General features: G+C 67.8%; 100 protein-coding genes and 1 riboswitch (1 of these 101 running past the window's edge). Of the genes, 68 read left to right on the top strand and 32 right to left on the bottom strand.

All coding sequences use genetic code 11. The features are described 5' to 3' along the window. The 3 genes from HFL01S_RS24685 to HFL01S_RS10950 form a co-directional block, all read right to left on the bottom strand. The coding region (locus tag HFL01S_RS24685; RefSeq protein ID WP_084383229.1) for an MBL fold metallo-hydrolase at positions 1 to 921 on the bottom strand (921 nt) is incomplete at its 3' end. Positions 922 to 938: 17 nt separating this feature from the next. Next, complete coding sequence (locus tag HFL01S_RS10955) at positions 939 to 2,651, bottom strand: AMP-binding protein (RefSeq protein WP_066258274.1); 1,713 nt, start codon at positions 2,649 to 2,651, stop codon at positions 939 to 941. Positions 2,652 to 2,697: 46 nt separating this feature from the next. Next, on the bottom strand, positions 2,698 to 3,435 hold the full coding sequence (locus HFL01S_RS10950) for an FFLEELY motif protein (RefSeq protein WP_084383221.1): 738 nt from the start codon (positions 3,433 to 3,435) through the stop codon (positions 2,698 to 2,700). 98 nt (positions 3,436 to 3,533) lie between these two features. Between HFL01S_RS10950 and HFL01S_RS10945 the strand changes: the two genes are divergently transcribed. Next, positions 3,534 to 4,508, top strand: a complete 975-nt coding sequence (locus tag HFL01S_RS10945; RefSeq protein WP_066258273.1) for an esterase/lipase family protein — start codon at positions 3,534 to 3,536, stop codon at positions 4,506 to 4,508. Here HFL01S_RS10945 and hppD read toward each other — a convergent pair. Beyond that, the gene (hppD, locus tag HFL01S_RS10940; protein ID WP_066258271.1) at positions 4,498 to 5,619 is read right to left on the bottom strand and encodes a 4-hydroxyphenylpyruvate dioxygenase; all 1,122 of its coding nucleotides are present in this window, start codon (positions 5,617 to 5,619) and stop codon (positions 4,498 to 4,500) included. The two genes, HFL01S_RS10945 and hppD, sit on opposite strands and share 11 nt — an antisense overlap. A gap of 118 nt (positions 5,620 to 5,737) precedes the next feature. Here hppD and HFL01S_RS10935 point away from each other — a divergent pair, with 118 nt between their 5' ends. The 9 genes from HFL01S_RS10935 to HFL01S_RS10895 all read left to right on the top strand — a co-directional run bounded on the left by HFL01S_RS10935 (position 5,738) and on the right by HFL01S_RS10895 (position 15,193). Then, positions 5,738 to 6,211, top strand: coding sequence for an Lrp/AsnC family transcriptional regulator (locus HFL01S_RS10935; RefSeq protein WP_066155377.1), 474 nt, complete (start codon positions 5,738 to 5,740; stop codon positions 6,209 to 6,211). Positions 6,212 to 6,287: 76 nt separating this feature from the next. Continuing rightward, the gene (locus tag HFL01S_RS10930; protein WP_066258269.1) at positions 6,288 to 6,965 is read left to right on the top strand and encodes a GNAT family N-acetyltransferase; all 678 of its coding nucleotides are present in this window, start codon (positions 6,288 to 6,290) and stop codon (positions 6,963 to 6,965) included. A gap of 86 nt (positions 6,966 to 7,051) precedes the next feature. Further along, positions 7,052 to 7,918: a CorC family transporter gene (locus HFL01S_RS10925; RefSeq protein ID WP_084383220.1), complete on the top strand. Its 867-nt coding sequence runs from the start codon at positions 7,052 to 7,054 to the stop codon at positions 7,916 to 7,918. A gap of 16 nt (positions 7,919 to 7,934) precedes the next feature. Beyond that, positions 7,935 to 9,773 carry an apolipoprotein N-acyltransferase gene (lnt, locus tag HFL01S_RS10920; protein ID WP_084383219.1) on the top strand — a complete coding sequence of 613 codons (1,839 nt, stop codon included), beginning with the start codon at positions 7,935 to 7,937 and terminating at the stop codon, positions 9,771 to 9,773. 91 nt (positions 9,774 to 9,864) lie between these two features. Beyond that, positions 9,865 to 10,770 (top strand): glycine--tRNA ligase subunit alpha, encoded by a 906-nt coding sequence (glyQ, locus tag HFL01S_RS10915; protein ID WP_066258267.1) that lies wholly within the window; start codon positions 9,865 to 9,867, stop codon positions 10,768 to 10,770. 16 nt (positions 10,771 to 10,786) lie between these two features. Further along, complete coding sequence (gene glyS / locus HFL01S_RS10910) at positions 10,787 to 12,907, top strand: glycine--tRNA ligase subunit beta (protein WP_066258265.1); 2,121 nt, start codon at positions 10,787 to 10,789, stop codon at positions 12,905 to 12,907. Between the two features lie 42 nt (positions 12,908 to 12,949). Beyond that, positions 12,950 to 13,528: a D-glycero-beta-D-manno-heptose 1,7-bisphosphate 7-phosphatase gene (gene gmhB / locus HFL01S_RS10905; RefSeq protein WP_066258263.1), complete on the top strand. Its 579-nt coding sequence runs from the start codon at positions 12,950 to 12,952 to the stop codon at positions 13,526 to 13,528. 22 nt (positions 13,529 to 13,550) lie between these two features. Then, positions 13,551 to 14,291, top strand: a complete 741-nt coding sequence (locus HFL01S_RS10900) for a lysophospholipid acyltransferase family protein (protein ID WP_245644785.1) — start codon at positions 13,551 to 13,553, stop codon at positions 14,289 to 14,291. A gap of 8 nt (positions 14,292 to 14,299) precedes the next feature. Then, on the top strand, positions 14,300 to 15,193 hold the full coding sequence (locus HFL01S_RS10895; protein ID WP_066258258.1) for a M48 family metallopeptidase: 894 nt from the start codon (positions 14,300 to 14,302) through the stop codon (positions 15,191 to 15,193). A gap of 9 nt (positions 15,194 to 15,202) precedes the next feature. Here HFL01S_RS10895 and HFL01S_RS10890 read toward each other — a convergent pair whose 3' ends face one another. Further along, positions 15,203 to 16,348, bottom strand: a complete 1,146-nt coding sequence (locus HFL01S_RS10890; RefSeq protein WP_066258256.1) for an HPP family protein — start codon at positions 16,346 to 16,348, stop codon at positions 15,203 to 15,205. Between the two features lie 38 nt (positions 16,349 to 16,386). Then, positions 16,387 to 17,475, bottom strand: coding sequence for an MBL fold metallo-hydrolase (locus HFL01S_RS10885; protein ID WP_066258254.1), 1,089 nt, complete (start codon positions 17,473 to 17,475; stop codon positions 16,387 to 16,389). Positions 17,476 to 17,595: 120 nt separating this feature from the next. Here HFL01S_RS10885 and HFL01S_RS10880 point away from each other — a divergent pair, with 120 nt between their 5' ends. From HFL01S_RS10880 to HFL01S_RS10820, 13 genes are all read left to right on the top strand, one after another. After that, complete coding sequence (locus HFL01S_RS10880; protein ID WP_066258252.1) at positions 17,596 to 18,003, top strand: MerR family transcriptional regulator; 408 nt, start codon at positions 17,596 to 17,598, stop codon at positions 18,001 to 18,003. Positions 18,004 to 18,037: 34 nt separating this feature from the next. Further along, a complete protein-coding gene (locus HFL01S_RS10875; protein ID WP_066258250.1) occupies positions 18,038 to 18,397 on the top strand; it encodes a DUF1304 domain-containing protein in 360 nt (119 codons plus the stop codon). A 96-nt stretch (positions 18,398 to 18,493) separates the two neighbouring features. Further along, positions 18,494 to 18,940 (top strand): PaaI family thioesterase, encoded by a 447-nt coding sequence (locus tag HFL01S_RS10870; protein ID WP_066258248.1) that lies wholly within the window; start codon positions 18,494 to 18,496, stop codon positions 18,938 to 18,940. 34 nt (positions 18,941 to 18,974) lie between these two features. Further along, complete coding sequence (locus HFL01S_RS10865) at positions 18,975 to 20,156, top strand: isovaleryl-CoA dehydrogenase (protein WP_066258246.1); 1,182 nt, start codon at positions 18,975 to 18,977, stop codon at positions 20,154 to 20,156. Positions 20,157 to 20,284: 128 nt separating this feature from the next. After that, positions 20,285 to 21,442 carry an ABC transporter substrate-binding protein gene (locus HFL01S_RS10860; RefSeq protein ID WP_245644781.1) on the top strand — a complete coding sequence of 386 codons (1,158 nt, stop codon included), beginning with the start codon at positions 20,285 to 20,287 and terminating at the stop codon, positions 21,440 to 21,442. A 55-nt stretch (positions 21,443 to 21,497) separates the two neighbouring features. Beyond that, on the top strand, positions 21,498 to 22,154 hold the full coding sequence (gene can / locus HFL01S_RS10855) for a carbonate dehydratase (protein ID WP_066258242.1): 657 nt from the start codon (positions 21,498 to 21,500) through the stop codon (positions 22,152 to 22,154). Between the two features lie 14 nt (positions 22,155 to 22,168). After that, on the top strand, positions 22,169 to 24,004 hold the full coding sequence (aceK, locus tag HFL01S_RS10850) for a bifunctional isocitrate dehydrogenase kinase/phosphatase (RefSeq protein ID WP_066258240.1): 1,836 nt from the start codon (positions 22,169 to 22,171) through the stop codon (positions 24,002 to 24,004). Positions 24,005 to 24,023: 19 nt separating this feature from the next. Beyond that, a complete protein-coding gene (locus HFL01S_RS10845) occupies positions 24,024 to 25,214 on the top strand; it encodes an acetyl-CoA C-acyltransferase (protein ID WP_066258238.1) in 1,191 nt (396 codons plus the stop codon). 121 nt (positions 25,215 to 25,335) lie between these two features. After that, a complete protein-coding gene (locus HFL01S_RS10840; RefSeq protein ID WP_157538839.1) occupies positions 25,336 to 26,292 on the top strand; it encodes a hypothetical protein in 957 nt (318 codons plus the stop codon). Positions 26,293 to 26,297: 5 nt separating this feature from the next. Continuing rightward, a complete protein-coding gene (locus HFL01S_RS10835; RefSeq protein WP_066258308.1) occupies positions 26,298 to 26,975 on the top strand; it encodes an SDR family oxidoreductase in 678 nt (225 codons plus the stop codon). A 25-nt stretch (positions 26,976 to 27,000) separates the two neighbouring features. After that, positions 27,001 to 28,128 carry an acyl-CoA dehydrogenase family protein gene (locus HFL01S_RS10830; RefSeq protein WP_066258234.1) on the top strand — a complete coding sequence of 376 codons (1,128 nt, stop codon included), beginning with the start codon at positions 27,001 to 27,003 and terminating at the stop codon, positions 28,126 to 28,128. Between the two features lie 39 nt (positions 28,129 to 28,167). Beyond that, entirely contained in the window at positions 28,168 to 29,559 is a 1,392-nt protein-coding gene (gene trkA / locus HFL01S_RS10825; protein WP_066258230.1) for a Trk system potassium transporter TrkA, read from the top strand. 4 nt (positions 29,560 to 29,563) lie between these two features. Next, positions 29,564 to 31,024, top strand: coding sequence for a TrkH family potassium uptake protein (locus HFL01S_RS10820; RefSeq protein WP_066258228.1), 1,461 nt, complete (start codon positions 29,564 to 29,566; stop codon positions 31,022 to 31,024). 30 nt (positions 31,025 to 31,054) lie between these two features. Here the strand turns inward: HFL01S_RS10820 and HFL01S_RS10815 are convergent, their stop codons facing one another. Beyond that, positions 31,055 to 31,762, bottom strand: a complete 708-nt coding sequence (locus HFL01S_RS10815) for a glutathione S-transferase N-terminal domain-containing protein (RefSeq protein WP_066258226.1) — start codon at positions 31,760 to 31,762, stop codon at positions 31,055 to 31,057. A gap of 100 nt (positions 31,763 to 31,862) precedes the next feature. Here HFL01S_RS10815 and HFL01S_RS10810 point away from each other — a divergent pair, with 100 nt between their 5' ends. The 6 genes from HFL01S_RS10810 to HFL01S_RS10785 all read left to right on the top strand — a co-directional run bounded on the left by HFL01S_RS10810 (position 31,863) and on the right by HFL01S_RS10785 (position 35,796). Then, the gene (locus HFL01S_RS10810; RefSeq protein ID WP_066258223.1) at positions 31,863 to 32,294 is read left to right on the top strand and encodes a rhodanese-like domain-containing protein; all 432 of its coding nucleotides are present in this window, start codon (positions 31,863 to 31,865) and stop codon (positions 32,292 to 32,294) included. Continuing rightward, a complete protein-coding gene (locus tag HFL01S_RS10805; RefSeq protein WP_066258221.1) occupies positions 32,291 to 32,689 on the top strand; it encodes a YchJ family protein in 399 nt (132 codons plus the stop codon). Before HFL01S_RS10810 ends, HFL01S_RS10805 begins: the two co-directional genes overlap by 4 nt. After that, positions 32,689 to 33,351 (top strand): HAD family hydrolase, encoded by a 663-nt coding sequence (locus tag HFL01S_RS10800; protein ID WP_066258219.1) that lies wholly within the window; start codon positions 32,689 to 32,691, stop codon positions 33,349 to 33,351. Before HFL01S_RS10805 ends, HFL01S_RS10800 begins: the two co-directional genes overlap by 1 nt. Before the next feature lie 9 nt (positions 33,352 to 33,360). Further along, positions 33,361 to 34,245, top strand: a complete 885-nt coding sequence (locus tag HFL01S_RS10795; protein WP_066258216.1) for a hypothetical protein — start codon at positions 33,361 to 33,363, stop codon at positions 34,243 to 34,245. Between the two features lie 96 nt (positions 34,246 to 34,341). Beyond that, a complete protein-coding gene (locus tag HFL01S_RS10790) occupies positions 34,342 to 34,992 on the top strand; it encodes a hypothetical protein (RefSeq protein WP_157538838.1) in 651 nt (216 codons plus the stop codon). Between the two features lie 81 nt (positions 34,993 to 35,073). Next, a complete protein-coding gene (locus tag HFL01S_RS10785) occupies positions 35,074 to 35,796 on the top strand; it encodes a hypothetical protein (protein WP_066258214.1) in 723 nt (240 codons plus the stop codon). Positions 35,797 to 35,799: 3 nt separating this feature from the next. Here the strand turns inward: HFL01S_RS10785 and HFL01S_RS10780 are convergent, their stop codons facing one another. Both HFL01S_RS10780 and HFL01S_RS10775 read right to left on the bottom strand, forming a co-directional pair. Beyond that, positions 35,800 to 36,303 (bottom strand): DUF1499 domain-containing protein, encoded by a 504-nt coding sequence (locus HFL01S_RS10780; RefSeq protein WP_066258211.1) that lies wholly within the window; start codon positions 36,301 to 36,303, stop codon positions 35,800 to 35,802. Between the two features lie 67 nt (positions 36,304 to 36,370). After that, the gene (locus HFL01S_RS10775; protein ID WP_084383218.1) at positions 36,371 to 36,886 is read right to left on the bottom strand and encodes a hypothetical protein; all 516 of its coding nucleotides are present in this window, start codon (positions 36,884 to 36,886) and stop codon (positions 36,371 to 36,373) included. Positions 36,887 to 36,930: 44 nt separating this feature from the next. On the opposite strand from HFL01S_RS10775, the gene HFL01S_RS10770 reads away from it, so the two are divergent. After that, complete coding sequence (locus HFL01S_RS10770) at positions 36,931 to 37,557, top strand: TetR/AcrR family transcriptional regulator (protein WP_169802329.1); 627 nt, start codon at positions 36,931 to 36,933, stop codon at positions 37,555 to 37,557. Here HFL01S_RS10770 and HFL01S_RS10765 read toward each other — a convergent pair. Both HFL01S_RS10765 and HFL01S_RS10760 read right to left on the bottom strand, forming a co-directional pair. Further along, positions 37,533 to 38,642, bottom strand: a complete 1,110-nt coding sequence (locus HFL01S_RS10765; protein ID WP_066258206.1) for a serine hydrolase domain-containing protein — start codon at positions 38,640 to 38,642, stop codon at positions 37,533 to 37,535. The two genes, HFL01S_RS10770 and HFL01S_RS10765, sit on opposite strands and share 25 nt — an antisense overlap. A gap of 167 nt (positions 38,643 to 38,809) precedes the next feature. Beyond that, complete coding sequence (locus tag HFL01S_RS10760; RefSeq protein WP_066258203.1) at positions 38,810 to 39,853, bottom strand: AraC family transcriptional regulator; 1,044 nt, start codon at positions 39,851 to 39,853, stop codon at positions 38,810 to 38,812. A gap of 127 nt (positions 39,854 to 39,980) precedes the next feature. Between HFL01S_RS10760 and HFL01S_RS10755 the strand changes: the two genes are divergently transcribed. From HFL01S_RS10755 to HFL01S_RS10685, 15 genes are all read left to right on the top strand, one after another. Next, positions 39,981 to 41,684, top strand: coding sequence for an AMP-binding protein (locus HFL01S_RS10755; protein WP_066258202.1), 1,704 nt, complete (start codon positions 39,981 to 39,983; stop codon positions 41,682 to 41,684). Positions 41,685 to 41,816: 132 nt separating this feature from the next. Then, positions 41,817 to 43,439 (top strand): carboxyl transferase domain-containing protein, encoded by a 1,623-nt coding sequence (locus HFL01S_RS10750; RefSeq protein ID WP_066258201.1) that lies wholly within the window; start codon positions 41,817 to 41,819, stop codon positions 43,437 to 43,439. Positions 43,440 to 43,447: 8 nt separating this feature from the next. Continuing rightward, positions 43,448 to 43,969, top strand: a complete 522-nt coding sequence (locus tag HFL01S_RS10745; RefSeq protein WP_066258302.1) for a DinB family protein — start codon at positions 43,448 to 43,450, stop codon at positions 43,967 to 43,969. Beyond that, positions 43,966 to 44,763 (top strand): enoyl-CoA hydratase/isomerase family protein, encoded by a 798-nt coding sequence (locus tag HFL01S_RS10740; protein WP_066258199.1) that lies wholly within the window; start codon positions 43,966 to 43,968, stop codon positions 44,761 to 44,763. Before HFL01S_RS10745 ends, HFL01S_RS10740 begins: the two co-directional genes overlap by 4 nt. A gap of 30 nt (positions 44,764 to 44,793) precedes the next feature. Beyond that, positions 44,794 to 45,459: a DUF4126 domain-containing protein gene (locus tag HFL01S_RS10735; RefSeq protein WP_084383215.1), complete on the top strand. Its 666-nt coding sequence runs from the start codon at positions 44,794 to 44,796 to the stop codon at positions 45,457 to 45,459. An 85-nt stretch (positions 45,460 to 45,544) separates the two neighbouring features. Beyond that, entirely contained in the window at positions 45,545 to 47,569 is a 2,025-nt protein-coding gene (locus tag HFL01S_RS10730) for an acetyl/propionyl/methylcrotonyl-CoA carboxylase subunit alpha (RefSeq protein ID WP_066258197.1), read from the top strand. 118 nt (positions 47,570 to 47,687) lie between these two features. Then, the gene (locus tag HFL01S_RS10725; RefSeq protein ID WP_066258195.1) at positions 47,688 to 48,608 is read left to right on the top strand and encodes a 2-hydroxyacid dehydrogenase; all 921 of its coding nucleotides are present in this window, start codon (positions 47,688 to 47,690) and stop codon (positions 48,606 to 48,608) included. Between the two features lie 14 nt (positions 48,609 to 48,622). Further along, the gene (locus HFL01S_RS10720; protein ID WP_066258193.1) at positions 48,623 to 49,531 is read left to right on the top strand and encodes a hydroxymethylglutaryl-CoA lyase; all 909 of its coding nucleotides are present in this window, start codon (positions 48,623 to 48,625) and stop codon (positions 49,529 to 49,531) included. Between the two features lie 5 nt (positions 49,532 to 49,536). Beyond that, positions 49,537 to 50,181, top strand: coding sequence for a LysE family transporter (locus HFL01S_RS10715; protein ID WP_066258299.1), 645 nt, complete (start codon positions 49,537 to 49,539; stop codon positions 50,179 to 50,181). Positions 50,182 to 50,201: 20 nt separating this feature from the next. After that, positions 50,202 to 50,717, top strand: coding sequence for a YbaK/EbsC family protein (locus HFL01S_RS10710; protein ID WP_066258191.1), 516 nt, complete (start codon positions 50,202 to 50,204; stop codon positions 50,715 to 50,717). A 10-nt stretch (positions 50,718 to 50,727) separates the two neighbouring features. Further along, on the top strand, positions 50,728 to 51,000 hold the full coding sequence (locus HFL01S_RS25980; RefSeq protein ID WP_084383214.1) for a DUF1289 domain-containing protein: 273 nt from the start codon (positions 50,728 to 50,730) through the stop codon (positions 50,998 to 51,000). 26 nt (positions 51,001 to 51,026) lie between these two features. After that, positions 51,027 to 51,701: a 2-hydroxychromene-2-carboxylate isomerase gene (locus HFL01S_RS10700; RefSeq protein ID WP_084383227.1), complete on the top strand. Its 675-nt coding sequence runs from the start codon at positions 51,027 to 51,029 to the stop codon at positions 51,699 to 51,701. A gap of 123 nt (positions 51,702 to 51,824) precedes the next feature. Beyond that, the gene (locus HFL01S_RS10695) at positions 51,825 to 52,262 is read left to right on the top strand and encodes a universal stress protein (RefSeq protein WP_066258188.1); all 438 of its coding nucleotides are present in this window, start codon (positions 51,825 to 51,827) and stop codon (positions 52,260 to 52,262) included. Positions 52,263 to 52,668: 406 nt separating this feature from the next. Continuing rightward, positions 52,669 to 54,324 carry a DUF1800 domain-containing protein gene (locus HFL01S_RS10690; protein WP_066258186.1) on the top strand — a complete coding sequence of 552 codons (1,656 nt, stop codon included), beginning with the start codon at positions 52,669 to 52,671 and terminating at the stop codon, positions 54,322 to 54,324. Positions 54,325 to 54,339: 15 nt separating this feature from the next. Continuing rightward, positions 54,340 to 55,791 (top strand): DUF1501 domain-containing protein, encoded by a 1,452-nt coding sequence (locus HFL01S_RS10685; RefSeq protein WP_066258184.1) that lies wholly within the window; start codon positions 54,340 to 54,342, stop codon positions 55,789 to 55,791. 6 nt (positions 55,792 to 55,797) lie between these two features. Here the strand turns inward: HFL01S_RS10685 and HFL01S_RS10680 are convergent, their stop codons facing one another. Next, positions 55,798 to 56,928 (bottom strand): ABC transporter substrate-binding protein, encoded by a 1,131-nt coding sequence (locus HFL01S_RS10680; RefSeq protein ID WP_084383212.1) that lies wholly within the window; start codon positions 56,926 to 56,928, stop codon positions 55,798 to 55,800. 129 nt (positions 56,929 to 57,057) lie between these two features. On the opposite strand from HFL01S_RS10680, the gene uvrA reads away from it, so the two are divergent. Then, positions 57,058 to 62,898 (top strand): excinuclease ABC subunit UvrA, encoded by a 5,841-nt coding sequence (gene uvrA, locus HFL01S_RS10675; RefSeq protein WP_084383211.1) that lies wholly within the window; start codon positions 57,058 to 57,060, stop codon positions 62,896 to 62,898. A 46-nt stretch (positions 62,899 to 62,944) separates the two neighbouring features. Here the strand turns inward: uvrA and HFL01S_RS10670 are convergent, their stop codons facing one another. Then, on the bottom strand, positions 62,945 to 63,847 hold the full coding sequence (locus tag HFL01S_RS10670) for an SMP-30/gluconolactonase/LRE family protein (protein ID WP_066258179.1): 903 nt from the start codon (positions 63,845 to 63,847) through the stop codon (positions 62,945 to 62,947). Positions 63,848 to 63,941: 94 nt separating this feature from the next. On the opposite strand from HFL01S_RS10670, the gene HFL01S_RS10665 reads away from it, so the two are divergent. The 5 genes from HFL01S_RS10665 to HFL01S_RS10645 all read left to right on the top strand — a co-directional run bounded on the left by HFL01S_RS10665 (position 63,942) and on the right by HFL01S_RS10645 (position 67,585). Further along, positions 63,942 to 64,280, top strand: a complete 339-nt coding sequence (locus tag HFL01S_RS10665; protein ID WP_245644780.1) for a hypothetical protein — start codon at positions 63,942 to 63,944, stop codon at positions 64,278 to 64,280. Between the two features lie 119 nt (positions 64,281 to 64,399). Then, positions 64,400 to 64,615 (top strand): hypothetical protein, encoded by a 216-nt coding sequence (locus tag HFL01S_RS10660; RefSeq protein WP_066258176.1) that lies wholly within the window; start codon positions 64,400 to 64,402, stop codon positions 64,613 to 64,615. Positions 64,616 to 64,625: 10 nt separating this feature from the next. Then, positions 64,626 to 65,609 (top strand): DUF6976 family protein, encoded by a 984-nt coding sequence (locus HFL01S_RS10655; protein ID WP_066258174.1) that lies wholly within the window; start codon positions 64,626 to 64,628, stop codon positions 65,607 to 65,609. 78 nt (positions 65,610 to 65,687) lie between these two features. Further along, entirely contained in the window at positions 65,688 to 66,419 is a 732-nt protein-coding gene (locus tag HFL01S_RS10650) for a class I SAM-dependent methyltransferase (protein ID WP_066258172.1), read from the top strand. A gap of 71 nt (positions 66,420 to 66,490) precedes the next feature. Next, the gene (locus tag HFL01S_RS10645) at positions 66,491 to 67,585 is read left to right on the top strand and encodes a YeeE/YedE family protein (RefSeq protein ID WP_066258170.1); all 1,095 of its coding nucleotides are present in this window, start codon (positions 66,491 to 66,493) and stop codon (positions 67,583 to 67,585) included. Here the strand turns inward: HFL01S_RS10645 and HFL01S_RS10640 are convergent. Further along, positions 67,562 to 68,815, bottom strand: coding sequence for an MFS transporter (locus HFL01S_RS10640; RefSeq protein WP_066258169.1), 1,254 nt, complete (start codon positions 68,813 to 68,815; stop codon positions 67,562 to 67,564). The genes HFL01S_RS10645 and HFL01S_RS10640 overlap by 24 nt on opposite strands. Then, on the bottom strand, positions 68,812 to 69,624 hold the full coding sequence (locus HFL01S_RS10635; RefSeq protein WP_066258168.1) for an HAD-IIB family hydrolase: 813 nt from the start codon (positions 69,622 to 69,624) through the stop codon (positions 68,812 to 68,814). The genes HFL01S_RS10640 and HFL01S_RS10635 overlap by 4 nt, the downstream gene beginning before the upstream one ends. A 55-nt stretch (positions 69,625 to 69,679) precedes the next feature. Continuing rightward, positions 69,680 to 69,767, top strand: a riboswitch (S-adenosyl-L-homocysteine riboswitch). Between the two features lie 75 nt (positions 69,768 to 69,842). Here HFL01S_RS10635 and ahcY point away from each other — a divergent pair. The 8 genes from ahcY to HFL01S_RS10595 all read left to right on the top strand — a co-directional run bounded on the left by ahcY (position 69,843) and on the right by HFL01S_RS10595 (position 78,814). After that, complete coding sequence (gene ahcY, locus HFL01S_RS10630) at positions 69,843 to 71,276, top strand: adenosylhomocysteinase (protein WP_066258167.1); 1,434 nt, start codon at positions 69,843 to 69,845, stop codon at positions 71,274 to 71,276. A gap of 6 nt (positions 71,277 to 71,282) precedes the next feature. Further along, positions 71,283 to 72,047: a TlyA family RNA methyltransferase gene (locus tag HFL01S_RS10625; RefSeq protein WP_066258165.1), complete on the top strand. Its 765-nt coding sequence runs from the start codon at positions 71,283 to 71,285 to the stop codon at positions 72,045 to 72,047. Further along, complete coding sequence (gene metF / locus HFL01S_RS10620; RefSeq protein ID WP_066258161.1) at positions 72,032 to 72,874, top strand: methylenetetrahydrofolate reductase [NAD(P)H]; 843 nt, start codon at positions 72,032 to 72,034, stop codon at positions 72,872 to 72,874. The genes HFL01S_RS10625 and metF overlap by 16 nt, the downstream gene beginning before the upstream one ends. Before the next feature lie 134 nt (positions 72,875 to 73,008). Further along, positions 73,009 to 75,363, top strand: coding sequence for an autotransporter outer membrane beta-barrel domain-containing protein (locus HFL01S_RS25520; RefSeq protein WP_157538837.1), 2,355 nt, complete (start codon positions 73,009 to 73,011; stop codon positions 75,361 to 75,363). After that, a complete protein-coding gene (locus tag HFL01S_RS10610) occupies positions 75,360 to 75,917 on the top strand; it encodes a septal ring lytic transglycosylase RlpA family protein (protein WP_066258159.1) in 558 nt (185 codons plus the stop codon). Before HFL01S_RS25520 ends, HFL01S_RS10610 begins: the two co-directional genes overlap by 4 nt. Positions 75,918 to 75,951: 34 nt before the next feature. Further along, on the top strand, positions 75,952 to 77,229 hold the full coding sequence (locus HFL01S_RS10605) for an O-acetylhomoserine aminocarboxypropyltransferase/cysteine synthase family protein (RefSeq protein WP_066258156.1): 1,278 nt from the start codon (positions 75,952 to 75,954) through the stop codon (positions 77,227 to 77,229). Between the two features lie 13 nt (positions 77,230 to 77,242). Continuing rightward, positions 77,243 to 78,013 carry an alpha/beta hydrolase gene (locus HFL01S_RS10600; RefSeq protein ID WP_174525239.1) on the top strand — a complete coding sequence of 257 codons (771 nt, stop codon included), beginning with the start codon at positions 77,243 to 77,245 and terminating at the stop codon, positions 78,011 to 78,013. A gap of 204 nt (positions 78,014 to 78,217) precedes the next feature. Next, entirely contained in the window at positions 78,218 to 78,814 is a 597-nt protein-coding gene (locus HFL01S_RS10595) for an OmpW/AlkL family protein (RefSeq protein ID WP_066258155.1), read from the top strand. Position 78,815: 1 nt separating this feature from the next. Here the strand turns inward: HFL01S_RS10595 and HFL01S_RS10590 are convergent, their stop codons facing one another. From HFL01S_RS10590 to HFL01S_RS10565, 6 genes are all read right to left on the bottom strand, one after another. After that, positions 78,816 to 79,925 carry a 2Fe-2S iron-sulfur cluster-binding protein gene (locus HFL01S_RS10590; RefSeq protein ID WP_066258153.1) on the bottom strand — a complete coding sequence of 370 codons (1,110 nt, stop codon included), beginning with the start codon at positions 79,923 to 79,925 and terminating at the stop codon, positions 78,816 to 78,818. Between the two features lie 7 nt (positions 79,926 to 79,932). After that, on the bottom strand, positions 79,933 to 80,457 hold the full coding sequence (gene paaD / locus HFL01S_RS10585) for a 1,2-phenylacetyl-CoA epoxidase subunit PaaD (protein ID WP_066258284.1): 525 nt from the start codon (positions 80,455 to 80,457) through the stop codon (positions 79,933 to 79,935). 5 nt (positions 80,458 to 80,462) lie between these two features. Further along, positions 80,463 to 81,305: a 1,2-phenylacetyl-CoA epoxidase subunit PaaC gene (gene paaC, locus HFL01S_RS10580; protein WP_066258151.1), complete on the bottom strand. Its 843-nt coding sequence runs from the start codon at positions 81,303 to 81,305 to the stop codon at positions 80,463 to 80,465. Beyond that, complete coding sequence (gene paaB / locus HFL01S_RS10575) at positions 81,305 to 81,607, bottom strand: 1,2-phenylacetyl-CoA epoxidase subunit PaaB (RefSeq protein ID WP_066258150.1); 303 nt, start codon at positions 81,605 to 81,607, stop codon at positions 81,305 to 81,307. Before paaB ends, paaC begins: the two co-directional genes overlap by 1 nt. Continuing rightward, on the bottom strand, positions 81,604 to 82,626 hold the full coding sequence (gene paaA, locus HFL01S_RS10570; RefSeq protein ID WP_066258148.1) for a 1,2-phenylacetyl-CoA epoxidase subunit PaaA: 1,023 nt from the start codon (positions 82,624 to 82,626) through the stop codon (positions 81,604 to 81,606). Before paaA ends, paaB begins: the two co-directional genes overlap by 4 nt. A 120-nt stretch (positions 82,627 to 82,746) precedes the next feature. Further along, positions 82,747 to 83,661 (bottom strand): 23S rRNA (adenine(2030)-N(6))-methyltransferase RlmJ, encoded by a 915-nt coding sequence (locus tag HFL01S_RS10565; RefSeq protein ID WP_066258146.1) that lies wholly within the window; start codon positions 83,659 to 83,661, stop codon positions 82,747 to 82,749. Positions 83,662 to 83,854: 193 nt separating this feature from the next. Here HFL01S_RS10565 and rplM point away from each other — a divergent pair, with 193 nt between their 5' ends. The 5 genes from rplM to erpA all read left to right on the top strand — a co-directional run bounded on the left by rplM (position 83,855) and on the right by erpA (position 86,367). Then, positions 83,855 to 84,286 carry a 50S ribosomal protein L13 gene (gene rplM, locus HFL01S_RS10560; RefSeq protein WP_066155189.1) on the top strand — a complete coding sequence of 144 codons (432 nt, stop codon included), beginning with the start codon at positions 83,855 to 83,857 and terminating at the stop codon, positions 84,284 to 84,286. A gap of 10 nt (positions 84,287 to 84,296) precedes the next feature. Next, positions 84,297 to 84,689, top strand: coding sequence for a 30S ribosomal protein S9 (gene rpsI, locus HFL01S_RS10555; RefSeq protein ID WP_066155186.1), 393 nt, complete (start codon positions 84,297 to 84,299; stop codon positions 84,687 to 84,689). A gap of 141 nt (positions 84,690 to 84,830) precedes the next feature. Continuing rightward, a complete protein-coding gene (locus tag HFL01S_RS10550) occupies positions 84,831 to 85,490 on the top strand; it encodes a DUF6776 family protein (protein ID WP_369407725.1) in 660 nt (219 codons plus the stop codon). 22 nt (positions 85,491 to 85,512) lie between these two features. After that, positions 85,513 to 85,911, top strand: a complete 399-nt coding sequence (locus HFL01S_RS10545; RefSeq protein WP_066258139.1) for a bactofilin family protein — start codon at positions 85,513 to 85,515, stop codon at positions 85,909 to 85,911. A gap of 90 nt (positions 85,912 to 86,001) precedes the next feature. Then, positions 86,002 to 86,367: an iron-sulfur cluster insertion protein ErpA gene (gene erpA, locus HFL01S_RS10540; protein WP_066258138.1), complete on the top strand. Its 366-nt coding sequence runs from the start codon at positions 86,002 to 86,004 to the stop codon at positions 86,365 to 86,367. A 78-nt stretch (positions 86,368 to 86,445) separates the two neighbouring features. Here erpA and HFL01S_RS10535 read toward each other — a convergent pair whose 3' ends face one another. Further along, positions 86,446 to 87,810, bottom strand: a complete 1,365-nt coding sequence (locus HFL01S_RS10535; protein WP_245644779.1) for a M23 family metallopeptidase — start codon at positions 87,808 to 87,810, stop codon at positions 86,446 to 86,448. 167 nt (positions 87,811 to 87,977) lie between these two features. Here HFL01S_RS10535 and tyrS point away from each other — a divergent pair, with 167 nt between their 5' ends. After that, positions 87,978 to 89,240: a tyrosine--tRNA ligase gene (gene tyrS, locus HFL01S_RS10530; RefSeq protein WP_084383207.1), complete on the top strand. Its 1,263-nt coding sequence runs from the start codon at positions 87,978 to 87,980 to the stop codon at positions 89,238 to 89,240. Positions 89,241 to 89,542: 302 nt separating this feature from the next. Here tyrS and HFL01S_RS10525 read toward each other — a convergent pair whose 3' ends face one another. From HFL01S_RS10525 to glgB, 10 genes are all read right to left on the bottom strand, one after another. Then, positions 89,543 to 90,232 carry an ankyrin repeat domain-containing protein gene (locus HFL01S_RS10525; RefSeq protein WP_066258135.1) on the bottom strand — a complete coding sequence of 230 codons (690 nt, stop codon included), beginning with the start codon at positions 90,230 to 90,232 and terminating at the stop codon, positions 89,543 to 89,545. Beyond that, on the bottom strand, positions 90,229 to 90,720 hold the full coding sequence (locus tag HFL01S_RS10520) for a GlcG/HbpS family heme-binding protein (protein ID WP_066258131.1): 492 nt from the start codon (positions 90,718 to 90,720) through the stop codon (positions 90,229 to 90,231). The genes HFL01S_RS10525 and HFL01S_RS10520 overlap by 4 nt, the downstream gene beginning before the upstream one ends. A 132-nt stretch (positions 90,721 to 90,852) precedes the next feature. Next, positions 90,853 to 91,479, bottom strand: a complete 627-nt coding sequence (locus tag HFL01S_RS10515) for a response regulator transcription factor (protein ID WP_066258130.1) — start codon at positions 91,477 to 91,479, stop codon at positions 90,853 to 90,855. After that, positions 91,476 to 92,972, bottom strand: coding sequence for a sensor histidine kinase (locus HFL01S_RS10510; protein ID WP_066258129.1), 1,497 nt, complete (start codon positions 92,970 to 92,972; stop codon positions 91,476 to 91,478). The genes HFL01S_RS10515 and HFL01S_RS10510 overlap by 4 nt, the downstream gene beginning before the upstream one ends. 41 nt (positions 92,973 to 93,013) lie before the next feature. Continuing rightward, complete coding sequence (locus HFL01S_RS10505) at positions 93,014 to 95,497, bottom strand: glycogen/starch/alpha-glucan phosphorylase (RefSeq protein ID WP_066258127.1); 2,484 nt, start codon at positions 95,495 to 95,497, stop codon at positions 93,014 to 93,016. A 32-nt stretch (positions 95,498 to 95,529) separates the two neighbouring features. Further along, a complete protein-coding gene (gene glgA / locus HFL01S_RS10500; protein WP_066258123.1) occupies positions 95,530 to 97,059 on the bottom strand; it encodes a glycogen synthase GlgA in 1,530 nt (509 codons plus the stop codon). Next, positions 97,056 to 98,315 (bottom strand): glucose-1-phosphate adenylyltransferase, encoded by a 1,260-nt coding sequence (gene glgC, locus HFL01S_RS10495; protein ID WP_066258121.1) that lies wholly within the window; start codon positions 98,313 to 98,315, stop codon positions 97,056 to 97,058. The genes glgA and glgC overlap by 4 nt, the downstream gene beginning before the upstream one ends. Positions 98,316 to 98,352: 37 nt before the next feature. Continuing rightward, positions 98,353 to 99,864 carry a 4-alpha-glucanotransferase gene (gene malQ / locus HFL01S_RS10490; RefSeq protein WP_066258119.1) on the bottom strand — a complete coding sequence of 504 codons (1,512 nt, stop codon included), beginning with the start codon at positions 99,862 to 99,864 and terminating at the stop codon, positions 98,353 to 98,355. Next, positions 99,861 to 102,047, bottom strand: a complete 2,187-nt coding sequence (gene glgX, locus HFL01S_RS10485; protein ID WP_066258115.1) for a glycogen debranching protein GlgX — start codon at positions 102,045 to 102,047, stop codon at positions 99,861 to 99,863. The genes malQ and glgX overlap by 4 nt, the downstream gene beginning before the upstream one ends. After that, on the bottom strand, positions 102,044 to 103,939 hold the full coding sequence (glgB, locus tag HFL01S_RS10480; RefSeq protein ID WP_084383223.1) for a 1,4-alpha-glucan branching protein GlgB: 1,896 nt from the start codon (positions 103,937 to 103,939) through the stop codon (positions 102,044 to 102,046). Before glgB ends, glgX begins: the two co-directional genes overlap by 4 nt. Before the next feature lie 109 nt (positions 103,940 to 104,048). Here glgB and HFL01S_RS10475 point away from each other — a divergent pair, with 109 nt between their 5' ends. The 3 genes in view from HFL01S_RS10475 to HFL01S_RS10465 are tightly spaced (at most 33 nt apart) and all read left to right on the top strand, a layout consistent with a single transcriptional unit that may run on beyond the window. Continuing rightward, positions 104,049 to 104,978: a cation diffusion facilitator family transporter gene (locus tag HFL01S_RS10475; protein WP_174525238.1), complete on the top strand. Its 930-nt coding sequence runs from the start codon at positions 104,049 to 104,051 to the stop codon at positions 104,976 to 104,978. Further along, positions 104,975 to 105,415 (top strand): D-aminoacyl-tRNA deacylase, encoded by a 441-nt coding sequence (gene dtd, locus HFL01S_RS10470; RefSeq protein WP_066258111.1) that lies wholly within the window; start codon positions 104,975 to 104,977, stop codon positions 105,413 to 105,415. The genes HFL01S_RS10475 and dtd overlap by 4 nt, the downstream gene beginning before the upstream one ends. A 33-nt stretch (positions 105,416 to 105,448) precedes the next feature. Next, positions 105,449 to 105,657, top strand: the 5' portion of a protein-coding gene (locus tag HFL01S_RS10465) for a chorismate transformation FkbO/Hyg5 family protein (RefSeq protein ID WP_066258109.1). Its footprint extends 784 nt past the window's final position; the window shows 209 of its 993 coding nt (coding positions 1–209); its start codon is at positions 105,449 to 105,451; its stop codon lies beyond the right edge, outside the window.

Here is a 105,657-nt window from a genome sequence, read left to right as displayed (position 1 = left end):
GATCATGTCGTCTTCGCGCTTGATGGCTTGCGTGCGTTCAAGATCCCGAAGCAACTCTTCGAGCCATTGTTCGGCTGTATCAGTCTCGGATGATGCGGCCTTGGCAAGATAGGGTGTTTGCTGCACCCATTGAAACAAATGCAGATAGTCGATGCTCTTGCATTCGAGCAGCTTGAATTTGATAAGCACCTTGTACGCATGTCTCAGATGCTGTTCAGGGAAATCCATGAACCGCCGCAGACGGCTTCTCGCTTTCTCCATGGCCAGTTGAAGGTCATCGAATGCACCTCCGTGACCCGGGACAATGACTGAAGGCGAGAGTGTCTCGATGCAGTCCAATGTCTGTCCGACTTCTTCAAACGCTGACAGGCCCTCGAGTTCCGGGAATACCACGCCAAAGCCGTTTTGCCAGAGCGCATCAGCAGAGAGAAGCACCCTGTTGTCGGGTTGAAATAGAACGATCGCGTGTGGATCGTGTCCCTTGGCGCCGTGAACATCCCAAGTCCAATCCCCTAAGCGCAAACTCTCTCCGGGGCGGAGAACGCCATCGAAGGCAAAGCGCGGGCATTCCTGTCCTGTGCTTGCATAGGTGAGCGCTTCGGTGTCCCACAGCCGAACTGCTTCCGCCGACCCCGAAGGAATCAGCGTTTGCAGACCGGGGTGACGGCGTTGCAGTGCGGCATTTCCTCCGCAGTGATCGCTGTGCAGGTGCGTGTTCAAGAGCAATCCAAGAGGACGTCCTGCCAGCCCTCTTTCAACCAAGTCCACAGTCTGGTCGGCGTGGGTGCAGTAGCCGGAGTCGATGAGCGCTGAGGCTCCGCCGGAGCCGGTGATCAAGATGTTGTTGGATGAAAGCCAACCGCGCTCAAACAGCTTTGCACCGACGCGATCAAGGCGCTCACGAGCAGTTGAAGAAAGCATGAGCGGGCGCTCTGAAATCAGGTCCGCAAGGCGCGGCGGAGGATCTTGCCCACATTGCTCTTGGGGAGTTCATCACGAAATTCGATGTATTTGGGCCGCTTGTACCCAGTGAGGTTGTCGTGGCAGAACCTGACCACATCTTCCTCCCGGAGTGTGGGGTCGCTGCGAACCACGAACACCTTGACCGCTTCGCCTTGTTTGGCGTCCTCGACGCCGACAGCGGCGCATTCGAGTACACCCGGGCACAACGAAATCACGTTCTCCAGTTCGCTGGGAAAGACGTTGAAGCCGGACACGAGAATCATGTCCTTCTTGCGGTCAACGATGCGTGTGTACCCTCGTTCGTCCATTACCCCAATGTCGCCGGTGCGCATGAAGCCGTCGGCCGTGAACGCACGCTCGGTTTCTTCTGGCTGTCGGTAGTAGCCGCGCATGACGTTGGGGCCGCGGATGCAGATCTCACCCGATTCACCGACCGGTAGGCTGACACCGGCATCATCCTTGATGGCGATATCGATGCCAGGCAAGGGCAGACCGATCGTCCCGCTGAACTGCCGACTCGTCACCGGGTTGTTGGTGCCAATCGCGCATGTTTCGCTCATGCCCCAGCCTTCCGTCATCGTGCAGCCCGTGACAGCCATCCAGTGGCGGGCTGTTCCTTCGGAAGCGGCCATGCCGCCGGCTTGCGACATCAGCAGGGAAGAAAAATCCAGCTGACGGAAGCGCGGGTTCTGCAGCAGCGCATTGAACAGCGTGTTGACCGCTGGCAGCAGATGAAAAGGTCGCTTCGACATAGTTTCGACGAACTTCGACACATCGCGCGGATTGGGCACCAGGGTCATGTGCGCACCCCAACGGACCGCCAGCAGTGAAAGGGTGAGGGCGAAGATGTGGTAAAGCGGCAGCGCCGCAATGCCATTGATGTTGCGCACATCGCCAATCCGGCCGAGTGCTGGGCGGAACCAGGCCTCGGCCTGCAAGGTGGCGGCTATGACATTGCGGTGCGTCAGCTCTGCTCCTTTGGACAGTCCCGTGGTGCCGCCCGTGTACTGCAGGAACGCTGTGCTCCCGTGGCCGGCCTGGCTCGCGCGAAGGGAGAGCTTGCTGCCCTCGTCCAGGGCATTGCGAAAGCTCAAGATGGTGCGTGGCCCGGTCGAACCATTGAGCGCAAGCCGATAAGGCTTGACCATTTTCGACAAGTGCCGCACGGCGAAGCTGATCCAGCGTCCGTACCAGAAGCCCAGCATGTCTCCCATGCTGGCAACGACCACGTGGCGGATCGGGGTGTGATCGATCACCTCTTCCAACGTGGCTGCAAAGTTCTCCAGGATCACGATGGCCTCGGCGCCAGAGTCCTTGAGCTGATGCTCCAGCTCGCGAGCCGTGTACAGCGGATTGACGTTCACCACCGTGAACCCCGCGCGGACAATCGCAGTCATCGCAACCAGGAACTGCGGGATGTTGGGCAGCATCACCGCGACGCGCGCGTCGCCGGGGAGACCACGGGCCTGCAGCCACGCCCCCAGTGCGGCGCTGTGCTCGTCTAGCTCGCCGTAGGTCATCCAGCGCTCCATGCAGACACTCACCGGGCGCTGAGCATTCTTCTTCAGGGACTCTTCGAGCAGTGCCGCCAGAGAACGGTACTGTGAGGGATCGATGTCGTGCGGGACACCTTCTGGATAGTGGGCCAACCAGGGGCGCGAGGAGGTTTCCGGGGTAGCGAGGTCCATGCCGCGATTCTGATGGCCCCGTTCCCGCCGAGCCTCAGGGGCAGCCCTAGGGACCTGTCACACAAAGCTCAGCGTCAAGCGCGGCAGTGCAAGCAGCGAGGTCTTCGTTGAACAGCGCATCAATCCAGCGCCGTTCGCGCGCTGAAATGATTGAAAGGAACGGGCGAGCGTTCCCCAGTTCGGCAAATGCGGCGAAGCCGGCTTCAAGAAAGTGCTGAAGATCGGACAGTCCTGCTGCCTGCGCGGGGCGCCGCATCATCTTGAGCATCATCAGCAAGGATCTGCTGCGCGTGAGTCGCTGCAGTTCGAGTCCCATGTGCCCGACAACACCCAGCTGCCGCTCTCGCGCATCACGGCGACCGGTGGCTCGCCAGGCCTGCACATAACGTTTCGCTGGGGGCTCCTGCAGATCCTGCGCCAGCCAGTGCATTGCCATCGTGTAATCGAGGGTTTCGGTCAGCGCATGCATTTCGGCCAGGTCCACCGACAACTCGGCCACCGCTTCCGGAAACAGACGCTCGATGGCCCCAGCGATCCGGCCGAACTGGGCATCGCGCTGACCAAAGTCGTGGTCTCCGTACAGTTCGTCCAGGAAAAAGCGTGCCGCGGCTCCCTGCACCCGGTGCGCGAGCACATCGGCGTAGGTGCCCTGGAAACGCTTGGCCTGGAGGCGTTTGATCGCAGACACCGCTGCATTGACTCCTTCGCTGCGGGCCTGGGTGCGCAGCGCGTCGACGGTGGCGAGGTGGGCCCGTATGCGGTCGGCGGCGGAGGCTTGCAGCATGGTGCGACGAGTCTATCGCCCGCGTGCACGGCACCCTAGTGACCTGTCTCTAGGGCAATGGGGATCGTTTGGATAGCGGCCGTGACATAGTGCAGTCCATGCAGCACCCACACCCTTTCGCCACGGCGACGACGCCCGCAAGCTCGACATTGGCCCGCTTGCAGCAGTTCATCGTGTTCGCCACCGCGGGGCTGGTTGTTGTCTGGATGGCGTGGAGTTGGGGGCGGCAGGTCTGGGTGATGGTTGCCGGTGGTGCGCTGCTGCTGTTCGGATACGCGCTGGTGCTAGGCCTGGAATTCTTTGCCGTGACCCATGTGAACCGCCACGATCCTTCGCCCAAGGCGACCGCCGGGTCTTTGGTGAAGGCCTGGTGGAGCGAGGTGCGGGTCGCGCCGCTGGTTTTTTCCTGGCGCCAGCCGTTTCGATGGCGCTGCCTGCCAGACTCCGACGCCGGTGCTCGGGCAGATCGGCCTGCGGTGGTCTTCGTGCATGGTTTCGTCTGCAACCGGGGCTTCTGGCTGCCGTGGATGCGCACCTTGCGCACGCGCGGCGTGCCCTATACCAGCGTCAACCTGGAACCCGTGTTCGGGTCGATCGACGACTACATCCCAATGATCGACGATGCCGTGCGACGCGCCCAGACGCTGACCGGCATCGCGCCCGTGCTGGTGTGCCACAGCATGGGCGGGCTGGCAGCGCGCGCATGGCGCGCCGCAACACCCGACGCCGACACCATCGTGCGCCACATCGTCACCATCGGGTCGCCGCACCATGGCACCTGGCTGGCGCAGTTCAGCCGGGTGTCCAACGGACGACAAATGAAACAAGAAGGCCCCTGGCTGCAGGCGCTGCGCCAGCGAGAGGCGCAGCGCTGGCCCACGGGCACTTATGCGCCGTTCACCTGCTGGTACTCCAGCGCGGACAACATCGTGTTCCCGGCCTCGACGGCCACCCTGCCCGGGGCCGACAACCGCTTCGTCCAAGGCCAGCCGCACGTCGCCATGGCGTTTGTGGATGAGGTGTTGGAAGGGACGCTGTCCCTTCCGGCGCTTCAGGGCCGGCTCAGCCCTTGAGCACGCCGCGGCGCACCTGGTCCAGCTCCATGGTCTCGAACAGGGCCTTGAAGTTGCCCTCGCCGAAACCCTGGTTGCCCTTGCGCTGGATGAACTCGAAGAAGATCGGCCCGAGCTGGTTTTCGCTGAAGATCTGCAGCAGCAGCTCGCCCGGCGCGCCGTCGACCAGGATGTTGCGGGCCTTGAGCGCCTCGATGTCCTCGCCGTGGTTCGGGATGCGCTTGGGCAGCAGCTCGTAGTAGGTCTCGCTGGTGTTCAGCAGCTTCAGGCCTTCCATCTGCAGCGCGTCCACCGTGTCGTACAGGTTGGTCGAGGCCAGCGCGATGTGCTGGATGCCCTCGCCCTGGTAGCGGTCCAGGTACTCCTGGATCTGGCCGGCCTTGTCGTTGCCTTCCTCGTTGATCGGGATGCGGATCTTGCCGCAGGGGCTGGTCATGGCCTTGCTCTTGATGCCGGTCTGCTGGCCTTCCAGGTCGAAATAGCGCACCTCGCGGAAGTTGAACAGGCGCTCGTAGAAGCCAGCCCACTCGGCCATGCGGCCGCGGTGCACGTTGTGCGTCAGGTGATCGATGACGGTCAGGCCGTGGCCCACCGGGTTCAGCTCGGCGCCGGGCAGCGGGTAGAAGTCCACGTCGTAGAAGCCGATGTTCCCGATGTCGCCTTCCTGGGCACCGTTCTTGCCGCGCCAGCGGTCGATGAAATAGATGATGGAGTCGCCGATGCCCTTGATGGCCGGGATGTTCAGCTCGCCCGGGCCGGCGGCGTTGGCGTAGCCCCAGGCGCCCAGGCTGATGGCTCGTTCATAGGCGGCCTTGGCGTCCTGCACTCGGAAGGCGATGGCGCAGACGTTGGGGCCGTGCAGACGGGCGAAGCGCTGAGCGAAGCTGTCGGGCTCGGCGTTGATGATGAAGTTGATGCCGCCCTGGCGGTACAGCGTCACGTTCTTGTGGCGGTGCTTGGCGATCGGCTTGAAGCCCATGCGCTCGAACAGCGCACCCATGGCCGCCGGATCCGGTGCGGCGTATTCGATGAACTCGAAACCGTCCGTGCCCATGGGGTTGTCCCAGGTGCTCAGGGCGGTCGTTGCGGAAGCGGGCAGGCTGGCGTTCATGGTGGTCTCCTGTGTGATCGGACTGAATGCGCCACTGTAGAAGCGCAGGGTCGCACGATCACTGCAAAATGGGGCGCACCACTGGTCCGGATTGCATGATTCCTGCAGAATGTTGTGCATGCAAGCACTGGACAAGCTCGATCGCCACATCCTGCGCAGCCTTCAGGCCGACGGCCGCGCCACCTACGACCAGATCGCCGAGGCGGTGGGCCTGTCGCCGAGCGCGGTGCTGCGCCGGGTCCGTCGGCTCGAAGAAACCGGGGTGATCGCCCGTTACGTCGCGCTGGTCAAACCGGAGGCGGTGGGGCTGGGCCTGACCGCCTGGGTGAATGTGCGGCTGGAAAAACACAGCGGTGCGGCCAAGCGCAACCCCATGGACGAGTTCCGCGCCAGCGTGATGGGCTGGCCCGAGGTGGTGGAGTGCGCTGCGCTGACCGGCGAGATGGACTTCCTGCTGCGCCTGGTGGTGGCCGACATGGCCGCCTACTCGCGCTTCATGATGGACGTGCTGCTGCGCCACCCCTCGGTGCAGGATTGCAAGACCAGTTTCGTGATGGACCGGGTCAAGAGCACCACCGCCTTGCCGGTCTGACACCGTCCATCGGGCGTTTCCGGGGTTTAGAGCCGCACGACCTTGTTGATACAGGGAAAACCCTTACATTCACGCCATGTCGAACGACGCCACCGCCACCCCCGCACCGGAACGCACACCAACGGCCGCCAGCGCCGCGGTTCCGATTCGCTCCATCGGCCGCTCCCATGCGGCGAGCATCCAGGCACACCTGCTGGCGCTGACGCCCCATGACCGCTACCTTCGTTTCGGCTACTCCGCCAACGACGAGCAGATCGCCCGTTACGTAGACAAGCTCAACTTCGGCCGCGACGAGCTGTTTGGCATCTTCAACCGCAAGCTGGAACTGATCGCCATGGCGCACCTGGCCTATTCGGTCGACCCGAGCTGCGCCAGCTGCGCCGAGTTTGGTGTCTCGGTGTCGAAATCTGCCCGGGGCCGCGGGTATGGCAGCCGCCTGTTCGAGCGCGCCGTGATGCACGCGCGCAATGAAGGCGTGAACCAGCTGTTCATCCACGCGCTGTCCGAAAACACCGCCATGCTGCGCATCGCACGCAAGGCAGGCGCTTCGATCGAGCGCGATGGCCCCGAGGCTGAAGCGCACCTGCGCCTGCCGCCCGCGGACTTCGACTCCCGCGTCACCGAGCTCATCGACGAGCAACTGGCCCTGACCAATTACCAGCTCAAGGCCCAGGCCAAGAACTTCTGGGACGCGCTGGCCCTGCTGCAGGAAATCCGCCAGGGCGTGCGCGACTCGCGCGACCGGATGAAGTGACCCCCCTGCGCCGCTGACGCAGCGTCTGGCCGGTGTCACGGCCTTGCGGTATCCTTTACCGCTGTTTCAACCACCCCCTCTCCCCAGTGGCCGACAACCCCCCCAGTACGGGGCCGCAGCGCAGCCTGCGGCATGAAGACAAGCGTGGATTCCTGCAAAAGCTCGCGGAATTCATCCACCCCGGGCCCGACTCCAAGGACGAGCTGATCGAGACGCTCGCCGAGGCCGAGGACAACGACATCATCAACGCCGAATCGCGCGTCATGCTCGAAGGCGTGATCCGCATCGCCGACATGAGTGCGGGCGACGTGATGGTGGCGGCCCCGCGCATGGACGTGCTCGACATCGACGCACCGTTCGACGAGCTGTTGCACCTGGTCATCGGCACCGCGCACTCGCGCTTCCCGGTCTATGAGGGCGAACGCGAGAACATCATCGGCATCCTGCTGGCCAAGGACCTGCTCAAACTGCAGCGGGCGCCCGAGCTCAACATCCGTGCCCTGCTGCGCCCGGCCACCTTCGTGCCCGAGAGCAAAGGGTTGAACGACCTGCTGCGCGAGTTCCGCGGCAACCGCAACCACCTGGCCATCGTCATCGACGAGTTCGGCCGTGTGGCCGGGCTCATCACCATCGAGGACGTGCTGGAGGAAATCGTCGGCGAGATCGAGGACGAGTTCGATGTGGCCGAAGACGACGGCGACATCTTTGCCCTGGCCGACGGCACCTGGCGCGTGAGCGGTGACACCGCCATCGAGCGCATCAACGAGTCCTTCGGCCTGAAGCTGGCCGAGGACGGCTTCGACACCATCGGCGGCCTGATCGCCCACACCATGGGCCACGTGCCCAAGCGCGGCGAGATGCACGAGCTCGACAGCCTGCGCTTTGTCGTGCTGCACACCAAGGGCGGCGCGGTGAAGTGGTTCAAGGTGATGCCGGTGCCCGCAGGCGCCTGAACACCCCCTCCGGCCCATGCGCAGCCTGTTCGGCAACCTGCACACGCCCTCCAGTCTGTCCCCGTTGACGGGCCTGCCGCCCGGTCGCCCGGCGCGGGGCTCGGGCGTGTTCTGGTTCCTGGTCTGCGTGCTGGGCGGTGTCCTGCAGGCCGCCTCGCTCGCGTGGCCCTGGCAGGCCTGGGCGCCGCCCGGTGTGGTGGCCGGGGCGCCGTCGGGCTGGCTGCAGATCGTCTCGCTGGCCCTGCTGGTGTTTGCGCTGCGCCACGCCCACCGCAACGGCCAGGGCTTCTGGCGCGGCTGGGTGTTCGCCTGGGTCTGGCTGGCCGGCAGCCTCTGGTGGTTGTATGTGTCGATGCACACCTACGGGGGCCTGGCCTCGTGGATGGCGGTGCTCGCCGTGGCGGCGCTGTCCGGCGCGCTGGCGCTGTTCTACGGGCTGGCGGCGTGGGCGCTGTGCGCCTGGGCGCCACGGCCGCGCTGGCTGCAGGCGCTGCTGTTCGCCGCGCTGTGGACCCTGGCCGAGCTGGTGCGTGGCCGCTGGCTCACCGGTCTGCCCTGGGGCGCTGGCGGTTATGCGCAGGCGGACCTGATGGCCGCCTGGGCGCCCTGGGTCGGTGTCTACGGCATGGGCCTGATCGCCGCGCTGCTGGCCTACGCGCTGGCGCTGCTGGTGCCGGCGGTGTGGGGCGGGCTGCTGCGGCGGCTGTTTCCCAACGTGCGCCGGATCGGCGGGCGCCTGCAGCCGCCGGTTCGCCACTGGACCACCACCCTGGGCCAGGTGGGCGCGGGCGCCGTCGCCCTGGCCTTGTTGCTGAGCGTGGTGCTGGGCGGGCACTGGCGCGACGCCGGCCTGCGCGGCACGGGCGACGCGGGGCCGCTGCGCGTCTGGCTGCTGCAGGGCAACATCCCGCAGAACGAAAAGTTCGAGACCGGCACCGGCGTCGCCACGGCGCTGTCCTGGTACCCGGCGCAGATCGCCGAGGCGGCGCGCGCGAAGCGGGCCGGCGCCGGCCCGGACCTGGTCGTGGCGCCCGAGACGGCCGTGCCGGTGCTGCCGCAGCAGCTGGGGCCGGAGTTCTGGGAGCCGCTGTTCGGCTTCATCGAGTCGTCGGCCCCGGTGGGGTCGCCGGGCCTGGGCGTGATGGTGGGCATTCCGCTGGGCTCGATGGAGTCGGGCTACACCAACTCGGCCTGGGGCCTGTCGGCCGACATGCTCAAGGGCCGCGACGGGGGCTTCCCGGATGAGCGCTTCTACCGCTACAGCAAGCACCATCTGGTGCCCTTCGGCGAGTTCATTCCGCCGCTGTTCCGCTGGTTCACCGACCTCATGCACATCCCGCTGGGCGACTTCGCGCGAGGCGAGCTGGCGCAGCCGGGCTGGAACTGGGCGGGCCAGCGCGTGGCACCCAACATCTGTTACGAGGACCTGTTCGGCGGAGAGCTGGCGGCCTCGTTCGCCGATCCGGCCGTGGCACCCACGGTGCTGGTCAACCTGAGCAACATCGGCTGGTTCGGCGACACCGTGGCGATCGACCAGCACCTGCAGATCTCGCGCCTGCGGGCGATGGAACTGGGCCGCCCGATGCTGCGCGCCACCAACACCGGCGCCACCGCCGCCATCGACCACCGCGGCGTGGTGACGCAGCGACTGCCGCGGATGGTGCGCGACCGGCTGGAGGCGACGGTGCAGGGCCGCACGGGAATGACGCCCTATGCCAGCTGGGCCTCGCGCTGGGGGCAGGGGCCGGTCTGGGGGCTGTGTCTGGCCGTGGTAGCGCTCGCGCTGCTGGTCCGCAAGGCCGGGGCCCGCCGGCCGGTCCGCGGCGGGGGCGGCGAGGCACGCCCCGCCCCGTAAAATCACCGGTTTCGCGCAGTTCGCCGATGAAGCCGGCGCTGCGCCACACACCGCATCACCTTGCCGACCGGCCCGTCGTCGGCACCCGACCATGTTGACCTTCCAGCAAATCATCCTGACCCTGCAGTCCTACTGGGACAAGCAAGGCTGCGCCCTGCTCCAGCCCTACGACATGGAGGTCGGCGCCGGCACCAGCCACACGGCCACCTTCCTGCGCGCCATCGGCCCGGAGCCGTGGAAAGCGGCCTACGTGCAGCCCAGCCGCCGCCCCAAGGACGGCCGCTACGGCGAGAACCCCAACCGCCTGCAGCACTATTACCAGTACCAGGTGGTGCTCAAACCCGCGCCGGCCAACATCCTGGAGCTGTACCTGGGCTCGCTCGAAGCGCTGGGTTTCGACCTGAAGAAGAACGACATCCGTTTCGTCGAGGACGACTGGGAGAACCCTACGCTGGGCGCCTGGGGCCTGGGTTGGGAGGTCTGGCTCAACGGCATGGAAGTCACCCAGTTCACCTACTTCCAACAGGTGGGCGGCATCGACTGCAAGCCCGCGACCGGCGAAATCACCTACGGCCTGGAGCGCCTGGCGATGTACCTGCAGGGCGTGGACAACGTCTACAACCTCAAGTGGACCGAGACCATGAGCTATGGCGACGTTTACCTGCAGAACGAGAAAGAGCAGTCGGCCTACAACTTCGAGCACAGCGACGCCGACTTCCTGTTCACCGCTTTCAACGCCCACGAGAAGCAGGCCAAACACCTGATGGAGCAGCAGCTGGCGCTGCCAGCTTATGAGCAGGTGCTCAAGTGCGCGCACAGCTTCAACCTGCTGGACGCCCGCGGCGCCATCAGCGTGACCGAACGCGCCGCCTACATCGGTCGCATCCGCAACCTGGCGCGCGCCGTGGCGCAGAGTTACTACGAGAGCCGCGAACGCCTGGGCTTCCCCATGGCGCCGCGCGAGTGGGTGGCGCAGATTGAAAAGAAAGCCGCCTGAGCGGGAGAGCACCGGAATGACAACGAAGAATCTGCTCGTCGAACTGTTTGTGGAAGAGCTGCCGCCCAAGGCGCTCAAGAAGCTGGGTGATGCGTTTGCCGGCGTGCTGGCCGAACAACTCAGGGCCCAGGGCCTGGCCGCGGCCGAAGCCGTGGTGACGCCCTTTGCCTCGCCGCGCCGCCTGGCTGCGCACGTGACCGGCGTCGCCGCCAAGGCCGCCGACAAGGCCGTGTCGCAGAAGCTGATGCCGGTCAGCGTCGGTCTGGACGCCAGCGGCGCACCCACGCCCGCGCTGCTCAAGCGCCTGGCCGGCCTGGGGGCCGACGCCTCGGCCGTGGCCGGTCTGAAGCGCGCCATGGACGGCAAGGCCGAAGCCCTGTTCTTCGACAGCGTGCAGCCCGGCGTCGAGCTGGCCGAGGGGCTGCAGAAGGCGCTCCATGAGGCCATCGCCAAGCTGCCGATCCCCAAGGTCATGAGCTACCAGCTCGAAACCGACTGCGAGCTGCCCGGCTGGAGCAGCGTGAACTTCGTGCGTCCGGCCCACGGCCTGGTGGCGCTGCACGGTGCCGACGTGGTGCCGGTCAAGGCGCTGGGTCTGACGGCGGGTCGCACGACCCACGGCCACCGCTTCGAGGCAGCCATTGATCCGGTGCCGCTGGCCGACGCCGACACCTATGCCGCCACGCTGGCGAAAGACGGCGCGGTGATCGCTTCGTTCGCCGAGCGCAAGGCCGAGATCGCGCGTCAGCTGGCCGCCGCGGCCGCCAAGGTGGGTGGCGGTTGCCAGCCGATTGAAGACGACGCGCTGTTAGACGAAGTGACCGCCCTGGTCGAGCGCCCGAACGTGCTCATCTGCGAGTTCGAGAAGCAGTTCCTCGACGTGCCGCAGGAGTGCCTGATCCTCACGATGAAGGCCAACCAGAAGTACTTCCCGTTGCTGGACGCGCAGGGCAAGCTGACCAACCAGTTCCTGGTGGTCAGCAACATCCGCCCCGACGACGCCAGCGCGGTGATCGGCGGCAACGAGCGCGTGGTGCGCCCGCGCCTGGCCGACGCCAAGTTCTTCTTCGACCAGGACCGCAAGAAGACGCTGGAGAGCCGCGTGCCGGCCCTGGCCAAGGTGGTCTACCACAACAAGCTGGGCACCCAGGGCGAGCGCATGGAGCGCGTCTGCGCCATCGCCGAGACCATCGGCCTGCAGCTGGGTGGCCCCGAGCTGGCGGCGCGCTCGCTGCTGGCCGCGCGTCTGGCCAAGACCGACCTCGTGACCGACATGGTGGGCGAGTTCCCCGAGCTGCAGGGCATCATGGGTGGCTACTACGCACGCCACGACGGCCTGTCGGACGACATCGCCTTCGCCATCGAAGACCACTACCGCCCGCGCTTCGCTGGCGACGAACTGCCGCGCAACCAGACCGGTGTGGTGGTCGCGCTGGCCGACAAGCTGGAAACGCTGGTCGGTATGTTCGGCATCGGCAACCTGCCGACCGGAGACAAGGACCCGTTCGCGCTGCGCCGCCATGCGCTGGGCGTGATCCGCATGCTCGTCGAGAAGGACCTGCCGCTGGAGCTGACCGCACTGCTGTCGGCGGCGGTGCCGGCATTCGGCGACAAGATCAGCGATGCCACGCCGGCCCTGGCCGACTTCATCTACGACCGCCTCGCAGGTGGCCTGCGCGAGCAGGGCGCCAGCGCGCAGGAAGTCGACGCCGTGCTGGCCCTGCGCCCGCAGCGCCTGGCCGACGTGGCCCAGCGCCTGCAGGCCGTGCGCGCCTTCGCCGCGCTGCCCGAAGCACCCGCCCTGGCGGCGGCGAACAAGCGAATCGGCAACATCCTCAAGAAGTCGGAAGGCGAGGGCACTGCGGTGAACCCGGCGCTGTTCGTGGAGCCCGCTGAAAAAGACCTCTACGCCGCGATGCAGGCCACCGTGCCCGCCGCCAACGCCCAGTTCGAGGCGGGCGACCACACCGCCAGCCTGCAGGCGCTGGCCGCGCTGCGCACGCCGGTGGACGCCTTCTTCGACGGCGTGATGGTGAACGCGGACGACGCCGCGCTCAAGGCCAACCGCCTGGGGCTGCTGAAGTCGCTGCACGAAGCGATGAACCGCGTGGCCGACCTGTCTCGCCTCGCGGCCTAAGCCGTACGATCTGGCCGTCCCGGAATTCCGAAGGAGCACCGCATGAAACTGCTGATCCTCGACCGCGACGGCACGCTCAACCGCAGCCGCGACGACCACGTGGCTTCGCCCGATGAGTGGGAGGCGCTGCCCGGCGCGCTGGAGGCCGTGGCGCGGCTCAACCAGGGTGGCTGGCGTGTGGTGCTGGCCACCAACCAGTCGGGCATCGGCCGTGGCCTGTTCGACATGGCCTCGCTCAACGCCATCCACGCCAAGATGCACCGCGCGCTGGCGGCGGTCGGCGCGAGGGTGGAGGCGGTCTTTTTCTGTCCCCACGCGCCCGAAGACGCCTGTCACTGCCGCAAGCCGGAGCCCGGCCTGTTCGAACAGGTGGCGGAGCGTTTTGGCATTCCGCCCGCCGAGGTGCCGGTGGCGGGCAACGCGCTGCGCCATGTGCAGGCCGGCGCCGCCGCGGGCTGCCCGACCCACCTGCTGCTGACCGGCAAGTCGGGGCATCTGCGCCGGGACGTCGGTGTGTCCGACGCGGCGCTGGTGCCCGGGCTGCCGGCCAGCACCCTGCTGCACGACGACCTCGGTGCCTTCGCCGACTGGCTGCTGGCGCAGCCGGTGGCCACTTCATGAGCCTGATTTCTCCATGATCCTGATCAACTTCCTGCGTTCGGTGCTCCACATGCTGTTCATGGCGGTGACCGTGGTGCCCTGGGCGCTGGCGGTCGTGATCGCCGCGCCCATGCTCAACAGCACGCAGATCTACTGGATGTGCGCGCGCTGGCTCAAGCTGGCGGTCGATGGCGGCACGGTGATCCTGGGCATCCGCAACAAGGTTATCGGCTACGAGAACCTGCCAGTGGGAACGACCGCGCCGGCGGTGCTGCTGGTCAAGCACCAGTCGCTGTGGGAGACCTTCAGCATGGCGGCCCTGATGCCGCACCCGCTGGCCTTCGTGTTCAAGAAGGAGCTGCTGAAGGTGCCGTTCTTCGGCTGGGCCATGGCGCGCATGGACATGATCCACATCGACCGCGCCGACGGGGCCCGTGCCTTCGTCAAGGTCGTGCAGCAAGGCCAGCGCCTGCTGGACCAGGGCACCTGGGTGATCATGTTCCCCGAGGGCACCCGCATCGCGCGGGGCGAGAAGGGTGTCTACAAGACTGGGGGCACGCGGCTGGCGATCCGCACCGGCGCACCCGTGATCCCGATCGCTGTGACCTCGGCCAAATGCTGGCCGCGCAAGGCTTTCATCAAGAAGCCGGGCACCGTGGAGTTCTCGATCGGCAAGCCGATCCCCAGCCAGGGCCGCGAGGCCGACGAGCTGATGCTGGAAGTGGAAAGCTGGATCGAGGCGGAGATGCACCGCCTCGACCCTGAAGCCTACGCCAAGGGCTGATACGGGACATGCAGCGCTTCGTCCAGCTGGCGCTTGATTTCCTGACCGGACCCGATCCGGTGGTCCCGCCGCCACAAACGATGGCACCGGCGCCGCGCGACGACGCGCCGCCGGCCGAGCCGATGTCGTCGGTGTTCCAGCCGGGGACCTGGCACCACCCGCGCGCCAACCGCCGCGTGCGGCTGGCCGGCTGCGAGGTGGGCTACGAATTCAAGCGCGGCAAGCGCCGCACCATCGGCCTGTCGGTCGGGCCGGACGGGCTGAGCGTGCGCGCGCCGCGCTGGACCACGGTCGGCGAGGTGGAGGCCTTCATCCAGGAAAAGTCGGGCTGGGTGCTCGACAAGCTGCGCGCCTCGCGCGAGCGGGCCGGGGCGCTGGAGCGCGCGAAGACGGTCTGGGCCGACGGCGCGGAGTTCGACTTTCTGGGGCAGCGGGTGCGGCTGGTGCTGGACTCGGCCCATGCGTTCGAGCACGCGGGCGCACCGCTGGAGCCGGGCGACGGGGAGGCCCTGCCGGTGCTGCGGCTGGGGCTGGCACGGACCGCGACAGAAGTCCAGATTCGAGACGCTGCCCAGGCCTGGCTGATGCGGCAGGCGCAGCAGGTGTTCAGCGAAAGCCTGCAGCGCTTCGCGCCGCAGCTGGGCGTGTCGTACACGAAGCTGCGGCTGTCCAGCGCAGGCACCCGCTGGGGCAGCGCCAGCGCCGACGGCACCATCCGCCTGAACTGGCGGCTGATCCACCTCAAGCCCGAGATGATCGACTACGTGGTGGTGCACGAGCTGAGCCACCTGCGCCACATGGACCACAGCCCGCAGTTCTGGGACGTGGTCGCCAGCGTGATGCCCGACCACCTGGACCGGCGCCAGGCGCTCAAGCGCGTGGCGGTGCCGCTGGGCGACTGAGCGCCCGGCTCAGGCCTCGGCGCCGGGGCGGCTGCGGAACAGCGCGGCCACCACATCGGACTGCGTGATCATGCCGACCACCTGCTGTGCGTCGTTCACCACCGGCATGTGGTGCAGGCCGCCGTCGGAGAACAGGCCGACCAGGTCGCCGATGGGCTGCTCCGGCCGGGCCGAGCGCACCTTGCGGGTCATGATCTCCTCGACATAGCGGGCCATGCTCATGACCGGCTGGCGGCGCGGGTCGGGTGCGCTGTGGCCGATGAAGAAGTCGTGCAGCGAGACGATGCCGCACAGCGTGCCATCGGCCTCGACCACCGGCAGCGCCTTGATCTTGTGGTGCGCCAGCCGCGCCCAGGCCTCGTCCACCGAGTCGCGCGGGCCGATGTGCACCACATCGCGCGACATGATGTCGCGGCACCGCACCTCGCCCCACTGGCGCTGGCTGGCGAGCAGCTGCGCCCGCACCAGGATGTCTTCCAGATCCTCCGGCCGCACGTCCAGCAGCTCGCCCTGGCTGGCCAGCGCGCGGGTCAGGTCGTCGTGCGTGAAGCCCACCCGTCGGCTGGGCAGCGGGTCGCGGGTGTGGTGCGAGGCCGCAGTCGCGGGGTGGGGATGGCGCCGGTGCGTCAGGTGGTTGAACAGCAGGGCCGCCAGCATCAGCAGGCCCGAGTTGAGCGCCACCGGTGAGAGCACGAACTGGTAGCCCAGGTGCGTCACCGCCTGCCCGCCCAGCACGGCCGTCACCGCCACCGCGCCGCCTGGCGGGTGCAGGCAGCGCAGCGCGAACATGGCCGCTATGGCCAGCGCCCCCGCCGCGCTGGCGGCCAGCCCCGTGTGGCCGAGCAGCAGGGCGCAGCTCACGCCCACCAGGGCCGAGACGGTGTTGCCGCCGACGATGGACCAGGGCTGCGCCAGCGGGCTGGCCGGCACCGCGAACAGCAGCACGGCCGAGGCCCCCATGGGCGCGAGAAACCAGGGGTCGGTCGTGCCCAGGGTGTGCAGGCTGAGCCACTCGGTGACGCACAGGCCCAGGCCCGCCCCCAGACAGCCCAGCAGCATCTCGCGGCGGCCAACGCTCAGCGGCGCAGGGACAAGGGATTGGAGCCGGGACAGGAGAGGGTGCACGGGACGGTTCTCATGGCAAGGGGCGGCCATTGTAGGAACCGGGGCCCGGCGCGGCGGGCATGCCCCAGTCAGGCCTGGGGATGGAAGCGGTGCACGCCGTCGGCGCCGGTGCGGCGCTGCAGCCGCCCCTGGAACCACAGCCGGTGCAGGTGGGCCACCGACTCGCCCAATGCAAAGGTGCTCTGGTGCAGGTCCAGCGGCCGGGGGAACAGCACCGGGATCATCTCCCAGGCGCTGTGCGGGCGTTCGGTGCAGGCGGCCATCACCTCGGCCAGCCGCTCGTCGTGGTGCTCCTGCAGTTGCCGGATGCGTTCGTGCAGGCCGGTGAAGGGCTTGCCGTGCGAGGGCAGCACCAGCGTGTCGTGGGGCAGGGGCAGGTAGCGCTGCAGCGAGTCGAGGAACAGCGCCAGCGGGTCGCTTTCGGGTTCCACGTCGTAAACGCTCACGTTGGTGCTGATGCGCGGCAGCACCATGTCGCCGCTGATCAGCACGCCGAGCACCTCGCAATGCAGCGCCATGTGTTCGGGCGCGTGGCCGTAGCCGGCGATGCAGCGCCAGTCGTGGCCGCCGATGTCGACCACCTGTCCGTCCATCAGGCGCCGGAACTGGGCGGGTACGCCGGGCACCAGACCAGGGTAGTAGCCCGCGCGGGCGCGGATCTTGTCCAGCGCGTCGGCATCCAGCAGGCCGTTGGCGCGGAAGAAGGCCGCGGCGCCGTCGCCGCCGAAGCCGGTGGTGCTGCGCGAGCCGATGCGGGCCATGTGGTAATCCATGCCGCTGATCCACAGCCGGCAATCGTGCTCGGGGCTGCTCCAGCGCTCGCACAGCCACTGCGCCAGCCCGATGTGGTCCGGGTGCATGTGGGTGACGATCACGCGCAGCACCGGCAGGCCTTCGAGTTCGTGCTCGAAGACCTGCTCCCACTGCGCCCTCGCCTCGTCGCGTGCGATGCAGGTGTCCACCACCGTCCAGCCCTCGCGGCCGTCCAGCCGGTCGCGCAGCAGCCAGAGGTTGATGTGGTCCAGCGCAAAAGGCAGGGTCATGCGGACCCACTTCACGCCGGGCGCCACGGTGATGGCGCCGCCGGATGGGGGCAGGGCATCGCCCAGCGGGTAGTGCAGACGGGCTTCGAGCGCGTCCCTGGAGGGAGGGGTCACGGGGTGTTTCCTGAAAAGCTTCCGTTAAACTGACGTTGACGTAAACGTCAAGATGCGACGCATTCTAGGGATCGATCCCCGTCGTCGCTGTCCGAAAGCCGACACCCCCCTGTGAGCACCATGGCGACCAACCCGACCTATTCCATCAGCGACCTCGCGCGCGAGTTCGACCTGACCACGCGCGCCATCCGTTTCTACGAGGACATGGGGCTGCTGCAGCCCCAGCGCGAGGGGCCGGGCGGCCGCAACCGGGTCTACAGCGCGCGCGACCGCACGCGGCTGAAGCTCACGCTACGCGCCAAGCGCCTGGGGCTCTCGCTCACCGAGGCCAAGGACATCATCGACATGTACGACAGCCCGCGCGACACCGGGCCGCAGCTGCGCAAATTCCTCACCGTGCTGGCCGACCACAAGCGCCAGCTCGAAGAGCAACTGGCCGACCTGATGGCCAACCTCGACGAGGTCAAGGTGCACGAGAAGGAAGCCCGCGCGCTGCTGGCCAAGGTGGAGAAGGCCGACAAGGCCTAGACTCGGCGGCTTCTTCTGTTGCCGGAGCCGTTCCATGAGCCTTGTCGCCACGATCATCATCGCCCTGCTGGCGCTGATCCATGTCTACATCCTGGTGCTGGAAATGTTTCTCTGGGACACGCCCAAGGGGCGCAAGGCCTTCGGCCTGACGCCGGAGTTCTCCGCTGCGAGCAAGGTGCTGGCGGCCAACCAGGGCCTGTACAACGGTTTTCTGGCCGCCGGCCTGTTCTGGGGCCTCTGGCTGGGGGCCGAAGGTTTTGGCGTGAAGGTCTTCTTCCTCGCCTGCATCCTGGTGGCCGGCCTGTACGGCGCCGCCACCTCCAGCCGCAAGATCCTGTTCATCCAGGCCGTGCCGGCGACGCTGGGCCTGCTGGCGCTGTTCCTGTCCCGCTGACCGCTTTCTGGCTGTGGGGTTCATCCCCACTTGCCCGCGCGCGGCGGTGTCGTTCATAATTGACGTTTACGTAAACGTAAACGTAAATCAAAAATCATGAGCGAGACAACCCCCGACCACGACGCGCTGCGCCAGCGCGTGCAGACCAGCCTGGAGCGCCAGGGAATGATGCAGGCGCTCGGCGTGAAGCTGCTGGCCGTGGCGCCCGGCATGGTGACGCTGGCCCTGCCGTACTCCGAACGCGTGACCCAGCAGCAGGGCGGCTTCCACGGTGGCGCCATGGGCGCGCTGGCCGACATCGCCGGAGGCTATGCCGCGCTGACCGTGGCGCCCGAGGGCATGGAAGTCACCACCGTCGAATACAAGATCAATTTCCTCGCGGCCTTCCAGGGTGGCGAGCTGCAGGCCACCGGCCGCGTCGTGCGCGGCGGCAAACGCATCATCGTCACCACCGCCGAGGTGGTGCACGTGGCCCCCGACGGTCAGCGGACCGACTGCGCCGTGATGCAGCAGACCCTGGTGCCGGTGCCCAAGACCTACTGACCCTCAACGCATTCAACGCCTCACGGAGACCCCCATGACCAACCTGCCCGGCCTCAATTTCCAGCTCGGTGAAGACATCGACGCCCTGCGCGACGCGGTGCGCGACTTCGCGCAGGCCGAGATCGCGCCGCGCGCGGCCGAGATCGACCGCGACGACCAGTTTCCGATGGACTGCTGGCGCAAGATGGGCGAGCTGGGTGTGCTGGGCATCACCGTGCCCGAGCAGTACGGTGGCGCCAACATGGGCTACCTGGCCCACATGGTGGCCATGGAGGAAATCAGCCGTGCCAGCGCCTCGGTGGGTCTCTCCTACGGCGCGCACAGCAACCTGTGCGTGAACCAGATCAACCGCAATGGCACACCGGAGCAGAAGGCCAAGTACCTGCCCAAGCTGATCAGCGGCGAACACGTGGGCGCGCTGGCCATGAGCGAGCCGGGCGCCGGCTCCGACGTCATCAGCATGAAGCTCAAGGCCGAGGACAAGGGCGGCTACTACCTGCTCAACGGCAGCAAGATGTGGATCACCAACGGCCCCGACGCCGACACCCTGGTGGTTTACGCCAAGACCGAGCCCGAGATGGGCGCGCGCGGCGTCACCGCCTTCCTGATCGAGAAGGGCATGAAGGGCTTCTCCATCGCGCAGAAGCTCGACAAGCTGGGCATGCGGGGCAGCCACACCGGCGAGCTGGTGTTCCAGGACGTCGAGGTGCCGGCCGAGAACATCCTGGGTGGCCTGAACATGGGCGCCAAAGTGCTGATGTCGGGCCTGGACTACGAGCGCGCGGTGCTGACCGGCGGGCCGCTGGGCATCATGCAGTCGGTCATGGACAACGTGATTCCGTACATCCACGACCGCAAGCAGTTCGGCCAGAGCATCGGCGAGTTCCAGCTCATCCAGGGCAAGGTGGCCGACATGTACACCGTGCTACAGGCGGCGCGCAGCTTCGCCTACACCGTGGCCAAGAACCTGGACCTGCTGGGCACCGAGCACGTGCGCCAGGTGCGCAAGGACTGCGCCTCGGTCATCCTGTGGACGGCCGAGAAGGCGACCTGGATGGCCGGCGAGGGCGTGCAGATCTACGGTGGCAACGGCTACATCAACGAGTACCCGCTGGGCCGCCTCTGGCGCGACGCCAAGCTGTACGAGATCGGCGCCGGCACCTCGGAAATCCGCCGCATGCTGATCGGCCGCGAGCTGTTTGCCGAGACCTGCTGAGCGGCTTGGCCGTTCGGTCGAAAGTTCTATCCATTCAGCGGGTTTGATGTTGTCATTTAAGGGTTAACCCTTGGTTTTCGCTACGATTCCTCCACAAGGGTGCCGTCGGTACCCATATGGAGATTTTTTTGTCGATCGAAAACGGTCGTCCGCTGAATGCCGGACGACGCAAAACCCTTGGCTGGATGGCCGCGTGTGCGACAACGACCGCATGGCCCATGAACGCGTTTGCCAACAATCCCCTGGTGGTCGGTCAGGTGGCCCCCTTCAGCGGGCCGCAGGCGGTATCCGGCAAGGCCATACACGCGGGGATCAAGCTGTGCTTCGAGGCCGTGAACGCGCGTGGCGGCATCAATGGACGCCCCCTGAAGCTGGTGACTCGCGACGACGGGCAGAAACCGGAGGACACCGTGCGGCTGACCAGGGAGCTGATCGCCGCCGAATCCCCGGTGGCTTTGATGGGCACCATCGGCACGGCCAATCTGGAGGCTCTGCACAAGGATGGCGTGCTGCAGTCGGCGCGACTGTCGGTGGTGGGGGCGAGCTCAGGGGCCAACAGCGTCGTGCAGGCGTCCAACATCCACGTTGTGAAGGCCAGCTACCACGACGAAGTCGGACACCTGTTCAAGCAACTGTCCACCAACGGGCTCAAGCGTGTTGGTCTGATGTTCCAGGACGATACCTTCGGTCAGGACGTGATTGCCGGTGCGGAGGCCGCCGCTCGGAAGCATGGCATCGAAATCGCAGCGCGCAGTGGGTATTCACGCAACACGGTTGCTGTGGAGAGGGCGGTTTCGGAGCTCGTGGCTGCGAATGTTCAGGCGGTGGTGCTGGCCGCGACCACGGCTCCAGCCATTGCATTTGTTCGCCAGTACAAGGCTGCCGGTGGCAAGGGCACGCTGTACGGTCTCTCGGTGATCGATACAGATGCGGTGCTCGGCGAGTTGGGGCCGGACCGTGCCAGGGGCTATGCCTTTTCGGTGGTGACGCCGCTCGCCCAGAGCACCACGTTGTCGGTGGTTCGGGAGTATCAGCAGCTCAAGGCCGCCAGCAAGGATGCCGACATCCGCTCCCGCTCGATGGAGGGGTTCATTGCGGCGAAGGCACTGGTCCGGGTGCTGCAAGGCATCGGAGATCCGACACCGGGTCGCGTGACGGATGCTCTGAATGCAGCCCGGTCGGTGGATGTTGGCGGCTTCGTGCTCGACTTCAGCGACGGCAAGCGTGCGGCGTCGAGCTATGTGGACTTCGCCATGTTCGGGGCGGGCGGGCGCATCTTTCAGTAAGCGATAGCTTCGCGAATAGGGTGGGGTGCGAAGCGGTGATGGGTAACATCGCCGCATGAGCACCTCCATCCAAAACCTCATCGAGAACAACCGCCGCTGGGCCGCCGAGACCGAGCGCCTGCGCCCTGGCTACTTCCAGGAGCTGGCGCAGCAGCAGACCCCCAAGTACCTGTGGATCGGCTGTTCCGACAGCCGGGTGCCGGCGAACCAGATCACGGGTCTGGAGCCGGGGGAGGTGTTCGTGCACCGCAACGTGGCCAACGTGGTGGTGCACTCCGACCTGAACGCGCTGTCGGTGATCCAGTTCGCGGTCGAGTACCTCAAGGTCGAGCACATCCTGGTCGTGGGCCACTACGGCTGTGGTGGTGTTCTGGCCACGCTGCGTGGCGCGCGTGTGGGCCTGGCCGACAACTGGCTGCGCCACGTGCACGACGTGAAGATGCGCCACCGCAAGCGCCTCGACCACCTGCCCGTGGCGGTGCAGGAAGACGTGCTGTGCGAGATGAACGTGATCGAGCAGGTGGGCAATGTGGCGCTGACCAATGTGCTGCAGGACGCCTGGGCGCGCGGCCAGAACGTGTCGGTGCACGGCTGGTGCTACGGCCTCAAGGACGGCCTGGTCAAGGACCTGGGCGTGAGCATGAGCAACCGCGAGGAGGTCATGCCCATCTTCCGCAGTGCGCTCAAGCGGCACCCGCGCGCCGAGACCTGAGGCACCCGCAGGCCATGTTCCCCCAGCGGCTGGATTCGACCGTGGCCTATGACATCGCGAAGGCGATGATGGACGGGTTCAACCGCCACTACCGACTGTTCCGCGCCGAATCCGCCCGCGCCAAGCACCGTTTCGAGTCGCGCGACTGGCCGGCCCAGCAGCGGGCGCAGCGCGACCGCATCGAGTTCTACGACCTGCGGGTGCGCGAATGCCTGCAGCGCCTGGTCAAGGAGTTCAAGGCGGACCATCAACCGATGGCGGTGTGGGAGCAGGTCAAGCTGCACTACATCGGTCTGCTGGTGAACCACCACCAGCCCGAGCTGGCCGAGACCTTCTTCAACTCGGTCACCACCAAGATCCTCAAGCGCGCCTACTTCCAGAACGACTTCATCTTCGTGCGGCCGGCGGTCTCCACCGAGTACATCGAGAACGACGAACCCCGGGCGCTGCCGACCTACCGCAGCTACTACCCCACGCACGAAACCATGCGCGACAACGTGCGCCGCATGATCGAGGACTTCGACCTGCGCGTGCCCTTCGACGACCTGGGGCGCGACGCCGGCCTGGTGCTCGAAGCCATGCGCCAGCGCTTCGACCACTACAAGCTGCGTGCCAATTTCCAGATCCAGGCGCTGTCCGGGCTGTTCTACCGGAACAAGGGCGCCTACGTGGTCGGCAAGATCATCAACGGCTTCCAGGAAGTGCCGTTCGCCCTGCCCATCCTGCACAACGAGAACGGCCGGCTGGTGATCGACGCCGCGCTGTTCGGCGAAGACGACCTGCTGATGCTGTTCAGCTTCGCGCGCGCCTACTTCTTGGTCGACATGGAGGTGCCCAGCGCCTACGTGCAGTTCCTGCGCAGCCTGATGCCGCGCAAGCCGCGCGCCGAGTTCTACAACGCGCTGGGCCTGGCCAAGCAGGGCAAGACCCTGTTCTACCGCGACTTCCTGGCGCACATGCGCCACAGCACGGACCAGTTCCGCATCGCGCCCGGCATCAAGGGCATGGTCATGCTGGTGTTCGACCTGCCGAGCTTCCCCTTCGTTTTCAAGCTCATCAAGGACTTCTACCCGGCGCAGAAGGACACCACGCGCGAGCAGATCCGCGGCAAGTACCTGCTGGTGAAACAGCACGACCGCGTGGGCCGCATGGCCGACACGCTGGAGTTTTCCGAGGTGGGCTTTCCGCGTGACCGCTTCACCGACGAGCTGATCGCCGAGATCCAGAAGTTCGCGCCCAGCCAGCTGGAGATCAGCGACCGCGACGGCGACGGCACGACCGAGGTGATCCTCAAGCACTGCTACATCGAGCGGCGCATGATCCCGCTCAACATCTACCTGCAGGAGGCCTTCGACACCCTGCAGACGCCCGATGTGGACGACACATCGTTGCGCCGCGCACGCGAGCAGATCACCCGGGCCGTGGTCGAGTACGGCAACGCCATCAAGGACCTGGTGGCCGCCAACATCTTCCCGGGTGACATGCTGTGGAAGAACTTCGGCATCACGCGCCACGGCAAGGTGGTGTTCTACGACTACGACGAGATCGAATACATCACCGACTGCAACTTCCGCCGCGTGCCTGCGCCGCGCAACGAAGAAGACGAGATGTCCGGCGAGGTCTGGTATTCGGTCGGCCCGCACGACGTGTTCCCCGAAACCTTCGAGCCCTTCCTGCTGGGCAACCCGCTGGTGCGCGAGGACTTCATGAAACACCACGCCGACCTGCTGGATGCCGCGTTCTGGCAGGCACACAAGGAACGCATCGCCGCAGGACATGTCTACGACGTGTTCCCTTACGAACGTGCCCGGCGCTTCCGCGCGCAGGCGCACAAAGAACTGCTTGATTGATTTTTCAAAGGAGATTCCCATGAGCAACACCACCGATCCCGTCGTCATCGTCGGCGCCGCCCGCACCCCCATGGGCTCGTTCCAGAGCGACTTCGCCAGCCTGTCCGCCCACGACCTCGGCGGCGTCGCCATCAAGGCGGCGGTCGAACGCGCCGGTGTGAAGGCCGATCTGGTCGACGAAGTGCTGTTCGGCAACTGCCTGATGGCCGGCCAGGGCCAGGCGCCCGCACGACAGGCCGCTCTCAAGGGCGGGCTGCCGCTGTCCGCCGGCGCGGTGACGCTGTCCAAGATGTGCGGCTCGGGCATGAAGGCCGCCATGCTCGCGCACGACATGCTGATGGCCAGCAGCGCCACCGTGATGGTCTCGGGCGGCATGGAGAGCATGACCAACGCGCCCTACCTGATGCTCAAGGGGCGCGGCGGCTACCGCATGGGCCACGACAAGATCTACGACCACATGATGCTCGATGGCCTGGAAGACGCCTACGAACCCGGCCGCAGCATGGGCACCTTCGGTGAAGACTGCGCCGCCAAGTACAGCTTCACCCGCGAACAGCAGGACGCCTTCGCCATTGCCTCGGTGACGCGCGCCAAGGCCGCGACCGAAAGCGGTGCCTTCGCCAAGGAAATCGCCCCCGTGACGGTCAAGGACCGCAGCGGCGAACGCGTGGTCTCGGTGGACGAGGGCCCGGGCAAGGTCAAGCTCGACAAGGTCACCTCGCTCAAGCCCGCGTTCAAGAAGGACGGCACCATCACCGCCGCTTCGTCGTCGTCGATCAACGACGGCGCCGCCGCGCTGGTGCTGATGCGCGAATCCACCGCGAAGGGCCAGGGCCTGAAGCCGCTGGCCCGCATCGTGGCCCACGCGACCCACGCGCAGGAGCCCAACTGGTTCGCCACCGCGCCGGTGGGCGCGACGCAGAAGCTGCTGGCCAAGACAGGCTGGTCGGTCGGCGACGTGGACCTGTGGGAAATCAACGAAGCCTTCGCCGTGGTGCCGATGGCGCTGATGACCGAGCTGGACATTCCGCACGAGAAGGTCAACGTCAACGGCGGCGCCTGCGCGCTGGGTCACCCCATCGGCGCCTCTGGCGCCCGCATCGTCGTCACCCTGCTGCACGCTCTGGCCGCGCAAGGCAAGAAGAAGGGTGTGGCGACGCTGTGCATCGGCGGTGGTGAGGCCACGGCAATGGCGGTGGAACTGGTGTGACGCCACTGCTTGCTTCCCAGGGGGGAACGGTGATTCAGCAAATGCGTTCGCAAGGTGTGAGATGACGGAACAAGAGTTGGCCAAGAGGTTCTGGGCCGAATTTCGTGCGAGGGAAACAGTGTTGGCTGCACTGTCCGTCCAGGACTTCGTCGAACAGGCGAATGAGCTGCTCGATGATGAAGCGCTAGGGGTGGCCGTCGAGGTGTTGGGCGATCCTGGCGATGAGGGACGGGAGCTGATCTTCACTGCTCATGGCGACAAGGAAAAGTTCACCGTCGTGAATACGTTTGTGTCAACGGCTCCAGACCTTCAGTGCTTCTCGCGCGTCATCGGGTTCCGGCGCAGGACCGGCGAACCCTCGTTTGAAATTCGCATGGACGACATGACTTGGTCGGCCTCAGATTACCGAGTCGGTCTTTTCAAGGATGGCGGCCTGGTGGGGCTGGAGTTGCTGGTCAACCGGAGGGTTCCACATGACATGATCGACGCATCAAAACATGCCGCCTTCATCATGTTGGATCACATCATCGGTGAGTACGACTTCGCTGTTCGTGTCGGGGCTGTTGACTTCGTGGATCACCTTTCTGTTGACGAGCCTTGGGTGTGTTCATTAGAAGACCTCCCCCGTAACTTTGATCGAATGTGGACAGAGTCGTTGGGGCGCACTGGCTTGTGGCCGCAAAAAATGACATGGGCTATGTTGGCGTTTCCGTCCGAGGTCGAAGGCGAGGCTCCGCTGGTTGTCTCTGTGAATCGTTCCGCAGGTGCTCTGGCTACTCGTGCCGATATGGCGTATTGCTTGGATGTGGTGATGGAGGTGTTCGACAAACCAAGCTTGCAGCGAGCTCAGGACGTGGAAGATCTTCTTCGTCAAGGAATGGAGTCACAGCAAGCCTCGATCATGGTTGCAAGCATCATGGATCGCACTGAGAGCACTCGAACCTGTCGCTTTTACTTGTCCGATCCACGAGAGAACAAGGTCAAGCTCGACGCAATCTGTCGGGGTAGCGGTGTTGAGCCTCAAATCACCGTGGCTTTTGATCCGTCCTGGGACGGGTATTTTGAGTTCACCGATTGAGCACCATGAAACTCAGTCAGACCGTCCTCGTCATCGGCGCTTCGCGCGGCCTCGGGCTGGAGTTCGTGCGGCAGTACCGCGACGCGGGCGACCGCGTGATCGCCACGGCGCGCGACGACGAGGGCTTTGAACGTCTGCGCGGTCTGGGCGCCAAACCGCTGCGCGTGGACGTGGCCGACCCGGCCAGCGTCAGTGGCCTGTCCTGGCAGCTCGATGGCGAGGAGATCGATGTCGCTCTCTATGTGGCCGGCGTCATCGACCGCGGCAACGCCACCACGCCGCCCACGCAGCAGGCCTTCGACCACCTCATGCACACCAATGTGCTGGGCCTGATGCAGGTGCTGCCGCAGGTCATGCCCATGGTGGAGGCGGCGGGCGGCATGTTCGGCGCGCTGTCCTCGGCCATGAGCCAGATCGGCCCGGTGCCGGGCAGCAACAGCTGGCTCTACCGTGTGAGCAAGGCGGCGCTGAACATGGCCGTGAGCAGCGCGCGCTTCGACTACCCCAAGGCGACCCTGGTGGCGCTGGACCCGGGCTGGGTGCAGACCGACATGGGCGGTGGTGCAGCGCCGCTGACCGCCGAGGCCAGCGTGCGCGGCCTGCGCGCCGTGCTGGCCAGCCTGACACCGGACGACAACGGACAACTCATCCACCACGACGGCCGCCGCGCCAGTTCGTGGTGAACCGACACACACAAAGAGACAAGACATGCTGCTGACCCAAGACCAGGAAATGATCCGCGACGCCGTGCGCAGCTTCGCGCAGGAAGAGCTGTGGCCGAACGCCGCGCGGTGGGACAAGGAACACCACTTCCCCAAGGACGTGCACCAGGGACTGGCCGAACTCGGTGCCTACGGCATCTGCGTGCCCGAGGAACTGGGCGGTGCGGGGCTGGACTACCTGACGCTGGCGCTGGTGCTGGAAGAGATCGCGGCCGGTGACGGCGGCACCAGCACCGCCATCAGCGTGACCAACTGTCCCTACAACGCCATCCTGATGAAGTACGGCACACCTGCGCAGCAGCAGCAGTGGCTGGTGCCGGCGGCGCGCGGCGACATCCTGGGCGCGTTCTGCCTGACCGAGCCGCACGTCGGCTCCGACGCCTCGGGTCTGCGGACCACCGCGGTGCGCGATGGGGACGAGTACGTCATCAACGGCGTCAAGCAGTTCATCACCTCCGGCAAGAACGGACAGGCCGCGGTGGTCATCGCGGTGACCGACAAGGGCGCTGGCAAGAAGGGCATGAGCGCCTTCATGGTGCCCACCGACAACCCGGGTTACGTGGTCGCGCGGCTGGAAGACAAGGTCGGCCAGCACAGCAGCGACACGGCGCAGATCAACTTTGACAGCTGCCGCATCCCCGCTGAAAACCTGATCGGCCAGGAAGGCGAGGGCTACAAGATCGCGCTGTCGGCGCTCGAAGGCGGACGCATCGGCATTGCGGCGCAGAGCGTGGGCATGGCGCGCAGCGCGCTCGACGTGGCGATCGCCTACGCCAAGGAGCGCCAGAGCTTCGGTACGGCCATCTTCAACCACCAGGCGGTGGGCTTCCGCCTGGCCGAGTGCGCGACGAAGCTCGAAGCCGCGCGTCAGCTGATCTGGCACGCCGCCGCCCTGCGCGACGCCGGCCGGCCCTGCCTGAAAGAAGCGGCGATGGCCAAGCTGTTCGCCAGCGAGACCGCCGAACAGGTCTGCTCCGCGGCGATCCAGACACTCGGTGGCTACGGCTACGTGAACGATTTCCCGGTCGAGCGCATCTGGCGCGACGTGCGGGTCTGCCAGATTTACGAAGGCACGAGCGACGTGCAGAAGATCATCATTCAGCGAGCGCTGTAAGCGCGAGCCGCCCCCGGTGCGGGGGTACGATCCAGCCCTATGAAGATCATCATTTTGGGCGCCGGCCGGGTTGGCGAAAGCGTGGCCGAGAGCCTGGTGTCGGAACAGAACGACATCACCGTCATCGACCAGGACCCCGCCCGCCTGCGGCTGCTCGAAGAGAAGCTGGACCTGCGCGGCGTCGTGGGCAACGGCATCCAGCCTTCGGTGCTGGCCGAGGCCGGCGCGCGAGACGCCGACATGGTGATCGCCTGCGCGGCGGCCGACGAGTCCAACCTCGTGGTTTGCAAGGTGGCGCACGACGTGTTCAACGTGCCCACCACCATCGCCCGCCTGCGCTCGCCCGAGTTCATCGAGGGCGACGCGCTGCTGGGCAAGGGCGGTTTCTCGGTGGACAACGTGATCTGCCCCGAAGAATCGGTCACGCGCTACATCCACCAGCTCATCAGCTATCCCGAGGCGCTGCAGGTGGTCAAGTTCTCGCAGAGCCGCGCGGCCCTGGTGGTGGTGCGTGCGGCGGCCGGTGGCGCGGTGGTGGGGCACACCATCGCCGAGATGCGCAATCGCATTCCCCATGTGGAGATGCGCATCGTCGCGCTCTACCGCCTGGACACCGAGATGGAGGCCACGCCATCAACCCGCATCCTGCCGGGCGACGAGGTCTTCGTGCTGGCCGACGTGCGCAAGATCCGGCTGGTGCTCGCCGCCATCCACAACATCGACAAGCCGGTGCAGCGCGTGATGATCGCCGGCGGCGGCAAGGTGGGGTTGCGGCTGGCGCGCAGCCTGGTCGGGCAGTGCGAGGTCAAGCTCATCGAGAGCGACCGCAAGCGCTGCGAGTACCTGGCCAGCCAGCTGCCGTCGAACATGCTGGTCCTGAACGGCGACGCGGCCGACGAGGACCTGTTGGAAGAGGAAAACGTCGGCGACATGGACATGTTCCTGGCCCTGACCAGCGACGACGAGGACAACATCATGTCCGCCATGCTGGCCAAGCGGCTGGGCGCCAACCGCGTGCTGTCGCTTATCAACCGCCGCGCCTACGCCGACATGATGCAGGGCAGCACCATCGACATCGCGATCTCGCCCTCGCAGACGGTGATCGGCGAGCTGCTGGCGCACCTGAGGCGCGGCGATGTGGCGGCGGTGCACAGCCTGCGCCGCGGGGCGGCCGAGGCGCTCGAAGGCGTGGCGCGCGGTGACATCAAGACCTCGAAGCTGGTCGGCCGCCGGATTGAAGAGATCAAGTTGCCGCAGGGCGCCCGTTTCGGCGCCATCGTGCGCGGCGATGGCCGCGACTCCGAGGTGCTGATGCCGCACCACGACACCGTCATCGAGGACGGGGACCACGTGATCATCTTCATCCCCCACAAGCGCCTGGTGCGCGAGGTGGAGAAGCTGTTCCAGGTCGGCGCCACCTTCTTCGGCTGATCCCATGCGCGTGCTGTTTCCCGCGCTCAACGTGTTCTCGCGCGTGCTCGTGGCGTTCGCCTTTGCCTTCCTGGTGCCGCTGGCCTGGGCCTGGAGCGAGGACCATGAGCAATACCGCTACGTCTGGGAGGGCTCGTTCGCGCTGGCCGCCGGCAGCGGCTGGCTGCTCTGGGCGCTGACGCGCAGCCACCGGCGCGAGCTGCAGGCGCGCGACGGCTTTCTGCTCGTCAACATGGTTTGGCTGCTGCTGCCCGCCTTCTCGGCGGTGCCGCTGATGTTCACCGTGCCCGACATCAGCTGGAGCAAGGCCTACTTCGAGGCCATGAGCGCGCTGACCGCCACCGGTGCCACCGCGCTGTCGGGGCTGGACGCGCTGCCGGTGTCGGTCAATGTCTGGCGTTGTTTCCTGCAGCTCATCGGCGGCCTGGGCATCATGCTGCTGGTGGTGGCGGTGCTGCCCATGCTGGGGCTGGGCGGCATGCAGCTCTACAAGGCCGAAACGCCCGGCCCGATGAAGGACACCAAGTTCACGCCGCGCATCGCCGAGACGGCGCGCGGCCTCTGGGGCGTGTACTTCCTGTTTTCGGGTGCCTGCCTGCTGGCCTACCGCTGGGCCGGCATGGGCTGGGCCGACGCCTTCATGCACATGTGCACCACCATGGGTCTGGGCGGGTTTTCGTCGCACGATGCGAGCCTCGGCCATTTCGACTCGCTGCGGGTGGAGCTGGTGGCGATCTTCTTCATGGCAATTTCGGGCATCAGCTTCGTGCGCTACTTTGTGGTGTTGCGCACCCGCAGGCTGACCCCGCTGACCCACGACCGCGAGATCCGCACCTATGTGGTGGTGCTGCTGGTGGCCATCCTGCTGGTGGCGGCGCTGCTGATGGTGCACGGCGTGCACACCCGTTTCGAGGACGCGCTGCGCGACAGCGCTTTCCACGTGGTGTCGATGGCCACCACCACCGGCTACGCCACCACCGACTTTTCCCAGTGGCCGGTGTTCGCGCCGGTGCTGCTGATCTTCCTGGGCACCTTCGTCTCGTGCGCCGGCTCCACCGGCGGCGGCATCAAGATGGTCCGCATGATCCTGCTGATCAAGCAGGCGCGGCGCGAGCTGGTGCGCATCATCCATCCGCGGGTGGTCAACCCGGTGACGCTGGGCGGGCAGGTGGTGCCTCTGCCGGTGATGACGTCGGTGCTGGGCTTTATGCTGATCTACGGCGCCGCCACCATGGGCCTGACCTTCCTGATGCTGTTCACCGGGCTGGACATCGTCACCGCCTTCAGCGCGGTGGTGGCCACCGTCAACAACATCGGCCCGGGGCTGGGCCAGGTCGGCCCGGCCAGCAACTTCGGCGTGCTGAGCGACCTGCAACTGAGCATGCTCAGCTTTGCGATGGTGCTCGGGCGGCTGGAGCTGCTGTCGTTCCTCGTGCTGTTCACCGGCGCGTTCTGGCGGCGCTGAAGCCGGCGCCGCCGGCTTCAGCGCGGGCGCTCAGTTCGGCGCGGCGGGAATGGCCAGGCCCTTGGCCACCGCCGGCCGGGCCACGAAGGCAGCCAGCACGCGCTGCACTTCGGTGAATTCGCCGTAGCCCACCAGGTCGCCCGCCTTGTAGCGCTCGACCAGGTTGCGCACCCAGGGCAGGATGGCCATGTCGGCAATCGTGTACTCGTCGCCCATGACCCAGCTGCGGCCCTTCAGGCGCTGGTTGAGCACGCCCAGCAGCCGCTTCGTTTCGCCGGTGTAGCGGTCGCGCGGGCGCTTGTCCTCGTAGTCCTTGCCGCCGAAGACGGTGAAGAAACCCACCTGGCCGAACATCGGGCCCACGCCGCCCATCTGGAACATCAGCCACTGCAGGGTCTCGCAGCGCCGCGCCGGGTCGGTGGGCAGGAACTTGCCTGTCTTCTCGGCCAGGTAGACCAGGATGGCGCCCGACTCCCACAGCGCCAGCGGCTGGCCGCCGGGGCCATTCGGGTCGAGGATGGCGGGGATCTTGTTGTTCGGGTTGATCGACAGGAACTCGGGCGTGAACTGGTCGTTGGTGTCGAAGCTCACGCGGTGCACCTCGTAGGGCAGGCCGCACTCCTCCAGCATGATCGACACCTTCACGCCGTTGGGCGTGGGCAGGCTGTAGAGCTGCAGGCGGTCGGGGTGCTGTGCGGGCCACTTGCGGGTGACGGGAAAAGCGGACAGGTCGGTCATGGTCATCTCCTTTGCGGCCCACACCCTAGCAGCTTGGCGGCGGCCCTGCAGGGCGCGCTACGATGGCCTTTTCGCACCCCACCGGACAGGAGACACCACCATGCCGATCACCAAAGGTTTCCGCGCCCTCGTCGATGAAGCCAACGCGCAGATCACCACCTACAGCGTCGAGCAGGTCCGCGCGCGCCTGGGCAGCGACCCCCGCTTGCAGGTGGTCGACATCCGCGACCCGCGCGAGCTGGAGCGCGAGGGCACGGTGCCCGGCTGCGTGCACGCGCCGCGCGGCATGCTGGAGTTCTGGGTCGACCCCGAGTCGCCCTATTTCAAGCCGGTGTTCGGCGACGAGAGCAAGGAGTTCGTGCTGTTCTGCGGCGCCGGATGGCGCAGCGCGCTGGCCACCAAGGCGCTCCAGGACATGGGCATGAGCAATGTGGCGCACATCGACGGCGGCTTCACCGCCTGGGTGAAAGAGGGCGCGCCCACCGAAACGCTGGAGGCGCACAAGGCCGCCAGCAAGGCGGCGCGTGGATGAGCATAGGCCTCGCTTGCCCCTGTGGCCGCACCGATGCGCGCGGCCGCGCGACAGCCTATGAGGCTTGCTGCGGCCGCTACCTCGACCACGACACTCCCGCGCCCGACGCCGAGTGCCTGATGCGCTCGCGCTACAGCGCCTTCGTGCTCGGGCGCGTGGGCTACCTGGAGGTCAGTTGGCACGCCAGCACGCGGCCCACCGGGCTCACGCTGGAGCCGGGGCAGAAATGGCTGGGGCTGGAGGTGAAGCGGCACCGCGTGATCGATGCCGACCACGCCGAGGTCGAGTTTGTCGCCCGTTCGCGCCTGGGCGGCCGCGGCGTGCGCCTGCACGAAACCAGCCGCTTCGTGCGCGAGGACGGGCGCTGGTACTACGTTGACGGAGACATGCATTGATGGAACGGTTTGACGCGGTCCTGTTCGACTGCGATGGCGTGCTGGTGGACAGCGAGCCCATCACCAACGGCGTGCTGCGCCAGGTGCTCAACGAAGCCGGCTGGGCGCTGAGCCAGGCCGAGTGCGAGCGCATCTTCATCGGCAAGGCGGTGCGCGACGAGCGCGCGCGCATCGAGGCCGAGACCGGCCGGCCGCTCACCGACGAGTGGATGCGAGCCTTCTACGCCCGCCGCGACGAGCGCCTGCGTGCCGAGCTGCAGACCGTGCAGGGCGCGCTCGACGCCGTCATCGCCGCGCACGGCCACACAGCGGGTCGCATCGCCTGCGCCTCTGGCGCTGACCGGCCCAAGGTGGTGATGCAGATCGGCATGGCCGGCATGGCGCCGTACTTCGGCGAGCGCATCTTCAGCGGCCACGACCAGCCGCGCTCCAAGCCGCACCCCGACGTCTACCTCGCCGCCGCGGCACACCTGGGCGTCGACCCCGCCCGCTGCCTGGTGATCGAAGACACCGCCACTGGCGCGCAGGCCGGACTGGCTGCCGGCGCCACCGTCTGGGGCTACTGCCAGCATGGTGACGGCCGCGCTTTCGGCGACCTGCCGGTGGCGCGGGTGATGCACCACATGGGCGAGCTGGTGCACCACCTGTCGCCGCTGCGGTAAAAACAGGCCATGCCGATCACCCGCCGACAGCTCCTGCTCCGTTCTTCCTCCCTGCCGCTGGCCAGCCTGGGCCTGGCCGGCTGCGCCACCGTCGACAAACCCAGCGTGCAGGCGCGGCTACAGGGCCGCTCCATCACCGTCATCAGCACCGTGGGCACCACGCTGCGCCTGTCCTGGCGCGGCACCACGCCGTTCAACAACGAATTCGGCGAAGCCTTCGTGCCCGGCTGGGGGCTCAAGGAGCAGCTGGAAAACAGCACGGTGGAACTGCTCAAGGCCTCGGGGCGCTTCTCCAGCGTGCAGCGCGTCACCATCACCTCGACCCGCCGCGAAGAAGCGCTCAAGGAGCTGAAGGAGCTCAAGACCCCCACCGACCATGTGCTGCTGCTCTCGGCCGCGCCCTCGGGCGACAGCCTCTGGGCCACCCGCGAGGGATTCAACGGGCTGGGCATCGCCCAGCGCAGCATCGTGCGGGTGAACACCGAATCCGCCGCGCACGTCTCGCTGCGCGCCGACCTGCTGGTGCCCAGCACCTTCGGCGCGGTGCTCGGCGAAGCCACGGTGCACACCGCCCAGCGCGTGCCCGCGCCGGCCCTGCTGACCGGCCCGCGGCTCAACGAGGACGTGGCGGCCGCCGCGCGCGAGTCGCTGAAGGTGCAGGTGGATGCGGCGTTGCAGAGCCTGGTGAGTCAGTTGGGGCTGGGCAAGGCGATGGTGCCGGCACCGGCACCCGCCGCGGCGCCTGCGCCATCGGCGGCGCCCGTCGCACCTCCCGCAGCAGCCCCGGCGGCGCAGCCCGTCAGGCCGTCAGCGAGCGCCCATCCGGTGGCGCCGACGACGGTGGAAGGGCGGGGGATTCCGGGGCCATCGGGAAGTGCTGACCCAAGGCCTTGAGAGCGGTCTCGCGCTGCATGCTTGGGCAGCCTGGAGCGGACGGAGCGCCCCATAATGCGCCGTCTCAATCAAGTCCTGTTCAGGGAGGAAAGAATCATGGCTCGTCGCCTTTGGATGGTGTTGCTCGCGGCCGCCGCGTTGTTGGGCGGCTGTGCCAGCGTTGACCCGGCGCTGGTCCGGCAGCAGGTTGGGGGTAAGTCGCTGGCGGTGGTGTCTCTGGTCAATGACCGGGTTGAAGCGTCGTGGCTTGGAACGACCGTCTTCAACAACGAATTTGACCGCACGGAAAGGCCCGCCTGGCAATTGCCCAAGACGGCGGAGGACGCGATTCGCGGCGCGATGCCCGCCACGGGGCCGTACCGGGCGGTGAACATTCGCGCACTGCCCGCCATGTCCAAGGCCGATCTGTTGAAGGGTGGTGTCCTGACCGAGGATCTGGTGCTGGTGATTGCGCCCGTGAGGTATCAGGACACCCCGCTCAACGGGGTCGGCATCCACCAGCACAGCGCGCTGGGCCTGAAACCGCTGGTGAGCACCTTTGCCTCGCTGGAAGGAGATCTGATCGATCTGAAGTCGGGCCAATCCGTGGCCAGGGTGGTGGAGCTGTCTTCCGTCGCGTTGCCGACCCCCGTGCTCGACACCGGCGCCAAGCTCAAGCCTGAGAGCGAAGAGGCCGTTGCAGGATCGGTGCGTGACCAGGTCAAAGGCTCTGTGCGCGCCATCCTGCAGCAGCTTGGACTGATCTGATTCGGACTCCCCGCTGCCGGCTCCATTGCAGTTTTCCATAGAGCTCATACAACTTGCTGGGACTGAAAAGAAGGAGAGAAGATGAGAAGTCTGGTTTTGGTGATGTGGCTGGCCGTTTCTGCGGTCCTCTCAGGGTGCGGGACTGCCGATCCTGTGCGGATCAGGTCGCAAGTGGGAGACAAAGGCGTTGTCGTGGTGGTGAACGTTCCCAATGACCTGTCGTTGTCCTGGGTGGGGACGATCCTGTTGAACAACGAGTCGGCCACTCATTCGAACCCGGATTGGTCCATCAAGCACTGGATCGAAGAGCGAAGCGTGGCCGTGCTGCGTCAGACAGGGCGGAAGGCCAGGGCGCTTGTTCTTCAGCCAGGAACACAGGTCAACCTGGCCCAGATGATCGACACCACCAATGAGGTCGTGCTGGTCATTGCCCCAGGGTATGGCCCGGACAAGGTGTTCAACCGGCCTCCTTACGTCAGCGGGATTGGACTCCGTCAGCACACATGGTTGGGCTTGGAGGCCGCATCAGCGACCTATGTCCAACTGGATGCCCGCATCCTGAATCCGTCTTACCCGCAAGAGGTTCAGATCGTGTCTTCAGAAAGCTTCCAGCGCCTCCCCTTTGTGGCGCTTGAAAAAGGGCCACTCTTGCAACCCAGGGTGGATGGTGCTGTCCGCGACGCGATACGTGCGCAGATTGATGGCGTGGTGTTGGACTTGATTGGACGGTTGGGTTTGTTTGAGGGGCCTCTCGACAGCACGTCTCCGCGGATGCCGTCTGCAGACACGGGGCCTCGGGGCTAGGGCCTAGGGCCTTCCGCCTTCCCTGGCCAACCCCGCCCGCAGCCCCTCCACCCGCTCCCGGTTCACCCCGAAGTCCTTGCGCCCCACGCGTGAGGCCGAGCGCACCTGCACCACCTGGTTCACCGGGTCGACCCAGAGTTCGAGGTCGTCGACGAACTTCATCCAGCGCGTGGTGCATTGCGCGTACAGGTAGCCATCGCCGTTGTCCTGGACGATCTTCACGCCGGGCATGGCCTGCAGCAACTGCCGGAGCCGCGCCAGGGTGGCGGGGCCGTCGCCTTGGAGGGGCAGCGGCGGAATCTCAGCGTAGGCGCGCATGGGGTGGTCGGGGTAGAGGCCGGCCTGGCTGCTGACGCTGTTGGGCGTTGTGGACGGCGGTTTGAGCCGGCCATCCTTCACGCCCAGGTCTCCGGGCATGCTCCCGCCGAGCAGTCCGAGTTGTCCGGCCAGTGCCGCGGCGATAGCCAGGGCGAGCAGGGCGAACGCAATCCATTTGAGCAGGGTCATGAGGTTTCTCCGGGGTGGTGTGTGCCGATCGTGCAGTGGCGAGTTCGGGGTGGGCGGAGGCGGTGGCTCAGCGCTCCTTCGGACCGAGCCGCGGCCGCCACACGGCCAGCACCACGTTGATGGCGGCCAGCACGACCAGCAGCCACAGGGTGTTGCGCTCGGAGCGCAGCAGGGTCTCCAGCTGCGCGGGGTCGGTGTAGGCGGCGACGACGGCGGCCTGCTTCTCCTTCGAGCCGACCACCACCAGCGTGGCTTCGAACACGCTCAGGCCCAGCAGTGCCTTGAGCCAGGCCCAGCCCGCGCCCATGTAAGCCCGGGTGGCGGCCAGGGCCAGCAGGCCGCTGAGCACCACCACGGCCATGGAAGGCACCAGCAGGTACTGTGCGATGGTGGCGTGCAGCGCCCGCGCGGCGGCGAATTCGGCCAGCGTGTCGCGCGGCACCATCTGGTTGAGCACGATGCAGGCGACCAGCGCGCCGCCGAAGGTGATGGACGCGAGGTCGTGCACGGTCTTGGCGCCCAGCCGCACCCAGCGTCTGCGCCGGCTGCTGCGGGCGGTGTCGTCGTGGTTGGGTGTCGTCATGGCCGCATTGTGGCGTGTGCCTGTGGAAGTCGAGAATGCGGCCCATGACCACCCAGAAGAAGCTCCGCTCCGTGCTCTCACGCCGCAGCCCCCGCCAGGAGCGGGCGCACGAAACCGTGGCCGTGATCCTGGATGCGGCGTGGCAGTTGCTCCAGCAGGGTCTTTCGGGGTTCAACACCAACCGCATTGCCGAGCGGGCAGGCGTCAGCATCGGGACGCTCTACGGCTACTTTCCCAACAAGCAGTCCATCCTCGTTGCGCTGGCGCGCCGGCTGCTGAAGGCCGATCGGCAGGCCTTGGCGGATGCGCTGCAGGCGGCCTCCGAGCAGAACACCGACCCGGTGCGCGGCATCGTTCGCGCGCTGTTTCAGCGCCATCGGCTCGATGTGGGGCTGCGCAGAACTCTGCTGAGTGCCTACTTCGGGGCTGGCTTGGCGGCCGATGATGCAGAGCAGGTGCGAGCCCAGGTGGCGATGATTGCCGGTCATCCAGGCGGGCCGCTGGGCGGTCTGTCGCTCACCGAAGCCCAGCTCTTTGTCATCTCGCGCGCCGTACTGGGTGTCGCCCGGGCGTTGACCGAAGACGCCGAGGCACTGCCCGTGTCCGACCAGGCGCTGGAAGACGAGGCGGTTTGTCTGGTCCGTGCCTACCTGGCGGTCGCCGCGGGTTGAGCCTCGCGCGCGGCGAGCCCCAGCAGCGCGGCAAACAGGTCGTCCTCGGCGGCCAGGATGTCGGGCTGACCGTAGTCGCCGGCCGTCATGGCCACCACCAGGTCGAGTCCGGGCACCACGTACAGCCTCTGGCCCCCGTTGCCGATGGCCTGGATCACCGGCCACGACTGGCCTGCCACCGTCTGCTCGCTGGTCCACCACTGGTAGCCGTAGCCCAGGCGGGCGCTGGCCCTGATCTGGGTCGATGTCGCGGCTTCGACCCAGGCCGATGGCACCAGTTGCCGGCCTTGCCACCGACCTTGCTGCAACACCAGCACGCCGATCTTCAGCAGATCGCGCGGGCGCAGGCGCAGACCGGCGTGGGCGAGCGGGCGGCCGCGCAGGTCCCGGCTCCAGGTCCAGGTCTGGATGCCCAGCGGCTGGAACAGCTCGGTGTCGACCACCTCGGCCCAGGGACGGCCGGTGGACCGCTCGATGACATCGACCAGCACCGAAGTCAGTCCGCCGCTGTAGACGAAGGTCTCGCCCGGACGGGCCACGACCTCGCGCCCGAAGACGGTGGCATAGAACGAGCTGGTCCAGACCAGGGGCGTCTGGTCGTCGTCGGGTGTGCGCCGCACGGGGGACGGTTCGTCCCAGGCCAGCCCGGCGCTCATGGTCAGCAGGTCCCGGATGCGGATCGCGTTCTTCGGTGGTTGATCGAGTGCCGGATGGTCGGGATACAGCGACGCGACCGGCGTGTCCAGTCCGGGTACCTCCTGACGCGCCAGCAGCACGCCGTACACCAGGCCGACCACGCTCTTGCTGATGGAGCGCATGTCGTGCAGGTCGTCGGGGCCGAAGTGCCGGCGGGATGACCAGAGGCTGTAGAGGCCCCTGTCCTGACCGCTGCGGTAGCGCTCGGCGACGAGGCGGTCACCGTGCATCACGAGCACGCTGTGGATGTTGAGGCCCTGGGCCTCGATCCGGTCCAGCGCCTGGTCCCAGTCCGCCCCGGACGCGTGTGCCGGCAGCCAGGGCGCCAGCATGAAGAGGAGCAGGGCGCCGAGCCAGGCGTGGAGGAAGAAGGGGTGAGGCTGTCGCATCGCACGATTGTCGGCAGCGGGTTTCTGCCCGCCTACTCGCATCGGCGCCTGGCGGATCGAATGCCGCGGCTGAAGAAAAATGCTCAGCGAATCAAGGGCTTGCGAGGCCGTGAAGGGGTGGAGCGGAGGGCCACCGGCTGGTCAACTCGGGTTTGTTGCGCTCATGGTCAACGCGCATCGCGCCACTCTCCCGGTGCCAGCCCGGTCCAGGCCTTGAACGCGCGGATGAAGCTCTTCTCGTTCTGGAACCCGGTCGCAGCGGCCACTTGCTTGATCGGCTTGTTCGTGCGCTGCAGCAGCGCCATGGCGCGCTCGCGCCGCACCTCGTCTTTCAGCGCCTGCAGCGTGGCGCCTTCTTCCTTGAGCTGCCGGTGCAGGGTGCGCGCCGAGGTGTGGAGCAGGGCGGCCAGGTCGTCGGCGTTGTGGGCGTCCTGCGGCTGGTTCAGCAGCACCTGCCGCACGCGCTGCACCAGCAGGCGGTCGCGCCGGTAGGGGCGCACCTGGATCGGCAGCGCGCGCTGAAGCATCTGGTTCATCGCGGCCTCGTCGCGCTTGATCGGCAGGGCCAGGTAGCGGGCATCGAAGCGGATTGCGGTGTCTTCTGCGTCAAAGCGCGTCGGACCGTCGAACAGCACGCGGTAGGCCTGGGCGTGCGGCGGCGCGGCGAAGGGGAAGCTGGCGCCCAGCAGCGGGATGCGCGAGTCCACAAACCAACAGGCCAGGCCGTGCACGTTGCGCAGCACCGAGACGAAGCAGAACTCGCGCAGCGAACCGTCGCCGCCGGGCGGGCGGTGTTCGCCGAGCACGATGCGGGCCTCGTCGCCCTCGGCCTGGACGGTGAGCGTGATGTCGCGCGTGAGCAGGCCGTGGTGGCGGCACCAGCGCTTGAGCGCCACGCCCAGGGTGGGGGCGGATAGCGAGGCGCGGGCGAGCATGCCGTAGCTGCCCCAGGGCAGGGGGCGGGTGAACCAGCCCAGGGCCTCGTCGTCGAGTTCCTGCATGGCGGCGGCCGACAGCCACTCCATCTGCAGGGCGGTGATGCGGGCCTCGGGCCGATCCAGATCGGCTGGCGCAATTTGTGCGGCGGCGAGCGCGGCATCGGGCGCCATCTGCCGCAGCGCATAGGCGTGCGCAATCGCCTGCACAAAAGCCATGGGGGTGGCCGCGACGACAGTGCTGCGGGCGGGGGCGTTCGGGCGCGGGGCAGGCATGGCTGGAGTCTGCCATGAATGGCACGATTGATGGCGCGATTTGTGACCTGTTTGCCCGCCCCGAAACCGGAGCAGGCCGCTATGCTGGGGACCGGATTTCGCCCGTACGCCAGAGGAGACAAACCCCATGGACCTGACGCTGAGCCACGCCGCGGGCCGCACCGACGCGCCCCTGATCGAACAGACCATCGGCGCCTTCTTCGACGCCATGGCCGCGCGCCACCCGCAGCGCGAGGCGCTGGTGAGCGTGCACCAGGGCCGTCGCTACACCTACGCCGCGCTGGCGGCCGAAGTCGACCGGCTGGCCAGTGCGCTGCTGGGCCTGGGCCTGCAGCCGGGGGACCGCATCGGCATCTGGTCGCACAACAACGTGGAATGGGTGCTGATGCAGCTGGCGACCGCCAAGGTCGGCCTGGTGCTGGTGAACATCAACCCCGCCTACCGCACGGCCGAGCTCGAATACGCGCTCAACAAGGTGGGCTGCAAGGCGCTGGTGTCGATGGCGACCTTCAAGACCAGCGACTACCTGGGCATGCTGCGCGAGCTGGCGCCCGAGCTGGCCACCTGCGCGCCCGGCGCGCTGCAGTCCGCGCGCCTGCCCGAGCTGTGCACCGTGGCCTGGATCGACGTGGCGGGTGAGGGCGCCGAGCAGCCGGGGATGCAACGCTTTTCCGCGCTGCTGGCCTCGGGCACCCTGGGCGACCCGCGCGTGGCGCAGGCCGCGGCGGGGCTGACGGCGAACGACCCGATCAACATCCAGTTCACCAGCGGCACCACCGGTTTCCCCAAGGGCGCGACGCTGACCCACCGCAACATCCTGAACAACGGCTTCTTCATCGGCGAGTGCATGAAGCTCACGCCGGACGACCGCCTGTGCATCCCTGTGCCGCTGTACCACTGCTTTGGCATGGTGCTGGGCAACCTGGCCTGCTTCACGCACGGCAGCACCATCGTCTACCCCAGCGACGCCTTCGACCCGCTGGCCGTGCTGCAGACGGTGCAGGCCGAAAAATGCACCGGCCTGCACGGCGTGCCGACCATGTTCATCGCCGAGCTGGACCACCCGCGTTTCAAGGAGTTCGACCTGCACACCCTGCGCACCGGCATCATGGCCGGCTCGCCCTGCCCGGTGGAGGTGATGAAGCGGGTGCAGGCCGACATGCACATGGGCGAGGTGACGATTGCCTACGGCATGACCGAGACCAGTCCGGTGAGCTGCCAGAGCAGCACCGACACGCCGCTGGACAAGCGCGTGTCCACCGTGGGTCTGGTGCAGCCGCACCTGCAAATCAAGATCGTCAACCCCGAGACCGGCGCCACCGTGCCGCGCGGAGAGCGCGGCGAGTTCTGCACCAAGGGCTACTCGGTCATGCACGGCTACTGGGGCGACGAGGCGAAGACGCGCGAAGCCATCGATGAAGACGGCTGGATGCACACCGGCGACCTCGCGACCATGGACGACGAGGGCTACGTCAACATCGTCGGCCGCATCAAGGACATGGTGATCCGCGGCGGCGAGAACATCTACCCGCGCGAGATCGAAGAATTCCTCTACCGCATGCCGCAGGTGCAGGACGTGCAGGTGGTCGGCGTGCCCGACCTGAAGTACGGCGAGGAGCTGTGCGCCTGGGTCATCGTCAAGCCCGGCCAGACGCTGGATGAAGACGCCGTGCGCGCCTTCTGCAAGGGCCAGATCGCCCACTACAAGGTGCCGCGCTACATCCGCTTCGTCGACGCCTTCCCGATGACGGTGACCGGCAAGATCCAGAAGTTCAAGATCCGCGACGCCATGAAGGACCAGCTGGGGCTGGCCGAAGCCAAGACCGCCTGAAATGAAATGAAAGCCCCCCTGCGCCGCTTCGCGTCTTCCCCCGGTGGGGGACCACGCCTGTGGCCCGGCAAAGCCGGTTCCACGGCGTGCGCTGGACGGTGCTCCTAACCCTCTCTCAGTTGGGCAACAGATATGACGATCCTCGACACCAAACTCAACGCCCGCTCCGCCGACTTCCAGGCCAACGCCGCCGCCATGCGCGCCGTGGTCGACGACCTGAAGGCGCAGATCCAGAAGGCCACGCTCGGCGGTGGCGAGGCCGCCCGCGCCAAGCACACCGCGCGCGGCAAGCTGCTGCCGCGCGACCGCGTGCAGATGCTGCTGGACCCGGGGACGCCGTTCCTGGAGCTGAGCCCGCTGGCCGCGATGGGCATGTACCCGGACCGCGACGGCAGCGACAGTGCGCCATGTGCCGGCGTCATCGCCGGCATCGGCCGCGTCAGCGGTGTGGACTGCATGATCGTCTGCAACGACGCGACGGTGAAGGGCGGTACCTACTACCCGCTGACCGTGAAGAAGCACCTGCGCGCGCAGGAAGTGGCGCAGCAGAACCACCTGCCCTGCATCTACCTGGTGGACTCGGGCGGCGCCAACCTGCCGAACCAGGACGAAGTGTTTCCCGATCGCGATCACTTTGGCCGCATCTTCTTCAACCAGGCCAACATGAGCGCGCAGGGCATCGCACAGATCGCGGTGGTCATGGGCTCGTGCACGGCGGGCGGCGCCTACGTGCCGGCCATGAGCGACGAGACCATCATCGTCAAGAACCAGGGCACCATCTTCCTGGGCGGCCCGCCGCTGGTGAAGGCCGCCACCGGCGAGGTGGTGAGCGCCGAAGACCTGGGCGGTGGCGACGTGCACACGCGCCTGAGTGGCGTGGCCGACCACCTGGCGCAGAACGATCTGCACGCCATCGCGTTGGCGCGCCAGGCCGTGAAGAACCTCAACGCGCGCAAGGTCCCGCCCATCACCACCATCGACCCGGTGGCGCCGCTGTACCCGGCCGAGGAGCTGTACGGCGTGATCCCGACCGACACGCGCAAGCCCTTTGACGTGCGCGAGATCATCGCCCGCATCGTCGACGGCTCGGAGTTCGACGAGTTCAAGTCGCGCTTCGGCACCACCCTGGTCTGCGGCTTCGCGCGCATTGAAGGCATGCCGGTCGGCATCATCGCCAACAACGGCATTTTGTTCAGCGAATCGGCGCTCAAGGGCGCGCACTTCATCGAACTGTGCTGCCAGCGCAAAACGCCGCTGGTCTTCCTGCAGAACATCACCGGCTTCATGGTCGGCCGCAAGTACGAGAACGAAGGGATCGCCCGCAACGGCGCCAAGATGGTGACGGCCGTGGCGACCGCCGCCGTCCCGAAGTTCACCATCATCATCGGCGGCAGCTTCGGCGCCGGCAACTACGGCATGTGCGGCCGCGCCTATTCGCCCCGCTTCCTGTGGATGTGGCCGAACGCGCGCATCTCGGTCATGGGCGGCGAACAGGCCGCGAGCGTCCTGGCCACGGTCAAACGCGACGGCATCGAAGGCAAGGGCGGCAGCTGGAGTGCGGAAGAAGAGGCCGCGTTCAAGGCGCCGATCAAGGAGCAGTACGAGGTGCAGGGCCACCCCTACTACGCCACCGCGCGTCTGTGGGACGACGGCGTGATCGACCCGGCCGACACGCGGCGCGTGCTGGCGCTGGGCCTGAGCGCGTCGCTGAACGCCCCGATCCCGGATACGAAGTTCGGCCTGTTCCGGATGTGAGCACCGGCATGGACCCGATCGTCCACTTCACCCGCCAGGCGCGCTACCACGTCTGGGCCACGCACCGCCTGCTGGACGCGGTCTCGCGGGTGTCCGATGACGACTACCGCAAGGACGTGGGCCTGTTCTTCAAGAGCATCCACGGCACGCTCAACCACCTGCTGGTGGGCGAGCACCTGCTCTGGTACGCGCGCTTTTCCAAAGGCGCGTCACCGCTGCTGGCGCTGGATGCGGAAATCGAACCCGACCGCGAGCGCCTGGGCCAGGCGCTCAAGGGTGGCGCGGCCAACTGGGAACACCTGATCGCCACCTGGCCGGCCGAGCGGTTTGACGGCGTGCTGGACTACAAGACCATGAAGGGCGTGCCTCAGTCGCTGCCGTTCGCGGCCACGCTGGCGCACGTGTTCAACCACGCCACCCACCACCGCGGACAGATCACCGCCGCCCTCACCGCGCTGGGCCAGCCGGCGCCCGAGCTGGACTGGGTGTACCACCTGCAACTGGAAGCTGCCGAGGCCAAGAAACCATGAGCACAGCCCTGACCATCACGGTGCAAGACCGCATCGCCCGCATCACGCTCACCCGCCCTGAGGTGCGCAACGCCTTCAACGACGTCGTGATCCAGGAACTCAAAGCCGCGTTCGAGTCGGTCGGTGCGCGGGACGACGTGCGCGCGGTGGTGCTGGCGGCCGAAGGCCCGGCCTTCTGCGCGGGCGCCGACCTGAACTGGATGCGCCGCATGGCCGACTACACGCGCGACGAGAACATCGCCGACGCCGGCCAGCTCGCCGCCATGCTCAAGGCCATCTACGAATGCCCCAAGCCGACCATCGCCGCGGTGCAGGGCGATGTGTTCGCGGGTGGCATGGGCCTGGTGGCCGCGTGCGACATGGCGGTCAGCGTGCGCACCGCGACCTACTGCCTCTCAGAAGTGAAGCTGGGCCTGATCCCCGCCACCATCAGCCCCTACGTGATCCGCGCCATGGGGGCGCGCGCCGCGCACCGCTACTTCCTCACCGCCGAGCGTTTTTCCGCCGAGGAAGCGCACCGCATCGGCTTTGTGCACGAGCTGGTAGATGCCGACGAAGGTGGCGATGCGCTCGCCGCCAAGGTGGCCGAGCTGAGCGCGGCGCTGGTGAGCGCCAGCCCGGCCGCTGTGCGCGCCTGCAAGCGGCTGGTGCAGGACGTGGCGGAGCGCGAAATCGACGCTGCGCTGGTGGCGGCAACGGTCGAAGGCATCGCCGAGATACGCGCGAGTGACGAAGGTCGCGAAGGCGTGGCGTCTTTTCTGCAGAAGCGCAAACCTGCCTGGCTGGCGGGGTAATCTGGTCCTTTCCCTTCAGGAGGACACGGCATGGACGCGATCTGGAACAGCTTTGTGGAATGGCTCAGGGGCTTTGGCGCCCAGGCCGGGCAGCAGGCGGCCGAGGCCGGTGTGCAGCTCGGCGGCCAGGTCGCCGAGGGCGTGGGTGCGGCCGCCAGCCAGCTGGACATGACCAGCCTGCTCGCGCTCGCCGCCGCGCTCGGCTGGGCCAGCGGTTTCCGTCTGTATGCGGTGGTCTTCCTCGTCGGGTCCATGGGGCTGGCGGGCTGGCTGCCGCTGCCCGATGGCCTGCAGGTGCTGCAGCACCCGGCGGTGCTCGCCGCCAGCGGCGCGCTGCTGTTCGTCGAGTTCTTCGCCGACAAGATCCCGGGGCTGGACTCGCTCTGGGACATTGTCAACAGCGTGGTCCGTGTGCCGGCCGGCGCCGCGCTGGCCGCGGGTGTGTTCGGCGCCGACAACGCCACCATGGCCGTGGTCGCGGCGCTGCTGGGCGGCACGCTGGCCGCCAGCAGCCAGGCGGCCAAGACCACCACGCGAGCGGCCATCAACACCTCGCCCGAACCCTTCTCCAACATCGCCATGAGCCTGGTCGAAGACGGCCTAGTGATCGGCGCCGTCTGGCTCGCGACCAACCACCCGGTGGTCTTCGGCATCCTGCTGCTGATCGCATTGGTGCTGATGTGGATCGTCACCTAGATGCTGTTCAAGTTCCTGCGCGCGGCGTTCCGCCGTCTGCGCAACCTGTTTTCTCCCGACTCTGCCCCTGCCTAGGAAAAGCCGCATGTTCTCCAAGATCCTCATCGCCAACCGCGGCGAAATCGCCTGCCGCGTCGCTGCCACCGCCCGCCGCCTGGGCGTGCGCACCGTGGCCGTGTACTCAGACGCCGACGCCAGCGCCAAGCACGTGGCGGCCTGCGACGAGGCGGTGCACATCGGCGGCAGCGCGCCCAAAGAGAGCTACCTGCAGTGGGAACGCATCATCGCCGCCGCGCAGGCCACGGGCGCGCAGGCCATCCACCCGGGCTACGGCTTTCTGAGTGAGAACGAGGCCTTCGCCGATGCCTGCGCCAAGGCCGGTCTGGTCTTCATCGGCCCGCCGTCGTCGGCGATCCAGGCCATGGGTCTGAAGGCCGAATCCAAGCGCCTGATGGAGCAGGCCGGCGTGCCGCTGGTGCCCGGTTACCACGGCGAAGACCAGGACCCGGCGCTGCTGCAGCGCGAGGCCGACCGCATCGGCTACCCGGTGCTGATCAAGGCCAGCGCGGGCGGCGGCGGCAAGGGCATGCGCGCGGTGGACAAGGCCGAGGACTTCGCCGCGGCGCTGGCGTCCTGCAAGCGCGAGGCCATCAACAGCTTCGGCAGCGACGCGGTGCTGATCGAGAAATACGTGCAGCGCCCGCGCCACATTGAAATCCAGGTCTTCGGCGACACCCACGGTGACTGCGTCTACCTGTTCGAGCGCGACTGTTCGGTGCAGCGGCGCCACCAGAAGGTGCTGGAAGAAGCGCCCGCGCCGGGCATGACGCCCGCGCTGCGCCAGCAGATGGGCGAGGCGGCGGTGGCCGCGGCCAAGGCGGTGAACTATGTGGGCGCCGGCACGGTGGAGTTCATCGTCGAGCAGCCCGGCGGCTACGAGCATCCCGAGCAGATGCGCTTCTATTTCATGGAGATGAACACGCGCCTGCAGGTGGAGCACCCGGTGACCGAGGCCATCACCGGGCTCGATCTGGTCGAGTGGCAGCTGCGCGTCGCGTCGGGAGAGAAGCTGCCGCTGCAGCAGCACGAGCTGCGCATCCAAGGCCACGCCATCGAGGCGCGCATCTGCGCCGAGAACCCGGACAACAACTTCCTGCCCGCGACCGGGCGCCTGGCCGTGTACCGCAAGCCCGCGCACGTAGCCTTCGAGCGCGGCGGGGTGCGCTTCGACGACGGCGTGCGCGAAGGCGATGTGATCAGTCCGTTCTACGACTCCATGGTCGCCAAGCTGATCGTGCACGGCGCCACGCGCGCCGAGGCGCTGGCCAAGCTGGACGCGGCGCTGGCGGCCACGCGCATCGTGGGCCTGGCGACCAATGTGCAGTTCCTGCGCCACGTGGTGCGCAGTGGCGCCTTCTCGTCCGCCAGGCTCGATACGGCCCTGATCCCGCGCGAAGCCGAGGTGCTGTTCAACCAGGACCCGGTGGGCCGCACCCTGGCCGTGGCCGCTGCGGTGGCCCAGACCCTGGTGCACGAGAAGGCCGGCGAGGGCGCCGACCCGTTCTCGCGCACCGACGGCTGGCGGCCGTTCGGCCTGACCCAGCGCCGCTTCGACTTCGAATACCAGGGCGACGCGCTGACCGCGCAGCTGACCTACGGGCACGGTGGTGCGTTGCAACTGGCGGTGGGCGATGCCGACGCCGTGCTGAGCTTCCAGGCCCAGCCGGCCGACAGCGGCACGGTGGTGGACCTGCAGTACAACGGCCAGCGCCAGACCGTGCAGTGCTGGCAGCTCGGCGAGAGCGTGCACCTGTTCTGCGACCGCGGCGCCACCGTGATCACCGAGCTGGACGCGCTGGCGCACGCGGGCGAGACCGCGGCCGAAGGCGGGCGCCTGACCGCGCCCATGCCGGGCAAGGTGGTGAGCTTTGCCGTCAAGGCCGGCGACACCGTCCGCAAGGGCCAGCCCCTGGCGGTGATGGAAGCCATGAAGATGGAGCACACCATCGCCGCGCCGGCCGACGGCACGGTGGCCGAGCTGCTGTTCGCACCCGGTGACCAGGTGGCCGAGGGCGCGGAACTGCTGAAGCTGGCCGTCGCCACCGCGTGAACCCAAAGGCAAGAATGGGTGCCCCCACGCTCGGCACTGCGTGTCCGACGCTGCCCCCCAAGGGGGCGCTCGTCGCCTTGGGGCGGCCCGGCGGCTCCGGGCCCGCTAAGCTCGGCGCATGAACATCACCTTCTGCTGCACCGACGCCAAGGCCGAACCCTGGCTGGAGGGCCTGCGCGCGGCGCTGCCCGGCGCCACCGTCGAGGTCTGGCAACCCGGCGCGCCCCAGGCCGACCACGCCGTGGTATGGGCCCCGCCCCAACAGTTCCTGGACGAACAGCCCGCACTCAAGGGCCTGTTCAACATCGGCGCCGGCGTCGATGCGCTGCTCAAACTCAAGCTGCCTGCGGGCGCGAAGGTGGTGCGGCTGGACGACGCGGGCATGTCGGTGCAGATGGCCGAGTACGTCTGCCACGCCGTGATCCGCCACTTCCGCGAGTTCGACGGCTACGAAGCCGACGTGAAGGCAGGCCGGTGGTCGTTCCGCAAACCGCGCGAGCGCAAGGACTTCCCGGTTGGCGTGATGGGGCTGGGCGTGCTCGGTGAGCGCGTGGCGAAGGCGCTGCGGGTGTTCGAGTTCCCGGTGTTCGGCTGGAGCCGCAGCCCCAAAGCCATCGAAGGTGTGGTGACCCACAGCGGCGAGGTCGGCTTCGACACCTTCCTCGCCAACAGCCGGGTGCTGGTGAACCTGCTGCCGCTCACGCCGGACACACGCGACATCCTCAACCGCAAGACGCTGGGCCGGCTCAAGCCGGGCGGCTACCTGATCAACGTGGCGCGCGGCGCCCACCTGGTGGAAGACGACCTGCTGGCCCTGCTGGAGAGCGGCCACATGGCCGGCGCCACGCTGGACGTGTTCCGCACCGAGCCGCTGCCCGCCGGTCATCCCTTCTGGCAGCACCCGAAAATCACCGTTACGCCCCACACCTCGGCGCGCACGCTGCGCGACGAGAGCATTGCCCAGATCGCCGGCAAGATCCGCGCGCTGGAAGCCGGCCAGCCGATTGCCGGTGTCGTGGACCCGGTCCGCGGCTATTGAAGAAAAGACACACCATGAACATCCCCTCCAAAGTCCGCCTTATCGACGTCGGCCCGCGCGACGGCCTGCAGAACGAGAAGCAGCCGGTGCCGGCGGCGGTCAAGATCGAACTCGTGCACCGCCTGCAGGCGGCGGGTCTGAAGGAGATCGAGGTCACGTCCTATGTGTCGCCCAAGTGGGTGCCGCAGATGGCCGACAACCACGAGGTGATGGCTGGCATGACGCGCCAGGACGGCGTGCGCTACTCGGTGCTCACGCCCAACCTCAAGGGCTACGAAGCGGCGGTGCTGGACCGGCCCGACGAGATCGTGGTCTTCGGCGCGGCGAGCGAGGCCTTCAGCCAGAAAAACATCAACTGCTCCATCGCCGAGAGCATCGAGCGCTTTGCGCCCGTCGTGGCCGCAGCGAAGGCCGCCGGCATCGCGGTGCGCGGCGCCATGAGCTGCACCGTGGGCTGCCCGTATGAGGGCGATATCGCGCCTGAGCGCGTGGCTTACCTCGCGGGCCTGATGAAGGAGATCGGCGTGGAGCGCGTGGACGTGGCCGACACCATCGGCGTGGGCACGCCGCGCAAGGTGCAGGCGGCCATCGAGGCCACGCAGCGGCACTTCCACATCGACCACATCAGCGGCCATTTCCACGACACCTACGGCCAGGCGCTGTCCAACACGCTGGCGGCGCTGGAACTGGGCGTCTGGAACTTCCAGTCGTCCGTGGCGGGGCTGGGCGGCTGCCCCTACGCCAAGGGCGCCACCGGCAACGTGGCGACCGAGGACGTGGTCTACCTGCTGCACGGCATGGGCATCGAGACGGGCATCGACCTCGACGCGCTGGTCGACGCCGGCCAGTTCATCAGCGATCACCTGGGCCGCCCGAGTGGCTCGCGCGTGGCGCGGGCGCTGCTGGCCAAGAGGGCAGGGTGATCGCCATGGAGTTCAGTGTCTGGCTGGCCTTCTTTGCTGCGTCTTGGGTGATCGCCATTTCACCGGGTTCCGGCGCGGTGCTGTCGATGAGCCACGGCTTGGCCTACGGCGTGCGCCAGACCAGCGCCACCATCGCGGGGCTGCAGCTGGGCCTGGCCGTGATCCTGCTGATCGCGGGCGTCGGCGTGGGCGCGCTGCTGCTGGCCTCGGCCACCGCCTTCACCGTGGTCAAGGTGGTGGGAGCGGCCTACCTGATCTACCTCGGCGTGAAGCAATGGCGCGCGCCGGTGGCGCAGCAGGCGCCCGCCGCTGGCGAGGCGCTGGTGAAGCACGCCGGCCTGCCCACGGTGCGCGAGCGGGTGCTGACCGGCTTCATGACCAATGTGACCAACCCCAAGGGCATCGTGTTCATGGTGGCGGTGCTGCCGCAGTTCATCGACCCGCACCGCCCGCTGTGGCTGCAGCTGCTGATCCTGCTCGCCACTTCGGTGGGGGTGGACCTGGTGGTGATGCACGGTTACGCCTTCCTGGCCTCGCGCGCGCAGCGCTGGCTGGCGACGGCGAAGGCGCGGCGCGCGCAGAACCGCGTGTTCGGCGGCGTGCTGATGGCCATGGGGGCCAGCCTGCTGCTGGTGCGCAAGGGCGGCTGAGCCCGCTACCATCGGCGGCCATGAACCTCTCTGCTTCCGAAACCCTGCCGCCCGGCGTGCTGCGCGTGACCGAGGTGCTGGCCGCGCTGGGCCACCCGCACGCGCCGGTGATGCTTGACGACGCGGCGCGCACCGCGCAGCAGGCCGCCGATGCGCTGGGCGTGGCGCTGGGCCAGATCGCCAAGAGCATCATCTTTCGCCGAAAGTCCGACGACGCGGCCGTGCTGGTCATTACCTCCGGCGACCTGCGCGTCGACGAAAAAAAGGTCCAGGCCATCGTCTGCGCCGAAGGCGGCAAGCTCGGCCGCGCCGACGCCGATTTCGTCAAGGCCAAGACCGGTTTCTCCATCGGCGGTGTCTCGCCGCTGGCGCACGCCGAGCCGCCGGTCACGCTGATCGACCAGCAGCTGTTCCGCTTCGACATCATCTGGGCCGCGGCCGGCCACCCGCACGGCGTGTTCCGCCTCACCCCCGACGACCTCAAGCGGCTCACCGGCGCGCCGGTGCACGATGTGACCGCGCCCCCTTCCTCCTGAAGCTTTCAAGATGTTCAAGAAACTCTTCGGCCGCCGCGAGGCGCCGCCGCCGCCGCGCCCCAAACCCCTGATCAACCTGGAGGACGCGCGCGCGCGCCACCTCGACCCCGAAGTGCCCTCGCCCTGCATTTCGGTCTGCCAGATGAACCCGACCACCGGGCTGTGCAGCGGCTGCTACCGCACGGTGGACGAAATCGCAGGCTGGGGCCAGGCCGGCGAGGCCCAGCGGCTGGCGATCTGGGAGCGCATCGAGTCGCGCCAGGTGCCACGCACCATCACCTGATGCCACCCGCTGCCATGTCCGCCACCCTGCACGAGATCGACTTCTTCTACGACCCGATCTCGCCCTACGCCCACCTGGCCTTCGAGCGGCTGCCCCAGGCCCTCGAAGGTCTGAGCGTGCTGGTGCACTACAGGCCGGTGCTGTTTGCGGCGCTGCTCAAGGCGCACGGGCAGCTCGGCCCGGCCGAGATCCCGGCCAAGCGCGACTGGACCTACCGCCAGGTGCTCTGGCTGGCGCAGCACCACGGCGTGCGGCTGGACCTGCCGGCGATGCACCCCTTCAACCCGCTGCCGCTGCTGCGCCTGGGGCTGTGCACCGCCACCGACGATGCGCCCGGCCAGACCAACCGGTATGTGACCGAGCTGCTGTTCCACCACGTCTGGCACGGCGGTGCCGACCCGCTCGACCCCGCGCGCCTGCAGGCCCTGCAATCGCAGCTGCAGGACCACATGCGGCAGCGCGACAAGCCCTGGAACGAACCCGACAGCGACGTGGTGAAACAGCGGCTGCGCGACAACACCGAGCGGGCGCTGGCGCTGGGCCTGTTCGGCGTGCCATCCATGGTGGTGGGCGGACGGGTGTTCTGGGGGCTGGACGCGCTGCCGATGCTGCGCGAAAGCCTGGACGGCGCGGCCTGGTTCCAGGGCGTTGACTGGGAGGCGGCGCACCGCCTGCCGATGGGCGTGCAGCGCAAGGCCTGACGCGGCCTCGTTGATCTTGCGCAGAGGCGCTGGCACGGGATGCCACTAATATGAATGCCGTCCAGGGCCTGTCCCGGTGCCCGGGCATTCTGAGAAATGCGCTCACCCACAAGGAGATACGACATGTTCAAGAAAATCCTCGTCCCGACCGATGGTTCCGCGCTGGCCCTGCGTGCGGCCTCTACCGCTGTCCAGCTGGCCAAGGCGCACGGCGCCCAGGTGATCGGTGTCTACGTCATCGATCCGTTCCCCTACATCGGCATCGGTGATGCGTCGGCCGCCGGCCTGCAGGCCTACCTGGCCGAGTCGCGCAGCGTGGCGGGGCAGGCGCTGGATGCACTGGGCAAGGTCTTTGCGGCCGAAGGCGTGCCGTTCGCCGGCGACACCATCGAGCGCAACGTGGTCTACGAAGGGGTGATCGAAACGGCGCAGGCCGAAGGCTGTGACCTGATCGTGATGGCCTCGCACGGCCGCCAGGGCGTCAAGGCGCTGGTGCTGGGCAGCGTGGCGCAGAAGGTGCTCACGCACACCCGCCTGCCCGTGTTGATCGTCAAGGACTGAGCGCCCGGCGGACGCCTTTTTCAACCAGGCGGCAGACCTGGTGTGCGTGCAGCCGACGCGGTTGTCACGATCTGTAATTTGTTCATGATATGTAACGGCGGCCGAATCCGGTCCTTCGCGGGCCGGGTTCGGCCGCCTACATTGGCGGCCCATGAACGCCACAGCGCCCCCTATCTCGCAGCCCGGCCCGTCGCGCCACCGCCCGACATGGCTCCGCCTACCGTTGGTGGTCATGGTCGCGGCCCTTGCGGCCTGCGGCGGTGGCAGTGAAACCGGAGACAGCGCCGATCAGGCATCGGCACGGAAGGAGGCGGCGTCCGGGGCTTCGGAGCCTGTGGGCTCCGCAGGAACCCTCTGGTCCAGCCTGCGCACGGTCTTTGATGATGAGCCCGTGCCGGATGCAGGCATGGGAGGTGCGCCCAAAGCCCAGGTGATGACGCAGGCCGATGCGGTGCGGCTGGCCAACCAGGCGACCTTCGGTCCCACCGAGTCTCTGGTGACGCAGATCCGCGAGTGGGGTGCTGCGCGCTGGGTCTCGGAGCAGATGAGCCTGCAGCGCCAGGCCTTCAAGCCCAGCCCCAGCGGGCCGCGCGTGCCCGTCACCGTGCCGTTGCCCCGGTCCCGGTACACCAGCGGCGGAACCAACGCCGTGCACAAGCACACCAGCCAGAGTGCCGACTTCTGCGACAACCGGGGCGACCAGTGCTGGCGCGACTGGTATTCGTCCACACCCCTGGTCTGGGACTTCTACCGCAATGCGGTGACCGGTCAGGACCAGCTGCGCCAGCGCGTCGGGCTGGCGCTGCAGCAGATGATGGTGGTGTCCAACTACGAGGTCAGCGGCACCTACGGTCTGCGCAACTACCACAACATGCTGCTGGACCACGCGTTCGGCAACTACCGAGATCTGCTGCGCAAGGTCATCCTGTCGCCGGTCATGGGCGATTACCTCGACCATGTGAACAACGACAAGGACGCGCCCAACGAGAACTTCGCCCGCGAGCTGCTGCAGCTGTTCTCGCTGGGCACCTGCCTGCTCAACCCGGACGGCTCGCTGCAGGGTGGCAGCTGCACGCCCACCTACGACAACGAGCGTGTGCGCGCCTACGCCCACGCACTCACCGGCTGGACCTATCCCCCTGGTGGCGCCACGCCGTGGGGCTGCTGGCCCCGGGGCGCCAACTGCCAGTTCTACGACGGCGACATGGTGTCGGTGGCGTCTTTCCACAACACCGCGGCGCGCTCGCTGCTGTCCGGGGTGAGCCTGCCTTCGGGCAACACTGCACCGGCGGCGCTGGAGGCGGTGCTCGACAGCATCATGGCCCACCAGAACGTGGCGCCGTTTGTCAGTCGCCACCTGATCCAGCAGCTGGTGACGAGCAACCCGAGCCCCGCATATGTGCAGCGTGTGGCGGGCGCGTTCAACACCGGTCGGCACGGCAGGTTGGGCACCGGCCGCAAAGGCGATCTCGCCGCCACCGTGGCCGCGGTGCTGCTGGACGCAGACGCCCGCAGTACGACAGTGGCCAGTTCGGCCGGCCGGCTGCGCGAGCCCATCCAGCTGTTCACCGGCGTGCTGCGGGCCCTCAACGGCCGGACCGATGGTGATGCGCTGGGCTGGTGGTGGGGCGAAGAAATGCGCCAGCACGCCTTCCGTCCGCCGTCGGTGTTCAATTTCTATTCACCCGACTACCCGGTGGCCGGCACCGCGCTGGTGGGACCAGCGTTTGGCATCCACAACGCCAACACTGCGCTCAACCGGATCAATTACCTCAACTACCTCATCTTCTGGAACGGCTCCGGGGCCAGCTCGTCCGTGCCCGGCGCGGTGGGCACCCGGGTCGATCTCAGCGTGTTCGCGGCGGATGCGACCGATGCTGGCCGGCTGGTGGACCGCATCTCCTTGCTGGCGTTGGGCGAGTTGCTGCCCACCGCATCGCGCACGGCAGTGATTTCTGCGGTCAACCAGTTCGGGTCCGGAACCACCAGCGACCGGACCAACCGGGTGCGCCAGGCCGCCTTCCTGGTGCTCGCCTCGCCCCAGTACCACCTGGTCCGCTGAAGGGATGTGACCGACATGAAAAGACAACATGCATCGCAGTGGGCGCCGATGGACCGGCGGCAGTGGCTTCGCTTCGGTGGCGCTTCCCTGGCGGGCGCCCTCGGGGTGGGCAGCCTGTCGGCCCTGCTGCAGAACCCGGTGAAGGCCCAGGCCGACAGCTACAAGGCCCTGGTGTGTGTCTTCCTGTACGGCGGCAACGATGGACAGAACACGGTGGTGCCGACCGACACCACACGCTACAACCAGTACGCGGCCGTTCGCGGGGCCCTGGCCCTGCCACGCAACAGCCTGGTGCCGATGGCGGGCACGGACCTGGGCTTGCACCCGTCCATGGCCGCGCTGGCGTCGGTGTGCAGCGCGCGAAAGATCGCCGCCGTGGCCAACGTCGGGCCGCTGTTCGGACCGCTGACCAAGACCGAGTTCCGCAGCCTGCCGGGCACCTCGCCGCTGATTCCGGACAACCTGTTCTCGCACTCGGACCAGCAGATCGAGTGGGAGGCGTCCAGCGCCCGTTCGCTGGAGCGCACCGGCTGGGGCGGACGCGCGACCGACACCCTGGGCACCACCAATCCCGTGATCTCGGTAGGCGGAAACGGCCACTTCGGCCTGTCCGCGCTCGGCACACCGCTGGTGCTGCCGGGGCCCGGTGACACCTTCGGGGTGGAGGGCCTGGAGGGCACCTGGACACCCACGGTGGCGCGCAAGAACGCGCTGGAGGCGCTGTACCAGCCGGGCAATCTGGGCAGTTCCAACGTGCTGCTGGACGCCTACGCGCAGCAGCAGCGCACCGCGTTCGAGGTCTCGTCCCGGCTGGGCGCCATCGTCGGGGTGGAGCCCAACCCGGCGGCACCGACCCTGATCGACACGGCCTTCGCGCCACTGACCAATGCGCAGGGGGCGATCAGCACCGACCTCGGCCGCCAGCTCTACCAGATCGCCAAGCTGGTGGCCGGGCGCGCCACCGTGCAGGGCGACCGGCAGATCTTCTTCGCCCAGCAGGGCGGCTACGACACGCACAACGAACAGATTGCCGCGGACAGCCTGAGCGGCGTGCATGCCCGCCTGCTGCAGGGCCTGGCCGATGCCATGACCTGCTTCTACAACGCGATGGCAGCCATCGGCATGGGCAACAACGTGACCCTGTTCACCCAGAGCGACTTCGGCCGCACCTTCGTGCCCAACAGCAGCTCCGGCACCGACCACGCATGGGGCAACCACCATCTGGTGATGGGGGGCGCGGTGCAGGGTGGGGCGGTCTACGGCACCTATCCCGAGCTGGTGGCTGGCGGCCCGAACGATGTGGGGGTTTCGTCCTGGGAGCTGCACGGACGGTGGATTCCCACCACGTCGGTCGACCAGTATGCGGCGACCTTGCTGCGCTGGTTCGGTGCCTCGGACCCGCAGCTCAACACCATCCTGCCGAACCTCACCAACTTCAGCACCAGGAACCTCGGTTTCCTGGGCTGAAGGTGCTCAGCGGCGGAACTTGCCGCCGCTGTCGATGATGGAAAGGTCGACAAAGTCCAGACCGGTGTGGTCGGCTGGCCCGAAGCCCACTTCGAGGCCGCCGATGTCCAGTTTGGACAGCCCTTCCAGCGCGTCGCGCAGCTTGGCCCGGGTCGGGTTGGCACCCGCGCGCTGCAGACCCGCCACCAGCACCTTGGCCGCCGCGAAGCCTTCCAGCATCGCCGGGCTCACGCCCTCCAGCCCCTTGGCCCTGGCCAGGTCCGCCGCTTCCTTCACCATCGCCACCGAGAGCGAGCGCTCGTAGGGGAAGACCTGGGTCACGATGGTGCCCGATGCGTTGGCGCCCAGCGATTTCACGAAGCCGGCCGAGGCGTTGTTGGAGTTGGTGATGATCTGGGCGCGCGAACCGGCCTTGCGGATGGCGGCCACGCCATCGGCCACCGCCACGCCCGAGCCGATGAACAGCACCGCCTGGGCGCCCGAAGCGGCCACTTTGGGGGCGATGGCGCTGAAGTCCCACTGGGCGCGATCGAATTTTTCGATGAACAGCGGGCTCTTGCTCACCGCCGCAAAGCCCTTCTGGGCGCCTTCGAGCAGGCCGGCGCCGAAGCTGTCGTCCACATGCACCACGCCGATGCGGTCCATGCCGATCAGGCTCAGGTGCTGCACCGCGCGCTCGGCCTCGCGCTGGTAGGTGGCGCGCACGTTGAACAGCCAGGGGTGGACCGGCTTGTGCAGCGCCATGGCGCCAGTGGAGGGGCCCACCAGGGGCAGCTTGGCGTCCGCCAGCACCGGCAGGATGGCCTGGGTGTGCGGCGTACCGCGGTTCAGGAACAGGCTGATCACCGCCTTGTCGTTGGCCAGCGTCCGGGCGTTTTCGGCCGCCAGTTTGGGGTCGAACTTGTCGTCTAGCGACACCAGTTCGATCTTCTCTCCGTTGACCCCCCCTTTGGCGTTGACCGCGTCAAAGTACAGCTTGGCGCCGTCGGTGGTTTCTTTCACCCCGTCGGCCACTGGCCCGCTGAAGCCGGCGGTCTGGCCGATGCGGATCTGCGACCAGGCGGTTGCGGACCAAGTCATGGCGACAGTCAGACCCAGGGTGCCGAGGGCTCGGCGCAGGTGTTTTGTGTTGGTCATTCGTATGTCTCCTTCGGGAGCGCCAGTCTAGGCAGTGGAGGGGGGCGCGACATTGGGGGAATGACGTAGCCCCCGGACAGCCCGACGTGCGGCTCCTAGAATGTTCGGCTCCCTCTCAGGAAGGCCTGCATGTCCGACGATCTCCGCCCCGCCGACGAACCCCTGTCCCCCGCCGAGGCGCCCACAGACGGCGGCGGCACGATCCGCATCCGGGGCGCCCGGCAGCACAACCTCAAGAACCTCGATCTGGACATTCGCACCGGCGAGCTGACGGTGGTCACTGGCCCCAGCGGCTCGGGCAAGTCCAGCCTGGTGTTCGACACCCTGTTCGCCGAAGGCCAGCGTCGTTACGTCGAGACCTTCAGCGCCTACGCGCGCCAGTTCCTGGACCGCATGGACAAACCGGCGGTGGACAAGGTCGAGGGCGTGCCCCCGGCCATCGCCATCGACCAGACCAACCCGGTGCGCTCCTCGCGTTCGACGGTCGGCACCATGACCGAGCTGAACGACCACCTCAAGCTGCTGTTCGCGCGCGGAGCGAACCTGTTCGACCGCGCCACCGCGCTGCCGGTGCGTCACGACTCGCCGGAGTCGATCTTTGCGGAGCTGCAGCGGCGATCCGCTGAACAGGGTGATCCGCGTCTGGTGGTGACCTTCCCGGTCGAACTGCCCGCGTCCACCACGCCCGAAGAGGTGGAGCAGTGGCTCTCGGCCAGTGGCTACACGCGGGTGCAGGCCGAGCGCATTGTCCAGCGCGAAGCGAAGGACGAGGCGCCGGCCAAGGGCAAGAAGGCCAGGCCGGTGATCGAAGCCGTGAAGCTGCTGGACGTGGTGGCCGACCGCTTCCGCCTCGGCAACGCCGAACCGGCGCGGGTGATGGAAGCCATCGAAGCCGGGCTCAAGCGCGGCGCGGGCAAACTCATGGTTTATGTTTTGCGCGAAGAGGGCGAGCCGGATATCTGGCGTTTCAGCACAGGCCTGCACTGCCCCGAGAGCGACATCCGCTACACCGAACCCACCCCATCGGCCTTTTCCTTCAACTCCGCCGTCGGCGCCTGCGAGGCCTGCCGCGGCTTTGGCCGCGTCATCGGCGTGGACTACGGCCTGGTCATCCCCGACGAAAAGATCACGCTGCGCAACGGTGCGATCAAGGTGTTCCAGACACCCGCGTGGAAGGAATGCCAGGACGACCTGATGCGCCACGCCGAAGCGGCCGGTATCCCGCGCGACACGCCCTGGAACAAGCTCACGCCCGAGCAGAAGCAGTGGGTGATCGGCGGCAACCCCACTTACAAGGATGGCCAGTGGGGCAAGCAGTGGTATGGCGTGGCGCGTTTCTTCGAGTACCTGGAGAGCAAGGCCTACAAGATGCACATCCGGGTGCTGCTGTCCAAGTACCGCAGCTACACCGAATGCCCCAGCTGCGGCGGCGCGCGCCTGAAGACCGACAGCCTGCTCTGGCGCATTGGCACGAAAGCGCAGGCCGACGCGGTGCTGCCGGCCGACAAACGCTACCTGCCCAAGGGCGTGCAATGGTCGCGCACGCAGCTCGAAGCCCTGCCGGGGCTGTGCCTGCACGACCTCATGCTGATGCCGCTGACCAGCCTGCGGCGCTTCTTCGACGACCTGGCCACCACGCTGGCGGGCAGCGGAGGCGAAGGCGGTGAACAGCAGGCGCTCAAGCTGCTGTTCGAAGAAATCAACACCCGCCTGCGCTATCTCTGCGAAGTCGGCATCGGCTACCTCACTCTGGACCGGCAGAGCCGCACGCTGTCCGGCGGCGAGGTGCAGCGCATCAACCTGACCACCGCACTCGGTACGTCTCTCGTCAACACCCTGTTCGTGCTCGACGAGCCCAGCATCGGCCTGCACCCGCGCGACATGGCGCGCATCAACGACGCCATGCTGCGCCTGCGCGACGCCGGCAACACCCTGGTGGTGGTCGAACACGACCCGGCTGTGATGCTGGCGGCCGACCGCCTGATCGACATGGGCCCCGGCCCGGGCGAGCGCGGCGGGCAGATCGTGTTCGACGGCACGCCCGAGGCCATCCGCAGCGCCGACACCCTCACGGGCGCCTACCTGGGCGCGCGCAAGACCGTGGGCATGGGCTTCAAGCGCATGGTCACCGACAGCACGCCGCGCCTGATCCTCGAAGGCGCGCGCGAGCACAACCTGCAGAACCTTTATGTCGAGTTCCCGCTGCAGCGCCTGACCGTGGTCACCGGCGTCTCCGGTTCGGGCAAGTCCACGCTGATCCAGGACGTGCTGGCGCCTGCGCTGCTGCGCCACTTTGGCAAGGCCACCGAAACGCCGGGCGCGCACGACCGCCTGCTGGGCGCCGACTTCCTGAGCGAGGTGGTCTATGTCGACCAGTCGCCCATCGGCAAGACCGCGCGTTCCAACCCGGTCAGCTACGTCGGCGCGTGGGATGCCATCCGATCCCTGTTCGCCGACGCGCCGCTGTCACGCCAGCGCAGCTACACCGCGGCCAAGTTCAGCTTCAACAGCGGCGACGGGCGCTGCCCCACCTGCGGTGGCTCGGGCTTCGAGCATGTGGAGATGCAGTTCCTCAGCGACGTCTACCTGCGCTGCCCGGACTGCGACGGCAAGCGCTACCGGCCCGATGTGCTGGAGGTGCGCATCGAACGCGGCGGGCGGATGCTCAACGTGGCCGACGTGCTGGAGCTCACCGTCAGCGAAGCCGCCGACCTGTTCAAGGCCGACCGCGAGGTCATCCGCGTGCTGCAGCCCATCGTGGACGTGGGGCTGGAGTACGTGAAGCTGGGCCAGCCCGTGCCCACGCTCTCGGGCGGCGAGGCGCAGCGCCTCAAGCTCGCCGGCTTCCTGGCCGAGGCGGCCAAGAACAGCGCGGCCAGCCGCCAGGCGCTGGCGAAAAAGGGCACGCTGTTCCTGTTCGACGAGCCGACCACTGGCCTGCACTTCGACGACATCGCCAAGCTCATGCGCTCGCTGCGCAAGCTGCTCGAAGCCGGCCATTCGCTGATCGTGATCGAGCACAACCTGGACGTGATCCGCAGCGCCGACTGGCTGATCGACCTCGGCCCCGAAGGCGGCTCGGGCGGCGGTCTGGTGGTGGCCGAGGGCCCGCCCGAAGAAGTGCGCCAACACGCCAGCAGCCACACCGCGAGGGCGCTGCGCGAGTACGCAGCGTCCATGGGCGAGGTGCACACGGTGCACGAAGGCCGGCTGGTCGACTACCTCAAGCAGCCGCAGCGCCAACAGGCCGCGGCCGCCCGCGCCGAAAACCACAGCAACGCCATCCGCATCGTCAACGCCAAGGAGCACAACCTCAAGAACCTGAGCGTCGACATTCCTCGCGGCAAGTTCAACGTCATCTCCGGCGTCAGCGGTTCGGGCAAGTCCACGCTGGCGTTTGACATCCTGTTCAACGAAGGCCAGCGGCGCTACCTCGAATCGCTCAACGCCTACGCGCGCAGCATCGTGCAGCCGGCGGGCCGGCCCGAGGTGGACGCGGTCTACGGCATCCCGCCCACGGTGGCCATCGAGCAGCGCCTCAGCCGAGGCGGCCGCAAGTCCACGGTGGGCACCACCACCGAGGTCTGGCACTTCCTGCGCCTGCTCTACGTGAAGCTGGGCACGCAGCACTGCGTGCACGACGGCGCTGCCGTCATGCCGCAGAGTCCCGAAAGCATCGCCGCCGCCATCCTCACGCGCTACCGAGGCCGCCACATCGGCCTGCTGGCGCCGCTGGTGGTCAACCGCAAGGGCGTCTACACCGAACTGGCCGACTGGGCGCGCCCGCGCGGCTACACCCACCTGCGGGTGGACGGCGAGTTCCTGCCCACCACCGGCTTCCCGCGCATCGACCGTTTCAAGGAACACACCATCGAACTGCCGGTGGCCGACGGCGTGGTGGACCCGGCGAACGAGGCCTGGCTGCGCACCCAGCTGGCCAAGGCACTCGAACTGGGCAAGGGCACGCTGCACCTGCTGACCGATCTCGACGGGCTCGCGCCCGCGCTGGCCGAGGGCCGCTCGACCGCTGGCCTGGGCCGGCTGGAGGTGTTCTCCACCACGCGCGCCTGCCCGACCTGCGGCACCAGCTACCCCGAGCTGGACCCGCGCCTGTTTTCCTACAACAGCAAACACGGCTGGTGCCCCGACTGCGTGGGCACGGGCGTCAAGCTCTCGCGCGAGCAGCGCAAGGCGCTGGACGACTCGGTGCGCGACGACGACCAGAAGGGCCGCGAGCAGAGCTTTGCAGAGCCCGAGGTGGAAGACCTGACCGATGAGGCCTGTCCGAGCTGTGAAGGCACACGCCTGAATGCGCAGGCGCGGGCGGTGCGTTTTGGCGGTATGTCGATCACCGACATCGCGCGCCTGTCCGTCAGCGAAGTGCGGCAGAAGGTTCGTGCGCTCATGGCCGAAGGTGGTCTGAGCCAGCGCGAGGCCGACATCGCGCGCGATCTGCTGCCCGAAATCGAAAGCCGCCTGGCCTTCCTTGAAGAAGTGGGGCTGTCGTATCTGACGCTCGACCGTGGCGCCCCCACGCTCAGCGGCGGCGAGGCGCAGCGCATCCGCCTCGCGGCGCAACTCGGCAGCAACCTGCAGGGCGTGTGTTACGTGCTGGACGAGCCCACCATCGGCCTGCATCCGCGCGACAACCAGATCCTGCTGGACGCGCTGCACAAGCTGGGCGACATGGGCAACACCCTGGTGGTGGTGGAGCACGACGAGGACACCATCCGCCGCGCCGACCACATCATCGACATAGGACCCAGCGCCGGCAAACGCGGCGGCCGCGTGGTGGCGCAAGGCACGGTGGCCGACCTGTCGGCGAGCGAAGACTCGCTGACCGGGCGTTACCTGTTGCACGCGATGAAGCACCCGCTGCAGCCGCGGCGCGCCGTCACCGCCGACGGTGAGCAGCTCGAACTGCGCGGCGCCACCATGCACAACCTGCAGCAGGTGGATGTGACCGTGCCACTCAGGCGCCTGGTGGTGGTCACCGGCGTCAGCGGTTCCGGCAAGTCCACGCTGGCGCGCGACGTGCTGCTCACCAACGTGGCCGAGGCGGTGTCGATGCGCAGCACCTACGCCGGTCGCCAGTCCTGGGACAACGAGGGCGCGCGCCCGGCCTGGACCGGCTGCAGCAAGCTGCTGGGCAGCGAGACCGTGGACCGCGTGCTCGAAGTCGACCAGACACCGATCGGCAAGACGCCGCGCAGCTGCCCGGCCACCTACATCGGTTTCTGGGACACGGTGCGCAAGCTGTTCGCCGACACGCTGGAAGCCAAGGCGCGCGGCTACGGGCCGGGGCGTTTTTCCTTCAACACCGGCGAAGGCCGCTGCCCGGGCTGCGAAGGGCAGGGCATGCGCACCATCGAGATGAGCTTCCTGCCCGACGTGAAGGTGCCCTGCGAGGTCTGCCACGGCGCGCGCTTCAACCCCGAGACCCTGGCCGTCACCTGGAAGGGCAGGAACATCGGCGACGTGCTGCAGATGGCGGTGGACGAGGCGGTGGAGTTCTTTGCCAGCATGCCCGCCATCAGCCACCCGCTGCAGCTGCTCAAGGACGTGGGCCTGGGCTACCTCACGCTGGGCCAGCCCTCGCCCACGCTGTCGGGCGGCGAGGCGCAGCGCATCAAGCTGGTGACCGAACTCAGCAAGGTGCGCGACGAGATCGGCCGCCGCGGCCAGAAGGCGCCGCACACGCTGTACGTGCTGGACGAACCCACGGTGGGCCTGCACATGGCCGACGTGGAGAAGCTGATCCGCGTGTTGCACCGGCTGGTCGACGGCGGCCACAGCGTGGTGGTGATCGAACACGACCTGGACGTGATGGCCGAAGCCGACTGGATCATCGACCTGGGGCCGGAAGGCGGCTCGGGCGGTGGCCGCATCGTGGCGGCGGCGACACCGGAGGACGTGGTGGCGCTCGGCACGCACACTGGCAAGGTGCTCGCGCCGGTGCTGGCGCGCTGATCGGCCCCATCTCTGAACAGCCCGCCCGCAGGGCGGGCGGTGAGGCTCAGGGGCGCCCGGCGCCCGGCACGCTCACGGTGGTGGTCCAGATGGCGGCTTCGCGCGCGGCCTGTCGCGCGTGCTCCAGAAAGTCTGGCGCCACGCAGATGAACAGGGTGCGGCCATCCGGGCCACCGAGCGTGCAGGCGAAGGCGCCCTGGTCCCCGGTCGAAATGCTCTCCAGGATCTCGCCGCCCGGTGCCATGCGCACCACGCGGTGGCCCACGGCGTCGGCGAACCACACCGCGCCCTCGGCGTCCAGCGTGGCGCCGTCGGGCGCCGCCTTGAGCGCACCCAGCACGCTGGGCACGTCGGTCATGGGCGGCAGCGGACCCCAGGCGGCCCAGTCGCGGCGCGGCCCCAGCTGGCCGTCGGGCCGGATGTCGAAGGCCGAAATGCGGTTGCCCATGGTCTCTCCGACGATCAGGGTCCGGCCGTCGGGCGTGATCATGCTGCCGTTGGGGAAGTACAGGCCTTCGGCCGCCACGTGCACCGAACCGTCGGGGTCGACGCGCGCCAGCGTGGCGGTTTGCGGCGTTCCACCGCCCATCAGGTCGAAACCGAAGTTGCCCACGTAGGCGCGGCCCTGAGCGTCCACCACCATGTCGTTGACCGAGCCCCCCGCGATGGCCGACAGGTCCGCGTGCGTGACGAGGCGGCCGTCGGTCTCGCGACGCAACACCTGGCGGTCGCGCATCGAGACCACCAGCAGCCGGCCGTCGGGCAGCCAGCCCATGCCCGAGGGCTGTTGCGGTACGTCGGCGATTTTTTCCACCCGGCCCTGCCCGTCGAGGCGGATGATCTGGTGGGTGTAGAAGTCCGACAGCCACAGGCGGTCGTCGTGCCAGCGCGGGCTTTCAAAGAAGGTGTAGCCCGAGACGAGCACGGAAAAACGCGGATCGAGGCCCATGGTGGTGTCTCCTGAATGTTGTGGTGGAAGGCGCACCATAGACACGCCGCGCAGCCGAGGCAAGCCGCCACCATCGCCTTGGCGACGCCGGTGATTGCGCTACGCTGTGGCCGTGCCGCACCAGGTCATCCACATCCACCCGGCCGCGCCGGCCCAGCCCCCCGAGGGCGCGCCCTGCAACGGCTGCGGTGTCTGCTGCCTGGCCGAGCCCTGTCCGCTGGGGCGGGTGATCTCGCGCAAGCGCCACGGCGCCTGCGATGCGCTGCGCTGGGACGAGGTGCAAGGCCTGTACCGCTGCGGTGCGGTCAGCGATGCTGAGGGTGTGCTCGGCCCGCGCGGGCGCTGGGCGGCGCCGCTGCTGCGCCGGCTGGCCAGGCGCTGGATCGCGGCCGGCATCGGCTGCGACGCGAGCCTGCGCGCTGAAGATTCTTGATATGGATCAAGAACGGCCCACGACGAACTCAAGCGGGCTTCTCACAGGTCGTTACTCCAAGTGAGTGGCAGGGCATTTCGGGTGCATCTGCTGTTACATCCTCCCTTTCCGAGTTCAACATGGCCATTCCTTCTCCTACTCATCCCTGCTGGTCGCGTGCGGCCAGTGGCGGTCTTGCGCGCATCCAGACCTCCAATCTCGCGTTGCAGCTCATGGTCAAACGCCTGGAGCGAAGCACCGATCCCATGCCCCAGAAAGCCAGCGAAATCCAGTCCTTCTTCGCCAAATGGGAGCGCATCCTTTCCGCTGAAATCGATCAGCTCAACCGCATCTGAGGCACACAACATGAACCGTCTGATGACCCTGGCCGAAGCGGCCGAACTGATCCGCTCTGGTGCGGCCCTCACGCTGGCCGGCCCTGAGTCCACGCTGGATGCACTGCCCGCTGGCAACTGGATCGCCGGCACCATTCCCTACTTCATGGACGCCTGCGGCGGCGTGGTTTCCACCGAAGGCAAGGTGTTCGTCACCTCTTTGCCCGTCCCCGGCAAGACCACGCTGGCGCACTACGGCGCGGACCAGCTCAAGTCCATTTTGGGCAATGGACCGGACAACGGTTTCACGGTGGCCGTCGTTCCCGCGGGCAGCGCGGCGCACAAGACCTTTGCGCAGGAGGCGGTCAACGACGCCGACGCCTTCCTCAAACCTACCGTGGGCTGGGTCTCGGGCGTGCACCTGTCGGAGCTGGGGAAGGTCACGCCCAAGGTCTACCTGGGCACCACAGGGCAGAAGTTCGAGGACGGAGTCGTCGTGGCACACGTGGCCCTGCCGGACAGCCAGTTGGCCTCCATCGAGATCGTCAATATCTTCGAGCCCGGCGATGGCGACACCCTGCGATTCACCGACACCTCGTTCGAGGTGGGCGACTGTCTGATCAATGGCGAGAAGACCAATCTGGCCGCCTACGTGCAGGCCAAGGGCCTTGCCGACGGGAAGCTGCCACTGGTGGGCGATTTCGGCGGCGCGCACATCAATGCCTCCATCCAGTCGGTGGACGCCGCGGCCAGCAAGGTGGTGCTCTATGCACCGGTGTTCACCGGCGTGGATTACCGTTTCGCCAAGCCCGTGGCGGACTACGGCGCCAGCTTCCGAGAGCGCCTGGCGGCCTACCCGAGCGAAGGCGTCAGCCTCTCCTGCAATTGCATCTTGAATTTCTTGTTTGGCGGACTGGAAGGCCAGCGCCTCGGCGACCTGTATGGGCCGGTGACCTTTGGGGAGATCGGCTACCAGTTGCTCAACCAGACCCTGGTGGTGCTGCGAATCCAGTAACTTCCGGATGTCGCACGACACGAGCCCCGCCCTGTCGGGGCTTTTTTTGTGGGCAAAGACAGCGGTGACAATGCCCACATGCTGATCTGGCCGATTCCCGCGCTGTTGACTTGGGGGGGCGCCTGGGCGCTGTTCACCGGTCTCTGCGCGGTTGGGTTGAGCCCGGTGGCGGCCTTTGTGGTGGCGCTGCTGGCCGCCGGCCTGGCCGCCTGGACCGGTCGCACGCCCTGGCGGCGCCTGTTCATGCTGGCGGGCTTCCCGCTCTCGCTGCTGGCCAGCGGTGCGGCAGGGGCGGTGCCGGGCTGGGTCTGGCTGCTGCCGCTGGGCCTGTTGCTGGCCCTGTACCCGCTGGGCAGCTGGGGCGACGCGCCGCTGTTCCCCACGCCCGAGAACGCACTGGACGGTCTGGCGCAGAAGGTGCCGCTGCCCGATGGTGCGGCGGTGGTGGACGCAGGCTGTGGGCTCGGCGCCGGCCTGATTGCGCTGCACCGCCAGTATCCGAAGGCGCAGATCCACGGCCTGGAATGGAGCTGGCCGCTGGCCCTGCTGTGCCGGCTGCGCTGCCGCTTTGCGTCGGTGCGCCGCGCCGACATCTGGGCACAGGACTGGTCGGGCTACCGCATGGTCTACCTGTTCCAGCGGCCCGAGAGCATGCCGCGGGCGATGGAGAAGGCCGCCGCCGAGCTGGCGCCCGGTGCCTGGCTGGCCAGCCTGGAGTTCGAGGCCACCGGTTTCAAACCCCAGGCCCGGCTCGAAACCGTCCAGGGCAAACCGGTCTGGCTCTACCAGATGCCCTTGCGTCGGCGCTGATCTGGATCAGTTCACCGTGGCCCGGGTCGGCGTAATATCAGTTGTTGCAAATGTGCGAATGGAGTGTCGCAATGGACTGGACCGGCTGGATCGAACACTACGGAGAGCCCCGTGTGCTGCTGGTGGGCGGCCTGCTCAGCGGGCTGCTGTTCGGCTTTTTTGCGCAGCGCTCGAAGTTCTGCCTGCGCGCGGCGGTCATCGAGTTCTGGCACGGCCGGTTCGGCGAGAAGCTCGCGGTGTGGCTGCTGGCGTTTTCCACCGCGGTGGTGGCGGTGCAGCTGTTCGTGGTGTCGGGTCTGCTCGATGTGGGCACGGCGCGCCAGCTCTCATCCAGGGGCAGCCTCTCGGGCGCGCTGATCGGCGGCCTGATCTTCGGTGTGGGCATGGTCATGACGCGCGGCTGCGCCAGCCGCCTGCTGGTGCTCTCGGCCAACGGCAACCTGCGTGCGCTGCTGTCGGGGCTGATCTTCGCGGTCACGGCGCAAGCCTCTCTGGCTGGCGTGCTGGCGCCCTGGCGCGAAACGATCGCCGGGCTGTGGGTGGTCGATGGCGGGCCGGCGCGCAGCCTGCTGGCCCTGGTCGGCGTGGGGCCGAACGACGGCCTGGCGTTTGGTTCGGTGTGGATGGTGACCGCGGGCTTCTTCGCTTACTACAGCGGCTGGGGCGTATGGAAATGGCTGGGCGGCATCGGCACCGGCCTGGCGGTGGCCCTGGCCTGGTTGTTCACTTACCAGGTGCTGGCGCATTCCTTTGAACCGGTGCAGGTGCAGGGCATGACCTTCAGCGGACCCTCGGCCGAGTGGCTGATGCGCGTGCTGAGCAACCCGGACGAGCCCTGGAACTTCGACCTGGGCCTGATGCCGGGTGTGTTCCTGGGCTCGCTGATCGGTGCGCTGGTGGGGGGCGACTGGAAACTCGAAGGCTTCGGCGGTGGCTACACCATGCCGCGCTACATCGTCGGCGCCGTGCTCATGGGCTTTGGCTCCATGCTGGCCGGCGGTTGCGCGGTGGGCGCGGGCATGACCGGCGGCGCCATCTTCGCGGTCACCGCCTGGCTCACGCTGGCGGGCATGTGGGTCGGCGGCGGCCTGGCCGACCGGGTGCTGGACCGTCCCCGGCCGGCCGCTCCCGCCGAGACACCGTCAGGCGCCGCCGCGGCGCCTTGAACGCAGGCGGCGGTGCTCGCGCCGCAGCAGCCACCAGCCGGGCCCGGCCACGGCCAGCAGCAGCGCCGGGAAGCCGATCACCGGCGCCCAGTCCAGCATGGCAGCGCCCAGCGCGGGCGCCAGCACGCCGCCCAGCGTGTACGACAGCACCAGCACGGCGGTGCTGTTGACCAGGGTGATGCCTTCTTCGCGCGAGCCGATGTCGATCATGGCAAGCGTGTACAGGCTGCCGCCCGCGCCGCCCCAGACGAAGGCCACCGCCGCCGCCAGCCAGGGGGCGCCGGCCACGAAGGGGATCAGCACGGTGGCCAGCAGGGTGATCAGGGCGCAGCCATGCAGGATCAGCGCCCGGGCGCCGTGTTCGCCGCCGTGGCGCTGCTGCAGCGAGGGCCGGTCGGCCGCCATGCCGGCGGGCAGCATCATCAGCGCGCTGCCCAGGCCGCTGGCCGACACCAGCAGCGCCGCCGCTGCCGCCCCCATGCCCAGCGCCAGACCGTAGAGCGGCAGGATGGAGGTCAGGCCGCTTTCGAAGAAGCCACCGACGAAGCCGACCGTCATGATCAGCGGGTGCGCGCGCAGCGCGTGCCAGACACCGTGCAGGCCCACGCGCGCCTCGTGCGCGTCGGCAGCTGGTGGCAGGCGCGGAATCCAGAAGCTGCCCAGCAGGCCCAGCACCAGAAAGCCCAGCACGATCCACAGCGCCACCGGGCTGGTGGGGCCCACCAGCGCGAGCAAGGCCGGGCCGATCACGAAGGTGGTGCCGACCATGGTCTCGAACAGACCCACCATGCGCCCTCGCTGATGGGGTGGCGCGAACTCGGCCACCACCGCCTCGGCCAGCACCCAGCGCAGGCCGGAGGCGGCGCCGGCGATGAACTCGCAGGCGAACCAGACCGGCAGGGCGTCGGTGAGCAGGAAGCCGGTGGTGGAGACCACGGGTATGAGCGCCGACAGCCACAGCGTGGGCCGCCGGCCCAGTCGCTGGGTGATGGCCGAGGCGAACGGTGTCATGAAGAACACGCCCACCCAGCCGCTGGCCGCGAACAGCCCCGCCAGCGCGGTGGACTCGCCGCCGTCCTTGAGCTGCAGCAGCAGCCAGGGCATGAGCATGAAGTAGCCCACCAGTTCGCAGAAGGTGGCGACGAAGATGGCCCAGAGCCCTCGACGGGCCAGCGCGGGTGGCGCGGTCGTTGAGGCTGTGGACAGCGGTGGCTGCAGCGGGCCGCTCATGCGCCGGCGCCTTCCTGGCGCGCCAACAGTAGCGTGTGGGCCACCTCGGCAAAGCCGGCGCCGCGTTCGCACTGAGTCACATAGCGCGGACGCTGCGCCAGCTTGTCCCAGAAGCGCGCGACGTTGGCCACGCCCACGCTGTGCGGGAAGTGGCCGAACATGAGCGCGTCGTTGGTCGAGTCGCCGACATAGACCCAGCGGTCGAGTTCGGCGTCGAGGGCGCGGCCCAGCCGCTGGCGCACGATCCAGCGCGCGCCTTCGAGCTTGTGGTGCTCGCCGATCCAGCCGTTGATGTGGATGGAGCTGACGGTGGCGTTCAGGCCGCCTTCGCGCATCAGCGCCACCACGCGCTGGATGTCGACCTCGTGCAGTTGGGCGAACTCGCTGTGGTCGATGGCGATGTCGGTCTCGCGCCCCGGGCTGTCCTGGGACAGGCGGGCGTGCGGCAGCTCGGCCAGCACCCGCTGCGCCACCGCCTGCAGGCGGGCGAAGTTGGCGCTGCGGGTGGCCTCGTCCTGCAGCCAGTCCTTCTGCAGCGAACCGTCGGCGCCGCGCCAGAGCGCCACCGCACCGTTCTCCGCCACGATGGCGTCCACCGGCCAGGCCAGTGCAAACGGCTCGCTCCAGCCCGCGGGCCGCCCGGTGATGGCGAACACCGGCAGGCCCGCGGCGCGCAGGGCCGCCAGCGCGGCCAGCGCGTCGGGCGTGATGGCGCCGTCGGTGGTCAGGGTGTCGTCGATGTCGGTCAGCACGCCGTGAATGCGCGCGCGCTCGGCCAGCGGCCAGTCGGAAAGCAGGGAATGGGTCATAAAGGCCCGCCAGTTTCGCAGATGCCCAAAATCGGCGCCTGCGGTAGAATTGCGGCCATCCGAGGAGCGTTGCAGCGCACCCCCGACCCCCGGTCGGCGCGGTTCGTGAGGCTCGGACATCCATGCAACGACGCTCATCCACTTCTGCGGTGCGATGGGCTTTTTTTTGCCCTCTTGTCGCCCGTGAAGTGGTTCATCAACCTTCAATGGAGCGAACCATGAACGCACGCATTCCCGCCGTCGCCACCGACTGCGTCATCGCCGACATCGGCCTGGCCGACTGGGGCCGCAAAGAAATCCGCATCGCCGAAACCGAGATGCCTGGCCTGATGGCCATCCGCGAAGAGTTCGCCAAGGCGCAACCGCTCAAGGGCGCGCGCATCACCGGCTCGCTGCACATGACCATCCAGACAGCGGTGCTGATCGAGACCCTCAAGGCCCTGGGCGCCGACGTGCGCTGGGCTTCGTGCAACATCTTCTCCACCCAGGACCACGCCGCTGCCGCCATCGCCGCCGCCGGTACGCCGGTGTTTGCCGTCAAGGGCGAGACCCTGGTCGACTACTGGGACTACACCCACCGCATCTTCGACTTCGGCCCCAAGGGCAGCGAAGGCGAAGGCCCGAACATGATCCTGGACGACGGCGGTGACGCCACGCTGCTGATGCACCTGGGCAAGCGCGCCGAGAAGGACCTGTCGGTGCTGGCCAACCCCGGCAGCGAGGAAGAGCGCATCCTGTTCGCCGCCATCAAGGCCAAGCTGGCCGAGGACGGCACCTGGTACAGCCGCAAGAGCGCGCAGATCCTGGGCGTGACCGAAGAGACCACCACCGGGGTGCACCGCCTCAAGGAAATGTCGGCCAAGGGCACGCTGATGTTCCGTGCCATCAACGTGAACGACTCGGTGACCAAGTCCAAGTTCGACAACCTGTACGGCTGCCGCGAATCGCTGGTGGACGGCATCAAGCGCGCCACCGACGTGATGATCGCCGGCAAGGTCGCTGTGGTGGCCGGTTACGGTGACGTGGGCAAGGGCTCGGCCCAGGCCCTGCGCGCCCTGAGCGCCCAGGTGTGGGTGACCGAGATCGACCCCATCAACGCCCTGCAGGCCGCGATGGAAGGTTTCAAGGTCGTCACCATGGAATGGGCGGCCGACAAGGCCGACATCTTCGTGACCACCACCGGCAACCGCGACGTGATCACCTACGAGCACATGGCCGCGATGAAGGACCAGTCCATTGTCTGCAACATCGGCCACTTCGACAACGAGATCCAGGTCGCCAAGCTGGAAGAGAAGTGCCAGTGGGAAGAGATCAAGCCTCAGGTCGATCACGTGATCTTCCCGGACGGCAAGCGCATCATCCTGCTGGCCAAGGGCCGTCTGGTGAACCTGGGTTGCGGCACGGGCCACCCCAGCTTCGTGATGTCCAACTCGTTTGCCAACCAGACCATCGCGCAGATCGAGCTGTTCACCCACCCCGAGGGCTACGACGTGGGCAAGGTCTATGTGCTGCCCAAGCACCTGGACGAGAAGGTCGCACGCCTGCACCTGAAAAAGGTCGGCGCCATGCTGACCGAGCTGAGCGACGAGCAGGCCGCCTACATCGGCGTGCCGAAGAACGGCCCGTACAAGCCGGACACCTATCGGTACTGATCGCCGATGCGCGCTGACCAGTTGCTCGTCGAGCGAGGGCTGGCCGCGTCGCGTTCGCAGGCCCAGCGGCTGATCGCCGCGGGCGTGCGCTGGCGGCTGCCGGGCGGCGACTGGAAGGCCGTGGTCAAGAACGGCGAGGAGCTGCGCGAGACCGCGGAGCTGCAGCTGCTGGACACGGCCGAGTCGCGTTTCGTCTCGCGTGGTGGTCTCAAGCTCGACGGCGCGCTCGCGCATTGCGGCATCGACGTGACCGGCCTGCGTTGCCTCGACGTAGGGCAGAGCAGCGGTGGTTTCACCGACTGTCTTCTGCAGCACGGCGCCACGAAGGTGGTGGGCGTGGACGTGGGCCAGGGCCAGCTGCACCCGCGGCTGCGCAGCGACCCGCGTGTGGTCTGCATCGAGAAGTGCAACGCGCGCGAGCTGACGGCGCAGCAGCTGGTGACCGAGGGCGGCGAGGCGGCGGCCGCGCCCTTCGACCTGGTCGTCGGCGACCTGTCCTTCATATCGCAGACCCTGGTGTGGCCGGCCCTCGTGCCGCTGTTGCGGCGCGACGGCAAAGGCCTGCTGATGCTGGTCAAGCCGCAGTTCGAACTGCAGCCCGAGCACATCGGCAAGGGCGGGCTGGTGAAAAGCACCGCGAGCTATCCGCTCGTGCAACAACGCATCGCACAGGCCTGCGAGAGCAACGGCCTGCGCCTGCGGGACTATTTTGAAAGCGCCATCACCGGCGGTGATGGCAACCGGGAGTTCTTCGTATGGGCCTGCCCCTGAGTTTTGAATTCTTTCCGCCCAAGACGCCCGAGGGCGCCGAGAAGCTGCGCGTGGTGCGCCAGAAGCTGTACGCGCTGCAGCCCGAGTTCTGTTCGGTGACCTATGGCGCCGGTGGCTCCACCCAGAAGGGCACCTTCGACACCGTGCAGGAAATCCTGGCCGAAGGCGTGGACGCGGCCTCGCACTTCTCGTGCATCGGCGCCACCAAGGCCGGCGTGCGCGAGCAGCTGGCCACGCTCAAGGCCATGGGTGTGCGGCGCCTGGTGGCGCTGCGCGGCGACCTGCCCAGCGGCTACGGCCTGGGCGGCGAATTCCAGCATGCGAGCGATCTGGTGGCCTTCATCCGCGAGGAGACCGGGCGCGACTTCCACATCGAGGTGGCCGCCTACCCCGAGATCCACCCGCAGGCCAAGTCGCCCGAGGCCGACCTGCAGGCGTATGTGACCAAGGTGAAGGCGGGGGCCGACTCGGCTATCACGCAGTACTTCTACAGCGCCGACGCCTATTTCCGTTTCGTGGACGAGGCGCGCCGCCGCGGTGCCGATGTGCCGGTGGTGCCCGGGATCATGCCCATCACCAGTTCCTCGCAGCTGCTGCGGTTCTCGGACGCCTGCGGCGCCGAGATCCCGCGCTGGATCCGGCTGCGCCTGCAGGCCTTCGGCGACGACATCGATTCCATCAAGGCCTTCGGGCTGGACGTGGTGACCGACCTGTGCGAGCGGCTGCGCAGCGCCGGTGTGCCCGCGCTGCACTTTTACACCATGAACCAGAGCGTGGCGACGCTGGAGATCGTGCGGCGGCTGGCGGGGCAACAGCCTCACCACTGACACCCGCCAAGACCGTTCATGTGGCCCCTGGATCAGGGGAAAATTGGCCCGTGGGTGTAAGAAGATAATACCCATTGCTTGAGGGCCGGCGATGCCGACGCCCCTTCAGCGCCGACTTCATCCAGGGGCCCCACATGAAAAACAAGCCAGCACATTCTTCCCAGTCCGGCAACGCGCGCGCCAGGCGCCGCGATCTTCGTCAGGCAGCCACCGGGCTCGCCACAGCCTCCGTCCTGGCGGTGGGTCTGCCAGCCACGACCGCGCTGGCCGGCACCGGTTCGTGTGTCGGGTCGGGTGCGATCACGGTGGCGGATGCTCGTGTCGGTGAATGCCAGCTGCAAACCGGAGACTCGCTTTCGGTCACCGGCACAGGCAGCATCACCGGCGACGGAGGAAGTACGGTCGTGGGAGTGCGGGTCGAGGCAGGGAACACTGGCATTCAAATCATCAACGACGGCGACATCATCGGCAACCCGTCCGACGGCTTGTGGAATGCCGGGACGATCACCGAAGTCACCAACCGCGGTCGCATCGGCGCGGGGCCGTTTGCCCTGGGCGTGTACAGCACCGGCACGATCAACGTCCTGAACAACGAGGCGGGCGCCGAGATCCAGGCCGGGACAGGAAGCATCAACGCCATTGAGTCGTACGGCACGCTTGGCACACTCAACAATGCGGGGCACATTCTGGGCGGGATCCGGACCGGCAACACCACGCTGAATCTGAGCGGTAGCGCGGCGCGCATCACGGGGCCGGTCAATGTTGTGGGCACGAACGGCTCCGTCAATGTTGTGTCTGGCGCTGTCTTCACCACCGAAAACACCTTCAGGTCCAACGTGTTCCGCATCCAGTCGGGCGCACGCCTGGTGATCGGGTCCTCTTTCCATGTCATCCAGGCCTTCTCCCTCACGTCGGACGCTTTCAGCAACGCTGGCACCCTGCATGTGCCGGAGGGCGTCCACGCCCAGATCACAGGCCACTACACCCAGTCCGGGGCCCTGCGCCTGGGGGTCAGCAGTTCTTCCAGTTTCGGGCGTCTGACAGTGTCTGGCGACGTGAACCTGCAGCCCAGCGCCACGTTCGTGATGGATGTCAATGGCACGAACACCCTGGCCGCAGGCGACACGCTGGAGGGGGTACTGACCGCCGGAGGCACTCTGACCAACGCCGCTTCGGCCACGAATGTGTCTGACAACAGCGCCTTGTTCAACTTCCGGTCGCAGACCAGTGGCAACCAGGTGAACCTGCTTGTCGATGCCGCGGGCGCGCCCCCGCCTCCTGCGCCTCCCCCGGCTCCAGCACCCGCACCTGCGCCCTCTCCGGGTGGCGGTGGCGCGGCGCCCGAGCCCACGCCTGCGCCTGCGCCCCCCACCCCCGGGCGGGGCATCGTGCCGGCGACCATCCAGGCGGGCCTGATCAACGGGGTGCCGACCGCCCAGGTGCTGGATGGCTACATCCGCGGCGGTCGCACGGGCACCGACTGGGATGCCGTGGTGACGGCCCTGGGACGACTGCCCGACGATGCATCGGTGGCGCGGGCCGTGGGACAGGCCATGCCCTCCATGCATGGCAACGCGGCCCAGGCCCTGCTGGCGCATGTGTCGAGCACCGGCTCGGCCGTGGTCGGGCAGCAGGCCGGTAGCGGGTCCGATGGGGCCGCAGCGAAGTCCGGCACGGGTCTCTGGGTCCAGCCGTTGAACCACCGGGTTGATCAGGACCGCTACCGCCAGGCCAGCGGCTACCGGGTGCGCACACAAGGTCTGGCGGGCGGTTACCAAGCCTCGATGGTGTCCGGCAGCACCCTGGGCTTCGGACTGGCTTACCTGGATGGCCGCGTGGAAGGCCGTGACTTCGCGCAGGCGCACCGCAGCGACCTGGAAAGTGTCCAGCTGCTGGGCTACGGTTCCTACGATCTCTCCGCATGGCGCCTGCAATGGCAGGCCGACGCCACGCGCAGCTCGGTCAAGTCCGCGCGCAACCTGGGGTTCATCGGGCGGTCGGCCAAGGCCAGCTACCGCGGCCATGCCTCGCACCTGGGGCTGAGCATGGGGCGCCCCATGACCGTGGCCACGACCTCGGTCACCCCGTCGGTCGGTCTCGACTGGCGCCGCGCGCGCAGCAACGCCTACACCGAAACAGGGGCCGGGGCGCTCGACCTGCGGGTCGCCGCCCAGAAGGCGGAGGAACTGGTCGCCAAGCTGGGCGTGGAGGCGCGCCATCCGCTGGGTGCGCAGAGCCATCTGCTGGCGCAGGCCGCCGTGGGGTACGACCTGTCCGGCGGTCGCGACAGCACATCGGCCCAGTTCGTCGGGGGTGGCCCGGTATTTTCGACCCCGGGATCGGAGCAGCGGCGCGTCCTGGCCGAGCTGGGGCTGGGGCTGGTCCACAAGGCCGGCGATGCCCTGGAAATGCGCGTGCACTACGACCTGAGTCTGCGCGGGAAGATGACCGACCAGGGCGTCAGCCTGCGTCTGGACTGGCGCTTTTGAAGCGCTTCGCCCGGCGCTTCGCGCCGTCCTCGCTGCTGGCTGTGTGGGTGGCGGTGCTGGCGGGCTGTGCCGCGTCGCCCGCCGGTCCGGCGCCGGCCGGGGCCGCCGACGGACCGTTGCCTGTGGCCGCACCGGCGGCGTCTGATGCACCGTCCGTTCCCCCGACCCGCAGCGCCGACACCGTGGCGGAGCCCGCCGGGTCTACAGCCGCCGAACGGTCCGCTGACGGGGCTCGCAGCGCGGCCGAGTCCCGTAACTCCGCGGGCGTTCTCGAAAAGGGTCTGGCGTCCTGGTATGGCAGCAAGTTCCACGGCCGCCGCACCGCCAGCGGCGAACGCTACGACCGCCATGCCTTCACTGCCGCCCACAGGACGCTGCCCTTCGGCTCCCGCGTGCGCGTGCGCAGCGTGGTCTCGGGCAAGGAGGTGGTGGTCCGCATCAACGACCGCGGCCCTTTCAAGCGCTCGCGCGTCATCGATCTGAGCCAGGCGGCGTTCAGCGCGCTGGGGCTGCAGGGGCGCGGGGTGACCCAGGTCGAGTTGCTGCCAGAATGACCGGCTGTTCATCCAACACCCCAAGGAGACCCTCATGAAACTCGAAACCCTCGCCGTGCACGGCGGCTACACGCCCGACCCCACCACCAAGGCCGTCGCGGTGCCGATCTACCAGACGGTGGCCTACGCCTTCGATAACACCCAGCACGGTGCCGACCTGTTCGACCTCAAGGTCGCGGGCAACATCTACAGCCGCATCATGAACCCCACCAACGGGGTGCTGGAGGCCCGCCTCGCGGCGCTGGAAGGCGGCATCGGCGCGCTGGCCGTGGCCTCTGGCATGGCGGCCATCACCTACGCGATCCAGACCATCGCCGAGGCGGGCGACAACATCGTCTCGGCCTCGACGCTGTACGGCGGCACCTACAACCTGTTCGCCCACACCTTCCCGCAGCAGGGCATCACGGTGCGTTTCGCCGACCCGCGCGACCCGGCGGCGTTTGCGGCCCTGATCGACGAACGCACCAAGGCCATCTACTGTGAGTCGGTGGGCAACCCGCTGGGCAACGTGACCGACATCGGCGCGCTGGCCAAGGTGGCGCACGCGGCCGGCGTGCCGCTGATCGTGGACAACACCGTGACCAGCCCCTACCTGTGCCGTCCGTTCGAACACGGCGCGGACATCGTGGTGCACTCGCTGACCAAGTACCTGGGTGGCCACGGCACCAGCATCGGCGGCGCCATCGTCGACAGCGGCAAGTTCCCCTGGGCCGAGCACAAGGCGCGTTTCAAGCGCCTGAACGAACCCGATGTGAGCTACCACGGTGTGGTCTACACCGAGGCGCCTGGCCCGGCCGCCTACATCGCCCGCGCCCGCGTGGTGCCGCTGCGCAACATGGGCGCAGCGCTCTCGCCGATGAACGCGTTCCAGATCCTGCAGGGCATCGAGACGCTGGCGCTTCGCATGGACCGCATCTGCGAGAACGCCGTCAAGGTGGCCCAGCACCTGCAGAACCACGCCAAGGTGGGCTGGGTCAACTATGCCGGCCTGCCCGACCACAAGGACCACGGGCTGGTGAAGCAGTACATGGGCGGCCGCGCCTCCGGCATCATCAGTTTCGGCCTGAAGTCCGACGACGCGATTGCCGCTGGCGCGCGTTTCCAGGACGCACTGCAGCTGTTCACCCGCCTGGTCAACATCGGCGACGCCAAGTCGCTCGCCTGCCACCCGGCGTCGACCACGCACCGCCAGCTCAACCCCGACGAGCTGAAGAAGGCGGGGGTCAGCACCGACATGGTCCGCCTGTCGATCGGCATCGAGCACATCGACGACCTGATCGCCGATCTGGAGCAGGCGCTGGCGAAGGTGTGAGGGGCGGCGCCCGATGCGTGCGCTGAAGGTGGTGCTGGTGCGGGTGTTGTCGGCGGTGGCGCTGCTCTATCTGGCCGGCTGTGGGGCGCTGTACGGGTGGCAGCGCTCCATGCTCTACCACCCTCAGCCGGCGCGGCATGCGGGCGAATCGCTGGCGCTGCCGGTGGACGGGGCCAACCTTCAGATCAGTGCGCGCACACGACCCGGCGCGCCCGCCCTGCTGTATTTCGGCGGCAACGCCGAAGACGTCTCGACCACCATCCCGCAACTGATGCGCCTGTTTCCGGACCATGCGCTGTACGGTCTGCACTACCGCGGGTTCGGGCGGAGCACGGGTGAGCCCAGCGAGTCTGCCTTGCACGCCGATGCCCGCGCGCTGTACGAGCATGTGCGGCGCGGGCATCCCGACATCAAAGTGGTGGGGCGCAGCCTGGGCAGCGGCGTGGCCGTGCGCCTGGCCAGCGAGACGGCCGTGACCAGGCTGGTGCTGATCACGCCTTACGACAGCATCGAGAACGTCGCGGTCGAGCAGTTCCCCTGGTGGCCCGTGCGCTGGCTGATCCGCGACCGTTTCGACTCCGCCGCCCTGGCGGCGCGCATCGATGTGCCGACGACCCTGATCGCGGCCGAGCACGACACCCTGATCCGGCTGGAGCGCACGGCCGCGCTGATGGCGCGCTTTGGGCCCGGTGTGGCGCGTCTGGTGGTCATTCCGGGCGTGGGGCACAACGACATCAGTGCCAGCCCGCGCTACGCGCAGGCCTTGGTCGACGCCGCCCGCTGAGGGCGACGACCGCAACAGCCGCTTCGGCACCTGTGTCAGCGGGCCGGTCCTTGCATCGGTTTGATCTGGGTCAACCGCCTGCTCGGAAGCGGCGCATCGCATGCGTCGCTGCCCCAATCCCTTGACATGACTCAATCGGCAGACCAGGCCGGGCGACTCCAATGCCCGCGCGGGAATGTTCCCGTGACGAGGAAGAAGTTGATCATGTCGAAGAAGCACATCATTGCCATCGCTGCCCTCTCCGCCCTGGTGGCCGGCCCCGTGCAGGCCCAGGACCTCAAGGCAGGCGACCTGCTGGTCCGTGCCCGCGCCGTGCACCTGAACAGCGCCAACAAGGACAGCACCGGCCTGGACCTGTCCGTGAACAACAAGTGGCTGCCAGAAGTGGACTTCACCTACTTCATGAGCCCCAACCTGGCCGCCGAGCTGATCCTGACCGTGCCGCAGAAGCACACCCTGTCGGCCGGTAGCGCCGAGATCGGCAGCCTCAAGCACCTGCCGCCGACCCTGAGCCTCCAGTACCACTTCCCGGCCGGCCCGGTGAAGCCCTATGTGGGCGCGGGCCTGAACTACACCCGCTTCAGTTCGGTGAACCTGCCGGCGGGCGTGGACATCAAGCGCAACAGCGTGGGTGCATCGCTGCAGGCGGGCGTCGACATTCCCGTGGGCAAGGATCTTTACCTGAACTTTGACGTGAAGAAGGTCTTCATCAGCACCAAGGTCTCGGCCGGTGGCAGCGAAATCGGCAAGTTCAAGGTCGACCCGGTGCTCGTGGGCGTGGGCCTGGGCTGGAAATTCTGATTCAGCGCTCGTCGTAGCTGACCACCAGGGTGCTGGTGGTCGGCCGGGCCTGGCAGGAGAGCACGAAGCCCTTCTCGGTTTCCCAGGGTTCGAGCGTGAAGTTCTTGTCCATTGTCACCGCGCCTTCCATCACCTTGGCGCGGCAGGTGCAGCACACACCGCCCCGGCACGACCAGGGCAGGTCCAGCCCGGCGTTGAGGGCCACGTCGAGCACGTGCTCGTCCTTGCCCATGCGCAGCTGGTGCGGCTTGCCGTCGAGCACCACGGTCAGCGCCACCTCGCCGTCGGTGCGCACGGCCGGGTGACCGAGCACGGCGGCCTGGCGCTGGCCAGCAGGCAGCGCTTCCAGCGTCGGTGAAGTGAAGCGTTCGGTGTGGATGCGGTCGGGTCGCACGCCGGCGTCCAGCAGCGCCTTCTCAGTGGCTTCGATCATGGCCTCTGGGCCACACACAAAGACCTCGTCCATGCTGCCGACCGGCAGCAGCGCGGCGATGATCTCGCGCACCTTGTCGCCGTCGATGCGGCCTTCGAGCAGGGGCACTTCCTGCGCCTGGCGCGAGAGCACGTGGACCAGCGTGAGTCGGCCGGGGTAACGGTCCTTGAGGTCCTGCAGTGCCTCGTTGAACATCACGCTGGCCATGCGGCGGTTGCCGTAGACCAGGGTGAACTTGGCGTCGGGCGATTCCTCCAGCGTGCTGGCCATGATGGACAGGATGGGCGTGATGCCCGAGCCCGCTGCAAAACCCACGCGGTGGATGGCGCGCGGCTTGTGCACGGTGAAGCGGCCGTCCGGCGGCATCACTCGCAGCGTGTCGCCCGCCTTGAGTTGTGTGGCCGCCCAGTTGGAGAACACACCGCCCTCGACGGGCCGGATGCCCAGCGTGACCTCGCCATGTTTCACCAGCCGGCTGCGCGGGCTGCTGATGGAATAGCTGCGCCGCACGTCCTGGCCACCGATGTCGGCTCGCAAGGTGAGGAACTGGCCCGGTTCGAAGGCGAAGGTCTCGCGCAGCGCGTCGGGGATGACCAGCGACACGGCGACGGCACCAGCCGCCTCGGGGTCGACGCGGGCAACGGTGAGGTCGTGGAAGCGGGGGGCGGCGGTGCTCATGGTGTGTTCAGTACGGCTTGAAGTAGTCGAAGGGTTCCAGGCAGTCCAGGCAGCGGTACATCGCCTTGCAGGCCGTGGAGCCGAACGGTGCGGTCTGTGTGGTGTTGTGCGATCCGCATTGCGGGCAGGGCACGTCGACCGGGCGGGCGGCGTGGCGACTGAACTGCAGCACGCCGGTGTCGGCGTTGGGCGTGCTGCCGCACTGCGGTGGCGCGATGCCGTAGGCGCGCAGCTTCTCTTTCGCCGCCTCGCTCATCCAGTCGGTGGTCCAGGCGGGCGAAAGCTGCGTCACCACGCGGCCGGGCAGGCCGGCCTCGCGCAGCGCGGCGACGATGTCGTCCTCGATCTGGCCCATGGCCGGGCAGCCGCTGTAGGTGGGCGTGATGACCACCTCGGGCACGCCATCGGCGCCCGAGCGGATCTCGCGCAGGATGCCCAGCTCGCCCAGGCTGATGACCGGAATCTCCGGGTCGGCCAGGTGGGCGACGGCCTGGGCGAGCGTCTGCAGGGACGATTCGGCGGTCACGCCCATGGTGTTCACCAGACCGCGGTCGGGTGCGCGCGCGCCAGGCTCTGCATCTCGGCCAGCAGAAAACCAAGGTGCTCGGAATGCACGCCCACGTGGCCTTGGGCCACGTAGCCTTCGTGTGGCTGGTCGTGGCGGGTCAGCGTGGCCTCGGCCAGGGTTTCGTTCACCAGTGTGTTCCAGGGATCGCGCAGTGTTGTGATGTCCACGCCGGTGCCGTCCTGTGCCGCGGCGCGCTCGGTCGGGCCGGGTTGCCAGAAGGCTTCGCAGTAGGGCAGCAGGTGGTCGACAGCGGCCTGGGCGCGCCGGTGGGACTCTTCCGTGCCGTCACCGAAGCGCACCAGCCAGTCGCTGGCGTGCTGCAGGTGGTAGCGCACCTCCTTGAGCGATTTGGCCGCGATGCCGGCCAGCTGCTCGTCTTTGGATGCGCGCAGTCCGTCCCAGAGCAGCACCATCAGGGCACTGACCAGGAAGTTGCGCGCGATGGTCACCGCGTAGTCGCGCTCGCTGACCGCGTAGCCGACCAGCGGGCCGTGGTGCGGCAGCTCCATCAGCGTGTGGCAACGGAACTCGGCGGTGTCGCGGAAGTAGGCGAGTGTGTCCTCGGTCACGCGACCGTCCTGCCGCGCGCCTTGCAGGTGCGCGAAGCGCTGCGACAGCGCGCCGTCGCCGTTGATCAGGTCGGCCGCGTGCTGGTAGAGCAGGCGCGCCTGGCCGATCAGGTCCAGGCTGTTGTTGGCCAGGGCCAGGTCCTCTTCGAGGATGGGCCCGTGGCCGCACCACTCGGCGTTGCGCTGGCCCAGCACCAGGGCGTTGTCGGCCAGGTGCAGCAGGTAGTCAACGGGCGCCTTCATCACATGTGCCCCACTTTGTCCGGGATCTCGTAGAAGGTCGGGTGGCGGTAGACCTTGTCGGCCGCCGGGTCGAAGAAGCTGTCCTTGCTGTCAGGTTCGCTGGCGGTGATGGCGGTCGACGGCATGACCCAGATGCTCACGCCCTCCTGGCGCCGCGTGTAGACGTCGCGCGCCATCTGCAGTGCGTGGCGGGCATCGCTGGCGTGCAGGCTGCCGCAGTGCTTGTGCTCCAGGCCCTGCTTGCTGCGGACGAAGACCTCCCAGAGAGGCCATTCCTTCAATGCCGGTGCTGCGGTGCTCATGCGGCCTCCTTCTGTTGACGTTGCTGCTGCTTGCGGGCGTGGGCGAGGGCGGCCTCGCGCACCCAGGCGCCCTGTTCGTGTGCCTTGACGCGGGTGGCCAGGCGCTCCTTGTTCATCGGGCCGTTGCCGTTCACGGTGGCCCAGAACTCGTCCCAGTCGATCGCGCCGTAGTCCCAGTGGCCGCGTTCTTCGTTCCACTTCAGGTCGGGATCGGGCAGGGTCACGCCCAGCACCTCGGCCTGCGGCACCGTGGCGTCGACGAACTTCTGGCGCAGGTCGTCGTTGCTGATGCGCTTGATGCCCCATCGCATGCCCTGCACGCTGTTGGGGCTGTCGGCATCGGGCGGACCGAACATGGCCAGGCACTTCCACCAGTAGCGGTTCACCGCGTCCTGCACCATGGCCTTCTGTTCGGCGGTGCCTTGCATCATCACCAGCAGGGCCTCGTAGCCCTGGCGCTGGTGGAAGCTCTCTTCCTTGCAGACGCGGATCATGGCGCGCGCATAGGGGCCATAGCTGCAGCGGCACAGCGGGATCTGGTTCATGATCGCCGCGCCGTCCACCAGCCAGCCGATCACGCCCACGTCCGCCCAGTTGAGCGTCGGGTAATTGAAGATGGAGCTGTACTTGGCCTTGCCCGTGTGCAGCGCGTCCAGCATCTGGTCGCGGCTGGTGCCCAGGGTTTCGGCGGCGCTGTAGAGGTAGAGCCCGTGGCCGCCTTCGTCCTGCACCTTGGCGATCAGGATGGCCTTGCGCTTGAGGCTCGGCGCTCTACTGATCCAGTTGCCCTCGGGCAGCATGCCCACGATTTCACTGTGGGCGTGCTGGCTGATCTGGCGCACCAGGGTCTTGCGGTAGGCCTCGGGCATCCAGTCGCGCGGTTCGACCTTGCCGTCGGCGTCGATCACGGTGTCGAAATGCGCCTGGAGCGCGGCGTCTTCGGCGCGGATGGGCGTCGCCCCGGCCTTGGGTGCTCCCTTGGCGTCGCCGTCGGCGACGGAAAAAGATTGGGTGTACATGCGCGTCTCCTGCACCCGCCAAGCGGGGTGGATGCGCAGTATAGGTAGTTAACCGACCGATCGGTTGGTTAATTCGTCGGATGCGGATCGGGATTTACCCGTGGCCCCGTTTCCCGGGCTTCAGGCGCCGCCCGCTTCCACGGTCTGCGCCTGGCCGCGGCCACGTCCCAGCAGCGTCACCAGCAGCGGCAATGTGGCCTGCAGTTCTGCCTTCAGCGTGTGCGGCGGGTTGACCACGAACATGCCGCTGGCGGTCAGACCCGGCCGCTCGCCGAGGGCCAGCGGGCCGTGGCTGATGTTCAGCGTGGCATGCAACCAGGGGCGTTTGGCGTGGTTGCACAGGGTCTTGAGCTTGCGCGGCAGGTCGTGCGCCTCGGCCCGGGGAATGATCGGGTACCAGACCAGATAGGTGCCGGTTGGAAAGCGCTTGATGCACTCCTGTATGCAGGCACTCACTTTTGCGTAGTCGCTCTTGATCTCGTAGCTTGGGTCGATCAGCACCAGCGCGCGCTTGGAGCCCGACACCGATGGCGGGGGAGGCAGCAGGGGTTTGAGGCCCTCGAAACCGTCCTGCAGTGCGACCGCGATCTGGCGTCCGGCTTCAAGCTGGGCGATGTTGGCGTTCAGCGTGCGGCTGTCGGTCGGGTGCAGTTCGAACAGCTTGAGCCGGTCGCGCGACTCGGTCCGCATCAGGGTCTGCATCACGAAGGGCGAGCCCGGGTAGACACGCAGCTGTCCGTCCGGGTTGAAGCCTGCGATGAGGTCGAGGTAGTCGTCGAGCGCCGCGGTGGACGCGGGAGGCGTGCCGGTGGCGGGCCGCATTGCTGCCATCAGCTTCACGATGCCGTCTGCGGCCTCTCCGCCTTTTTCGGCGTAGTCGCCATCCAGCCGGTACAGGCCGGCGCCGGCGTGGGTATCGACCAGGGTGATGCCCGCCTCCTTCTTCATCAGGTGGCGCAGGGTGGCCATCAGGGTGATGTGTTTGAGCACGTCGGCATGGTTGCCGGCATGGAAGGCGTGGCGGTAACTGAACATCGGGCGATGGTAGCGCCGGCCGGCCTGTTGCGGGCCCGGTTTGCCAGCCGGTGGTGAAAAATCGTACAATGCTCGGCTTCGCAGCGATTTCGTGGCCCCGCGACGAAGCCATCAACACCACCTAAGAGCGTTCCGTCAGAGAACGACCGACCGTGGAAAAGGGTCCGCCAAACCAACTCGCAAGAGAAAACTCATGACCAAAACGTTCAGCGCCAAGCCCGCTGACGTGAAGCACGAGTGGTTTGTGATTGACGCAACCGACAAGGTTCTCGGACGGGTCGCCAGTGAAGTGGCCCTCCGTCTGCGCGGCAAACACAAGGCCATTTACACGCCTCACGTCGACACCGGTGACTTCATCGTCATCATCAACGCCGCCAAGCTGCGTGTGACCGGTACCAAGAACACCGACAAGATGTACTACCGTCACTCGGGCTTCCCGGGCGGTATCTACGCCACCAGCTTCCGTGACATGCAGGCCAAGCACCCTGGCCGCGCACTCGAGAAGGCCGTCAAGGGCATGCTGCCCAAGGGTCCTCTTGGCTACGCCATGATCAAGAAGCTCAAGGTGTACGGCGGCGCCGAGCACCCGCACACCGCCCAACAGCCGCAAGTGCTGGACATCTGAGGAGCCGACGATGATTGGTGAATGGAACAATGGCACCGGCCGTCGCAAATCCAGCGTCGCCCGAGTTTTTCTGAAAAAAGGCACCGGCAAGATCACGGTCAACGGCAAGGACATCGAACAGTACTTCGGCCGCCAGACCTCGATCATGATCGCCAAGCAGCCCTTGCTGCTGACGAACAACGCCGAGACGTTTGATATCCAGGTGAACGTGCACGGTGGTGGCGAATCCGGCCAGGCCGGCGCTGTCCGCCATGGCATCACCCGCGCGCTGATCGACTACGACACCGCACTGAAGTCCGAGCTGTCCAACGCCGGCTTCGTGACCCGCGATGCCCGTGAGGTCGAGCGCAAGAAGGTCGGTCTGCGTTCTGCACGCCGCGCCAAGCAGTTCAGCAAGCGTTAACACGCCGCTCACTGCCGCAACAACCGCCTTCAAGCTCGTCTTGGGGCGGTTTTTGTTTTTTGTGACCATCCGTTTCCTGAAAGGACCTGTCCGATGAGGTTGCGCCTTCTGCGCAGACGGTTGACGGTCAGTGCCCCCCGCATGGCCATACGCAGCGCCACACCCTGGCCGCTGCGATGGTTGCTGGCGGCGGTGGTGCTTGGGTTCTCAGGGGCGCTGGCGCTCTGGGCCTTCGAGTTCGGCAAGGAGATTGCGGGGCTGGACCGCAACGCCAAACAGGAGCTGGAGCAGTTGCGCACGGAAGTGAGCCAATTGCGGGAGGCGCTGGGCAAGGCGCAATCGGTTGCCAACACCTCCGAGAGCCTTCTGACCACCGAGAAGACCGCACAAGAGCAACTTCTGCTGCAGATCCGGCAGCTGCAGGCCGACAACCTCACGCTGCGCAGCGACCTCGGTTTCTTCGAGCGCCTGATCCCCGGCACCGGGTCCGATGCGCTGAGCATTCGTGGGCTCCAGATCGAACGTGTCGCGGAAGCCCAGCTCAGGTGGCAGGTTCTGATGATCCAGGCCGAAAAGAATGCCCCGGACTTCAGGGGCCAGCTCGAGATCAGTTTCGCTGGCACGCTGGATGGCAAACCATGGTCGGCGCAGCACGCGGCGACGCCGCAGTCGGTGCTGATCAAGGGCTATTTGCGCCAGGAGGGGCTGGTGGACGTTCCTCCGCAGGCCGTGGTAAAAACCGTGACCGCCAGAATCCTCCAGGGTGGAGCTGTCAAGGCTCTCCACACCATCAAACTCTGATTCCGTTGCACCGGAGCACGACATGTTCAACAAGAAAAAGCAGCCTCCCATCAAAAGCCTGATCGCCCAGGGCACCCGGATCGAGGGCAATGTGCTCTTTCACGATGGCCTTCGTGTCGACGGTGATGTGGTGGGCGACATCCGTGCCAGCGAAGAGCAGCCCAGCATTCTGGTGATCAGCGAGTCGGCCAGCGTGACCGGCCAGATCCACGCCGATCATGTGATCATCAATGGAACGGTCAAGGGGCCGGTGTTCGCCCTGGAACTGCTGGAGCTGCAACCCAAGGCCCGCATCGAGGGCGATGTGTCCTACAAGTCGCTGGAGATGCACCAGGGTGCCACCATTGCGGGCCAGCTCAAGCCCATGACCGGCAGCCTCGAGGACAAACCCACACTGAAACTGGCGGCAAACAACGCCTGAGCACAATCCCGAGTGATTTGCCCTACCATTCAAGGTCTGCACGTGTGAGCCCGGCTTGCACGCCAACGCCCCACCGTACCGAGGAACACCATGAGCGCCGTCGCCGAAGCCATCCAGACAGAAATGCCCGCCCCGCTGATCTTCACCGACAGTGCCGCCGCCAAAGTGGCCGACCTGGTGGCTGAAGAGGGCAACCCGGACCTCAAGCTGCGCGTGTTCGTGCAGGGTGGTGGCTGCTCGGGCTTCCAGTACGGCTTCACCTTCGACGAAGTGGTCAATGAGGACGACACGCAGATGACCAAGAATGGCGTGTCCCTGCTGATCGACGCCATGAGCTACCAATACCTGGTGGGTGCCGAGATCGACTACAAGGAAGATCTCGAAGGCGCCCAGTTCGTGATCCGCAACCCGAACGCCACCACCACCTGCGGCTGCGGGTCCAGCTTCAGCGTCTGATACCTGCTGCCAGGTCGGCACAAAAAAAGGGAGCCATCGGCTCCCTTTTTTTGGTCTGTAGTCCTGAGGACTCGACGCTTACTCTGCGCTGGCCTGTTGAACAGTGGCAGCGGCATCCAGTTGCATGCGCATCGACTGGGCCACAGCGTCGAAGCGGGCGCGGGCTGCAGGGCTGACGGGGATGTTCTCGCTCTGACGGGCGATGGCCAGCGGGTCCTGGTGAACACCGTTGTCACGGAACTCGAAATGCAGGTGGGGTCCCGTGGAAAGCCCGGTGGAGCCGACGGCACCAATGAACTCGCCCTGGGCGACCTTCTGGCCCACGCGGACGTCGATGCGGCTGAGGTGGCCGAACAGCGTCGTCTGGTTGTCGCGGTGTCGCACCTCGATCGTGTTGCCGTAGCCGCGCTGCCAGCCTGCGAAGGTCACCACGCCGTCGCCGATAGTGCGGACCGGTGTGCCCGTGGGCGCTGCATAGTCCACGCCCAGGTGGGCCTTCTGCTTGCCGGAGATCGGGTGGAATCGCATGCCGTAGCCACTGCTCACGCGGGAGAATTCCAGCGGGGAGGCCAGGTAGGACTTGCGCGAGCTCTGCCCGTCAAAACCGTAGTAAGCGCCCTGGAGTCCGGGCTCCTCGAACCAGACGGCCTCGTGTTCGCGACCGTTGTTGATGAACTCGGCGCTCAGCACGCGGCCGGCCCGAAGCGATTCGCCGTCGGCCTCCAGGCTCTCGTACACCACGGAGAATCGGTCTCCTTCGCGCAGGTCGCGGCGGAAGTCGATGTCTCCGGAGAACATCTCTGCCAGTTGTATCGCCACGCTGTCCGGCAGTCTGGCCTCGTCGGTGGCTGCAAACAGAGAGCTGCGGATCACGCCACTGGCCAGTCGGGACTGAACGTTCAGTTCACCACTTTCCAGGCGGGAGCTGAAGCCGTCGCCCTGGCGTTCGATGACCAGACGCTGGAAAACGCGCCCTTCGTCGGGCAGCCAGCGCGCGGTCAGGCGGACCAGTTCCTGCCGGCTGTTGGCTTCCACCGTGACCAGCTTGCCTGCCCGGCCGGCGAACAGCTGGTGCGCGGTGCTGTCGCTGCGCAACATGGCGGCTGCCGAGGCATCGTTCACGCCAAGGCGCTGCAGCAGGGTCTGGGGGGTGTCGTCGCGCCGAAGGGTGTCGCTGCGAAAGAGCGACCAGGCATCGAGCATGGCGCCGTTGAGGGGGGCGAACGGCTGGGCCTGGATTTCCTCGACCACCTGTTGCACAGGCAGAAGGGCCGCGTCCGGAGCCAGCGGGGCAATGCCGAAGGCCGTGACACCGGTGCCCAGCAACAGCACACCGATCCCCGCCATCACGCGGCGGGGATGGCGTGTGAGGCTGGACAGCAGGGAGTCGCTGTTGGATCGCGCCAGGGTGGGCAGTCTGTTGTTGTGGTGCGTGAGCTTCAAAATCGGTGTCCGGCAAAAAGCGGCGAACCAAGCCGCCTGGCGTCAGAAGAACCTGCCCTTGTTCGGTTGCCATGGAGCAGACCCAAGGCGCGGGCCCACTAAAATCCGGGCTCGCCAAACCCGCAATTGTAGCCCCGCGAGGGGTGTTCGCATCTGAAAAAACCCTTATGAATCACAGCGATACCGATGTTTCAGGTGTGTCTTTGCCGGTCGGCGGAGGCGGCCAGCCGACGGACGGTGTCCGGGAGGCGCTGGCGGTGACGTTGAGGGGGTGCGACGAGCTGATTCCCCAGGACGACTGGGTGAAAAAGCTGGCAAAGTCGGAGCAGACCGGCGTGCCGTTGCGCATCAAGCTGGGCTTGGACCCGACGGCGCCCGATATCCACATCGGCCACACGGTGGTGCTCAACAAGATGCGCCAGCTGCAGGACCTTGGCCATCAGGTGATCTTCCTGATCGGCGACTTCACCAGTCTGATCGGCGATCCCTCGGGCCGCAACAGCACCCGCCCGCCGCTCACGCCTGAGCAGATCAAGGCCAACGCCGAGACCTACTACAAGCAGGCCAGCCTGGTGCTGGACCCAGCCAAGACCGAGATCCGGTACAACAGTGAGTGGTCGCTGCCGCTGGGCTCGATGGGCATGATCCAGCTGGCCGCCAAGTACACGGTGGCCCGCATGATGGAGCGCAACGACTTCCATCAGCGTTTCACCGCCGGCACGCCGATCAGCGTGCACGAGTTCCTGTATCCGCTGATGCAGGGCTACGACTCGGTGGCGCTCAAGGCCGACCTGGAACTGGGTGGAACGGACCAGAAGTTCAACCTGCTGATGGGGCGCCACCTGCAGCAGGAGTACGGCCAGGAGCCGCAGTGCATCCTGACCATGCCGCTGCTCGAAGGCCTGGACGGCGTCGAGAAGATGTCCAAGTCCAAAAACAACTACATCGGCATTGCCGAAGAGCCCAACACCATGTTCGCCAAGGTGCTGTCGATCTCCGACACGCTGATGTGGCGCTGGTTCACGCTGCTGTCATTCAAGTCGATGGCGGAGATCGAGGCGCTGAAGATGGAAGTGGAAGGCGGCCGCAACCCGAAGGATGCGAAGGTGATGCTGGCCAAGGAGATCACGGCGCGCTTCCACAGTGCGGCGGCGGCCGACGCGGCGGAGCAGGATTTCATCAACCGAAGCAAGGGCGGGGTGCCGGACGAGATCCCCGAGGTGTCGCTGTCCGGGGCTCCGATGGGCGTGGCGGCGTTGCTGAATGCCGCTGGTCTGGTGGCGTCGAATGGCGAAGGCAACCGGTTGATCGATGGCGGTGGTGTGCGCATCGACTCGTCGGTGGTCAGCGACAAGGGGCTGAAGCTGGGCGTTGGTGTGTACGTGGTGCAGGTGGGCAAGCGGAAGTTTGCTCGCGTCACGCTTTCCTGACTTTTTCACGCCTGCGTTGCTTCTGGTTCGGGGCGCCAGCGCGCTCTGTTCCGTTCGTGTCCCCCGGACCGGCTGCGCCGGTCCTCCTCCTTTACCTCACTGCACAGAACGCACTGTCGCCCCGATCCCGAGGCAATGTTGGCACTCGACTGTGGGTCTGCCTGCTTGTGCGCGGTTGGAAGGGCTGGGGTGGCTGACGCAGCGAAGTAAAGGAGGTGGGGCCGCGCAGCGGCCCCGGGGGACATGAGCGGAGTCGGCCGCCCCAGCCCTTCCAACCATGGAGGAGCGCACGCTAACAAGACTCAACGCGCCCCAGCCTTCTCCAACATAGAAACCATGGCAGTGAACCCACGGGCCTTCGCCAACGCCAGAGGCGTTTGACCCGCACGGTCCGCCAGCTGAAGGTTCGCCCCCGCTTCGATCAGCTCCTTCAGCGTCGCCTGGTGCCGCGCACCACCGTCACCCAGCACGATGGACTCGATCACCGCCGTCCAGTGCAGGTTGTTCACATGGTCCAGCGGTGCGCCGGCCGCGATCAGCTGCCGCACCACACCGTCGTGCCCCAGGTGCGCCGCCGCGATCAAGGCTGTGCCGTCGTAGCGGCTGGTTACTTGCTTCGCGCTCGCCCCCAGCTCCAGCAACACCTTCAGCGTGGCCTCGTCGTCCGCCACCGACGCGATGGTGACGGCGTCGTAGCGGTCGTTCTCCAGCTTGTCCAGATCGGCGCCCGCCTTCGCCAGCGCGCGGATCACCTCCCGCTGGCGCGCAAACGCCGCCACGTGCAGCGGTGTGCGGCCGTATCCGTCGGTGGCGTTCAGTACCGCGCCCGAGGCGACAAGGCGCTGGACCTTGGCCACATCGCCCTTGTGCGCCGCCGCGTGCAGACCCGTGTAGGCCGCGGCCTCGGCCGCGCTGGGCGCGACCTGGGCCACCGCGCCGACGCTGACGAACGCCAGCGACAGGGCCAGCGAAAAGACCCGCAGCGTCTTCATTTCAGCAGCTCGGCCACTTTGGCGATGCCGGCGTTCGCGCACTGCTCGTCCAGATGGCCACCGGGCGCGCCGCCCACGCCCACCGCACCGATCACCTCATTGCCGGCCTTCACCGGCACACCACCACCCAGCACCAGAAAGCCGGGGATGTCCACCAGCGTCTGCGCGCCAGGGTTCTTCTGCACGTTCTCCAGCATTGCGGCCGTGGTGTTGCGGGCCGAGGCCGAGGTGTAGGCCTTGCCCTGTGCCGCGCCGACGGTGTGCGGGCCGGCATTGTCGGCGCGTTGCAGCGCGCGCAGGATGCCGGCGCGGTCGACCACGGCGGCGGTGACGTTGTAGTTGTTCGCGGCGCAGGCGGCCACGGTGGCGGCTGCGATCTGGTTGGCCAGGTCGAGCGACATGTTCTTTTCGGTGCGCACGGCCTGGGCGCTGGCGGCCGATGCGATCAGGGACAGGGCGATGGCAGAGGCGGAAACGATGGCTTTCATGGGGTTCTCCTTCAGGTGGATGCGGTTCGATCAACCGTGGGAGAACTGTAGAAATTTGCGCCCATTCGCAACATTCGGACGGCTACGCGCCGGGCTCCGTAGAACTACGGAGCGGCGCCCACGGCCGGGGCGTCAGCCGGCGGCCGCCTCGTCCACGAGCGCCGCGTAATGACGGATCAGCTGCGCCAGCGACTCGGCCTGCAGTTTGGCGAACAGGTTGGCACGGTGCGTCTCGACCGTGCGCGGCGAAAGGTCCAGCGCGCGGCCGATTTCCTTGTTGGTCAGGCCCGCGACGATCAGGCCGAGCACCTCGCGCTCGCGCTCGGACAGCTGCGCGTAGCGCTCGCGCGCCGCGCGGTCCGCCTGGTGGCGCTCGCGGGTGCGCACGTGCTGGCGCACGGCGTTCTGCAGCGCCTCGATCAGCAGCTCGTCGTTGACCGGCTTCTCCAGAAACTCGGCCGCACCGGCCTTGAACGCGCGGCGGCACATCTCCACCGTGCCGTGGCCGGTGAGCATGATCACCGGCTGGTCCACGCCCTGCGCGACCAGGGTGTCGAGCACGGTGAGGCCGCTGATGCCCGGCATGCGCACGTCCAGCACGATGGCGCCAATGGCCTCGCGGTCGAAGCCGTCCAGGAAGGCCTGCGGGTCGGCCCAGGTGGTCACGCGCAGGCCCACGGTGCCGATCAGCAGCGCCAGGCCCTCGCGCACCGCTGCGTCGTCGTCGATCAGGTGGATGGTGGGCGAGAGGCTGGTCATGCGGTGCCTTTGGACAGTGGCAGGCGCAGCGTGAACACCGCGCCGCCGCCCGGCTGGTTTGCGGCGGCGAGCGATCCGCCCATGCCCTGGGCCAGCGTTTCGCACAGCGACAGGCCCAGGCCCAGGCCGCCCTCGCGGGTGGAGAAAAACGGTTCGAACAGGCGCGGCAAGGCCTCGGGCGGGATGCCCGGGCCGCGGTCTGCCACGGCCAGCTCGCCCATGTCCCCGTCGCGGTGCAGGGTCAGCTGCAGCGCGCGCTGCGCCACGGGCACGGCGTCCAGCGCCTGCAGGGCGTTCATCAGCAGGTTGTGCACGATCTGGTCGACCGCCACCGGGTCACCAGCAACCGCGACAGTGGCGTCGGCCAGCACCTGCGGCGCCACGCCGCGCCGCCGGCACTCGGGTTCGAGCAGGTGCAGCGCGCGCCGCGCCGCTTCGGCCAGGTCTAGGGTGAGCGGGGCGGCGGTGGGTGCGCCGCCGGGCGTGGAGGGCCGTTCCACCGTGCGCCGCAGGCGGCCCACCACCTCGGCCGCGCGGCGCGACTGGTCCACCGCCTGCGCCATTGCCTGGCGCGCCGTGTCCAGCTCGGGCGGGTTCTCGGCCAGCAGGCGCTGTGCCGCCTGGGTGTTGGCCAGCACCGCGGTCAGCGGCTGGTTGAGTTCGTGCGCCATGCCGGCCGCCAGTTCGCCCAGGGTGTTCAGGCGCGCCACCTGGCCCAGTCGCAGGAGCTCCTCGGCGCGCCGGCGCGCGGTGCGCTGGCGCTGCCACTGCGCGCCCAGCGTCAGCGCGGTTGCGACCAGGGTGGTCCACGCCAGCATCAGGCCCCAGGGCAGTTGCGACCAGCCCAGCCGCCGTTCGGCCACCACGTCGAAGGGCTGGCTGGCGGCGGCCAGGTGCTTGTGGAATTCGAAGCGCCAGCCGCCCGAACCTGTCAGTGCAGTTGCGTCGCCAGGCTGCAGGTCCACGCGCTGGCCTTCGTGCTCCAGCACCACACGCACCGGGCTGGTGTCGGGCTTCATCGGCCACTCGGACCAGGGCACCATGCCGCGCAGGTCGATGGTCAGCGCGTAGGCGATGGGCTGGGCCGCCAGCACCAGGCGGTAGCGGCCCGAGGCCAGGTCCGGCCGCGCCAGAGCGGGTCGGCGGTCCTGCGCCGAGCGCTGTTCCGCTGCGGCCAGATCGGGGTCGGCCCAGGCCGCGCCGCGCTCGCGCCGCTGCACCGACAGGATGTGGGGGTAGAGCGACGGCAGGCGCTGTTCGGGCGCGGCGCTGCCGGGTGCGCCGGGTGCGGGCTGCAGCAGGGCCAGCGTGTCGAGGATGGCGTCGTGCTGCACCACCTGCTGGCTCAGCAGCCGGTGCACGATGCGGGCGTCGGTCTCGAACAGGCTTCGTTGTTCGTCGATGGCCTGGCGGGCGATCACGACCGCGCCGACGGCGGAGAGCACCGCGCCGCCGAGCCACCACCACCGCAACGATCCGCCGCTGTTCCGCATGCAGCGGATTCTGTCATGCGCCACAGCGGAGCGTGGGGGCTCTACTGACTGAACAGCGGCTTCACGTTCCAGATGTCGTCGGCGTACTCGCGGATCGTGCGGTCCGACGAGAACATGCCCATGCCAGCGACGTTCAGGATCGCCTGGCGTGCCCAATCGCCTGGTCGGCGATACAGCTCGTCGACCTTCTGCTGGGTCGCGATGTAGTCGGCGTAGTCGGCCAGCAGCAGGTAGTAGTCCGATTCCAGCAGGGTGCGCGTGATGTCGTGGAAGCGGTTGGGCTGCTCGGGACTGAAGGCGCCTTCGGCGATGCGGTCGATCGTGGTCTTGAGGTCGTAGTTGTGGTCGTAGTAGCGGCGCGGGTTGTAGCCGCTGGCGCGCAGGGCGGCGACCTGCTCGGTGCGGTGGCCGAAGATGAAGATGTTGTCGAGCCCGACGTTCTCGGCGATCTCGATGTTGGCGCCGTCCCAGGTGCCGATGGTCAGCGCGCCGTTGAGCGCGAACTTCATGTTGCCGGTGCCCGAGGCCTCGGTGCCGGCAGTGGAGATCTGCTCCGACAGGTCGGCGGCGGGGATGATCACCTCGGCCAGCGAGACGCGGTAGTTCGGCAGGAACACCACCTTGAGCTTGTCGCCGATGCGCTTGTCGTTGTTCACCACGCGCGCCACGTCGTTGATGAGCTTGATGACCAGCTTGGCCATGTAGTAGGCCGAGGCCGCCTTGCCGCCGAAGATCACCGTGCGCGGCACCCAGTTGTGGTTGGGGTGGGCCAGGATCTGCTGGTAGCGCGTGACCACGTGCAGCAGGTTGAGCAGCTGGCGCTTGTACTCGTGCATGCGCTTGATCTGCACGTCGAACAGGCTGTCGGTGCTGACGACGATGCCGGTCTCCTGCGCGATGCGCTCGGCCAGCCGCTTCTTGTTCTGCGTCTTGGCCAGACGGAAGGCGCTCTGGAATTCCGCGTCGTCGGCCAGCGGCCGCAGCTGTTCCAGCTCGTCCAGGTTGCGGCGCCAGGTGGTGCCGATGCGCGCGTCGATCAGCGCCGACAGCGGCCGGTTGGCCTGCGAGAGCCAGCGCCGCGGCGTGATGCCGTTGGTCTTGTTGTTGAAGCGCTCGGGCCACAGGCGCGCGAAGTCGGCAAAGATGGTCTTGACCATCAGGTCGCTGTGCAGCGCCGAGACACCGTTGATCTTGTGGCTGGCCAGCACCGAGAGGTAGGCCATGCGCACGCGGCGCTGGCCGTGTTCGTCGATCAGCGAGACGCGGCGCAGCAGGTCGTTCTCGTTCGGGAAGCGGTCGTGCACTTCGGCCAGGAAACGCGCGTTGAGGTCGTAGATGATGCGCAGATGGCGCGGCAGCAGCCGGCCCATCAGGTCCACTGGCCAGGTCTCCAGCGCCTCGCTCATCAGTGTGTGGTTGGTGTAGCTGAAGATGCGCTGGCACAGGGCCCAGGCGGCGTCCCATTCCACCTGGTACTCGTCCACCAGCAGGCGCATCAGCTCGGGCACGGCCAGCGCGGGGTGGGTGTCGTTGAGGTGGATCGCGACCTTGTCGGCCAGCTGCTCGAAGCTGCCGTGGCTCTTGAGGTAGCGGCGCAGGATGTCCTGCAGCGAGGCGCTGACGAAGAAGTACTCCTGGCGCAGGCGCAGCTCCTTGCCGTGCTCGGTGGAGTCGTCGGGGTAGAGCACGCGCGAGACGTTCTCCGACTCGTTCTTGGCCTCGACGGCGCGCATGTAGTCGCCCTTGTTGAAGGCGTCGAGGTTGATGCCGCTGGTGGCGCGCGCGGTCCACAGGCGCAGTGTGGACACGCTGGTGAGTTCGTGGCCCGGCACCCCGGTGTCGTAGGCGGTGGCGATCACGTCGTCGGTGTCGACCCAGCGCACATGGTCGCCCTCCTGCACCAGGCGGCCGCCGAACTGCACCTCGTAGCTGAACTCGGGGCGCATGAACTCCCAGGGATTGCCGTTGACCAGCCAGTAGTCCGGCTCCTCGACCTGGCGGCCGTCGACGATCTTCTGCGCGAACATGCCGAAGTCGTAGCGGATGCCATAGCCCATGCCGGGCAGGCCCACCGTGGCCATGGAGTCGAGGAAGCAGGCCGCCAGGCGCCCGAGGCCGCCGTTGCCCAGGCCGGCGTCGGTCTCCAGGTCGATCAGTGCGTCGAAGTCGGCGCCCAGCTGGGTGCAGGCTTCCCTGGCGTCGTCGTAGATGCCGACCGACAGCAGGGCGTTGGTGAGCGCACGGCCGGTCAGGAACTCCAGGGAGAGGTAGTAGACGCGCTTGGCGTCGCTGTCCTGCGAGACCGCCAGCGTCTCGCGCCAGCGGTGCATCATGCGGTCGCGCACCGCGTGGAACAGGGCGAACAGCCAGTCGCGCCGGGTGGCCGAGCGCAGGTCCTTGCCGACGGCGTAGACCAGCCGGTTGGCGATCGACTTGCGCAGCGCCGCGACGCTGTTCTCCAGCAGGTCGTACTCGAGGGGAGCGGTGGCGGTGCCCACGGTGGGCGTCAGGGGGGTGTTGGGCATGGGAGTGCTTGAAAAGCAGAACGTGGAAAGGCTCAAGCAGATGCCGTGCCAGTGGTGTCGGCACGGGCCTGGGTGTAGACCTTGAGGGTGTCGGTGGCGGCGCGCGCCCAGTCGAAGCGCAGCGACATGGCGTGGCGCTGGACGGCGCGCCAGTCGGCCTCGCGGCGGCGCAGGGCGAAGGCGCGTCGCATCGCCGCGAGCAGGTCGTCTTCGGTCAGCTCATGGAACACGAAGCCGCTGGCGCTGCCGTCGTCGATGTTCTCCAGCCGGCTGTCGGTGACGGTGTCGACCAGGCCGCCGACGGCGCGCACCAGGGGCAGCGTGCCGTAGCGCAGGCCGTAGAGCTGGGTCAGGCCGCAGGGTTCGAAGCGCGAAGGCACCAGGATCACGTCGCTGCCGGCGATGACGGTGTGGGCCAGGCCCTCGTCGTAGCCGATGTGCAGGCCGACCGCGCCCGGGTGGCGCTGCGCCGCGTGCTGCAGCGCCTGCTCGATCAGCGGGTCGCCCGCACCGAGCACGGCCAGCTGGCCGCCGCGGCGCACCAGCTCGTCGACCACGCCGGGCAGCAGGTGCAGGCCCTTCTGTTCGGTCAGCCGGCTGACGACGCAGAACAGCAGTGTGTCGGGGTGGGCCTTCAGGCCCAGGCGCTGCTGCAGGCGGGCCTTGGCGGCGGCCTTGCCGCGCAGGTCGTCGGCGCTGTAGCCGGGTTGCACGAGGGCGTCGTTCGCCGGGTCCCAGACCGCGTCGTCGACGCCGTTGAGGATGCCGTGCAGGCGGTCGCGCCGCTCGCGCAGCACGCCGTCCAGGCCGCAGCCCTGTTCGGCGCCGGTGATCTCGCGCGCGTAGGTCGGGCTGACGGTGGTGATGGCGTCGGCGAACTGCAGGCCGGCCTTCATGAACGAGACCTGGCCGTGGAATTCCAGGCCGTGCAGGTGGAACAGCGCGTCGGGCAGGCCCAGGCGCTCGCGCACCTGCGGGCCGAACACGCCCTGGTAGGCCAGGTTATGCACGGTGAACACGCTGGCCGGGCGGCGGTGGCCGGCGGCCACCAGGCGGTTCAGATAGGCGAAGGCCAGGCCGGTGTGCCAGTCGTGGCCGTGCACCACATCAGGGACCCAGGCGCTGTCCAGACCGGTGCCCAGCAGGGCGGCGGCCCAGCCCAGCCAGGCGAACTGTTCGGCCGCGTCGGACCAGGGCTTGCCGCTGGTGTCCTGGTAGGGGTTGCCAGGCCGGTCGTACAGGCCGGGCGCGTGCAGCAGCCACACCGGCAGGCCCGAGGCCTCGATGCGCCCGCGCTGCAGCCAGGGGGTGGGGCCGTTCACCGTGCCGGGCCGCGGGCCGAGGCCCGGCGGCAGTCCCACGGTGTCGCCGCTGGGCACCAGCAGACTCGGCCCTTCGGGCGTCACGCCCGCCACGATGGACGGGAAGGCCGGCAGCAGCAGGCGCACGTCCGCACCCTGCGCTGCCAGCGCCGGCGGCAGGCCCGCGCTCACGTCGGCCAGACCGCCGGTCTTGAGCAGCGGGAACACCTCGGAGCAGGTGTAGAGGACGCGCAGACTCACTTCAGGGCCTCAAGCATCGCGCGCGTCACCAGCACCACGCCGCCTTCCGAGCGGTAGAAGCGTTTGGCGTCTTCGTCCGCGTCGTATCCGATCTGCATGCCTTCCGGGATCACGCAGCCGTTGTCGATCACCACCTTGCGCAGCTTGCAGCCGCGGCCGACATCGACCTCGGGCAGCAGCACCGCTTCCTCGACCTCGGCATAGGAGTGGATGTGCACCTTGGAGAACAGCACCGAGCGGTTCACCGAGCCGCCCGAGATGATGCAGCCGCCCGAGACCAGCGAGTCCACCGCCATGCCGCGGCGGCCGTCGTCGTTGAACACGAACTTGGCCGGCGGCAGCTGCTCCTGGTAGGTCCAGATCGGCCAGTCGCGGTCGTACATGTCCAGCTCGGGGATGGTGTTGGTCAGGTCCAGGTTGGCGGCCCAGTAGGCCTCCACCGTCCCGACGTCGCGCCAGTAGGCCGGCGCCTCGGGCGAGCTCTTGACGCAGGACATGCCGAAGGGGTGGGCCACGGCCTGGCCCTCGGCCACCATGGCGGGGATCACGTCCTTGCCGAAGTCGCGGCTGGAGCCGGGGGTTGCGGCGTCCTTCTCCAGCGCGGCGAACAGCGCCTGGGCGTCGAACACGTAGATGCCCATGCTGGCCAGCGACACCTCGGGCTTGCCGGGCATGGCGGGCGGGTTCGCCGGCTTCTCGACGAACTCGACGATCTGGCGCATGGGGTCGATGGCCATCACGCCGAAGGCGCTGGCCTCGGCGATCGGCACCTCGATGCAGGCCACGGTGCACTTCTTGCCCTGCGCCACGTGGTCGGCGATGAGTTCGGCGTAGTCCATCTTGTAGATGTGGTCGCCGGCCAGGATCAGGATGTACTCGGGGTTGTGGGCGCGCAGGATGTCCAGGTTCTGGTAGACCGCGTCGGCCGTCCCCAGGTACCAGCTGTCCTCGTCGATGCGCTGCTGGGCGGGCAGCAGGTCGATGAACTCGTTGAACTCGTTGCGCAGAAAGCTCCAGCCGCGCTGCAGGTGGCGCAGCAGCGAGTGGCTCTTGTACTGCGTCAGCACGCCGATGCGGCGCACGCCGGAATTCAGGCAGTTGGACAGCGCGAAATCGATGATGCGGAACTTGCCACCGAAGTAGACCGCCGGCTTGGTGCGCCGGTCGGTCAGCGCCTTCAGCCGCGAACCGCGGCCGCCGGCGAGCACCAGACCGATGGTGCGCCGGGCCAGTTGCTGGGGAGAAGTTTTGTCCATGGGTTGTCTCCGGTGGTTGTTGTGGTGAAGGGGGTGTTCAGGGCGCTTGCCATCGCCCATGGGCACGGGTCATCGCGGCCAGGCGTTCGGCCGGCTCGTGGTTGACCTGGCTCCATTCGAAGCGCCATTCCCAGCAGCCCGTGGCCATGCCGGGGGTGTTCATGCGGTGGCGGGTGTCCAGGCCGAGCACGTCCTGGAACGGCACCACCACGGTGTTGACCACCGACTGCGAGGCCGCTCGCACCAGGGTCCAGTGCGGCTCGGTGGCGATGCAGGGGCCCAGGTAGTCCAGTGCCGCGTGGCGTTCACCCGCGGGTGCACTGTTCCACCAGCCCACCGTGGTCTCGTTGTCGTGGGTGCCGGTGTAGGCCACGGCGTGGCGTTCCAGGTTGTGTGGCAGGTAGGGGTTTTTCGGTCCGCTGCCGAAGGCGAACTGCAGGATGCACATGCCCGGGAGGCCGCAGGCCTCGCGCAGGGCGGTGACCTCGGGCGTGATCAGGCCGAGGTCCTCCGCGATGATGGGCAGCGGACCGAGCTCTTCGGTGATGGCCTCGAAGAAATGCAGGCCGGGCCCGGTCTGCCACTGGCCGGCCACCGCCGTCGGTTCGCTGGCGGGAATCTCCCAGTGCGCCTCGAAGCCGCGGAAGTGGTCCAGCCGCACGATGTCGACCTGCCGGAACTGGTGCGCCAGCCGGTCCTTCCACCAGCGGTAGCCGTGGTGCGCCATGGCGTCCCAGTTGTAGAGCGGGTTGCCCCAGCGCTGGCCAGTGGGGCTGAAGTAGTCGGGCGGCACGCCGGCCACCACGTGCGGCTCCATGCGCTCGTCCAGCAGGAACTGCTCGGCGTGGGCCCAGACGTCGGCGCTGTGGTGGGCCACGAAGATCGGGGCGTCGCCGACCATCTGCACGCCCTGCGAGCGGGCGTAGTCGCGCAGGCCCTGCCACTGGACCCAGAAGCGCCACTGCACGAAGCGCCAGAAGCCCAGGGCGTGGGCCGACTGCGTGCGCACCTCGTCCAGCGCGGCGGCCTCGCGCCTGGCCAGCGGGGCGGGCCAGCGTGACCAGGGGCCACCGTAGCGCTCGTCGAGCACCATGAACAGAGCGTAGTCGTCGAGCCAGTGCGCGTGCTCGGCGCAGAAGTCGGCCAGCGCGGCGCGGCACTCGTCGCTGGCGCGCTCGGCGAAGCCGTTCCAGGCCTTGCGCAGGCAGGCCATGCGCCAGGGTGCGACGCGCTCGAAGTCGCAGCGGTGGTGGTCGAAGCCCTGGCGCGGCGTCCAGGGCAGCCAGCCCTGGCGCACCAGGTCGTCGAGGTCGACCATCAGCGGGTTGCCAGCAAAGGCCGACACGCTCTGGTAGGGCGAGTTGCCGGGGCCGGCGGGAGAGAGCGGCAGCACCTGCCAGAGCGACTGGCCGGCGGCGGCGAGCCAGTCGACGAAGTGGCGCGCAGCGGGGCCAAGGTCGCCGCAGCCGTGGGGACCGGGCAGGCTGGTGATGTGCAGCAGCACGCCGCTGGTGCGGCGCGCGAGCAGGGGGTGGACGCTGGTGTTCATGAAACGGTGTCGGTTGGGTTCGACGGGCCATGCAAGGCCCGGACCAGCACGCACACCGTCGGCTCGCTGAGCACCAGCCGGCCCTTGACCGAAGGCGCGGCCGGTGCACCGGGGCTGTCCGCCACCAGCGCCTGCGCGCTGTCCAGCCGCAGGGCCCAGAGCCCCGGTGGCAGCTGCAGTTCGGCGGCCTCGCCCGCGTGCCACACCACCAGCAGGGACTCCTGCGGCGGCTGCGCGCCTTCGCCGACCGTGACGACGGCGGCCAGCGTGCGGTGGTCGTGGCTGCGCCAGGCGGCGGCGCTCAGCGGCGCGCCGTCGGTGTCGAACCAGGCGATGTCGGGTGCGGCGCCGTCCGCGGGCGGCCGGCCGTCGAACCAGCGCGCCTGCCGCAGGCCCGGGTGGGTGCGGCGCAGGGCGGTCAGCCCGGCCACGAAGGCGGCGAGCGCCGGGTCGGCGTGTGGCCAGTCCAGCCAGGTCAGGGCGTTGTCCTGGCAGTAGGCGTTGTTGTTGCCGCGCTGGCTGTGGCCGATCTCGTCCCCGGCCAGCAACTGCGGCGTGCCCTGGGCGCAGAACAGCGTGGCCAGCAGCGCGCGGCGCCAGAGCCCGCGCCGCCGCAGCACGGCCGGCTGGTCGGTGGGGCCTTCGGTGCCGCCGTTGGCCGAGAGGTTGTGGCCATGGCCGTCGCGGTTGTCTTCGCCGTTGGCCCGGTTGTGCTTGCGCGCGTAGGCGGTCAGGTCGGCGAGATTGAAGCCGTCGTGGGCGGTCAGCAGGTTGACGCTGGCCAGCGGCGTGCGGGCGCTGTGGCGGAACTTGTCGCTGCTGCCGCAGACGCGGGTGGCGAGCTCGCCGCGCGAGGCCGGGTGGCCGAGCCAGAAGGCGCGCACGCCGTCTCGGAAGGCGTCGTTCCATTCCAGCCAGCCGGGCGCGAAGTCGCCGGTGTGGTGGCCGTCGGGGCCGATGTCCCAGGGTTCGGCGATCAGGCGCACGCCGCGCAGCAGCGGGTCCTGCCGCATGGCGGCCAGCAGCGCGTGGTGGCGCTGGAAGCGGTGGCCCTGCGAGGCGTCGCGGCCGAGCGAGACCGCGAGGTCGAAGCGGAAGCCGTCGACGCCGTAGGCCACGACCCACCAGCGCAGGCTGTCCATCACCCATTGCAGCACGCGCGGTTCGCTCACGTTCAGGCTGTTGCCGGTGCCGCTGAAGTTGTGCGGCACACCGCGCTCGCCCATGGCGTACCAGTGGTTCTGGCCCAGGCCGCGCCACGAGAGGGTGGGGCCGTCGAGGTCGCTTTCGGCCGTGTGGTTGAACACCACGTCCAGCACCACCTCGATGCCGTCGCGGTGCAGCGCGTCGACCATGGCGCGGAACTCGTCGCGCACCGCTTGCGCTTCGGCGGCGTCCACCGGGTCGCGTCCCGCCGTGCAGGCCGCATAGCCGGCGTGCGGCGTGAAGGCGTTGAGCGTGTTGTAGCCCCAGTGGTTGGTGAGGCCGCGCGCCAGCAGGTGGCGTTCGCTGACGAAGGCGTGCACCGGCAGCAGGCAGACCGTGGTCACGCCCAGTCGGCGCAGGTGGTCCCGCATCGTCGGGTGGGCGAGGCCGGCGTAGGTGCCGCGCTGCGCGGGCGGGATCTCGGGGTGCAGCCGGGTCAGCGCCTTCACATGGGCTTCGTAGAGCACGACGCGGTCGGCGGCGGTGCCAGGGCCAGGGGTGATCGCGGCACCCGCCGCCAGCTCGGCCGCGGTGTCGACCACCAGGCAACGGGGCATGGCCGCCGCGTTGTCGGCCAGCTCGGGTCGGTGCTGCGCCCAGGCCTGCACCGGCTGGAGCGGGTTGGCCACCGCGTGGCCGGTCTGCAGCGCCAGCCGGGCGGTGTCGCCCACAAACCCGGGCGCCCAGGGGTCCATCAGCAGCCGGGCCGGGTTGAAGCGGTGTCCTGCCTCGGGGTTCCAGGGGCCGTGGGCGCGCAGGCCGTAGGCCTGGCCGGCGCCGAGGCCGGGCACAAACCGCGACCAGAGGCCATCGCCCGCCGCGTCCAGCGGCAGCACGCCGGTGGGCGAGCGGTCCGGTCCGAACAGCTGCACCTCCACCGCCGTGGCCTCGGGCGCCCAGACGGCAAAGCGCACGCCGTCCTGGCCGTGTTCGCAGGCCAGGTGTGCGCCGAGCGCCGGGGCGGCCGGATGTGTCATGTCTTCTCGGGTTGCAGAAAAAGGACGCCCAGTGGCGGCAGGGTCAGCGGCGCCGACCAGCCCTGGCCGTGCAGTGGCTGGGGTTGTGCCTGCACCCGCCCGTGGTTGCCGACGTTGCCACCGCCGTAGTGGCTCGAATCCGTGTTCAGGCGCTCGGTCCAGGCACCGTCGTGCGGCAGGCCGACGCGGTAGTCGTGCCGCACCACGGGTGTGAAGTTGGCCACCGCGACCAGGGTGTCCTCCAGCGCGCGCCCGAAGCGCACGAAGGCCAGCACCGACTGGTCGGCGTCGTCCACCACCAGCCAGCGGAAGTTGTCGGGGTCGGTGTCGCGCGCGTGCAGCGCCGGCTGCTGGCGGTAGAGCATGTTGATGTCGTGCACCAGGTTCTGCACGCCGGCGTGGGCCGGCTGCTCCAGCAGGTGCCAGGGCAGCTCGGCGTCGTGGTTCCACTCGGTGGGCTGGGCCAGCTCGGCGCCCATGAACAGCAGCTTCTTGCCCGGGTGCGCGTACATCCAGGCGTAGAGCGCGCGCAGGTTGGCCAGCTTCTGCCAGTGGTCGCCGCTCATCTTGCCCAGCAGCGAACCCTTGCCGTGCACCACCTCGTCGTGCGAGAGCGGCAGCACGTAGTCTTCGCTGTAGGCGTACATCATCGCGAAGCTCATCTTGTGGTGGTGCCAGCGGCGGTGCACCGGGTCCTGCGACATGTAGGCCAGGGTGTCGTGCATCCACCCCATGTTCCACTTGTGATCGAACCCCAGGCCGCCATGCTGCACCGCGCCGGTGACCTGCGGGAAGGCGGTCGACTCCTCGGCCACGGTCATGGCCTGTGGCGCCTCGCGCTGCAGCACCTCGTGCACCTCGCGCAGGAAGGCGATGGCCTCGTAGTTCTCGCGCCCGCCGTCCTTGTTGGGCACCCACTCGCCCGCTGGCCGGCTGTAGTCGCGGTAGAGCATGGAGGCCACGGCGTCCACGCGCAGGCCGTCGATGCCGAACTGCTCTATCCAGTACAGCGCGTTGCCGACCAGGAAATTCTTCACCTCGTGGCGGCCAAAGTTGTAGATCAGCGTGTTCCAGTCGCGGTGGAAGCCTTCCTTCGGGTCGGCGTGTTCGTACAGCGCGGTGCCGTCGAAGCGCGCCAGCGCGTGTTCGTCGGTCGGGAAGTGGGCCGGCACCCAGTCCAGGATGATCTTCAGGCCGGCGGCGTGGGCCGCGTCGACGAAACGGCGGAAGCCCTCGGGCGTGCCGTAGCGCGCGGTGGGCGCGTACAGGCCGGTCGGCTGGTAGCCCCAGGAGGCGTAGAACGGGTGTTCGCTGACGGGCAGCAGTTCCAGGTGGGTGAAGCCCAGGCCGGCGGCGTAGGGCACCAGGTGCTGCGCCAGGTCGTCCCAGGTGGGCATCACGTCCCAGCCACCGGGCCGCTTCCAGGAGCCCGCGTGCACCTCGTAGATCGCCATCGGCTCGGCCGGCCGCTGGTGCGGCCCGGACGGCGGTGGCGCGCTGCGCAGCGGTTCGCAGACCCGGGCCGCGTTGCCGGGCGGCAGCTCGGTCTCGCGAGCATAGGGGTCGGTTTTCATGACGGTGCGGCCGTCGGCGCCCTCGACCTGGAACTTGTACCAGGCGCCAACGCCCGCGCCAGGTACGAACAGCTCCCACACACCGCACTCCGGCCGATGGCGCATGCCCTGCGGCTGCCAGCCGTTGAAGTCGCCGCTGAGCCCGACCCAGCGCGCAGCCGGCGCCCACACCGCGAAAGCCACACCGCTCTGGCCCCCCAGGGTGGTGGGGTGGGCGCCGAGCTTCTGCCAGGGCCGCAGATGTTTGCCCTCGGCCAGCAGCCAGGCGTCGGTGGGACCGATCCAGAACGTGTCGTCGGAGGGGGTGGGGTGGTTCATGGTGGTCTCGCTCTCGGGCCATTCTGGCACCGAACGGATACCAGGTGGTTACAAAATTACATAATTCAGGGCTCAAGGTTTCATCGATTTGCCGGGCGACAATCGGTCCATGCTGTCCCCCGCTTCTTCCTGGCTGACCCCCCGGCGCCTGCTGATGGCCTCGGTCGTGGTGGCCCTGATCACGATCACCCTCAAGACCCTGGCCTGGTACGTCACCGACTCGGTCGGCCTGCTGTCCGACGCCATGGAGTCGCTGGTGAACCTGGCCAGCGCCATCTTCGGCCTGGTCATGGTCACCATCGCCGCCCGCCCGCCCGACGACGACCACCCCTACGGCCACCACAAGGCCGAGTACTTCTCATCCGGATTCGAGGGCATCCTGATCATTGTGGCCGCGCTGGGCATCGTGTGGACCGCGGTGCAGCGCCTGTTCGACCCGCAGCCGCTGGAGCAGGTGGGCTGGGGCCTGGCGCTGTCGGTGGCCAGTTCGGCACTCAACGGTCTGCTGGCCTGGGTGATGTTCCGGGCCGCCCGCCAGCACCGCTCGATCGCGCTGGAGGCCGACGCGCGGCACCTGACCACCGACGTCTGGACCTCGGCCGGCGTGGTGGCGGGCGTCGCGCTGGTGCATTTCAGCGGCTGGCTCTGGCTGGACCCGGTGGTGGCGATCGGTGTGGCGCTGAACATCCTCAAGGAAGGCGTGCACCTGATCTGGCGTTCCACCCAGGGGCTGATGGACGAGGCGGTGGAGCCCGAGGTGATGGCGACCATCGAGCAGACCCTGGCCGGTTTTGCCCATTCGCGCGGCGAGACCTCGATCATCCGCTTCGACCACGTCAGCACCCGCAAGGCGGGTCAGCGGCGCTTCGTGGACCTGCACATGCACATGCCCGCGGCCTGGACCCTGGGCCGTGCCGCGGCCGTGCGCACCAGCGTGGAACAGGCGCTGATGAGCGCGGTGCCGGGGCTGCGCGCCAGCATCCAGCTGCTGCCCTCGGACGTGGAGGCGCATTTCTACGACGAGGCCGACCTGAAGTGATCGCGCTGCTGCAACGTGTGAGCGAGGCCCGCGTGGACATCGCGGGCGAGGCGGTCGGGCAGATCGGCGCCGGCCTGCTGGTGCTGGTGTGCGCCGAACCGGAGGACACCGAGGCCGTGGGCCAGAAGCTGCTGTCCAAGATCCTGAAGCTGCGCATCTTTGCGGACGAGGCGGGAAAGATGAACCGCAGCGTGCAGGACGTGGGCGGCGGCTTGCTGATAGTCAGCCAGTTCACCCTGGCCGCCGACACCCGGGGCGGCAACCGCCCGGGTTTCACCGGCGCGGCGCCACCCGCCCTGGGCGAGGCGCTGTACGACCGCTTCGTCGCGCTGGCGCGAGAACAGCATCCTCTGGTGGCCACCGGGCGCTTTGGCGCCGACATGCAGGTGCACCTGGTCAACGACGGCCCGGTCACCATCCCGATGCGCATGAACTGAGCGCGTCCTTCCTGTTTCTTGGCTGTTGACCGAATGAGCCTGTCGCTCCTGACCTTCCGTTCTTTGTCGTCGTTGCCGGCCGGGAGTGTGCTCGGAGGTTTCCGGGTCGGCGCGGGTGCGCCGCCAGAGCCCGTCGGCTGGCCGCTGCAGAACCTGTCGACCCCGGTGCTGCACGGTGGTGATCCGTTGCTGGAGGGCTGGGTGGTGCCCGAGGGCGCCCCGATGCAGGCCGGTGAGCACGA

This window comes from Hydrogenophaga flava NBRC 102514, assembly GCF_001571145.1.
GTDB classification, from domain to species: Bacteria; Pseudomonadota; Gammaproteobacteria; order Burkholderiales; family Burkholderiaceae_C; genus Hydrogenophaga; species Hydrogenophaga flava.
The sequence above is the reverse complement of the archived record's forward strand: the minus strand, read 5'-3'. Positions and strand labels throughout refer to the sequence as shown.

Excerpts from the sequence above, each read along its gene's own strand:
- paaA (WP_066258148.1), bottom strand. The coding sequence starts at position 82,626 with ATGTACACCCAATCTTTTTCCGTCGCCGACGGCGACGCCAAGGGAGCA.
- HFL01S_RS10780 (WP_066258211.1), bottom strand. The coding sequence starts at position 36,303 with ATGACCCTGCTCAAATGGATTGCGTTCGCCCTGCTCGCCCTGGCTATC.
- aceK (WP_066258240.1), top strand. The coding sequence starts at position 22,169 with ATGTTCCCCCAGCGGCTGGATTCGACCGTGGCCTATGACATCGCGAAG.
- glyQ (WP_066258267.1), top strand. The coding sequence starts at position 9,865 with ATGTTGACCTTCCAGCAAATCATCCTGACCCTGCAGTCCTACTGGGAC.
- HFL01S_RS10775 (WP_084383218.1), bottom strand. The coding sequence starts at position 36,886 with ATGACGACACCCAACCACGACGACACCGCCCGCAGCAGCCGGCGCAGA.
- HFL01S_RS10520 (WP_066258131.1), bottom strand. The coding sequence starts at position 90,720 with ATGAAAGCCATCGTTTCCGCCTCTGCCATCGCCCTGTCCCTGATCGCA.
- HFL01S_RS10760 (WP_066258203.1), bottom strand. The coding sequence starts at position 39,853 with ATGCCTGCCCCGCGCCCGAACGCCCCCGCCCGCAGCACTGTCGTCGCG.
- HFL01S_RS25520 (WP_157538837.1), top strand. The coding sequence starts at position 73,009 with ATGAAAAACAAGCCAGCACATTCTTCCCAGTCCGGCAACGCGCGCGCC.
- HFL01S_RS10690 (WP_066258186.1), top strand. The coding sequence starts at position 52,669 with ATGGGAGGTGCGCCCAAAGCCCAGGTGATGACGCAGGCCGATGCGGTG.
- glgX (WP_066258115.1), bottom strand. The coding sequence starts at position 102,047 with ATGACACATCCGGCCGCCCCGGCGCTCGGCGCACACCTGGCCTGCGAA.
- HFL01S_RS10875 (WP_066258250.1), top strand. The coding sequence starts at position 18,038 with ATGAGCCTTGTCGCCACGATCATCATCGCCCTGCTGGCGCTGATCCAT.
- HFL01S_RS10725 (WP_066258195.1), top strand. The coding sequence starts at position 47,688 with ATGAACATCACCTTCTGCTGCACCGACGCCAAGGCCGAACCCTGGCTG.
- uvrA (WP_084383211.1), top strand. The coding sequence starts at position 57,058 with ATGTCCGACGATCTCCGCCCCGCCGACGAACCCCTGTCCCCCGCCGAG.
- HFL01S_RS10590 (WP_066258153.1), bottom strand. The coding sequence starts at position 79,925 with ATGAGCACCGCCGCCCCCCGCTTCCACGACCTCACCGTTGCCCGCGTC.
- HFL01S_RS10595 (WP_066258155.1), top strand. The coding sequence starts at position 78,218 with ATGTCGAAGAAGCACATCATTGCCATCGCTGCCCTCTCCGCCCTGGTG.
- erpA (WP_066258138.1), top strand. The coding sequence starts at position 86,002 with ATGAGCGCCGTCGCCGAAGCCATCCAGACAGAAATGCCCGCCCCGCTG.
- HFL01S_RS10710 (WP_066258191.1), top strand. The coding sequence starts at position 50,202 with ATGAACCTCTCTGCTTCCGAAACCCTGCCGCCCGGCGTGCTGCGCGTG.
- HFL01S_RS10835 (WP_066258308.1), top strand. The coding sequence starts at position 26,298 with ATGAAACTCAGTCAGACCGTCCTCGTCATCGGCGCTTCGCGCGGCCTC.
- ahcY (WP_066258167.1), top strand. The coding sequence starts at position 69,843 with ATGAACGCACGCATTCCCGCCGTCGCCACCGACTGCGTCATCGCCGAC.
- HFL01S_RS10945 (WP_066258273.1), top strand. The coding sequence starts at position 3,534 with ATGCAGCACCCACACCCTTTCGCCACGGCGACGACGCCCGCAAGCTCG.
- lnt (WP_084383219.1), top strand. The coding sequence starts at position 7,935 with ATGCGCAGCCTGTTCGGCAACCTGCACACGCCCTCCAGTCTGTCCCCG.
- paaB (WP_066258150.1), bottom strand. The coding sequence starts at position 81,607 with ATGAGCACCGCAGCACCGGCATTGAAGGAATGGCCTCTCTGGGAGGTC.
- HFL01S_RS10785 (WP_066258214.1), top strand. The coding sequence starts at position 35,074 with ATGAGAAGTCTGGTTTTGGTGATGTGGCTGGCCGTTTCTGCGGTCCTC.
- HFL01S_RS10810 (WP_066258223.1), top strand. The coding sequence starts at position 31,863 with ATGCCGATCACCAAAGGTTTCCGCGCCCTCGTCGATGAAGCCAACGCG.
- HFL01S_RS10550 (WP_369407725.1), top strand. The coding sequence starts at position 84,831 with ATGGCCATACGCAGCGCCACACCCTGGCCGCTGCGATGGTTGCTGGCG.
- HFL01S_RS10750 (WP_066258201.1), top strand. The coding sequence starts at position 41,817 with ATGACGATCCTCGACACCAAACTCAACGCCCGCTCCGCCGACTTCCAG.
- HFL01S_RS10680 (WP_084383212.1), bottom strand. The coding sequence starts at position 56,928 with ATGACCAACACAAAACACCTGCGCCGAGCCCTCGGCACCCTGGGTCTG.
- trkA (WP_066258230.1), top strand. The coding sequence starts at position 28,168 with ATGAAGATCATCATTTTGGGCGCCGGCCGGGTTGGCGAAAGCGTGGCC.
- HFL01S_RS10720 (WP_066258193.1), top strand. The coding sequence starts at position 48,623 with ATGAACATCCCCTCCAAAGTCCGCCTTATCGACGTCGGCCCGCGCGAC.
- HFL01S_RS10625 (WP_066258165.1), top strand. The coding sequence starts at position 71,283 with ATGCGCGCTGACCAGTTGCTCGTCGAGCGAGGGCTGGCCGCGTCGCGT.
- HFL01S_RS10805 (WP_066258221.1), top strand. The coding sequence starts at position 32,291 with ATGAGCATAGGCCTCGCTTGCCCCTGTGGCCGCACCGATGCGCGCGGC.
- HFL01S_RS10830 (WP_066258234.1), top strand. The coding sequence starts at position 27,001 with ATGCTGCTGACCCAAGACCAGGAAATGATCCGCGACGCCGTGCGCAGC.
- HFL01S_RS10880 (WP_066258252.1), top strand. The coding sequence starts at position 17,596 with ATGGCGACCAACCCGACCTATTCCATCAGCGACCTCGCGCGCGAGTTC.
- HFL01S_RS25980 (WP_084383214.1), top strand. The coding sequence starts at position 50,728 with ATGTTCAAGAAACTCTTCGGCCGCCGCGAGGCGCCGCCGCCGCCGCGC.
- HFL01S_RS10565 (WP_066258146.1), bottom strand. The coding sequence starts at position 83,661 with ATGTTCAGTTACCGCCACGCCTTCCATGCCGGCAACCATGCCGACGTG.
- glyS (WP_066258265.1), top strand. The coding sequence starts at position 10,787 with ATGACAACGAAGAATCTGCTCGTCGAACTGTTTGTGGAAGAGCTGCCG.
- glgB (WP_084383223.1), bottom strand. The coding sequence starts at position 103,939 with ATGAACCACCCCACCCCCTCCGACGACACGTTCTGGATCGGTCCCACC.
- metF (WP_066258161.1), top strand. The coding sequence starts at position 72,032 with ATGGGCCTGCCCCTGAGTTTTGAATTCTTTCCGCCCAAGACGCCCGAG.
- HFL01S_RS10865 (WP_066258246.1), top strand. The coding sequence starts at position 18,975 with ATGACCAACCTGCCCGGCCTCAATTTCCAGCTCGGTGAAGACATCGAC.
- malQ (WP_066258119.1), bottom strand. The coding sequence starts at position 99,864 with ATGAACACCAGCGTCCACCCCCTGCTCGCGCGCCGCACCAGCGGCGTG.
- rplM (WP_066155189.1), top strand. The coding sequence starts at position 83,855 with ATGACCAAAACGTTCAGCGCCAAGCCCGCTGACGTGAAGCACGAGTGG.
- glgC (WP_066258121.1), bottom strand. The coding sequence starts at position 98,315 with ATGGACAAAACTTCTCCCCAGCAACTGGCCCGGCGCACCATCGGTCTG.
- HFL01S_RS10765 (WP_066258206.1), bottom strand. The coding sequence starts at position 38,642 with ATGCGACAGCCTCACCCCTTCTTCCTCCACGCCTGGCTCGGCGCCCTG.
- HFL01S_RS10815 (WP_066258226.1), bottom strand. The coding sequence starts at position 31,762 with ATGACCGACCTGTCCGCTTTTCCCGTCACCCGCAAGTGGCCCGCACAG.
- HFL01S_RS10800 (WP_066258219.1), top strand. The coding sequence starts at position 32,689 with ATGGAACGGTTTGACGCGGTCCTGTTCGACTGCGATGGCGTGCTGGTG.
- HFL01S_RS10505 (WP_066258127.1), bottom strand. The coding sequence starts at position 95,497 with ATGCCCAACACCCCCCTGACGCCCACCGTGGGCACCGCCACCGCTCCC.
- HFL01S_RS10955 (WP_066258274.1), bottom strand. The coding sequence starts at position 2,651 with ATGGACCTCGCTACCCCGGAAACCTCCTCGCGCCCCTGGTTGGCCCAC.
- HFL01S_RS10930 (WP_066258269.1), top strand. The coding sequence starts at position 6,288 with ATGTCGAACGACGCCACCGCCACCCCCGCACCGGAACGCACACCAACG.
- HFL01S_RS10890 (WP_066258256.1), bottom strand. The coding sequence starts at position 16,348 with ATGGCCGCCCCTTGCCATGAGAACCGTCCCGTGCACCCTCTCCTGTCC.
- HFL01S_RS10660 (WP_066258176.1), top strand. The coding sequence starts at position 64,400 with ATGGCCATTCCTTCTCCTACTCATCCCTGCTGGTCGCGTGCGGCCAGT.
- HFL01S_RS10650 (WP_066258172.1), top strand. The coding sequence starts at position 65,688 with ATGCTGATCTGGCCGATTCCCGCGCTGTTGACTTGGGGGGGCGCCTGG.
- HFL01S_RS10730 (WP_066258197.1), top strand. The coding sequence starts at position 45,545 with ATGTTCTCCAAGATCCTCATCGCCAACCGCGGCGAAATCGCCTGCCGC.
- HFL01S_RS10735 (WP_084383215.1), top strand. The coding sequence starts at position 44,794 with ATGGACGCGATCTGGAACAGCTTTGTGGAATGGCTCAGGGGCTTTGGC.
- HFL01S_RS10685 (WP_066258184.1), top strand. The coding sequence starts at position 54,340 with ATGAAAAGACAACATGCATCGCAGTGGGCGCCGATGGACCGGCGGCAG.
- HFL01S_RS10605 (WP_066258156.1), top strand. The coding sequence starts at position 75,952 with ATGAAACTCGAAACCCTCGCCGTGCACGGCGGCTACACGCCCGACCCC.
- gmhB (WP_066258263.1), top strand. The coding sequence starts at position 12,950 with ATGAAACTGCTGATCCTCGACCGCGACGGCACGCTCAACCGCAGCCGC.
- HFL01S_RS10510 (WP_066258129.1), bottom strand. The coding sequence starts at position 92,972 with ATGCGGAACAGCGGCGGATCGTTGCGGTGGTGGTGGCTCGGCGGCGCG.
- HFL01S_RS10695 (WP_066258188.1), top strand. The coding sequence starts at position 51,825 with ATGTTCAAGAAAATCCTCGTCCCGACCGATGGTTCCGCGCTGGCCCTG.
- HFL01S_RS10870 (WP_066258248.1), top strand. The coding sequence starts at position 18,494 with ATGAGCGAGACAACCCCCGACCACGACGCGCTGCGCCAGCGCGTGCAG.
- HFL01S_RS10670 (WP_066258179.1), bottom strand. The coding sequence starts at position 63,847 with ATGGGCCTCGATCCGCGTTTTTCCGTGCTCGTCTCGGGCTACACCTTC.
- HFL01S_RS10935 (WP_066155377.1), top strand. The coding sequence starts at position 5,738 with ATGCAAGCACTGGACAAGCTCGATCGCCACATCCTGCGCAGCCTTCAG.
- HFL01S_RS10845 (WP_066258238.1), top strand. The coding sequence starts at position 24,024 with ATGAGCAACACCACCGATCCCGTCGTCATCGTCGGCGCCGCCCGCACC.
- hppD (WP_066258271.1), bottom strand. The coding sequence starts at position 5,619 with ATGAACGCCAGCCTGCCCGCTTCCGCAACGACCGCCCTGAGCACCTGG.
- HFL01S_RS10770 (WP_169802329.1), top strand. The coding sequence starts at position 36,931 with ATGACCACCCAGAAGAAGCTCCGCTCCGTGCTCTCACGCCGCAGCCCC.
- HFL01S_RS10895 (WP_066258258.1), top strand. The coding sequence starts at position 14,300 with ATGCAGCGCTTCGTCCAGCTGGCGCTTGATTTCCTGACCGGACCCGAT.
- HFL01S_RS10640 (WP_066258169.1), bottom strand. The coding sequence starts at position 68,815 with ATGAGCGGCCCGCTGCAGCCACCGCTGTCCACAGCCTCAACGACCGCG.
- HFL01S_RS10475 (WP_174525238.1), top strand. The coding sequence starts at position 104,049 with ATGCTGTCCCCCGCTTCTTCCTGGCTGACCCCCCGGCGCCTGCTGATG.
- paaC (WP_066258151.1), bottom strand. The coding sequence starts at position 81,305 with ATGAAGGCGCCCGTTGACTACCTGCTGCACCTGGCCGACAACGCCCTG.
- rpsI (WP_066155186.1), top strand. The coding sequence starts at position 84,297 with ATGATTGGTGAATGGAACAATGGCACCGGCCGTCGCAAATCCAGCGTC.
- HFL01S_RS10715 (WP_066258299.1), top strand. The coding sequence starts at position 49,537 with ATGGAGTTCAGTGTCTGGCTGGCCTTCTTTGCTGCGTCTTGGGTGATC.
- HFL01S_RS10600 (WP_174525239.1), top strand. The coding sequence starts at position 77,243 with ATGCGTGCGCTGAAGGTGGTGCTGGTGCGGGTGTTGTCGGCGGTGGCG.
- HFL01S_RS10645 (WP_066258170.1), top strand. The coding sequence starts at position 66,491 with ATGGACTGGACCGGCTGGATCGAACACTACGGAGAGCCCCGTGTGCTG.
- HFL01S_RS10745 (WP_066258302.1), top strand. The coding sequence starts at position 43,448 with ATGGACCCGATCGTCCACTTCACCCGCCAGGCGCGCTACCACGTCTGG.
- HFL01S_RS10740 (WP_066258199.1), top strand. The coding sequence starts at position 43,966 with ATGAGCACAGCCCTGACCATCACGGTGCAAGACCGCATCGCCCGCATC.
- HFL01S_RS10950 (WP_084383221.1), bottom strand. The coding sequence starts at position 3,435 with ATGCTGCAAGCCTCCGCCGCCGACCGCATACGGGCCCACCTCGCCACC.
- can (WP_066258242.1), top strand. The coding sequence starts at position 21,498 with ATGAGCACCTCCATCCAAAACCTCATCGAGAACAACCGCCGCTGGGCC.
- HFL01S_RS10515 (WP_066258130.1), bottom strand. The coding sequence starts at position 91,479 with ATGACCAGCCTCTCGCCCACCATCCACCTGATCGACGACGACGCAGCG.
- tyrS (WP_084383207.1), top strand. The coding sequence starts at position 87,978 with ATGAATCACAGCGATACCGATGTTTCAGGTGTGTCTTTGCCGGTCGGC.
- paaD (WP_066258284.1), bottom strand. The coding sequence starts at position 80,457 with ATGGGCGTGACCGCCGAATCGTCCCTGCAGACGCTCGCCCAGGCCGTC.
- HFL01S_RS10755 (WP_066258202.1), top strand. The coding sequence starts at position 39,981 with ATGGACCTGACGCTGAGCCACGCCGCGGGCCGCACCGACGCGCCCCTG.
- HFL01S_RS10820 (WP_066258228.1), top strand. The coding sequence starts at position 29,564 with ATGCGCGTGCTGTTTCCCGCGCTCAACGTGTTCTCGCGCGTGCTCGTG.
- HFL01S_RS10655 (WP_066258174.1), top strand. The coding sequence starts at position 64,626 with ATGAACCGTCTGATGACCCTGGCCGAAGCGGCCGAACTGATCCGCTCT.
- HFL01S_RS10795 (WP_066258216.1), top strand. The coding sequence starts at position 33,361 with ATGCCGATCACCCGCCGACAGCTCCTGCTCCGTTCTTCCTCCCTGCCG.
- HFL01S_RS10790 (WP_157538838.1), top strand. The coding sequence starts at position 34,342 with ATGGCTCGTCGCCTTTGGATGGTGTTGCTCGCGGCCGCCGCGTTGTTG.
- HFL01S_RS10525 (WP_066258135.1), bottom strand. The coding sequence starts at position 90,232 with ATGAAGACGCTGCGGGTCTTTTCGCTGGCCCTGTCGCTGGCGTTCGTC.
- HFL01S_RS10545 (WP_066258139.1), top strand. The coding sequence starts at position 85,513 with ATGTTCAACAAGAAAAAGCAGCCTCCCATCAAAAGCCTGATCGCCCAG.
- HFL01S_RS10635 (WP_066258168.1), bottom strand. The coding sequence starts at position 69,624 with ATGACCCATTCCCTGCTTTCCGACTGGCCGCTGGCCGAGCGCGCGCGC.